Annotated in this window: 83 protein-coding genes, 12 pseudogenes and 1 riboswitch (1 of these 96 running past the window's edge); of the genes and pseudogenes, 38 read left to right on the plus strand and 57 right to left on the minus strand. The window is 59.1% G+C overall.

Annotated elements, in window-relative coordinates; genetic code table 11:
• Both BQ8794_RS36030 and asnB read left to right on the plus strand, forming a co-directional pair.
• On the plus strand, positions 1-280 hold a 280-nt coding region (locus BQ8794_RS36030), incomplete at its 5' end, for a hypothetical protein (RefSeq protein WP_210189824.1).
• 676 nt (positions 281-956) lie between these two features.
• Positions 957-2,661, plus strand: a pseudogene (asnB, locus tag BQ8794_RS09480) (asparagine synthase (glutamine-hydrolyzing)).
• Positions 2,662-2,936: 275 nt separating this feature from the next.
• On the opposite strand, the gene BQ8794_RS34530 reads toward asnB, so the two are convergent.
• Both BQ8794_RS34530 and BQ8794_RS34545 read right to left on the minus strand, forming a co-directional pair.
• Positions 2,937-3,269 carry a hypothetical protein gene (locus BQ8794_RS34530; RefSeq protein WP_143744504.1) on the minus strand — a complete coding sequence of 111 codons (333 nt, stop codon included), beginning with the start codon at positions 3,267-3,269 and terminating at the stop codon, positions 2,937-2,939.
• Between the two features lie 325 nt (positions 3,270-3,594).
• Complete coding sequence (locus tag BQ8794_RS34545) at positions 3,595-3,876, minus strand: hypothetical protein (RefSeq protein WP_143744506.1); 282 nt, start codon at positions 3,874-3,876, stop codon at positions 3,595-3,597.
• A gap of 833 nt (positions 3,877-4,709) precedes the next feature.
• Here BQ8794_RS34545 and BQ8794_RS09490 point away from each other — a divergent pair.
• Positions 4,710-5,708, plus strand: coding sequence for a D-alanine--D-alanine ligase family protein (locus tag BQ8794_RS09490; protein WP_077376086.1), 999 nt, complete (start codon positions 4,710-4,712; stop codon positions 5,706-5,708).
• A 153-nt stretch (positions 5,709-5,861) separates the two neighbouring features.
• Positions 5,862-6,980 carry an alanine racemase gene (alr, locus tag BQ8794_RS09495; protein ID WP_077376089.1) on the plus strand — a complete coding sequence of 373 codons (1,119 nt, stop codon included), beginning with the start codon at positions 5,862-5,864 and terminating at the stop codon, positions 6,978-6,980.
• A 90-nt stretch (positions 6,981-7,070) separates the two neighbouring features.
• Here the strand turns inward: alr and BQ8794_RS09500 are convergent.
• Positions 7,071-7,412 (minus strand): annotated as a pseudogene (locus tag BQ8794_RS09500) (helix-turn-helix domain-containing protein); the annotation flags it as partial.
• Between the two features lie 79 nt (positions 7,413-7,491).
• Between BQ8794_RS09500 and BQ8794_RS09505 the strand changes: the two are divergent.
• Both BQ8794_RS09505 and BQ8794_RS36325 read left to right on the plus strand, forming a co-directional pair.
• Positions 7,492-7,972, plus strand: a pseudogene (locus tag BQ8794_RS09505) (integrase core domain-containing protein); the annotation flags it as partial.
• A pseudogene (locus tag BQ8794_RS36325) lies at positions 7,968-8,437 on the plus strand (IS5 family transposase); the annotation flags it as partial. The pseudogenes BQ8794_RS09505 and BQ8794_RS36325, both read left to right, overlap by 5 nt.
• Before the next feature lie 125 nt (positions 8,438-8,562).
• On the opposite strand, the gene BQ8794_RS09515 reads toward BQ8794_RS36325, so the two are convergent.
• Both BQ8794_RS09515 and BQ8794_RS09520 read right to left on the minus strand, forming a co-directional pair.
• Positions 8,563-9,789, minus strand: coding sequence for an ATP-grasp domain-containing protein (locus tag BQ8794_RS09515; RefSeq protein WP_077376410.1), 1,227 nt, complete (start codon positions 9,787-9,789; stop codon positions 8,563-8,565).
• A 295-nt stretch (positions 9,790-10,084) separates the two neighbouring features.
• Positions 10,085-10,300, minus strand: a pseudogene (locus tag BQ8794_RS09520) (transposase); the annotation flags it as partial.
• 236 nt (positions 10,301-10,536) lie between these two features.
• Between BQ8794_RS09520 and BQ8794_RS09525 the strand changes: the two are divergent.
• From BQ8794_RS09525 to BQ8794_RS37315, 3 genes and pseudogenes are all read left to right on the plus strand, one after another.
• Positions 10,537-10,938 carry a hypothetical protein gene (locus tag BQ8794_RS09525; protein ID WP_244554898.1) on the plus strand — a complete coding sequence of 134 codons (402 nt, stop codon included), beginning with the start codon at positions 10,537-10,539 and terminating at the stop codon, positions 10,936-10,938.
• Positions 10,935-11,243: a hypothetical protein gene (locus tag BQ8794_RS36330; protein ID WP_244554899.1), complete on the plus strand. Its 309-nt coding sequence runs from the start codon at positions 10,935-10,937 to the stop codon at positions 11,241-11,243. The genes BQ8794_RS09525 and BQ8794_RS36330 overlap by 4 nt, the downstream gene beginning before the upstream one ends.
• Before the next feature lie 187 nt (positions 11,244-11,430).
• A pseudogene (locus tag BQ8794_RS37315) lies at positions 11,431-11,544 on the plus strand (IS110 family transposase); the annotation flags it as partial.
• Positions 11,545-11,680: 136 nt separating this feature from the next.
• Here BQ8794_RS37315 and BQ8794_RS36985 read toward each other — a convergent pair.
• Positions 11,681-11,809, minus strand: coding sequence for a hypothetical protein (locus BQ8794_RS36985; RefSeq protein WP_280174571.1), 129 nt, complete (start codon positions 11,807-11,809; stop codon positions 11,681-11,683).
• Between the two features lie 237 nt (positions 11,810-12,046).
• On the opposite strand from BQ8794_RS36985, the gene BQ8794_RS09535 reads away from it, so the two are divergent.
• The 11 genes from BQ8794_RS09535 to BQ8794_RS09590 all read left to right on the plus strand — a co-directional run bounded on the left by BQ8794_RS09535 (position 12,047) and on the right by BQ8794_RS09590 (position 26,029).
• Positions 12,047-13,705 carry an ABC transporter substrate-binding protein gene (locus tag BQ8794_RS09535; RefSeq protein WP_077376095.1) on the plus strand — a complete coding sequence of 553 codons (1,659 nt, stop codon included), beginning with the start codon at positions 12,047-12,049 and terminating at the stop codon, positions 13,703-13,705.
• A 27-nt stretch (positions 13,706-13,732) separates the two neighbouring features.
• Positions 13,733-14,707 carry an ABC transporter permease gene (locus BQ8794_RS09540; RefSeq protein ID WP_077376098.1) on the plus strand — a complete coding sequence of 325 codons (975 nt, stop codon included), beginning with the start codon at positions 13,733-13,735 and terminating at the stop codon, positions 14,705-14,707.
• A complete protein-coding gene (locus BQ8794_RS09545; protein WP_077376101.1) occupies positions 14,704-15,633 on the plus strand; it encodes an ABC transporter permease in 930 nt (309 codons plus the stop codon). Before BQ8794_RS09540 ends, BQ8794_RS09545 begins: the two co-directional genes overlap by 4 nt.
• Positions 15,630-16,637 carry an ABC transporter ATP-binding protein gene (locus BQ8794_RS09550; protein ID WP_077376104.1) on the plus strand — a complete coding sequence of 336 codons (1,008 nt, stop codon included), beginning with the start codon at positions 15,630-15,632 and terminating at the stop codon, positions 16,635-16,637. Before BQ8794_RS09545 ends, BQ8794_RS09550 begins: the two co-directional genes overlap by 4 nt.
• Positions 16,630-17,631 carry an ABC transporter ATP-binding protein gene (locus BQ8794_RS09555; protein ID WP_077376107.1) on the plus strand — a complete coding sequence of 334 codons (1,002 nt, stop codon included), beginning with the start codon at positions 16,630-16,632 and terminating at the stop codon, positions 17,629-17,631. The genes BQ8794_RS09550 and BQ8794_RS09555 overlap by 8 nt, the downstream gene beginning before the upstream one ends.
• A gap of 459 nt (positions 17,632-18,090) precedes the next feature.
• The gene (locus tag BQ8794_RS09560; RefSeq protein ID WP_077376110.1) at positions 18,091-19,524 is read left to right on the plus strand and encodes an NAD-dependent succinate-semialdehyde dehydrogenase; all 1,434 of its coding nucleotides are present in this window, start codon (positions 18,091-18,093) and stop codon (positions 19,522-19,524) included.
• A 6-nt stretch (positions 19,525-19,530) separates the two neighbouring features.
• The gene (locus BQ8794_RS09565; RefSeq protein ID WP_077376113.1) at positions 19,531-21,075 is read left to right on the plus strand and encodes a fumarate hydratase; all 1,545 of its coding nucleotides are present in this window, start codon (positions 19,531-19,533) and stop codon (positions 21,073-21,075) included.
• 223 nt (positions 21,076-21,298) lie between these two features.
• On the plus strand, positions 21,299-21,796 hold the full coding sequence (locus BQ8794_RS09570; RefSeq protein WP_077376413.1) for an Lrp/AsnC family transcriptional regulator: 498 nt from the start codon (positions 21,299-21,301) through the stop codon (positions 21,794-21,796).
• A gap of 162 nt (positions 21,797-21,958) precedes the next feature.
• Positions 21,959-23,365: an aminotransferase gene (locus BQ8794_RS09575; RefSeq protein ID WP_077376116.1), complete on the plus strand. Its 1,407-nt coding sequence runs from the start codon at positions 21,959-21,961 to the stop codon at positions 23,363-23,365.
• A gap of 1,388 nt (positions 23,366-24,753) precedes the next feature.
• Positions 24,754-25,173 carry an SET domain-containing protein-lysine N-methyltransferase gene (locus BQ8794_RS09585; protein WP_077376122.1) on the plus strand — a complete coding sequence of 140 codons (420 nt, stop codon included), beginning with the start codon at positions 24,754-24,756 and terminating at the stop codon, positions 25,171-25,173.
• 91 nt (positions 25,174-25,264) lie between these two features.
• Positions 25,265-26,029, plus strand: coding sequence for a class I SAM-dependent DNA methyltransferase (locus BQ8794_RS09590; RefSeq protein WP_077376125.1), 765 nt, complete (start codon positions 25,265-25,267; stop codon positions 26,027-26,029).
• Positions 26,030-26,471: 442 nt separating this feature from the next.
• On the opposite strand, the gene BQ8794_RS37320 is transcribed toward BQ8794_RS09590, so the two are convergent.
• Both BQ8794_RS37320 and BQ8794_RS09595 read right to left on the minus strand, forming a co-directional pair.
• Positions 26,472-26,645 (minus strand): hypothetical protein, encoded by a 174-nt coding sequence (locus BQ8794_RS37320; RefSeq protein WP_167378686.1) that lies wholly within the window; start codon positions 26,643-26,645, stop codon positions 26,472-26,474.
• 412 nt (positions 26,646-27,057) lie between these two features.
• The gene (locus tag BQ8794_RS09595; RefSeq protein ID WP_077376128.1) at positions 27,058-29,502 is read right to left on the minus strand and encodes a GcvT family protein; all 2,445 of its coding nucleotides are present in this window, start codon (positions 29,500-29,502) and stop codon (positions 27,058-27,060) included.
• Positions 29,503-31,834: 2,332 nt separating this feature from the next.
• On the opposite strand from BQ8794_RS09595, the gene BQ8794_RS09600 reads away from it, so the two are divergent.
• On the plus strand, positions 31,835-32,557 hold the full coding sequence (locus BQ8794_RS09600) for a LuxR family transcriptional regulator (protein ID WP_077376131.1): 723 nt from the start codon (positions 31,835-31,837) through the stop codon (positions 32,555-32,557).
• A 314-nt stretch (positions 32,558-32,871) separates the two neighbouring features.
• Here the strand turns inward: BQ8794_RS09600 and BQ8794_RS09605 are convergent, their stop codons facing one another.
• Positions 32,872-33,153 carry a DNA -binding domain-containing protein gene (locus BQ8794_RS09605; protein WP_077376134.1) on the minus strand — a complete coding sequence of 94 codons (282 nt, stop codon included), beginning with the start codon at positions 33,151-33,153 and terminating at the stop codon, positions 32,872-32,874.
• A 116-nt stretch (positions 33,154-33,269) separates the two neighbouring features.
• Between BQ8794_RS09605 and BQ8794_RS09610 the strand changes: the two genes are divergently transcribed.
• A complete protein-coding gene (locus tag BQ8794_RS09610) occupies positions 33,270-33,500 on the plus strand; it encodes a helix-turn-helix domain-containing protein (RefSeq protein ID WP_077376137.1) in 231 nt (76 codons plus the stop codon).
• Positions 33,501-34,055: 555 nt separating this feature from the next.
• Here BQ8794_RS09610 and BQ8794_RS09615 read toward each other — a convergent pair.
• From BQ8794_RS09615 to BQ8794_RS09625, 3 genes are all read right to left on the minus strand, one after another.
• Positions 34,056-36,419: a S9 family peptidase gene (locus tag BQ8794_RS09615; protein WP_077376140.1), complete on the minus strand. Its 2,364-nt coding sequence runs from the start codon at positions 36,417-36,419 to the stop codon at positions 34,056-34,058.
• Between the two features lie 609 nt (positions 36,420-37,028).
• The gene (locus BQ8794_RS09620) at positions 37,029-37,721 is read right to left on the minus strand and encodes an OmpW/AlkL family protein (RefSeq protein WP_077376143.1); all 693 of its coding nucleotides are present in this window, start codon (positions 37,719-37,721) and stop codon (positions 37,029-37,031) included.
• Between the two features lie 173 nt (positions 37,722-37,894).
• Positions 37,895-39,979, minus strand: coding sequence for a prolyl oligopeptidase family serine peptidase (locus tag BQ8794_RS09625; RefSeq protein ID WP_077376146.1), 2,085 nt, complete (start codon positions 39,977-39,979; stop codon positions 37,895-37,897).
• Between the two features lie 719 nt (positions 39,980-40,698).
• Between BQ8794_RS09625 and BQ8794_RS35575 the strand changes: the two genes are divergently transcribed.
• From BQ8794_RS35575 to BQ8794_RS09635, 4 genes and pseudogenes are all read left to right on the plus strand, one after another.
• On the plus strand, positions 40,699-40,851 hold the full coding sequence (locus BQ8794_RS35575) for a hypothetical protein (RefSeq protein ID WP_167378687.1): 153 nt from the start codon (positions 40,699-40,701) through the stop codon (positions 40,849-40,851).
• A 495-nt stretch (positions 40,852-41,346) separates the two neighbouring features.
• Positions 41,347-41,508, plus strand: a pseudogene (locus BQ8794_RS36340) (transcriptional regulator domain-containing protein); the annotation flags it as partial.
• A gap of 328 nt (positions 41,509-41,836) precedes the next feature.
• Positions 41,837-42,139, plus strand: a complete 303-nt coding sequence (locus BQ8794_RS36345; protein ID WP_244554908.1) for a DUF2285 domain-containing protein — start codon at positions 41,837-41,839, stop codon at positions 42,137-42,139.
• Between the two features lie 602 nt (positions 42,140-42,741).
• Positions 42,742-43,867 (plus strand): annotated as a pseudogene (locus BQ8794_RS09635) (IS256 family transposase).
• Positions 43,868-43,964: 97 nt separating this feature from the next.
• Here the strand turns inward: BQ8794_RS09635 and BQ8794_RS09640 are convergent.
• The 10 genes from BQ8794_RS09640 to BQ8794_RS09690 form a co-directional block, all read right to left on the minus strand.
• Positions 43,965-45,371 (minus strand): hypothetical protein, encoded by a 1,407-nt coding sequence (locus BQ8794_RS09640; RefSeq protein WP_077376152.1) that lies wholly within the window; start codon positions 45,369-45,371, stop codon positions 43,965-43,967.
• A complete protein-coding gene (locus tag BQ8794_RS09645; RefSeq protein WP_077376155.1) occupies positions 45,364-45,888 on the minus strand; it encodes an MPN domain-containing protein in 525 nt (174 codons plus the stop codon). The genes BQ8794_RS09640 and BQ8794_RS09645 overlap by 8 nt, the downstream gene beginning before the upstream one ends.
• Entirely contained in the window at positions 45,836-46,312 is a 477-nt protein-coding gene (locus BQ8794_RS09650; protein ID WP_077376158.1) for a DUF7665 family protein, read from the minus strand. The genes BQ8794_RS09645 and BQ8794_RS09650 overlap by 53 nt, the downstream gene beginning before the upstream one ends.
• A complete protein-coding gene (locus BQ8794_RS09655; RefSeq protein ID WP_077376161.1) occupies positions 46,312-46,830 on the minus strand; it encodes a hypothetical protein in 519 nt (172 codons plus the stop codon). Before BQ8794_RS09655 ends, BQ8794_RS09650 begins: the two co-directional genes overlap by 1 nt.
• A 114-nt stretch (positions 46,831-46,944) precedes the next feature.
• Complete coding sequence (locus BQ8794_RS09660; RefSeq protein WP_077376164.1) at positions 46,945-50,286, minus strand: ATP-dependent helicase; 3,342 nt, start codon at positions 50,284-50,286, stop codon at positions 46,945-46,947.
• Complete coding sequence (locus BQ8794_RS09665) at positions 50,287-50,886, minus strand: hypothetical protein (protein ID WP_077376167.1); 600 nt, start codon at positions 50,884-50,886, stop codon at positions 50,287-50,289.
• On the minus strand, positions 50,883-51,653 hold the full coding sequence (locus BQ8794_RS09670; protein WP_077376170.1) for a sigma-70 RNA polymerase sigma factor region 4 domain-containing protein: 771 nt from the start codon (positions 51,651-51,653) through the stop codon (positions 50,883-50,885). The genes BQ8794_RS09665 and BQ8794_RS09670 overlap by 4 nt, the downstream gene beginning before the upstream one ends.
• Positions 51,654-52,578: 925 nt before the next feature.
• Entirely contained in the window at positions 52,579-54,054 is a 1,476-nt protein-coding gene (locus BQ8794_RS09680) for an NAD-dependent succinate-semialdehyde dehydrogenase (protein WP_077376176.1), read from the minus strand.
• A gap of 1,009 nt (positions 54,055-55,063) precedes the next feature.
• Positions 55,064-56,455, minus strand: coding sequence for a M16 family metallopeptidase (locus BQ8794_RS09685; protein ID WP_077376416.1), 1,392 nt, complete (start codon positions 56,453-56,455; stop codon positions 55,064-55,066).
• A gap of 4 nt (positions 56,456-56,459) precedes the next feature.
• Positions 56,460-57,767: a M16 family metallopeptidase gene (locus tag BQ8794_RS09690; protein WP_425293530.1), complete on the minus strand. Its 1,308-nt coding sequence runs from the start codon at positions 57,765-57,767 to the stop codon at positions 56,460-56,462.
• Between the two features lie 809 nt (positions 57,768-58,576).
• Between BQ8794_RS09690 and BQ8794_RS09695 the strand changes: the two genes are divergently transcribed.
• Positions 58,577-58,789 (plus strand): cold-shock protein, encoded by a 213-nt coding sequence (locus BQ8794_RS09695; RefSeq protein ID WP_077376179.1) that lies wholly within the window; start codon positions 58,577-58,579, stop codon positions 58,787-58,789.
• A 296-nt stretch (positions 58,790-59,085) separates the two neighbouring features.
• Here the strand turns inward: BQ8794_RS09695 and BQ8794_RS09700 are convergent, their stop codons facing one another.
• Positions 59,086-60,054, minus strand: a complete 969-nt coding sequence (locus BQ8794_RS09700; protein WP_077376182.1) for a DMT family transporter — start codon at positions 60,052-60,054, stop codon at positions 59,086-59,088.
• A gap of 759 nt (positions 60,055-60,813) precedes the next feature.
• Here BQ8794_RS09700 and BQ8794_RS09705 point away from each other — a divergent pair.
• Both BQ8794_RS09705 and BQ8794_RS09710 read left to right on the plus strand, forming a co-directional pair.
• Positions 60,814-61,647, plus strand: coding sequence for a prephenate dehydratase (locus BQ8794_RS09705; RefSeq protein ID WP_167378689.1), 834 nt, complete (start codon positions 60,814-60,816; stop codon positions 61,645-61,647).
• A 57-nt stretch (positions 61,648-61,704) separates the two neighbouring features.
• Positions 61,705-61,890, plus strand: a pseudogene (locus BQ8794_RS09710) (hypothetical protein); the annotation flags it as partial.
• A 162-nt stretch (positions 61,891-62,052) separates the two neighbouring features.
• Here BQ8794_RS09710 and hemN read toward each other — a convergent pair.
• Together hemN and BQ8794_RS09720 are read right to left on the minus strand one after the other, a co-directional pair.
• A complete protein-coding gene (gene hemN, locus BQ8794_RS09715) occupies positions 62,053-63,387 on the minus strand; it encodes an oxygen-independent coproporphyrinogen III oxidase (RefSeq protein ID WP_077376188.1) in 1,335 nt (444 codons plus the stop codon).
• Between the two features lie 202 nt (positions 63,388-63,589).
• Positions 63,590-64,057, minus strand: a complete 468-nt coding sequence (locus BQ8794_RS09720) for a Ros/MucR family transcriptional regulator (RefSeq protein WP_077376191.1) — start codon at positions 64,055-64,057, stop codon at positions 63,590-63,592.
• Positions 64,058-64,594: 537 nt separating this feature from the next.
• Between BQ8794_RS09720 and BQ8794_RS09725 the strand changes: the two genes are divergently transcribed.
• Positions 64,595-65,632, plus strand: a complete 1,038-nt coding sequence (locus BQ8794_RS09725; RefSeq protein ID WP_077376194.1) for a cytochrome-c peroxidase — start codon at positions 64,595-64,597, stop codon at positions 65,630-65,632.
• A gap of 229 nt (positions 65,633-65,861) precedes the next feature.
• Here the strand turns inward: BQ8794_RS09725 and tdh are convergent, their stop codons facing one another.
• The gene (gene tdh / locus BQ8794_RS09730) at positions 65,862-66,896 is read right to left on the minus strand and encodes an L-threonine 3-dehydrogenase (protein ID WP_077376197.1); all 1,035 of its coding nucleotides are present in this window, start codon (positions 66,894-66,896) and stop codon (positions 65,862-65,864) included.
• Positions 66,897-67,048: 152 nt separating this feature from the next.
• Here tdh and BQ8794_RS37325 point away from each other — a divergent pair.
• Positions 67,049-67,308, plus strand: a pseudogene (locus tag BQ8794_RS37325) (IS630 family transposase); the annotation flags it as partial.
• 256 nt (positions 67,309-67,564) lie between these two features.
• On the opposite strand, the gene BQ8794_RS09740 reads toward BQ8794_RS37325, so the two are convergent.
• The 3 genes from BQ8794_RS09740 to BQ8794_RS09750 all read right to left on the minus strand — a co-directional run bounded on the left by BQ8794_RS09740 (position 67,565) and on the right by BQ8794_RS09750 (position 71,233).
• Positions 67,565-68,557, minus strand: coding sequence for an adenosine kinase (locus BQ8794_RS09740; protein ID WP_077376203.1), 993 nt, complete (start codon positions 68,555-68,557; stop codon positions 67,565-67,567).
• Positions 68,558-68,665: 108 nt separating this feature from the next.
• Positions 68,666-69,841, minus strand: a complete 1,176-nt coding sequence (gene metK / locus BQ8794_RS09745; RefSeq protein ID WP_077376206.1) for a methionine adenosyltransferase — start codon at positions 69,839-69,841, stop codon at positions 68,666-68,668.
• A gap of 54 nt (positions 69,842-69,895) precedes the next feature.
• Complete coding sequence (locus BQ8794_RS09750; protein ID WP_077376209.1) at positions 69,896-71,233, minus strand: serine hydroxymethyltransferase; 1,338 nt, start codon at positions 71,231-71,233, stop codon at positions 69,896-69,898.
• 2,385 nt (positions 71,234-73,618) lie between these two features.
• Here BQ8794_RS09750 and BQ8794_RS09760 point away from each other — a divergent pair.
• Both BQ8794_RS09760 and BQ8794_RS09765 read left to right on the plus strand, forming a co-directional pair.
• On the plus strand, positions 73,619-74,452 hold the full coding sequence (locus BQ8794_RS09760; RefSeq protein ID WP_143744510.1) for a hypothetical protein: 834 nt from the start codon (positions 73,619-73,621) through the stop codon (positions 74,450-74,452).
• Entirely contained in the window at positions 74,398-75,150 is a 753-nt protein-coding gene (locus tag BQ8794_RS09765; RefSeq protein WP_167378690.1) for a hypothetical protein, read from the plus strand. The genes BQ8794_RS09760 and BQ8794_RS09765 overlap by 55 nt, the downstream gene beginning before the upstream one ends.
• A gap of 460 nt (positions 75,151-75,610) precedes the next feature.
• Here the strand turns inward: BQ8794_RS09765 and BQ8794_RS09770 are convergent, their stop codons facing one another.
• The 4 genes from BQ8794_RS09770 to BQ8794_RS09790 all read right to left on the minus strand — a co-directional run bounded on the left by BQ8794_RS09770 (position 75,611) and on the right by BQ8794_RS09790 (position 80,085).
• Positions 75,611-76,120: a tetratricopeptide repeat protein gene (locus tag BQ8794_RS09770; RefSeq protein ID WP_077376222.1), complete on the minus strand. Its 510-nt coding sequence runs from the start codon at positions 76,118-76,120 to the stop codon at positions 75,611-75,613.
• A gap of 58 nt (positions 76,121-76,178) precedes the next feature.
• On the minus strand, positions 76,179-78,230 hold the full coding sequence (sctV, locus tag BQ8794_RS09775) for a type III secretion system export apparatus subunit SctV (protein ID WP_077376225.1): 2,052 nt from the start codon (positions 78,228-78,230) through the stop codon (positions 76,179-76,181).
• Positions 78,231-78,447: 217 nt separating this feature from the next.
• Positions 78,448-79,338 carry a SctD/MshK family protein gene (locus tag BQ8794_RS09780; RefSeq protein ID WP_077376228.1) on the minus strand — a complete coding sequence of 297 codons (891 nt, stop codon included), beginning with the start codon at positions 79,336-79,338 and terminating at the stop codon, positions 78,448-78,450.
• Positions 79,339-79,740: 402 nt separating this feature from the next.
• Positions 79,741-80,085 (minus strand): hypothetical protein, encoded by a 345-nt coding sequence (locus tag BQ8794_RS09790; RefSeq protein WP_077376423.1) that lies wholly within the window; start codon positions 80,083-80,085, stop codon positions 79,741-79,743.
• Positions 80,086-82,041: 1,956 nt separating this feature from the next.
• Here BQ8794_RS09790 and BQ8794_RS09800 point away from each other — a divergent pair.
• On the plus strand, positions 82,042-83,940 hold the full coding sequence (locus BQ8794_RS09800; protein WP_244554901.1) for a hypothetical protein: 1,899 nt from the start codon (positions 82,042-82,044) through the stop codon (positions 83,938-83,940).
• Positions 83,941-84,425: 485 nt separating this feature from the next.
• On the opposite strand, the gene BQ8794_RS09805 is transcribed toward BQ8794_RS09800, so the two are convergent.
• Complete coding sequence (locus BQ8794_RS09805) at positions 84,426-85,256, minus strand: effector protein NopP (RefSeq protein ID WP_167378691.1); 831 nt, start codon at positions 85,254-85,256, stop codon at positions 84,426-84,428.
• A gap of 240 nt (positions 85,257-85,496) precedes the next feature.
• Here BQ8794_RS09805 and BQ8794_RS37330 point away from each other — a divergent pair.
• Positions 85,497-86,175 (plus strand): annotated as a pseudogene (locus BQ8794_RS37330) (nucleotidyl transferase AbiEii/AbiGii toxin family protein); the annotation flags it as partial.
• A gap of 174 nt (positions 86,176-86,349) precedes the next feature.
• Here the strand turns inward: BQ8794_RS37330 and BQ8794_RS34235 are convergent.
• The 12 genes and pseudogenes from BQ8794_RS34235 to BQ8794_RS09875 all read right to left on the minus strand — a co-directional run.
• Positions 86,350-87,051 (minus strand): annotated as a pseudogene (locus BQ8794_RS34235) (IS630 family transposase); the annotation flags it as partial.
• Positions 87,052-87,145: 94 nt separating this feature from the next.
• Positions 87,146-88,183, minus strand: a complete 1,038-nt coding sequence (locus tag BQ8794_RS09825) for an EscU/YscU/HrcU family type III secretion system export apparatus switch protein (RefSeq protein ID WP_077376239.1) — start codon at positions 88,181-88,183, stop codon at positions 87,146-87,148.
• A complete protein-coding gene (gene sctT / locus BQ8794_RS09830) occupies positions 88,180-88,998 on the minus strand; it encodes a type III secretion system export apparatus subunit SctT (RefSeq protein ID WP_077376242.1) in 819 nt (272 codons plus the stop codon). Before sctT ends, BQ8794_RS09825 begins: the two co-directional genes overlap by 4 nt.
• A gap of 8 nt (positions 88,999-89,006) precedes the next feature.
• Positions 89,007-89,255, minus strand: a complete 249-nt coding sequence (locus BQ8794_RS09835) for an EscS/YscS/HrcS family type III secretion system export apparatus protein (RefSeq protein WP_077376427.1) — start codon at positions 89,253-89,255, stop codon at positions 89,007-89,009.
• Between the two features lie 29 nt (positions 89,256-89,284).
• The gene (sctR, locus tag BQ8794_RS09840; protein ID WP_077376245.1) at positions 89,285-89,950 is read right to left on the minus strand and encodes a type III secretion system export apparatus subunit SctR; all 666 of its coding nucleotides are present in this window, start codon (positions 89,948-89,950) and stop codon (positions 89,285-89,287) included.
• On the minus strand, positions 89,943-91,007 hold the full coding sequence (gene sctQ / locus BQ8794_RS09845; RefSeq protein ID WP_077376248.1) for a type III secretion system cytoplasmic ring protein SctQ: 1,065 nt from the start codon (positions 91,005-91,007) through the stop codon (positions 89,943-89,945). Before sctQ ends, sctR begins: the two co-directional genes overlap by 8 nt.
• A gap of 7 nt (positions 91,008-91,014) precedes the next feature.
• A complete protein-coding gene (locus tag BQ8794_RS09850; RefSeq protein WP_077376251.1) occupies positions 91,015-91,569 on the minus strand; it encodes a hypothetical protein in 555 nt (184 codons plus the stop codon).
• The gene (sctN, locus tag BQ8794_RS09855; protein WP_077376254.1) at positions 91,545-92,903 is read right to left on the minus strand and encodes a type III secretion system ATPase SctN; all 1,359 of its coding nucleotides are present in this window, start codon (positions 92,901-92,903) and stop codon (positions 91,545-91,547) included. The genes BQ8794_RS09850 and sctN overlap by 25 nt, the downstream gene beginning before the upstream one ends.
• Entirely contained in the window at positions 92,900-93,523 is a 624-nt protein-coding gene (sctL, locus tag BQ8794_RS09860; protein ID WP_008874780.1) for a type III secretion system stator protein SctL, read from the minus strand. The genes sctN and sctL overlap by 4 nt, the downstream gene beginning before the upstream one ends.
• Complete coding sequence (locus tag BQ8794_RS09865; protein WP_077376257.1) at positions 93,520-94,158, minus strand: nodulation protein NolU; 639 nt, start codon at positions 94,156-94,158, stop codon at positions 93,520-93,522. Before BQ8794_RS09865 ends, sctL begins: the two co-directional genes overlap by 4 nt.
• Position 94,159: 1 nt before the next feature.
• Positions 94,160-94,999: a type III secretion system inner membrane ring lipoprotein SctJ gene (gene sctJ, locus BQ8794_RS09870; RefSeq protein ID WP_280174573.1), complete on the minus strand. Its 840-nt coding sequence runs from the start codon at positions 94,997-94,999 to the stop codon at positions 94,160-94,162.
• Between the two features lie 33 nt (positions 95,000-95,032).
• The gene (locus BQ8794_RS09875) at positions 95,033-95,536 is read right to left on the minus strand and encodes a nodulation protein NolB (RefSeq protein WP_077376260.1); all 504 of its coding nucleotides are present in this window, start codon (positions 95,534-95,536) and stop codon (positions 95,033-95,035) included.
• A 185-nt stretch (positions 95,537-95,721) separates the two neighbouring features.
• Here BQ8794_RS09875 and BQ8794_RS09880 point away from each other — a divergent pair, with 185 nt between their 5' ends.
• Positions 95,722-96,423: a nodulation protein NolW gene (locus tag BQ8794_RS09880; protein WP_077376263.1), complete on the plus strand. Its 702-nt coding sequence runs from the start codon at positions 95,722-95,724 to the stop codon at positions 96,421-96,423.
• Positions 96,424-96,702: 279 nt separating this feature from the next.
• On the plus strand, positions 96,703-98,640 hold the full coding sequence (locus BQ8794_RS09885) for an HrpF/NolX family T3SS translocon protein (RefSeq protein ID WP_077376266.1): 1,938 nt from the start codon (positions 96,703-96,705) through the stop codon (positions 98,638-98,640).
• A gap of 1,348 nt (positions 98,641-99,988) precedes the next feature.
• Here the strand turns inward: BQ8794_RS09885 and BQ8794_RS09890 are convergent.
• The 4 genes from BQ8794_RS09890 to BQ8794_RS34560 form a co-directional block, all read right to left on the minus strand.
• Entirely contained in the window at positions 99,989-100,555 is a 567-nt protein-coding gene (locus BQ8794_RS09890) for a CpaD family pilus assembly lipoprotein (RefSeq protein WP_077376269.1), read from the minus strand.
• A gap of 8 nt (positions 100,556-100,563) precedes the next feature.
• The gene (locus BQ8794_RS09895; protein WP_077376430.1) at positions 100,564-102,009 is read right to left on the minus strand and encodes a type II and III secretion system protein family protein; all 1,446 of its coding nucleotides are present in this window, start codon (positions 102,007-102,009) and stop codon (positions 100,564-100,566) included.
• Positions 102,010-102,053: 44 nt separating this feature from the next.
• Positions 102,054-102,725, minus strand: a complete 672-nt coding sequence (locus tag BQ8794_RS09900) for a winged helix-turn-helix domain-containing protein (RefSeq protein WP_008874770.1) — start codon at positions 102,723-102,725, stop codon at positions 102,054-102,056.
• A 2,216-nt stretch (positions 102,726-104,941) separates the two neighbouring features.
• Positions 104,942-105,262 (minus strand): hypothetical protein, encoded by a 321-nt coding sequence (locus tag BQ8794_RS34560; RefSeq protein WP_143744512.1) that lies wholly within the window; start codon positions 105,260-105,262, stop codon positions 104,942-104,944.
• A gap of 155 nt (positions 105,263-105,417) precedes the next feature.
• On the opposite strand from BQ8794_RS34560, the gene BQ8794_RS09905 reads away from it, so the two are divergent.
• Positions 105,418-108,762, plus strand: a complete 3,345-nt coding sequence (locus BQ8794_RS09905; protein WP_077376272.1) for a Ulp1 family isopeptidase — start codon at positions 105,418-105,420, stop codon at positions 108,760-108,762.
• Between the two features lie 390 nt (positions 108,763-109,152).
• On the opposite strand, the gene thiD is transcribed toward BQ8794_RS09905, so the two are convergent.
• The 7 genes from thiD to BQ8794_RS09940 form a co-directional block, all read right to left on the minus strand.
• Positions 109,153-109,914, minus strand: a complete 762-nt coding sequence (gene thiD / locus BQ8794_RS09910) for a bifunctional hydroxymethylpyrimidine kinase/phosphomethylpyrimidine kinase (RefSeq protein ID WP_077376275.1) — start codon at positions 109,912-109,914, stop codon at positions 109,153-109,155.
• Positions 109,905-110,510, minus strand: coding sequence for a thiamine phosphate synthase (locus tag BQ8794_RS09915; protein WP_077376278.1), 606 nt, complete (start codon positions 110,508-110,510; stop codon positions 109,905-109,907). Before BQ8794_RS09915 ends, thiD begins: the two co-directional genes overlap by 10 nt.
• The gene (locus BQ8794_RS09920; protein WP_077376281.1) at positions 110,507-111,280 is read right to left on the minus strand and encodes a thiazole synthase; all 774 of its coding nucleotides are present in this window, start codon (positions 111,278-111,280) and stop codon (positions 110,507-110,509) included. Before BQ8794_RS09920 ends, BQ8794_RS09915 begins: the two co-directional genes overlap by 4 nt.
• 1 nt (position 111,281) lies before the next feature.
• Positions 111,282-111,479 carry a sulfur carrier protein ThiS gene (gene thiS, locus BQ8794_RS09925; protein WP_077376284.1) on the minus strand — a complete coding sequence of 66 codons (198 nt, stop codon included), beginning with the start codon at positions 111,477-111,479 and terminating at the stop codon, positions 111,282-111,284.
• The gene (gene thiO / locus BQ8794_RS09930; protein WP_077376287.1) at positions 111,448-112,449 is read right to left on the minus strand and encodes a glycine oxidase ThiO; all 1,002 of its coding nucleotides are present in this window, start codon (positions 112,447-112,449) and stop codon (positions 111,448-111,450) included. Before thiO ends, thiS begins: the two co-directional genes overlap by 32 nt.
• Positions 112,446-114,287 carry a phosphomethylpyrimidine synthase ThiC gene (thiC, locus tag BQ8794_RS09935; protein WP_077376434.1) on the minus strand — a complete coding sequence of 614 codons (1,842 nt, stop codon included), beginning with the start codon at positions 114,285-114,287 and terminating at the stop codon, positions 112,446-112,448. Before thiC ends, thiO begins: the two co-directional genes overlap by 4 nt.
• Before the next feature lie 103 nt (positions 114,288-114,390).
• Positions 114,391-114,507: riboswitch (TPP riboswitch) on the minus strand.
• 542 nt (positions 114,508-115,049) lie between these two features.
• Positions 115,050-115,343, minus strand: partial view of a porin gene (locus BQ8794_RS09940; RefSeq protein ID WP_077376290.1) — the 3' portion only. Its footprint extends 867 nt past the window's final position; 294 of the gene's 1,161 nt are visible here — the last part of the coding sequence; the start codon falls outside the window, past its right edge; the stop codon is at positions 115,050-115,052.

The raw sequence follows: 115,343 nt of genomic DNA on the forward strand, positions 1-115,343 counted from the left end.
ACACCACGCGGTGGGACACGACCGGAAGAATGTCAGGCTACGCGGACAGACGCCTGGAACCCGCGGAATTCTGGCATTAGTAACCGGCTTTGCGCCCCAGAATGCCGGACAGCGACGACGCAGCTACAACGTACCGGCATCATTGACCAGTTCTTTGGTGATCTCTGAAAGCGGGCGCGATCGACTGCAATTCAATCACCACGCTGCGCAGCGTTGCGGACCTTGTGGCACACATGTCCTTGATCCGAGCTTCGATGCCAGTCTGATCACGGCGGCGTGACGTGTTGTGTAGGTCGACGTGTCGAACTCCAGAACCCGGCATGCCCGCCGGATCGACGCATTCCATTTCTTACACTTCTCCGCCACCAGCTCGCCTTTGCGAGCAGACCTCACAGTCCTCGGGAAATAACGTCCTGCAGCATCTCCTTGTCCAAGGAGAGATCGACCACCAGCTTCCTGAGCTACCCATTCTCGTCATTAAAAACTTGAACTGCCTCCGCCGCTTCATGGCGTCAACATCAACCCCTATCGAAAAGCGCCGATGACCAGCGCAAAGCCGATCACTCGCAACAGCGCTATCGAAGGCGCGCTCGCGAGGGGCTTCGCTACCGCCGAGCTACACCACTTGTGGGGACACGACCAACGATCCACTTTCAGAGATCGGAGCGACTCTTGAAAGTGACCTTAACAACACATGGACAGACCACCAGAACAAGTAGGCGTGGGTTGCATGGTGGTATGCTACGGCGTGGAGTTGAGCCGATGTGAGGCATGCAGAATCATCACTTCGGTGGGTGCACTGCCTCGTGGGCTCCCAAGTTGCGCGACAGTTACCCCCAGGCAAGGAGTTAAAATATGTGCGGCATCTGTGGATGGATTGATTTCGATCGTGATCTGGGAGGCCCGAAGCACGACGGGAGCTTGATGGCGCACCGCGGTCCTGACGACGAGGGGACTTGGATCGACGGGCCACGGCGCTAGGACATCGTCGCCTGGCGATCATCGATATCCAGGGGGGGCGCCAGCCGATGATACTCCAGGAGGACGGACGACCTGCGTTGGTGCTGGTCTACACCGGCGAGACTTACAACTATCCCGAACTGCGTCAACGGCTCGCGGCCCTGGGTCATTGGTTCAATACGAGCAGTGACACCGAGGTGGTGCTGCACGCCCACCGCGAATGGGGCCGCGACCCGCGCAACGCCGTGAGCGAACTCAATGGGATGTTCGCCTACGCACTCTGGGACACCGCTAAGCGCGAACTGCTTCTCATACGCGACCGGCTCGGCATCAAGCCGCTTTATTACTATCCCATCGAACACGGTGTGTTGTTTGGCTCTGAGCCAAAGGCGATCCTCGCCAACAGTCTCGCGGAACGGGCCATGGACGCCGACGGGCTTCGTCGCACTCTGTGGTCCGCTGCCGACCCGTACAACGCCGTATTCCGAGGCATGCATAAGGTGCAGCCCGGCCACATCGTGCGTGTAACCCGCGATGGGATCCAGGAGATGACTTATTGGCAGCTCGCTGACGCCAGGCACGCCGACGATGTGCCTACCACAGTTCAGCGCGTCCGCGAGCTGCTTGAGGATACGGTCCGGCGGCAGCTCATTGCGGACGTGCCGCTGTGCACGCTCTTGTCGGGAGGGCTTGACTCCTCCGCCCTTACTGCGCTGGCCGCGCGCTCCAACGAGGAACGGATCCGGTCCTTCGCCCTCGACTTCGTCGGCTACACCGAAAACTTTACCCCGCGCCCGATGTGCGGCACACCTGACGGGCCGTACGTGCAGGAGGTCGCGAAGTTCGTTGGTACCGACCACACTGACATCAGGTTGAGCGCAGACGAGCTCATGGACCCGAATGTGCGGGCCGCCAGCCTCCACGCACGCGACCTGCCGTTCAGATTGGGGGACGCCGACAGCTCACTCTATCTGCTGTTCGGCGCGATCCGGCAGCACTCGACAGTGGCCCTGTCCGGGGAGTCGGCCGACGAGCTTTTCGGCGGCTACTCGTGGTTCCACGATCCCTCGCACGTTCAGGCCGACACGTTTCCTTGGTCCGACGACGTCGATATCGCTCGGCAGTCTCTGGACCCCCGGCTCCTCGAGGAGCTGGACTTCCCCGGCTACCTCGACGAGCAATATCGCAGGGGACTTGCGGAAGTACCCGCCCTGACCGGGCCAGCCTCGGCCGATCCGCACGAGCGTCGTATGCGAAGTCTGCTATCTCTATCTCACGCGCTATCTGCCGTCGCTGCTCGACCGCAAGGACCGACTGAGTATGGCTTGGGGTCTCGAGGTGCGGGTCCCATACTGCGACCACCGCCTCGTCGAGTACGTATTCGGCGCCCCATGGGCGCACAAGACTTTCGACGGGCGCGAGAAGAGCCTGCTGCGAGCCGCCACCGCGGACCTGCTGCCGCAGTCGGTGGTGCAGCGAGTTAAGTGCGTGTATCCCACTATCCAGGATCCAGCCTATGATAGAGTGTTGCGCAGCAGGTTCACTGCGCTGCTGGATGACCGCAATGCGGCAGTGGCACCATTGCTGTCCGTCGACTGCTCCCTCACCATGCTGAACGCGACCGACAACGTCAGGTGGGTGGAGTACATCCTGACCCTCCAGGATTTCCTCACCGACTACGACGTGAGCCTGAGGGTCTGAGACGGCGAGCACGATCAAGCTATCAGTGCCGCTGCAAAGTTCCTCAGATGTGCCGAAAGAAGGTTTTGGATGTCGGCCTTTTCAGCCCGTCGTCTCGCGACCGCCCGCCGAGACCGCGCACGGCGGGGGGAAATTCTCAAGAATGCCGTTGATTCACCTTGACCCGCGTTCACCGGCGACAAAAGGCGCAAGGCACTTTCATCCAAGCTTTATGGTCGCGTCCCGCTGCGTGGATGCTATGGGGCGAGCGGCCAGGGTGTGGCATCCTCGCTGTTTCAACCACGATCAGAATAAAGCGTTCCATGTCGCAATCTTTTGAGGCGAGCCGGTCCCTTACCGCTCTTGAGCAGAATAACACGATCGTCGCCGTCACCGAAATGAGCAAGGCGAAATGGCTGGTCCCGGGCTTCAAGCGCCAGCCGCTCAAGTAGCTCGATGCCGATGCGCCAGCACTGTTGAAGCTGGTGCAGCGTTGGCGCGACGAAGGCGTCCAAGCCGGGCACGCGATCAAGCGGATCGCCCTCGCTTATGAGGCGGCCGGCGGCGGCTTCTGGCTGGCGCGCTTTTTCCGCCTGGTGGCGCTCGGCTGGTCTTGGATCGATGACCATCTCGGCCGCTCTGCTGCTGGCGGTGTCGCGCTTCTATTGAGGGTCGCCGCGGTCTGTCTCGGCAAGGTTGAGGCGGCGGCGATGGCGATGTGGTCTGGCGCCCGGCCCAGGGATGCCATGGACAAAGAAACTTGCGTTCCTCGGTCCCGTGGGCGTTCTCTCGTCGTGTTGTTCAACACCGCGAGGCCTCATTCCTTCGCTCGGCTACCAGACCCCGACAGCCTATGCCGAGGTCATCACCGGAACCGGCTCCGCCGCGTGTCGGTGAAATCGAGATTGCCGCGCATGGTGCCTCGACATCGGAGCCATTACTTCTGTCGCCAATTCACGTCACCGCGCTCGCCGCCGATCTCAAGGCGTGGGCGGCGGCGACGACGAATGCAGGGCTCAAGAAGCGCATCGTTCGCACAGTCATCCGGGAGGTGGTCGCCGATATCAATAACGAACCCTCCGAGATCGTCCTCCTGATCCATTGGGGATTGGCGGCGTTCATACTGAGCTGCGCCTCCCGAAGCGGCGCCGTGGACAGCGCAACAGCACGTCCGGCGATATCATCGTGGCCTTCCGCCAACTGGTGCTCATCGCCAATGATGATCTGAGCTGGCATCCTAAGCCGCAATGGATTTGACCAGCCACGGCAATCGATGCACACGCGAGCGGGTCACCGCGCACAGGTCGCATCATAAGATCCCTGTCTTCCGGCCAGCGGCGGACGGCAAAGAGCCATGGCTTAACCTGGACAAGGCGGCGGGGCTTCTCGGCGTTGCACCGAAGCCCCTCAGGCTCGCCACCGAGACGGGCGAGATCAAAGGGTCCATGGGTCTTCAGCCGATCAACGCTCAGCGAACCGGCGACTCAGCACATCGTACATCGCGCGTGGCAAGACCACAAATACCCCATGGGATCGCATCCAGATCAGCAAAAACTTCTCACATCAATGACATAAACAGATGGGTGTTATGAAACGGGATTTAAGTCTCCCGCATTCGACGATGGTGCTGCGGGCGTGGTCGAGGTCGAAGAACAGGCTCTCTCGTTCAAGAGCTGGTTGCGCCTTGAAGACTCGAGATACCGTTCTGCATCGGCTTGCCGGGCGCAATGTAGGGTTTCTTGTCCTGCCTTCCAGCTCCTGGCATCCAGCAACCATCCGCTAATATTTGTGTCAGTCGAAGAGCGCGGCGACGCTGTGGGCGAGGGCGTCCTCATTCTCTCACACAGCTGTGTCCCTGAGTGGAGGCGTCTATGTTCGAAACCCGACACAATGACCCCGCTTTTCCCCCTTATGGCGCGGCGCCAAACACATGGTTCCCCATCTTGTTGGCAAGTCTTCGGTGGCACACGGATTGCATGGGACAGGGTGAAGACAGGATCCGGACAAGCTGTCGCTACAATCAGCAAATCCGAGCGACGTAATAAAGGGCAAACATTAGGGAGTAGCTCATGCGAGTAGCCATCGTGTGGAACCACGATCATACGGGCGTGATCAACCGGTTCGGTCAGCCTTGTCAGGAGGAATACCGCCGTGAGACGGCCGAAAGCGTGCTGGCAGCACTGCAAGAGGGCGGCCACGAGACGCTGCTGTGCGAAGGCGATAAAGGTCTGCTCGCCACACTGGAGAGGTTCATGTCGCCCGACCCCCAAGCCATACCCTCTGGAATGGTCTTCAACATGGCCGTCGGAATTCAGGGCGAGTGCCGTCAAAGCCACGTTCCGGCCATGCTCGAGATGGCCGGCATCCCGTATACCGGATCGGGCCCGCTCGGGCATGCGTTGGCGCTCGACAAGGTTATCACCAAAAGGCTCATCCGCGAGAGCGGTGTGCCGACCCCGAATTTCCGCGTGATGCGTCGCGGCACCGAAAGTCCCGGCGACCTGCGATTCCCAGTAGTGGTGAAGCCGCGTCACGAATCAGACACTTGCGGAGTGCAGCTTGTAGATGAGCCCGCGCAGTTGGAGCACGCTGTAGAAGTGATCGTCACGCAGTTTGCGCAAGACGCGCTCGTAGAAGAATATATCGAGGGGCGAGAAGTCACCATCGCATTGCTTGGAAACGAAGGGACCGAGGTGCTACCAATCATAGAATATGATTTCGGTGAACGCGAGATTCGTCATCTAACTCGAGAAACGACGACGCGGATGATATGTCCGGCGCAAATCGAGAGCAACCTTGCGATGATCCTGCGGGATATCTCGGTTGCGACCTTTCGTGCCTGCCAATGCCGGGACTACGCCCGTGTGGACCTCCGGATCGACCGCTCCGGCCGACCGTTTGTCCTGGAGATTAATTCGATTCCGGCGCTCTGTCCTTCTAGTGCTGATCCCCTCGGTACGAGCTGCCTTCCCTTGGCCGCGATGTCTGCCGGATACAGCTTCTCGAGCCTCGTTAATCGCATGCTCGAGATCGCCCACGCGCGGTATTTCGGACCCGGCATCGTCTAGCAGGCTTCTCTGGTGCTGGGGTCGCTGAGGTCACAATTTCCGGTCCAATCGCCCGCCTAGGAGAGTTCGTCTGAGTGATGTGACGGTTAACGCGCCACGTCGCTCAGATGCGGTTTAAGAAGCGGAGCCCCGAGCGCTGGGGGAGAGCAGAAGATGTTGTCTCTAGCACGGCCTGCCGATGTAGTCTTTGAAATCAATCTGGGGGCGATTCAGGCGAACTTCCACACCATCTCGGCACTTGTCGAGCCACACGTAAACGTAGCTGCTGTCGTCAAAAGCGACGCATACGGACTTGGGCTTGTAGCGATTGCACGGGCGCTCATTGATGCCGGTTGCGATCTGCTCTTTGTCGCGAACCTCGACGAAGCGCTGCTTCTAAGGTCCTCTCATATTGACGGGGCAGTTGCGGTTTTTTGCGATGAGTTTACGAGATTTGATCGATGCTATCGATCCAACGGCCTCATACCCGTCATAAATAATTGCGCTGAATTGGAGGCAATAAATGCGACAGGAAGGCAAACATACTTCCTTAATGTGGAAACGGGACTCTCCCGCCTTGGGCTCGCCTTGGTCGACGTGCGGCGCGCGTATCTTTCTGGTACTTTCGACAGGTTTCCCCCTTTGATCGTACTCAGCCACCTCGCATGCAGCCATTGCGTTGCCGACCCGACAAATTTATTGCAAAGAAGCCGCTTTCAGGCGATCTACGATCTGCTTAGACCCAAACGCGGTAGTCTCGCTGCCTCCGCCGGTGTCTGGCTGGGCAAATCCTATCATTTCGACATGGTGCGGGTGGGCTCAGCACTGTACGGGCTCAATAGCGCTGGTATTCAACCAAATCCACTGCAGCCTGTTGTAAGGCTCCTAGCTAAAATACTGGACGTGCGCAATGTTGCTTGGGGGGAGGCTGTTGGATACGGCGCGACATTTCGTGCGGTCCGAACCAGCCGCGTAGCGATCGTTGGGATCGGTTACAAGCATGGACTTCCTTGGGCCTGCGCGAATAAGATATCCGTGCGATTTGCCGGACATTCGGCTCCTCTAATCGGAAGAATATCAATGGAATACATAACGGTAGATATGACAGACGTTCCTGAGGCGCTTTGTCGTCCAGGTACGTTTGTGGAATTGCTTGGTAATGATTTTACCGTCGACGATCTTGCTTCAGCTGCTGGCGTCAAGTCGCAGGAGGTGCTGACTCGTCTGGGTGCTGGTTGCACTAGGCGGTATCTAAGTACTTCGGTTCTACCTACGAGGTCCCTTGCCTGGTAGATCTATCGGCATCGAGGATGTGAAGCAAATCGTTGGGGGACTGTGCGCGGGTCGCTAGATGCGCATTTGGATAATGAGACGTGCCCCCGGCCGCGATAGCCCGGCACGTTTGAGAACCCGGCTGACGGTGGCGGGCGAGACGCCGACCTCATGGGCGATGTGCTTGCCGGTCCAACGTCGCCGCCGCAACGCCACGATGCGCTCGGCGACCGACGCGCCGGTGAGCTGTGGCATATGGGCAGGCCGCGAGGAATGGTCGACCATGCCGGCGCGGCCCTCGGTATTATAGCGCTCGACCCAGCGCGTCACGATCTTGGCCGACACGCCATAGACGCGCGCCGCATGGGCTTTGGAAAAAGCGCCTTCAATCACCGACAGCGCCATCTCCTCTCGACGCAGCGGTGTGAGACGGGCATTCTTGTGGATGTTCATTCGGATCCTCCGGTGGATGCTGAAGCGTGGTAACTCCAGTCTCCTTGGTCCGGTCCGAATGGACAACCTCCCGAAAGCTCACACCTGGGTCGAGTTCCGTGACTGCGCTGGCAAGATGAAGGTGCGGCCTTCCTCAGGAAGGTCCTCGAAGACTTCCCTTACCAGATACACACCGTGCTCACCGACAACGGCATGGCCTTCGCCGACCTGCCCAAAAACCGCGATGTCCCAGCCGACGCTTCCTTGGGCCGCACATTTCGACCGCGTCTGCATCATCAATGGCATCGAGCACAGGCTGACCAAACCCTACCATCCTTGGACCCATGGTCAGGCCGAGCGAATGAACCGAACAATGAAGGATGCCACGGTCAAGGTCTACCCTACAACGATCTAGAAAGCCTCAAGGCCCATGTCCTGGCCTTCGTCGCCGCCTACAATTCGCCAAGCACCTCAAGGCTCTGCGATGAAAAACACCCTATCAGGTGATCTGCGATGCCTGGACGAAAGACCCGTCAATCTTCAAGATCGATCCGCACCATCTCATTCCAGGACCACACACAAAAAAGGGGCGCCGACGGTGGTTGCATGGAACGTTCCCGTGGCGGGCTCACCACCAGAAGCCCGGCGGTTGTCGATGCCGAAGGTCGGCCGGCGACTGCGTCCTGACCACCGGGAAGGCGGATGACGGCAAACCCGCCGCCGCCATGCTGGACGTACTCCAGCCCAAGGCAATCCTGCTCGCCGACCGCTCCTACGACAACGACGCCATTCGTGCGCTCGCCGCAGGGCGAGGGGCTTGGGCCAACATCCCGCCCAGAAAGACCCTTCGGCAAATGGTCTACAGGCAGCGTAATCTCGTCGAAAGATAGTTCAACAAGCTCAAACAGTTCAGAGGCACAGCCACACGATCCGATCGAGACCCCCTAAACTTCCTCGCCGCAATCAACCTCGCCGAAATTATGAATCTGCAGCCTAGTTGGTTTCCAAGTAACGGGCGAAGGGTGACGCAGTACCTTGCAGGCTAGGTTCGCCTTCAATCCGAGTCGATCCCTGACCTGAGCAGTTCCAAATCCTTGCCGCGTCATTGGCCTCGAGTCAGACCTCCCTGCGCTCACATTCAGCCGATGCAATAAAACCGCAGCAGATTGTCCTATTCACCAGCGGTGGGAAACGGTGAGATCGACCAACTGATTAAATTGGCGCCTCGCTCCAGTATCGCCGCAGTCCGACTTTGGCTTGGTGAAGCGGCGATCACATGTCCGATACAGTCTCGGGAATCGCCTTTTCTGACGAGCGGAGTCCCAGGTCCAACATACAATTCCACCTCGACAACACCTGGTACAGCAGCCGCCTGATTGTCGCCACTGATCCAATCCAGGATACCATCGCGATCGGCGATCAGGAACCGCGCGCCCGCAGAATGCGAATGCCTTTTGCGCAAATCCCACTCCTCACCAATGACAAGTTTGATGTGTTCGGTAACGAGATCGACACCGTAAGCCCGCTGAACCAGCCGAGAACTGGGTCCACCCGCAAGCCGCGGATTGACTTCAATGACGACTGGCCCGCGCTTCGTCCAACGGGCTTCAACCAAGGATGGCCCCCAGCCAAGGCCGAGAGCCTGCACAGAGCCCAACGAAACATCGATTATGCGCTCATTCTCGTCATCGGTCAGTGGGGCCGGATGGATGAACTCACGATAGACGAAATGCGGTAGGAGGCCGCACTCAGCGGCACAAGTACCGATTGCTTCATTTCCCATTATGTCAGTACTATAGAGTGGGCCTTGTGCGAATTCTTCGACAAGTATCCGCGGTGAAGACCTCAATTTGTGCTTGTCGGCCAACAGGTAGGCTGTATGCTCGGCCAACTCGTCGACATTGCGGCACAATCGCACGCCGATGCTGTCAATACCTACGACTGGTTTAAGGATTACCGGCAGCCCGATGTCCGCGGCAGCGCGTTCAACCTCCACCGCATTCGCTGCCAAGTGATAAGAAGGGATTGGAAGGCCGGCGTCCGCGAGGAGTTGACGTTGAGTAAATTTGTCGCAGCATCGTTCTATCGATGCGGGGTTTGGTCCCGGTAGATCGAAATGGCGGCAGAGCTTGCCAACCGTTGCATAGACCGACTCGAGGGCGGACGTAATGCCAGCAATGTCGTAGCTCTCACGAAGCCGGGAACATTCGCGGATCAGCGCGTCGAGACTGTCTGTGTCGACACGGATTGCCTCGGATCCTTCCGCCACGAGATAGTGGTACCGAGATGGATCACTCGACAGCGTAATCGGATTAAGACCAAGATGCCGGGCCGCCTGGACGTATCGCAGGCCATCCCCCCGTGTTCCTTCGACTAGGATGAGCGCTCTTCTTTTCATTAGCAGTGACTCTCCGTTGCGTGTTGTGCGCAGTGCCAAGTAAATCGGCATCAGCTTTCTTGGCATGATTTCTGACTGTATCATTGTCAGCGATTTGCGATTGTGAAGATTCTGCAAATTTGTTTTGAAGTACCGTCGGGTTGTCGCCCGCAGCGCCTACTCGCGAGCTCGGCGGTTCTGGCTGATTTGAGGGAAGCGGCGTATCGAGGCGGATGAGACCTGCAAGGATCGTGTCCCGCTGCGTGGTGTAGCTGGCGGCATTGGTCGCCGTGCTCTCCGGCATGGGCCGGGCTGATCAGCGCGCGACGGGTGGCAGGCTGATCGGGGGATCATCGCTCATCTGGCTGATCGTTTCCAGGGTCATATATCTGACCCGCTGCACTGCCCATTCATCGTTCTGTTCGAGCAAGAGTGCGCCGACGAGGCGCACGATCGCATCATCGTTCGGGAAGATTCCGACGACCTCGGTGCGCCCCTTAATCTCGCCGTTGAGACGCTCGATCGGATTGGTAACCGGTATGATCATGACGGTGCCATCCGATCCCCGCTGGAAATGATCGCTTTTCGGCGTATGGTGCGGACCATCCGGGACAGGGGCACCGGGAGCACGCCAAGGCCGATCTATTCGATGAGCTGCGAGCCCGCGTTAGTAGCTGGCCGCCCCTGCGACCTGCCCGGTTGCGCCGAGAGCACGGATCCGTAGGTGTCGCGTCGCCCGCCGGCTCCCGACTGTTTGAGGAGCAGCCGATGAGACGCGTGATTGGAATGGACATCCACCGCACCTTTGCGGAGGTGGTGGTTTGGGAAGACGGCCGGCTGCGCCATCACGGACGGGTCGACATGACCCGCTCGGGACTGGAAGGGTTCGGCCGCAGTTTGCGACGGACGGATGAGGTTGTCGTCCAGGCGACGGGCAACGCTATGGCGGTGGTTCGGGTTCTGTCGCCCTATGTCGGCCGGGTGATTATGGCCAACCCGATGCAGGTCGCCCATACCAGTATCAAGACCGACAAGATCGATGCGGGGTTCTGGCGCAGCTCCATGCCAGCGGCTTTCTGCCGGAGGTCTGGGTTCCCCATGAGCGGACTGAGCGGCTTTGCCGCTTCGTCGCGCGGCGCAACCAGGTCGTGCGGCATCGCACGCGAGTGAAGAACGAGGTGCATGGCAGCCTGCAGGCGCACCTCGTGCCGAAGTGCCCGCATGCCGATCTGTTCAACCGTCGGGTCGCGCCTGGCTCGAGCATCCGCGAGATCGACCGCCTGGCCGAGGATCTGGCTGACCTCGATCAGGAGATAGCCCGGGAAGCTGTTGATGTGTGCAAGTCCGGCGGCTTCAGACGATCACCTGTGAATCGGCGTGCAAAATTGGACGCCGATCGGGGTCAGTTTCGGAAGCCGTTTGACACCCTCAAACACCGGGCAGCCGTTTGCACGGCTATGGCAGTCTCGGCCTGATTGTACCGGCCAAGCTCCTGGCCATCCTAGGCTGCAGCTCTTGCCGGCGTCGCACCGCATCCAAATGACAGCGGCCAAAAAACACGGCTACCGCAAAATCCGCGGTGGCGGGCCTGATGTCAGAACCGCGCTCTTCAAGCCCGCTCTGCGCGCAACTGCCGGAAAAAGCGAGTTCGCAGCCTTCTACAAACGCCTCATCGCCAACGGCAAAAAGCCAATGGTGGCAATCGCTGCCGTCATGCGAAAGATCGTCGTCACCTTGAACGCGAGGCTAAGAGATGCTTCGATTCCTCAGAGTTGATGACGGAGAAAGAAGTACTCTCGACGTATGCTCGCCGAGTGATAGACCTTGTTGATAGAAGGCGCTCCGGCAGGAGCTGCCAAGGCCGTGGCCGCGGTCACCATGTGGAATGGGATTGAGCGCACCTTTGGTCAGTTCAAGGCATGCCGATGCCTGCCCGCAACAAGCCTGATTGAAGGAAGAGCACCCCGTCGGGGCCCGCGATGTCGGCGTCGTCGCCGTTGTCGATGCTGAGATACAGCACCACTTCCGGATTTCCAAGCAACACCATATCCGAAGTGAGAGCGGCTGTCCGGTAGCGTAGTCGGCGAGAAAACGCCGATTTCCAGCGTCCAGGAGCGCTATTTCGCGCTAAGGCGCCTCATTGACGCTATTATATTCCGGTGGCGAGCGACTTTGGTGGTTCTCAAACCTTGCGCTGCGCGGTTGGGTCTGACGTTCAAAGAAATAGGTCGTCATCTCTATCGACAAACCGGCGAAATACAAAAGGGAGGGTTTAACAGTGGACAAGTGGCGTTTTAGCCGCCGTACGGCTCTGAAAGCGATGCTGGCAGGATCAGCTGCACCGTGGGTGATGAACTCTCAGGCTTTCGCCTCGTCGTGCGATGACCATATCGTACGCGTTGGCGCGATTACCGCGCCCGACACTTTAAATCCGTTCGCCTCATATGGCAGCTTCTGGCCGCTGGTTTACACTTATGACTTCCTGGTCGGCGTCGACGCCCAGCGTCATGCTGAGCGGAAAGGATTTGCCAAGGAGTGGTCGGTTGCCGACGATAACGTCACCTGGACATTCAAGATATGGCCCGGCATGAAGTGGTCTGACGGCCATCCCGCCACGGCCAACGATGCTGCGTTCACCTACAACTATTTGCGCGACTCCATAGGAAAGCCGGATGAATTGAACGTCGGATTCAACAGCATTGGCGGATTGGGAAATGTTGAGTCCATCAAGGCGCTCGATGACGAGACTTTGCAAATTGTGACTAAGTCCCCCACCCGCTGGCCAATCGATAACACCGTATTTATGGTTCCCGAGCACATCTGGAAGGATGTCTCCTACGCCGATGCCCGCGGTAACTTCCGCAACGATCCACCGCTGGTGGGCACGGGGCCGATGATTGTCCAGGAATTTCAGCAGGGCCAGTTTGCCCGCCTCTCGCCGAACCCGAACTTCCGCTCGGGGCAGCCGAAGACGGCCGGCATGGTATTCAATTTCTTCAATACGGCCGATCCGATCGCGCAAAGTCTGAAGAGCGGTAATCTTGACTTTGGCTTTAGCCTCACGGCTTCCCAGTGGGCTAATCTGGCGAAGGAGTCTGCCATCGAGGTTGGTGAAGTCCGCATTGAGCAGCGAGACTATTTGGCCTTCAACACCGCCTCGGGGGACGGTGCAGCTAGTACCAAGGCCCTTCAAGATCCGGCGTTTCGCGATGCGATAGGCTACGCAATCGATCAGAAGACTATAGTTGAGCGAGCCTACCAAGGGCACGCCGATCCCGGCGCGGGGCTGGTTATGCCAGTAGTGGCAGATGCCTACTCGGGCCTGAGCGAAGTCAGGCGCCACTTCGATCTGGAAGAGGCAGCCCACCGACTCGATTCTGCGGGCTACCGGGACACGAATGGTGATGGCATCCGAGAGGATAATGAGGGAAAGAGCTTCCAGCTCCAACTGATCACCGGAACCTATTCGGGAAATATCGAGATGCCGATCGCGGCCGTACAGCTTATTGCTGGCTGGTTGGGACAAATTGGCATCCCCGTATCCGTAACGCAACTCGAGTCCGGCGCGCTCGATGCGCGTACGGCACCGCCGTTAAAGGGCGGCGGAGGCTGGGATCTGCTCGTTACAGGGTGGTGGGGATTGCCCAGCCCCAGCGCGTTACTTCAAATCGGAAAGACTGGGGACCGTGTCAATAAAGCTCATTGGAGCAATGAGAAGTTCGATCAACTTGCCGCTAAGCTCGATGTGACTGTCGATCCAAAGAAGAGCCAGGAGTTGGTCGACCAGGCCGCGCGCATTGTTTACGCTGACGCGCCCTACATTGTGCTATGTTACCCCATGTTGCTCGAAGCTTATCGCAAGGATTGCTTCGCCGGCTGGGGGGAGGACCTATCGACGTGGAGTTACTATCCCTTTGATCGCCTGAAGCCGGTTTGAGATGATCTTCATGGAAGGCGAGGCGAGATGAGCCGGCGCATCGGGAGCATTCTCATCAGGGCCATCATAACCCTCCTGATGGTGGCGGTGCTGAACTTCGTCCTGTTCCGGGTCATTCCCGGCGACCCCGCAGCGCTTCTGCTTGGCGGGGCTCGCACCAGCGTGAGCGCTGAGCAGATCGAGGTGCAGCGTCAGAACTGGGGGCTCGACAGGCCGCTGTTCCCGGACCAGGTACTCGACTACTTGTCGTCAACGCTCCGCGGGGATTTTGGCTACAGCTTCAAGTTCAGGGGGAGGCATGTTGCTGACCTGATTGTGGAGCGGTTGCCGGCCACCATTGTCCTGGTTGGGCTAGCCCAATTTATCGCCATCATATGCGGTGTCATGCTTGGCCTGTATGCGGGTTGGCGCAGAGGAGGAGCCGGCGACAATATCGCCACTGGAGCATCTCTGGCGCTCTATTCTACGCCGGCCTTTTGGCTCGGCATGATCCTGGTGGTGATCTTTAGTACGGCATTGGGCTGGGTTCCGGGTTATGGCGCACATTCGCCAGGCGCAATTGCGGGTTCGCTTGATTGGTTGCTCGACTACTTGCGGCATCTGGCGCTTCCGGTCACCGCGGTGGCTCTTGGACTAGTCGGCCAATACGTCGTGGTCGCTCGCGCTGCAATGAGCGACGTCGTCACCGAGGATTACATGGTGACCGCACGGGCCAAGGGGCTGACGGGCGGACAGATGCTGATGCGTCATGCATTTCGCAATGCAATGCTACCGGTCGTAACGTTGATTACGCTCAATCTTGGCTACGTAGTGGCAGGTGCCATCACCGTCGAAGCCGTCTTTGCGTGGCCGGGCATCGGCGGCCTCACGGTAGAGGCTCTCAATGCCCGGGACTATCCTGTCCTTCAAGGCATATTCCTGTTGCTTGGCGCTTCGATTGTCGTCGCCAACCTCGCGGCTGACCTTGCCTACGGCCTTCTTGATCCGAGGGTCCGACAATGAGTGAAAGTATAATTCGGTATTCTGGACGCCAGGCGCGTGCAATCAAAACATTTCTAGGCCGCTTTCTTGGCTACGGCGGTGCTCAGGTGGGCCTCGTATGCCTGGCATTCTTTATCGTGGTGGCAGCGGTCCCCGATATTCTGGTGGGGCCGCTTCAGACTGCGATCAATGCAACCGGGGAATTCCTCGCGCCCCCATCAAGCCAGCATGTGTTGGGGACGGACGAGGTGGGGCGAGACGTGCTCAATCTGGTCGTTCACGGTGCCCGTATCTCGCTCACGATTGCACTCCTGGCGACTGTTATCAGCCTCGTCGTCGGGACTACGATAGGGATGACGGCTGGCTATTACGGTGGCGTGGTTGACGTCTGGCTGATGCGCTTCACGGACTTCTTTTTTGTCATGCCGTCGTTCGTGCTGGCGCTGGTCATCACACCCGTGGTTGTCGAGGTGATCGGGCGGGGCCAGGAAATTCTCGGCTTCCGTCCTTCTCTTTTCGTGATTCTTGTCGTTATCGGCATGACAAGCTGGGCTTTCGTTGCACGTATCGTTCGCAGCCAGACACTGTCGCTTAAGGAGCGAACATTCATCGATCGTGCGCGGGTTGTGGGTAGCAGCAATTTCAGCATCATGGTGCGGCACATCCTGCCTAATCTCGTGCCGCAAATCGCAGCGAATGGGGCGCTGGTTGTCGCCGGCGCAATCTTTGTCGAGACGTCGCTCTCGTTCCTCGGGCTTGGCGATCCGTTGCAGCCTTCTTGGGGCACATTGCTTTCGCTCGCTCAACGTGCTGGCGCGGCCAGTGCAGGAGCCTGGTGGTACCTCGGTGCACCCGGCGCATGCGTACTCACGGTCTCCCTTAGCTTCGTCCTGATTGGCAATGCCCTCGACGACACGTTCAATCCACGGCGGCGCGTGATCCCATGATAGACTCCTCCCACCATAAGGCGTCGCTTTTGGAAGTCGACGGTCTTTCTATCGACTATGGGCTCAAGGGCATTTCATCGCGTGCAATCGACGGAGTAAGCTTCGCGCTCCGGGCCGGAGAGGCCGTTGGCCTTGTCGGAGAATCCGGCAGCGGCAAGACCACGACCGCAATGGCGATCGCGGGTCTGCTATCACCCAATGCGCGGGTCAGCAGCGGCGAGGTACGTTATCGCGGCAACCGACTGCCGATCGACGATGATGCGGCGATGCGGCCACACCGCTGGACCGAAACGTCCGTAGTCTTCCAGGGCGCGATGAACGCGCTTAATCCCGTTCACCGCATCGTCAAGCAAATTGCCGAGCCATGCATGCTCAAGCTCGGTATGTCGCGGGGCGAGGCGACCGGGCGGGCAAGAGAGCTGCTGGAACTGGTCGGCATTCCAGCGGATCGCGGCGCCGCCTATCCGCACGAATTGTCAGGCGGCATGCGACAAAGGGTGATGATTGCGATGGCGCTCGCGTGTCGCCCCTCGATCGTCATCGGAGATGAGCCGACCACGGCGCTCGACGTCATCACGCAGGCTCAGATCCTTAAACTGCTAGGTGAGTTGCGATCGCAGCTCAATCTTGCCCTGATCTTGATCACCCACGATCTTTCTGTGGTGGCTGAGTGTTGTGATCGGGTAATGATCATGTATGCGGGCCGGATCGTCGAGGACGGCGCCGTCTCTGAGATCTTCGCCAAACCTAAGCACCCATACACAAGACTGCTGATAGACGCGATTCCGAACCCGGCGAACGGCAAAAAGATGATCCGGCCGATACCCGGTGATCCTCCCAACCTGTTGACTCGACCCTCGGGCTGCGTCTTCCATCCGCGTTGCCCGTCGGCTATCGGGATTTGCGCAACCGAAGTCCCCAGCCTCGAGAAGTGCGGGCAGGGACGCGTCGCCTGTCACCTTCACCGGTCTTCGCAACAAGACAGGGTCTCAGTCCATGCCTGACACTGCCAATATTCTGCAGCTTGAAAGCCTGCAGGTCCATTTCCCTATCCAAGGCGGGCTGTTCGACCGTGTCCTGGGCCGACCTGCCGGCGCCGTGCGTGCGGTAGACGGGATCGACCTGAGCGTCGGACGGGGTGAGATCGTCGCCCTCGTAGGCGAATCGGGAAGCGGCAAGACGACGGTCGGCCGCGTTATCACCAAGCTTGCCCAGCCGACCGGCGGCAAAATGCTGTTCGAAGGCCGCGACATGACGTCAGTTCAAAGGGCCTCGGCCCTGCGTCCTTACCGGCACCGCGTCCAGATGATCTTCCAGGACGCTTATCAGGCGCTCAATCCGCGGCATACAATCTTCGATATCGTGGCGGAACCGTTGCGCTCGCTGCGGCTGGTCGACAACCGGAAACAGCTCGCCGACCGTGTGAGCGAAGCGCTTGCGTCCGCCGGGCTCAATCCTCCCGGCGATTTCTTCGCCCGCTTCCCACACGAACTGTCTGGCGGTCAGCGCCAGCGTGTCGTGATTGCCGGAGCGCTTGCCGTGAAACCGGAGCTCATCGTCGCCGACGAACCTGTGTCTATGCTCGACGTGTCAATACGCGCGCAGATTCTTCAGGTTTTGGTCGACCTTCGCCACAAGCACAACATGGCTCTCCTATTCATCACCCACGATCTTCCGCTCGCTTGGTTGATCGCCGACAGGATTGCCGTCTTGTATCTTGGAAAATTGGTCGAGATCGGTAGCGCCGACGAGATCACATTCCAGCCACGCCATCCCTATACCGTCGCCTTGCTTAACGCCACCCCGCAGATGGGGGGCGATGCAGGTCGCGCCGAGGTGCCGGCTCTACAGGGCGAGGTTCCAAGCGCCGCCCGTGTGCCGAAAGGCTGTCGGTTCCATCCGCGTTGCCCGTTGGCCTTCGATCGCTGTCGTCAAGAAGAACCACCACCTATCGAGGTCGGGCCAAAGCACTTGGCTGCCTGCTGGCTCGCGAATTAGGCGTGTTCGAGGCTTGTGATGCGTGTCAATAGACGTCGGGCGACTGACAGAGTTGAGAGAGCAGCGGGCAAGAGGAACAGATCGCAGATAACATCGAGGCCGGGAACTTGGAGTACGGTGAATATTGCCTACGGCATCGTTCCAGGCTTCCCGATGCGAGCGCGGCAAGACCGCAGTGTAATGCTGTCGACGCAGCTCCACATTTAGGGTGACCTGAGACCCTGTTTGAGGGCGCATTGGTCAGCCACGGCTCCGAAAAGGGCTTAGGCACGTTGAAACCAAGTGCCAGTTGCCACCGCCCCTCCCTAATAGCCTGGCCGTCCCAATCTGTATTCGAGATGGGTTTGGTCGACATTCCATATTTGACCGGGCGGGACCACCGAGATGACACTGGTGGAGGCGAGCCCATGGTCGGGATATCCGCTGACATCGCACTGAATTCGACAAGCGGAGCACACCATGTCCCACGCCACGAGCTATGAGCTCTTTATCAATGGTAAATGGCGAGCCGCTAGTAACAGAGCCACGTTGCCTGTGATTAACCCGGCGACGGAGAAGGTATTTGGCTCGGTGTCCTCGGCGACGGTGTCGGATCTGGATGAGGCCCTCGCTTCGGCAGAGCGCAGCCGCAAGGGCTGGTCCTCACGGCCTGTAAAAGAGCGCGGCGAGATCCTTGTGGCAGCCGCCAGGATTCTTGCCACAACGGCAGGCGACGCAGCGAAGGATTTGTCGGCTGAACAGGGAAAGACGATTGCCGAGGCCACAGGTGAGTACGCGCGCGCTGTCGAAACGCTGGAGTGGAACGGCACTCACGCCGAAGGGCTGTCGGCCCCGATTCCGCTGGGCCCGAACCGGATGATCGTCCCGGAGCCCCTCGGCGTCGTTGCTGCCTTCACGCCATGGAACTATCCCGTCGTCCTCATCGCCCGCAAGCTCGCCCCAGCGCTGGCAGCGGGCTGCCCGGTGATTCTCAAAGGTGCGGAAGAGGCGCCGAGCGCCGCCGTTCATATGGTAGAAGCCTTGCGCGATGCGGGTGTCCCGGACGGCGTGGTCAATCTCGTCTTCGGTGTACCGGTGCATATTTCGCGCCATCTCCTCAGTTCCTCAATCGTGAAGGTGTTGACTTTCACGGGCTCCACGGCAGTTGGAAAGCAGCTGGCTGCGCTCGCTGCGAATAATTTGCAGCGCTGCGTCCTTGAGCTCGGTGGACACTCCCCAGTCGTTGTCTGCGAGGATGCGGATCTTGCACAGGCCGTCCCAGCAGTATCGGAATACAAGTTCGAGTGCGCGGGCCAGAGCTGCAACGCGCCGAGCAGAATTCTGGTCGCGCGGACACTCTATCAGGAATTCCTATCCCGAATGACGGAAGCCGCCCGCAAGATCAAGATCGGTCCACCGGATGACCCTCTGACCGAGATGGGCCCAATGGCGAACGCGCGGCGAATCGAGGCCATGCAGCGTCTGGTCCAGGATGCGGTCGATCGCGGCGCCCGCGTTGAGACCGGTGGCACCCGCCTCGACCGCCGCGGTTTCTACTGGCCGCCGACCATCCTGACAGGGGTGCCAAAAGATGCCAAAGTGCTCCATGACGAACCGTTCGGACCAATCCTCACCGTGGCGCCGTTCGACACGATGGAGGAGGCGATCGAAGAAGCCAACGCCACTGAGTATGGCTTGGCCGCCTACTTCTTCACCGCCGCCCCTAGTGCGAAACGGGCGCTGATCGGTGGTCTTTCGGCGGGCGCTGTCAGTGTAAACTACCTGAAAGGGGTTTCGGCAGATGCGCCGTATGGAGGCATTAAACAGAGCGGCTATGGATACGAAGGGGGTGAGCAGGGGGTGCGGAGCTTCCAAAGCCTGAAAATGGTCAACGGCCTCGGCTCATTTGGATGAGATCCAGTGGGAAATAGATCGCGGATCATTGCTGGCACGGATATCTCAAGGAGCGTTGCGGACGCTCTTCAGTATATCTCGTACTACCATCCTCCAGATTATGTGCGGTCGCTTTCGCAGGCATATGCGCGGGAACAGAGCCCGTCGGCGAAAAATGCTATCGGGCAGATTTTGCTGAACTCGCGCATGGCGGGCTTCGGACGGCGCCCGATCTGCCAGGACACCGGTCTTGTGGTGGTTTTTGCAAAGGTCGGCATGGAGGTCCGTATTAAATCAGCGGCGAGTTTTGCCGACCTAGTGAATAGGGGCGTTCGCCAGGCATATCTTGATCCCGACAATCCCCTTCGACCGTCGATCGTCTCGGATCCGCTTGGCCGACGATTGAACACGCGTGACAACACGCCGGCAGTCGTCCACGTGGACCTCGTGCCTGGTAACCAGATTGAAATCACCATCGCTGCGAAAGGGGGCGGGTCCGAAAACAAGGCACGTTTCACCACCCTTAATCCCAGCGCGTCCGTTGCCGACTGGGTGGTCGACACCGTTTCGACCCTTGGCTGCGGATGGTGCCCACCTGGCCTGATATCGGTCGGCATCGGGGGCAGCGCTGAAAAGGCTATGCTGCTGGCCAAGGAGGCTATGAACGAACCCATCGACATGTCGGAACTGGCCGCCAGGGGGCCGTCAAGCGCGGAGGAGGAACTACGGATTGAGCTTTATGAGCGAATTAATGGGCTAGGCATCGGCGCTCAGGGTCTGGGTGGCCTGACAACAGTCGTGGATGTCAAGGTTGCAACCTATCCTACCCACGCCGCGTCCAAACCAGTCGCGCTCATTCCGCAATGCGCAGCCAACCGGCACTTGACGTTTGCATTGGACGGCACAGGGCCGGTCCAACTCCAACCGCCCGACCTTTCTGAATGGCCACAGATCGGAAATGAAGACTTGCACACTGCCGACGTCCGGCGGGTGAGCCTCGATGCGCTCACAAAAGAAGAGACTGCATCATGGCGCTGCGGGGAAACCCTCCTTTTGTCCGGAAAAATGCTGACGGGCCGTGACGCCGCCCACAAGCGAATAGTCGAATTGATCGATGCCGGCGAGCGACTTCCCGTGGATCTGCGGGGACGCGTAATCTACTACGTGGGACCCGTCCGCGCGGTGAGGGATGAGGTCGTCGGCCCGGCTGGCCCAACAACGTCCAGCCGGATGGACAGTTTTACTGAAAAGTTGCTCGCGGAGACGGGGCTATTTGCTATGGTCGGCAAAGCGGAGAGGAGCCCGGCGGCCATCGAGTCGATTGTCAGACACAAGACTCCCTATCTCATCGCAGTGGGTGGTGCTGCGTACCTGATTTCAAAATCGATCAAGACGGCGCGGATCGTGGCCTTTGAAGACCTGGGTATGGAAGCCATCTATGAATTCGAGGTGCAGGACATGCCGGTCATCATGGCTGTCGATGTTGAAGGAACCTCCATTCACAATTCCGGGCCACTCGAGTGGCGTAAGCGCATGGCTGCAGATACGATCGCGCGCAATATCGGGGTTTAATTATTCCCGTTAGCCAATCCGTCCTGCCTCGCTACATACATACTATGAAAGGGCAGTGAGAAGCTTTGTTTTTGTTTGGTCAGGCGTGCGCATGGGCTTATGCCTACGCCAGCACCGCCTGCGAGGAGCGCAACGCTGGGCTGGTGCGTCCGCACCATGGATGCAATTGGCGCAGACCCAAAGGCAGACTAAACGTAAAGTTCATATTCAGCCCGGCAATGCCATGAAGTCGAAACTCAACACGGTTCGCCTGGACGCATGGGATCTTCGGATCCTCGCGGAGCTTCAGGCAGACGGTCGGATATCAAAGAGCGAGCTGGCGAAGCGCGTTCATCTGTCCGCGTCGGCTTGCTCGGAGCGGCTCCGCATACTCGAAACAGCAGGGATTATCGAAGGCTATTGCGCGCGGCTGAGTCCATCCCTCACCGGTGGCGTGATTTTCGTGATGGTGGAGGTCGTGTTGGACCGTCACCGCCTCGAAGACCAGCGACACTTTGAGACGGCAATTCAAGGCATCTCCGAAATTTTGGACTGCTGGGCGATTGGGGGCCGGGTCGATTACCTGATGCGCGTTGCAGCTCCTTCTATGGCTGCCTACCAGGAATTCATGGAGGGTTTGCTGCAGGTTGGGCTCGGGATCGACCAATATTACAGCCTCATTGTGACGAAATCCATAAAATCCAATTCGCCCATTCCCTTGTCCGCGCCGAGACAACGGTGAGTTCCGAGCCCGTGTTTTCGACGGAGTTTGAACCAATTTCCGTGAATTCACCGGCCACGGACGTACATTGCCGTGGAACGTGAAGTGTGTCCGTCGGTATAGTCAGCCCTCGACGAGCGGGGACCGAGTATTCTCCGCCGGGCGCCAAACGGGAGAGCGACAATGAGCCTGACCAATCTGGGAACCAAGCAAGTCCAAGAAAAAGATCGAAGCTACGTCTTTCATCCGTCGACGCATTTAGCAAAGCACAGCCGCGGCGAGACGCCAAACCGGATTATGGCCGGAGCGGAAGGCGTCTACATCTGGGATACTGAAGGTCGAAAGAGCCTCGACGGTTTCGGCGGGCTCTACTGCGTTAACATGGGATATGGATGCACGGAAATCGCTGAGGCCATCGCCAAGCAAGCCCACGACCTACCGTTCGCTCATGTCTATGCCAGCCAAGGCACTGAGCCCGTTGCCCGCTTGGCGGAAGCCGTGGTCGAATATTTCGGCCAGAACATGCAAAGAGTTTATTTTGGCCTGTCCGGTTCCGACGCCAACGAGACCAATATCAAGCTCGTCTGGTACTATAACAACATTCTCGGTCGCCCCGAAAAGAAGAAGATCATCTCGCGACATCGCGGCTATCACGGATCCGGGTTGGTCACCGGGAGCCTGACAGGTCTTCCGTTCTTCCACAAGTTTTTCGATCTACCTTTGAACCTCGTGCGCCATACAACGACCCCACATCACTATCGTCAAGCCCATCAGGGCGAAACCGAAGAAACCTTCTCACAACGCTGCGCCGACGAACTTGAAGCCCTCATTCTTGCTGAGGGCCCGGATACGGTCGCAGCCTTCATCGGAGAACCGGCGCTTGGGACCGGCGGTATTGTTCCGCCCCCAATGGGTTACTGGGCGGCTATTCAAAAGGTACTGGACAAGTACGATATCCTTCTGATCGCCGATGAAGTGGTTTGCGGCTTCGCACGAACCGGTGCGAAATTCGGCTCCCACCTTTATGGCATGCGCCCGGATTTTGTCACCATCGCCAAGGGCGTGAGTTCCGCCTACCTCCCAATTTCCGGGTCGATTATCGGCGACCGCGTCTGGTCGGTCCTGGAAGAAGGAACGGAGAAGCATGGACCTCTCGGCCATGGCTGGACTTATTCCGGGCATACGCTTTGCGCGGCGGCCGCACTTGCCAACATCCGAGTCCTCAAGGAAAGAAACATCCTGGAGCATGTCCAGGATGTCGGGCCGTATTGGATTTCTCGCATGAAGGCGGAACTGGAAGGACATCCCATTGTCGGCGAAGTTCGCGGCGTTGGAATCCTGTCCGGCGTGGAGCTGATGCTGGACCCCAAAGCCCGCGTACCTTTTGAGCCCGAGCTGCAGGTTGGCGTGCGGGCCGCCGCTGCTCTGCTTGAGAACGGTGTCATCGGCCGGGCCATGCCGCACAGCGATACCCTCGGCTTTGCCCCGCCACTGATCATCACTCGGACCGAGGTCGACGTCATCGTCGACGCGACGGCGAAGTCAGTTGACACGACGTACCGCGCTTTGAAGGCGGAAGGCGCCGTATAATCTTCGTGAGGGCCAACTACTGTATTGCCGCTGTTGCCGGTCCTCCCATTTGACCGCCGGCTTTGCGCGGCGAGCCCTGCCAGGTGCACCTCCCCGCCGGGCAGGGCTTATTTCTGACGTTGCAGGTCCACCGCTTCGCGCCATCGAATGGGGTTTTGAAGAACAATATGCTCCATAAGAAACCCTTATGATGCCGACCAGCTACACTTGCTTCCACCCGCAAGCAAGTTGCCGAAGACCCAAGAAAAGTTCTGACAAGGGCAGACATGCAATCTGTCTTCGACAGATTTTTGGAACAGCTTTCGGAAGGCGTCGATGAGGTCGATTTCCACGGCGCCTTTGGCCTGTGTGAGCTCACAACCTGACCTGCTCGCCTTCGCCTATGCCTCGACGAGGACACACGAGCTCAACAAACGGCAGTACCTCGCAGGCCTCGCTTCCGATCGGCGGGACTCGGCCGGATGAGCGTTTGGCCGGGCCGGCCACCACGTTTCGAGCGCACATTCATTGACATGAACAGCCGCACACCACCCGCAGCGCGCTGTTCACGTCGACGGCACCGTGGTGCTGCATCGCGGGCGGTTTGTCGCTAAGGAGCTTGAGCCGCACCTGGCATATACGCCTCAAAATGTCTTACTCCGGAGCGATACCATGTGGACGTGACGAGAGCGAGTCCTCCGTCCGCAAGATGAGCAGACCGTACCTGTTACTTGCAGAGGCCGTGTTGGCGGATGTACGACTCTTGTGGTTCTCCGCGACACCCACTCCGACGTTTTCAGCCTGACGTTGTGTTATGTCTTTGCTGTTAGAGGATGAGTTGCATTTACCGTCGCGGCGAACCGAGGCGGCAAAGTGAATCTTTGGTATCTGACTATGATCAGCTCGCTCTCGTGTTCCGGGGCGTCTTTCATGCGGTCGCCGATCAATTCTCATTCGAGCAGGCGGTCCTGGGGCTTGGGCAAGATACGTGTACCGGGTTGGTTGGAACGAAACGTCAGAGCCGAGCAGCTAACGTCACCCACTCACATTGGTAGGTATGACGAGGTTGAGAACAAGCTATGTTCGCTCACGGAGAACTAGTTCTGGAATGAACTGTTAGAATCTCGTCCCTAGAAGCGCGTGCCGATCTCACCGATGTGCCTTAGTGGAAGGGATGCCCGTTGTCAGGGGGATGGGACGTGGCGAAAGTATACTTGGATCTGGCCGAGGTCTCAAGGCAACCTCTGGAAGAAGGAGGCTTGCCGCGAGACAGTCAGCCATATAGCCGAGCGCTCGATCCGCAAGCCCGCCGACTTCTTCGGGGTTAGCATGGCTGGTGAATCACTTCCGGGATCAACGACTGCCATAACGAAGCGCTCCAAGCTCAGCATTAAGAAGGTACACACATAATGGTCGATAGGGTTTTTGATCGTAGCAACGCTCTATATGTGAAGAAAATTCCCCGAAAAGGCCGTGGTTTATTCGCCAATATTCCGTTCAAGGCTGGAGATTTAATCGAGCGCGCGCCCACATGGGAATTTGATGAGAGACAAGCAAACCTTATAGATCTTACAGGAATACTAGAATATTATTTCGTGAGAGGAGGGAGAGATCCCAAAGGTAAAGCTACAGCGCGTTACGTTGTGTTTGGGCTTGCCTCGTTGGTGAATCATTCATTGAACCCTAATGCAAAAACGGTTTGGGCTGATGAAGATTCAGGCGCATGGGCCAGCATTGTGGCAATTGACGACATAAAGGTTGGCGATGAAATAACGCAGACATACACGAACCTATCCGATTATCCTAAGACGATAAACTTCGTGGAATGACGCACACCGCAGATAGGTGCGGGTGGGCGATTTAGTTGAGAGCTATCGGCCTTGTATTGAGACACCGTTCAAATCCTAATCGGAGATTCGAATGACTGAGAATTTTGTTTATGACGAGAGTGTGTCTTCCACATATGAAAAATTTACCAGCTTATTAGGGAAAGTTGCGGAGGCGGACGAAACTGCTGCCTTCCTTGAGCGACTTTCCAAAGGGGTTGCTCTTGAGCTCGGTATTGGCAATGGGCGGGTGGCGGTGCCGCTGAGCGAGCGGGGGGTCAAGGTCGAAGGCATCGACAATTCGGACAGCATGTTAAAACTCCTCGCCAAGCGGACCGATCTGGTCAAAGGCTGGAAGGGGGACATTGCCGATTTCAACTCAGAACAACGCTATGATCTAGTCTACTGTGTTTATGGCACATTCACCCTGCTCTCCACACGTGAAAAGCAAATAGCTTGCCTTCGATCGGCCGTGGAGGCGCTAGAAAAGAACGGGCATGTGGTGATAGAGGTTCGTGTTCCACCGCTGGATGGTTTCGTTGGGAGCCAGAAAACTACCGCTACGTTCGTTGATCATGAGAATACTTTTGTCAATGCGGTAATCCACGACCCAGTAAACCAGACGTTGACTTCAACCATCCTCTGGTTTTCTGGTACATCGGTCAAACGTTTACCACAACGCGTTCGGTACGTTTATCACCAGGAACTCGACACCATGGCCGAATGCGTTGGGCTGGAGCTAGCGGAGCGTTGGGGAGATTGGACGAGGGGAGCGTTCACCAATGAATCCAAAGGTCACATCTCAGTTTACCGGCGAAACCAGCTTCCAGTCGGTGACCTGCCTCTGAAGTCGTCTTAGTTGGCGGCTCGGCGTTTTTTTCGTCCGATCCATATTTGGTCCGCCGGTCGATCGGACGCTGCCCTAGGGCCGATAGCTAGGACCGGTACCTCGATGTTGGGCCGGTATTTGCGCCGACTCAGGTTCAAAATTGACGCTGGTCGCAACAGCCCTCGTCTGAGTCGCCGAACACCTGTATGGGACCGACCCGTCCCACCTTGGCATCATTGAAACAGACCTGGCCAAGACCGACATGACCCCCACGTATGCTGGGCACCACGTGGCAAACGACTGGTAGACAAGCTGCCACACAGGGGCGTTGAAACACCGCGGCCTTATTGGCTAGCCTGTGCGACCATCCCCACAAAAGCACCGTGTCTGTTCGAAGGCCCATGAATGGCGAGTGCTTCCGACCTTTTGTCGAGCAGGTCAGCAGGTCATGTTACCCAAAGCTCCAGCCAGGTCACATCGTCGTCATCAGCATCACGCTCGCACAAGGGAAAATGCCGGCCGCCGCCCTACCCAAAAATACTCGCCCGACCTCAATCCGATTGAACAGGTCTTCGCCAAACTTAAGCTCCTTCTGCGTAAAGCCGCGGCGCGAGCCGCCGGCGGCATCAGAGCCGCTATAGGCCAATTCCTCGGCCTCTTCACCCCACCAGAATGCGCCATCTACTTTAGGAGGGTAGGTTATGCGTCTGGCTAAATGTAGAACTCTCTAGCAAGTCGGCGAAGTCGATTGTGATGCTCACATGTCGCACCGCCTTAGGTGAGGGGCTTTCTCAGCCGGACTCGTGATCCTGACGCCGTAACGGGGCTGCCCCCGCGAAAGCAGTTCTTCTCGGTTATATTAAATTGACGCCAGCATTCCGACTTGCCTGGTAGTTACTCGCGTTGGCGCGCGCCCGAGCTGAATCCAGACGAACACGTCGCACTCCATGCCGCGCCCAATGGCTCCTGAACCGCGCCTTCGACGCGCAGAATGCCTTAGGCGCGGGTGCTTCGACACTTAAATAAGCTGTCGGATGCCGAACGGCTCCATTCGTAAGTCAAGCCCGCATCCGCTCGCCGTTCGGGTCATACATCGGTTTGAGCGAGACTTCCGCGGCATAGGACTCGCCGGCTATCTCAATCTGGTATGAAGAGGAGAGCAGAGCTGCCTCGCTTTCGTCCTTGCACGGTATATAGCCAAGGCCGAGAGCTCCACCGAGCGTGTGCCCGTAGTCTCCGGAAGTGATTGTTCCGGCGATCCGACCGTCTCGGAAAACGACTTCGTTCTTATGAAGTAGAGGGGCAGGATCTTTAAGGCGGAACTGAACCAACCGACGGTCGAAACCCGCCTCAAGTTTTCTCAGCACCGCATCGCGCCCAATATATCCGGGCTTTGCCGTCTTGACAGCGAAGCCCAGCCCCGCTTCGAGCACGTGATCCCTGCTGCCAACGTCATCGGGGAGGTGCCGACATCCCTTCTCCATGCGGCACGAGCCGATGGCATAGAGCCCACACAGCTTGAGTCCGACATCGGCGCCCGCCGCCTCGATTACTTCGAAGACATGAGCGGCTTGGTCAGTCGGAATGTAGATCCCCCAGCCCAGCTCGCCGACACAGGTCACTCTATGGGCCCGCGCCAGACCCATGCCGATCTCAATCTCCTGCCAGGTGCCGTAAGGGTTGTTCTCGTTTGAGAAGTCATTCGGACTCACTCTGCCGAGCAGTTCGCGCGAATTCGGTCCCATCACTGCCAGGATGCTTTCCGACGCCGACATATCGGTTATGACGACGAACTCGTCGCCCAGATGCCGCCTAAGCCAAGAGAGATTGGGTTGTAATGTAGAGGCCGACACGACTAGCAGGAAAGCAGTCTCCGTGAGACGGCTCACGGTCAGATCGCTCTCGATCCCGCCTCGCTCGTTCAGCATTTGCGTATAGACGATCTGGCCAATCGGCACGTCGACATCGTTGGAGCAAAGCCGCTGGAGAAAGGTGATAGCGTCTCGGCCCTCCACTCGGATTTTCCCGAATGAAGTCAAGTCGAACAAGCCGACCCGTTCACGAACCGCCGTATGCTCGTCGCGCTGATTGTCAAACCAGTTTTGGCGGTACCAGGAGTATCGGTATTCGCGCTCCTGGCCCTCCCTAGCAAACCAGTTGGCTTGCTCCCAGCCCACCATCTCACCGAACACCGCCCCGCGTGCTTTGAGATGTTCATGGATTGGCGAGCGTCGAATGCCGCGCGCTGTTGTCATCTGACGAGTGGGGAAGTGGTCGGCAAACGAGAGTGCCACCACCTCCGAAACCCGCTCTCTCAAGTACGAACGGTTTTTCTGTAAGGGCTCCATCCGACGGATGTCCACGCTCGACAAGTCGAAGGGCGGCTCGTCGTCATTCATCCACTGCGCCAGCGCTAAGCCCGCGCCTCCTGCGGCAGCTATCCCTGTACTGTTGTAACCACATGCTACCCAATAGCCCCTAACATCAGGAACTTCACCCAAGTGGTATTGGTCGTCCGGAGTGAAGCTTTCTGGCCCGTTAAAGAAGGTACGAATACCGGCTGTGGCCAGCATCGGAATGCGCTTCAGAGCCTTCTCCATAATAGGTTCGAAATGCGCAAAGTCCTCGGGCAACTGATCGAAGCAGAAGCTTTCCGGGATGCCGTCCATGCCCCACGGTTTCGCCTCCGGTTCCACCGCCCCGAAAAGAAGTCTGCCTGCATCTTCTTTGTAGTACGTATGTTCGTCAAGAACCCGAAGGACCGGCAGCCGAGTTAGTCCATTTATCGGTTCTGTGACCAAGTAGAAATGTTCGCACGCATGCAATGGAACCGCGACGTCGCTTCTAGCGCCGAATTCCCGTGCCCACATACCAGCACAGTTTACCACGACCTCCGTTTCAATCACCCCTCGCTGGCCCTCCTTCTCCCATGTTACGCTTGATACCCGGCCGTTCCTCGCCTGAACACCGGCTACGTTCACTCCTTCAAAGATTGCAGCGCCACGTTGACGTGCGCCTTTGGCCAGCGCCATCGCGACGTTGCCTGGATCACATTGTCCATCATTAGGGAAATGAAGCGCTGCAGTGACATCAGATACATCGATATGAGGATACATTCCCTCAAGTTCTCGCACTGAGATCTTTCGTGCCTCCACGCCGTAGGCGGCTGCGAGAGAGAGTTGCCTGTATAGCTCGTGCTTGCGCTCCTGGGTAAGTGCGATAGACAATGACCCGACGCGGCGAAGTCCGGTTGCGATCCCCGTCTCTTCCTCCAGACTCGAGTAGAGTTGCATTGAGTACTTGGTCAATTTCGTCATGTCGCTAGACCCGCGAAGCTCGCTGAGTAACCCGGCGGCGTGCCAGGTCGTGCCGCACGTAAGTTGCTTACGCTCGAGCAGGATCACGTCCGTCCATCCCAGCTTCACCAAGTGATATGCGACGGAGCACCCCGACACGCCGCCTCCGATTATGACAGCTCGCGCTTTTGAAGGCAGTGGCTTCATTTCGGATCCCTCAACCGGGAAAATTGTGGTGCGACTCTCATTGTAAGCTCCTGTTCAGTGTCTTTTCGGCATCCTCGCCAGAGCTAGCGGAGCGCGTTCTCCAGAAGTTCCAGATGAATGGTGAGCCTGGCGAGACGACGAGGCCACCTCAGATCGCTATCCCTTGTCGCCCTCGCGAAGAGTGCCCGGCCAGAGCCGCATGGCGGGCTGGCGGGCGACGCAGTCCATCCTCGAGATCTTTGGAGTCCACCAGGTGTGGCGCCAGTCGAGCCTGTAGACCGCGGCCGCTCGGTCCCAGGACCAGGATACTTTTGGCCGTGCATGTATCGGATATCGGCGCGGAACGGCAACGCGCCACTGCCTCTGGTCGTGAATGATAGCGCTGGCGGGCCGCCCGCCCCGCCCGCGCCGCCCCGCTCGAACGGTAGACGAGGCCCCGCTCGGCAGGCCCCACTTCTCCCACCGCTCCAGCGTCGGTTCGACAAATTTGCGACGCCTGGAAGCTGTGGTGATCTGCCGCCCTTCGCCCGTGGGAACTTCGAAGCGCCAGATTAGGTTGAGTCAACACGCGGCTATCGCGAAGACCAGGCGTGTCCCGTTGGACGTCCAGGACATCGAGGCGATCACGCCGGGGCGGAAAGCCTTTGTTCTGCTCCGTGCCGCTGGTGATCGCGGATGAAGGCCAAGTTCCCCCCTTGTTGCTGATGATGGTGGCGCGCGATTGGTCGGGCGCGAGCGCCATCGCAACTACATTCTTTCCATCCAACTCAGGCTTTCTTCGGCGAAGGAGTAGAAAGAGATTGCTGTGGGATTTACGTTCGTGCTCAAGAACTTTACTGTACTGTCTCGCTATAGCCAAGCTCGCGATATTTGAGGTGGCTGCGTTCGATGCCGATTGGAGAGCAAACGCACATTCTTGCGTCGGCTCGGGAAAGCCCGGTGTGGCGGGGGCGAACGCATGTTCGGCGAGCGTGATCATAGGATGGGGTCCATGCGGGCCGGTGCTTTGGCAGATCGACAGCACGTGTCATGCCAACTGAGAAAATCATTTCGGAACAACGAGTCATTCTGACAGGACTTGTGTCTCATGTCCGACATCGTCAGAGATCCGACGACAGTTCAACTTTAATCGCCTGATCGGTCTCCTGTGCGAGCTCGCAGGAGCACCCTGCAAACTCAAGCAGTAAAACTCACACAAGCTTGGTTGGCGCAGCATCTTCGCTCCAGCGACGCTTCACGTACCCGGCTCTAAATGCCTATCCCCTTGACTAACGAGCTGAACGACGAAGACCGGCTGCGCGTGTGCCCGATGCTAGAGCAAACCGCCAGCGAACGGCTGCAATCCACCCTCGACGTTACCGCGTCTCCAGGAAAGTCTGGTAACCAGACGCATGAGTCGACAGTGCGGTGAAACGATGCCTTTTACTCGCTCGCACGGCACTCGCTGCGCGGTGTTGGCGGTCCGGTCGCTGTTTGCGTCCGTCTTCTGTCCTTGGCAGTTTTCAATGGGACATGGTTCACGAAACGGCGCCATTTACGACGAGTGCTTTCGGGTGCTGGGGCTCCGGACATCTGGCCCTGTCTGCTGCTATGGCTCGCGGCATTGCTCCGTGCGTCGCCGTTCATACACCGTCCGAGATGGATCGGAACCAGGTGCTGGCCGGCCCCGCTTCGCTAGGCCCCTCCATTGGTCACCGTTGGCGTGCTGTTCCCAACGAGACGACTGGGCGCCTATTTCGGTGCACTGCAGCCGCCCTCATAGCCCACGATGACGAGGCAACTCAGGCCGCTGGTCTTTGCTTAAGAAGCGCCATTCTACGGGATCTAGTTCTGTAATATCGGAGGCTGCGAAACTCTGGTCATTTTTGCAGGAATGCTGCTTATGCGGTCCTATTGCGCCATCACTCGTCGTTCCTGCAAAATTATTTAATGCCATAAAGCCATCCACTCGGAGTCACTTATGAGAGGCACAGCAACCGCTGCGGTTCAGAGTCGTCCGGTTAAACTAAAGGATCAAATGTGTATCGAGCTTTCGACCGAATGGAGCCCTTCACGCGGGCGGCCGAACCCGCAAGAGATTTCCTCAGGTTGGGCTCGAAGCGTCTACAACGAGGCAGGGATTTGAGATCCGGTCGGGGAATACCATCCCGATTAGGACGGGGTAAAAGATATATGCAAGCAGTTCACTTTGGGCGAAATTCTGAGGCCACCGACGCCGGCTGGCGCAGTTTGCGGCAATGCTCTCGCAACAGCGTCATGGACCTCTTCCGCTCCGTCACCTTTCAAATGACACGTTGCCGAAGAGCCAAGGAAAGGAGCTGAAAGGGCAGAGATGCAGACTGTCTTTGAGAGATTCTTGGAACGGCTTTCAGTAAGCGTCGATGAGGCTGACCTCCGTGGCGCCCTGGCCGATGTCGCCTCTGGACTCGATCTGCTCGCTTTTGCTTACCTCTCCTTGCCCCCGCAGTCTGTTGGGAAACCCACGCTGATTTCGAATTATCCAGCGCCTTGGACAGCACGTTATCTTGAGAACCGGTATCAGAGTGTTGACCCGGTCATTGTGCGTGCACGCGGTGGCGGATGCCCGTTTCGTTGGGGATCCGATCTGAGCGGCGAGGAGCCTGCAGGGGCTCAGGTTTTCGAAGAAGCGGCGCAGTTTGGCATCTGCTGCGGCATGACGATCCCGATTATTGACCGCCGAGGGAATTTTGCAGCGATAACGTTTGCCGCTGACAAGCCCGACGCTGTTTTTCGCGCCGCAAAACGCCACGAAGAAGGTCTCCCGTATATAGCGACCTGTTTTCATATGTTCGTTCGCCGCAAACTGTCCACCGATCGAATGGTCGATGGTGTCTTGCTAACGCCGCGGGAATATGAGTGCCTGCAGTGGACAGCACAAGGCAAGTCCGATTGGGAGATCGGCTGCATCCTGGGGATCACGCAGCGCACCGCCGCCTTTCATCTGGCCAACGCTCGCCGGAAGCTTGGGGTGACGACCACCCGGCAGGCAATTGGGCGCCTGGCCCGTTCGGGCTTCGGTTCACTGACAAGTTAGCTTCACGTGCGCGGCGGCGTTGAAGCGTCGCCTGTGGGCGCTCGAGTGCCTCAATGCCCTTTGTGCTGCTGCCCCTTGTTCCCGCCGAAAAACTGGGCCCCGATTGAACATCATTCTTCGAGGCATCGACGGATCGCTCGCGGGCCTTCACATCGCGAGATCGCTGAAGTGCTGATCGGGGAAGTCGGGTCCACGCCGACGGATCCTGGCGATCACCTCAGCGACCGCATTCGGCGCGTCTCTCCGGCCGTGCGCTCAGGAATGGGGACTGTCGTGAGTTCCTTGCGCTAAAAGGTGACAGTTCCAGCCGTGCGTCAGCCGTCGAACAGTTCCTTGTAGCCGGTCGTTACCATCCAGTTCGCCCGGTCGATATGGCTGCGAACAGCCTTGCGGGCGCGCACCGGTTCAAGGACGGGGTTGATGCCGAGAATGAGTTCGGCCATTTCCTCTACGCTGGCATTGTCGGCGCAGGCGTCGAGGATGCGCAGGTAAATTGTGGAATGCTGCCTGTCGTAGCTCGTGATGCTGTCTGACCAGGGGACTTCGTCGCGCAGTGTTGAGCTTTGAGTCCCATCTGTTCCCGTTGATCGATTCATATCTGCCGCGAACCTCGCATGTTGATCGCTGGATTCAAGACAGCATATCCCAAAATGGGATAATCCGGAACCGGGATTAGTGGCTGAGCCGGTCTTTACCTGACCGGTTCGCCTACATGCCCAAATCTCTTCGCTCTCCCCGCCACCAGCGGTTTCTGGACCAGCTGATATCGCTGCGCAAGGCCAAAGGCCTGACCCAGACGCAGGTAGCTGAAAAACTTGGTCGGCCGCAATCTTTCGTGGCCAAGTACGAAGGCGGAGAGCGGCGTCTCGATGTCATTGAGTTTCTCGACGTAACTGCAGTGCTTGACGCTGACCCGTGCGAGATTCTGTTGAGCCTGCGCTAATAGCGCCGGCGCGCCTGGCGGAGCGCACCGGCTCGCTGCTGACCAGCGGTTTTCTTCGGCAATCTAATGCGTCTCAGCCATTCCGCTCCCGCCCTGGCGCGGGCAAGGGCGGGCGCAGCTCTTCTTTTTGGGCCCCCCGGCGGCGCAGGGTAGGCGACACTCCCTTCTTAGTGCCGCCGCGTAATCCCGCAACCCTTCGCTCTCGCTTCGGGTCCTTCTCGTCGTTCCGGTCCTTCGGATGCGGTCCGCCTGGACGGCGGCCCTTCCGGTCGCAACTCGCCGCCCGCCCCGCTTCCGTCCCGCTTCCGGGGAAAGCCGCGATTGGCGAGCGGAGGCAAAACGAAGCATGCAAGATAGAAGCGTACCGTCATCGAAGAGGCAGGCAGACCGGGCGCCCTGTCCTCAATTCCCGCTTTGCGGCCGTCGAGCGTCGGAATTGTTCCTGTTTCTGTCTTGCTAAGGCCCGTTGCGCAGGAATCGCGCAGGCCCTCGTCCGAGCGGTTCTCCGCTCGCTCGCCGCCTCGATCATAGCCAACAAAACGGGCGCGAGGATTGCTATAGGCAGAAGCTGCCGAACCCATCATCGTGACCATTTGCTCTTTGCAACTCGGTTCGTTTAGCGTTCCAGTCGGGTGGGGTCTGACCGAGAATGTTGCGAACGAAGAAGTCCAGGAGTTTGCGTTCAGTATAGATGCCTGGAGCTCCGTGATCGGCACCAGGCATATAGACCATGTCGAAATCTTTTCCCGCCTTGATGAGTCGGTCGGCAAGCTGGAGCGAGGAGGACGGGTCGACATTGTGGTCCATTTCGCCGACGACGATCATCAGCTTGCCCCGCAGCCTGTAAGCATTGTCGATGGCGGAGGATTGGGAATATTCAACGCCGACTGGCCACCCCATCCACTTTTCGTTCCACCAGATCTTGTCTATCCGGTTGTCGTAGGAGCCGCTGTTGGCGACCGCGACCTTATAGAAATCGGGATGGAAGAGCAGCGCGCCCACCGCGCTCTGGCCGCCTGCGGACCAGCCGAAAATGCCGACATTGGATATATCGTACCATGGATACCTCGCGGCGGCCGCCTTGTGCCATAGAATGCGATCGGGAAAGCCTGCGTCCTTCAGATTTTTCCAGGCAACGTCATGAAAAGCGCGCGAGCGGTTGTTGGTACCCATGCCATCGATCTGCACAACGACGAAGCCCAGCTGCGTGAGCGGCTCTGTCCGCCTTGAGAAGGATTTTGGGGCAAAAGACCCCTGCGGCCCGGCATAGATATTCTCCACCACCGGGTACTTCTTCTTCGGATCGAAATTGGCGGGCAGGTGAATCACGCCCCAGATATCAGTCTTGCCGTCGCGCCCCTTGGCGTGGAAACTGAGTGGAGGCTGCCAGCCGGCGCGGATGAGCTCGGACATGTCGGCGGTCTCCACCTGCATGAGCTTGGCATTATCGATGGCGCGGTAGAGCGTCATGCGGGGTGGCAGATCGATGAGTGACCAGAGATCGACATAATAGCGGCCGTCGGGAGAGAACTCGACATGATGGTTGGCCGGCTGGGGCGTGAGCTCAGTCAGCCCCTCACCGTCGAAGCCGATGCGGTACGCATGCACGAAATAAGGGTCCTCCCCCGGGTTCCTCCCGCTCGCCTCGAACCAGATCTGGCGCTTGACCGGATCGACATGGTTGACCGCCCGGACCACCCACTCACCGAAGGTGATCTGGTTCTTGAGGGCGCCCGTCTGGCCGTCGAACAGATACAGGTGCTCATGCCCATCGCGCTCGGACGCCCAGATGATCTCCTTCCCGTCGTCGACGTCGTAACGAAAGATTTTCCCGGTACCGTGCTGATCCATCACTAGAGGCCGGTAATCAACAAATGTCTTGCTGGTCTCGTCGATGATCGAGCGCGCACGGGCCGTGGCGGCGTCTACCTCGACCAGCCGATAGAGCTGATGGCCGCGCTGGTTATATTCGAAAGTAAAGCCGCGACCGTCCGCCCACCATTGGAGAGCGGAAAGTTCGAAGGGGTTGGAGAACAGGGCGTTGTCGATCACGATCTGGCGGCGGCCGGCAATGTCGAACAGGACCGGCTGGGGCAGCGGAAGGACATCGCCCGGCTTGGGATAGACCATTGTCGAATATTCGCGCTGCAACTGGTCCGTCGACGAATCGAGGTAGTGGAGCTCCCGCTTGAAGCCGGGGCGAACACGGTAAGCCGCAACGTGGCGCGAGTCCGGCGACCAGCTCAGTGTCGAAAAGACGTAGTAGTTGCCCTCGGATCCATCCCGGCTCAGCGCAACATCCTGCAATCCGTCATTGCTGCGCAGGAAAATATTGTAGTTCTTTACATAGACGATCCATTTGCCGTCGGGCGAGACGCTCCTCTGGTCGGGGTCATTCTCAGCCGGTGGCGTGTAGTGGTGGCTGAGCTGAAAGTACGGGGCGTCCACATCCAATTTTGTGCTGGTGCAGGCATAGCTTGCAACGTCGCAGCTCCACCGGACCTGCTCAATCAGGAAGTCGAGCCTGCGACCATCCTCGGTCAATTCGAAACGCTCGAAGGGAAGATCGCCGGCCTGATAGCTCTTATGGCTCGCTTCATTTAGCGCCGCCGCCAGACGGGCCTGATCGAAGGCGGCCCGTTTCAAACCCGTGGCAGCATCGACCCGCATGAACTGCTGCTCGCCATGGGTAGTCCGGCGGTATACGAACGCGTTGGCTCCATTCAGCCAGAACGGCCCCTCCGGGACATTCACGGTGAGCCCGCGATAGCGATCGTTGATCGTCAGTGCCCGCTCCAAATCGCTCAGCGCCAGCGGTGGATGTGCACCGTTCGAACCGGTGGCCAGCGCTCGAGCGGTTGCCGATCCCGATGCCCCTTGAATAAATACCGCGAGCGCCAAAGCGCCGATCTTGAACATATCTGTTCACCTCTTTCGGTTTTCGGAAGACGCATTGTTGGATCTGGCTTTTCATCGCCGGTGTGCAGCAGCGCTGAGCGTTGCTCGAAGGGGTCAGCACGCGGGTCCAGCCGAGACGGCAGTCACAATGACCCGTGCGCCCTACGCGGATATCCAGGAACTGGCCGGGTGAGCCAGACTGAAGAGTTGGCAGCCGAGCCAGCAGGGCATTTTCCATGTCCACAATGATGGAAAATTCAAAGCCCGATGACGCTTGCAATCACACTCCCTTCCTTTTTCTGCACCTGGAAGGGCCGTAATTGGGCCCGGCACAAAGCGTTGGCTATGGACATTCTCTGCATGGCTGTCGTCAGTCCGTTGATCCGTGTCCGGATGAACGATGCAATATGCGCGCCAAAGGAGATCCTTTTAAATCACGGCAATCGATCGGACTGGCTGTGTCGGGTGAACGACATTAACGTCGCATATCCGACAGCTCGGACAATCCCAAGTCACATTGACCTTGGGTGTATGTCGGGTTGAAAAAAGTGGACCGTCGGGCCCACGGCAAAAGGGGGCACGAGGCGCCCTTCATTCGACTCGGCTGTGCGGAAGCCGACTTCGCCGGCGTCAGAAATGGTACGTGACGCCTGCGCCTATCAGCCAGGGATCGAGCTCCGCCTTCCCCGTCTGCTTGTTGCCGGCCACGGTGACGTCGAAGTCTGGCTTCAGGAAAAGCTTCTTCACGTCGAAGTTGACGCCCCAGTGCTGGTCGACCATGTAGTCGAACCCGACCTGCAGCGCGGTGCCGAACGTGTTCTTGACCTTGAGATCATCGGCGCTGCCGGCTTCCTGATGATAGAAGATCGTATAGTTCACGCCAGCGCCGACATAGGGCTTGAAGGCGCCGAAATCGGTAAAGTGGTACTGCAATGTCAGCGTGGGCGGCAGCAGCCAAACCTTGCCGATGTTCCCCAGCGCGCCGATCGAGCCTTGGCCTGTGATGTTGGCATAGGTGGTGCCGAGGATAAGCTCGGCTGCGACATTGTCCGTGAAGAAATACGAAATATCGAGTTCCGGCGTCACGCTGTTGGAATACGAAAGACTGGAGCCGGGCACCGCGTTAACGTAGCCCGAATCCTCAGTAATGACACCCAACGCGCGCAGGCGGATCTGCCAGGGGCTTGGCCATTCCGTGAACAAGACACCCTGATCCGGGTCGCACGGTTCTGCAAGGTCTGCCGCGGCCGCCTGCTGCCCTACCAGCATCAGGACGACGGCCGCTGTTACTCCCCGCGCCCAGTTCATTCGCTTTGTTGCCATGATATTTCTCCTTGCTCTATAAATGATAAGCTTCACTGTAAATAGTCCAGTATTGATGATATTGACGGAGCGCGGGCGCGCATTTTGCGCAAATTGTGCACGCGTTTTTTGCACTATTCTCGAAGCCGACCTGTACTCACTTGTTCGAAATTCGCTCTTGTCGGGCTCCTGGTTTATGAACAGGCGTGCCAGCCGATGGCGCTGCGAAGGAAATTGGTGCCAAGACTGATGAATGCGGCTTGCTCGCGATTGTCCTTGGCGTAGCTGTGCCCGCCGGCGCTGGGCTCGTAGAAGTAAGCGGGATAGCCAAGAGCTTGCAGTTTCGCGGCCATCTTACGCGCATGGCCCGGGTGGACGCGGTCGTCGCGTCTCATGGTGGCGAGCAGGATAGGCGGGTAGGGCTGTCCCGGCGACGCGGCGTGGTAGGCGGAGATTTCCCTCAGGAAAGCCCAATCGTCAGCCTTGTCGGGATCGCCATATTCGTCGATCCAACTCGCGCCCGCCAGTAGCTTGGTGTAGCGGCGCATGTCGACAAGCGGAACCGTGCAGAACAGCGCGCCGAAATGCTCAGGATAGCGGGTAAGCATGTTGGCGATCAGCAGGCCGCCATTTGAGCCGCCCTCGGCGGCAATCCGCCTCGGCAGCGTAATGCCCCTTCGCACGAGGTCGGCGGCAACGGCGGCGAAATCGTCATGGGCGAGACGCTTGCCCTCCCTCCGCCCGGCATCGTGCCAGCGGGTGCCGAACTCGCCGCCCCCGCGGATGTTCGCGACCACACACGTGCCGCCGCGCTCGAGCCACAGCTTGCCGAGCGAGGAGTAGTAGTAGGGCAGGAGCGATATGCCGAACCCGCCATAGGCGGAAAGGTGAACCGGGGCATCTCCGTTCGCGTTCGCCGGACCAACCTGCGTATAGGGGATCATCTCATGATCGGTCGAGACTGCCTCGTGGCGCGTGACCACCAGTTCGGATGCGTCGAAAGTCTCCGGGCTGCGCTTCAGGATTACTGAAGCGCTGAGAGGCGGCGCGGAATTGAGATCGAATAGGAAAAGCTGCGGCGGGGTGATCGGATCCTGAGCGCAAACCAGGACCTCTCCATTGGTCTCGTGATCTTCCGCATCGAGGGACCAGAGGTGAACAGCCCCTTGCGCGGGCAGGGTGTCCAGGGCTCGGCGCGTCCATTCCTGCGGGCCCGGGGTGAACACCTCGAATCTCGGAGCGAGGTTCGCCAGGTACCCGATAATGAGCTTCCCCTCATTCCAGAAGAATGACTGCAGACAGCGCCTCTCGGCTGGTTCAAACAGGGTACTAAAACGACGCTCGCCGGCCAGGAAAGAGGCAAGCGAGATGCCGATCAGCGCGTCGGCGCAATAGGTCGTCCCGGCAACCGTCCATGCTTTGCGCGGCTTTATCGCCAGCCAATCGCCGAAGTTATCCCACCTGGCGTCCTGAGGAAGGTCGATCTCAATCTTCGGCCCGCTTCTATCACCAATGCGGACTATCTTCTCGAGCCAGGTCAGCTGCTCGACGAACCACAGGCGCTCGCTCTCGGCGGTACGGTCCAGATGGCCAGACACACCCAGGGTTTCGGAACCGGTCTCGAAGATTACCGGCGCGGTGAGGGGATCTGCGCCGCGCTTCCACAGTCGCACGGTGCGTGCGTAGCCGCAGCGCGTGGCCATACCATCACCAAGCGCACTGGAAAGCAGAAGAGTGTTCGGGTCGAGCCAATCAATGTCGCCCTTGGCCTCGGGGAGATTGAAACCGTCGGCGACAAAGCTCAGAGAGCTGAAGTCGAATTCGCGATGCACGACCGCGTCGCTGCCGCCGCGCGAGAGGCGCAGAACGGCTCTTTCCCGTCTCTCCGGCTCGATCGACGCGCCGCCCCAGATCCAGTCCTCTCCGTCGCTAGCCGCGAGGGCGTCCAGATCGATCAGTAGCTCCCACCGGGGATCCGCGTTCATGTAGACGGCAAGCGTGGTCCGGCGCCACAGTCCGCGCGGATTTCTGGCATCTTGCCAGAAATTGTAGAGGTACTGACCGCGGCGCATGACCTGGGGAACCCGGTCGGGTCGGTCGAAAATCGCTGTCAGCGCCGCCCGGTCGCGCTCGAACTGCGCTCCACCGAAGTGCTTCAGGGTCTTTGCCGACTGGCTGGCCGTCCACGCAAGTGCCCGTTCGCCGTCTACATCTTCAAGCCAGAGATGGGCGTCATCGTCGGGTGCATTCAGTGTTGGGCGGAAATCGAATTCGGTCATGTCCGGACAACCAGAGGAATGAAAGCGCAATGGCTTCCGTCTGCTCGAGAACGCTCAGTGTCGGCGGCGGCGCCCGCATCTTCGAAAAGCGTGATCATCAGCTGGCTACTTCTCAGTCGGTGCGGCGTCGCAGTGCTTTTGCGCATAGGACTGCATCTGTCGTGCCAACTGGGAAAATCGTTTCCGAACAATGCGATCGCTCTGGCAGCGTTGTGTCACATGTCCGACATCGTCGAGAATCCGACAACGAGCGCACAGCGTAATCACCGGATCAACCTCCGGCGCGGACACCATGCAGAACTCAAGCAGTGAAGCTCACAACGACTTGACTCCAACATCTTCGCTCCGGAACGCTTCACGCAGCTGGATTCAATTGGCAGATACAAATGAGGTGATGGACGCCGTGAGTGACCGAGCCGGCTGCGCCTGTGAGTCTGGACACCGCCAGCGGTAAAATCGGAGATCCGAGGAAAGGGATGGGGCGCCGCTCGGCCGACCTGATGGTTGTCCAAGGCCCTGCAAGCAATCTTGGCCTGCACCGTCCCCTTGATTGCATTGTTGAAGTCTGCCGATCGCGCCAGCAAGCCGCGTTCCAACGGACGCATTGGAGTGGTCGCTAGGCCAACTTCGGCTGCTGGCGAACCGTCGTTCAATATGCAAGCTACGAGGGTCAGGAGACAGGGAAGCTTCGGCTCGGCGTGCTCTCGGCGAGGCAGCCAATGATCGACGATGTCTCGCTGACGCGCCGCATTGGTATAGCCGCAACAAGGGCAGTGCGGTGGCAAGTCTGCCTGGAAATCGGCTGCAGCAGGAGCAAGCCGAGCCCGGCCGCGCTCCATCTCGAAACCACCGGCAAAGAAACCCCGCGTTAGCACCGCCAAAAGAAGCGATGCGCGCCTCGCCGGTTCGTTTTTGCGTTCCACTGAACAGCCGGCTTAACCTGTACAACTATACAGGCTGCCATAGCATGAAACTTGGCCTCCAATGGTGGAAATTCCCCCGAGGAGACCTGCGATGACTCACCTTATAGCGCCTGCGCTACGACAGCTTGCCCACAAGCACCGGGCAATCCACCGCCACGCAACTGCGTCTCCGAGGAACGTCCTGAACGGGACGCAGGAGCCGATCACCGATACGAAACCAATACCCTTGGCGTGCTCAGGCCGCGCTGGCTGTCGCTGCGCGGGTTCGACGGTCTGGTGGCCATTTGCGCGCGCCTTCTGCTCTCGACGGTGCCAATGGCACACGCTTCGACGACATGGCCCCATCGAGGTCTGGTGCCTTCGGCGCCGGTGCTTTGCCAAGTGGCATGATGTTTCGACGGCCGTGGGGGCGGGCAGGGGGGCACGGTCGTGCATACAATTCTCGTGACTGGCGCGGATGAGGCTGATTGGCGCGATGAAAGATCATACGACTACACCTCAGGTCTGACGCCGCGCGAGTGGGCCTGGGAGTTCTTACGCCGCAATCCAGCATTCCAGCGTGATTTGACGGCTGCAAGCCAGCAGGCCAATACTTTGTCTCACCAACCCTTTCTCGACGTGGTCGCGGCGGCCGGTGACCTGTCACGCTGGGGTGTTCTGTTTCGCCGAGTCTTATGGGCGAAATTCGCTCGTATTCTGGTCTCCGTTCTGGTGCGTCCATGTGCTGCCAGTCATTGCAGAACAGCTGTCTGCATCGTCCGCGACATCGCGGTTCGACCTCTCTGCATTGCCATGTCGTGCGACGGTCCTGCTGGCGCCCGACAAGGGTCAGCATGTTCTTCTCGGCAACGTGGAGCATACGCTCCAGCTCGCCGTCTCTGGCGCCGATATCTTGCACCCTGTCTGCTTCCGTACCGAGGCAATCTGGCCAGCAATGCTTTCGAAGCCCCGCCTGAGGGCACTCGAGTGCCTCAATGCTCTAAGTTTGGGTCAACACCTGCCTGCCCGCTTGTTTCCGCCGGAAAAACGCGGTCCCCGTCTAACTTTCGTTCTTCGTGCGCTCGACGGATCGCTTGCTGGGGCGTCACATCGCGAACTCGCCGAAGCGCTGGTGGGTCAACGGCGCGTCCATGCCGACTGGAGGGATCCTCGCGATCATCTGCGCGACCGCATTCGCCGCGCCGTCTCTCGTGGCCGCGCGCTCATGAATGGAGGGTACAGAGATTTCCTTCTTTAAGAGAGTGACAGGCCGCCCTGTGCGTCAGCCGGCGAACAGTTCGGAGCTAGAACCGTCACTCCAGTTCGTCTGCTCGGCATGGCAGCAAATGGCCTTGAGTGTGCGCTCTGGGTTCAGGCGTCGGTCGATGCCGAGAGGCACCGGTATTGTCCGATACGCGACAATGTCGAGTACGCAACGTATAGGAAGCTGACCCACCGGGTGTTTTTAAATGCTCTTTGCCTTGGCACGTTACATGCAGGATATTCAGCAAAACGCGCGGACTGAGTGGTTCCACCGCCACGAAACCTCGCTGACTTACGCCACCTCCCAAGGCGTACCCGGCCCGGCAGCGAGCTCAGTCTCCTGCCGGGCATCCGTGTTCAGACGTACTCGCGTTCAGACTTCAAATTAGAGGCGCAATGACGCGGGCGTAGCCAATCCGGCTCGTACGATTTCACCTAGAGGTTTAGGCCCGAGGCTACACTGTCACAAAGGGTCGATGTCAACCAAGCTGTTACATGGGGTAGTGTGCTGAGAGTTCTACAAATTCGCTGAGAGGGGGCGGTCATGGCAGGCTGGTGATGTTCAACGTCACCTGATTCCCGCGAAGGAACGCCACCATGACCAAGACTGAAAGTAAGACCGCCAGCGCCGCCGTCAAAGACATTCTGCATTCGGACCCGCAAGGTCTGCACGAAGTGATCCGGGCGGTGATGCAGGAGGTGCTCGAGGCCGAGATGGACGAGGCGCTTGGTGCTTCGAAGGGCGAGCGCACACCGGATCGGCTCGGCTACCGCTCGGGTTATTATGGCCGCACTCTTGTCACCCGTGTCGGCAAGCTTGAGCTGCGAGTTCCGCAGGACCGGGCCGGCCGCTTCTCCACCGAGCTTTTCGAGCGTTACCAGCGTTCGGAGCGGGCCTTGGTGGCGACGCTTGCGGAGATGTATGTGCAGGGCGTTTCGACCCGGAAGGTCAAGGCGATAACGGAAGAGCTGTGCGGCCATGCCTTCTCGGCCTCATCGATCTCGGCCATCAACAAACGCCTGGACGAGAGCCTGAAAGCGTTTGCCGCGCGCCCGCTTCCTCATCCTCGATGCCCGCTACGAGAAGGTGCGCGAATCCGGCATCGTCATGAGCCAGGCGGTGCTGATCGCGGTTGGCATCGACTGGGACGGCCGGCGTCAGATCCTGGCCGTGGAAATGGCCAATCGCGAGAGTCGCTCGGCCTGGAGGGACTTTCTCGTCGGCTTGAAGGCGCGCGGCCTCAAGGGCGTCGAGCTGGTCGTGTCCGACGATCATGCCGGCCTGGTCGCGGCGATCGGCGAGGTCATCCCGGAAGCGGCATGGCAGCGCTGCTACGTGCACTTCCTGCCGAGAAAGCATGGCGACGATTGCCTGCAGGAACTGCGCTGGCTCTACGGACCGGCGCGATCTCGCCGAGGCCAAGGCCGATCTCGCCGCATGGCTTTCCAAATGGTCGGCCCGCTACCCACGACTGACGACATGGGTGGAGGAGACCATCGAGTACACGCTGACCTTCTTTCGTCCGCCACGCCAGCACCACAAGCATCTCAAGAGCACCAACATGCTTGAACGGCTCAACGAGGAATCCGGCGCCGCACCTATGTCGTGCGCATCTTTCCAAACTCACAGAGCTGCCTGCGCCTCGTCAGGGCGCTGGCCGTCGAAACTAACATGGACGACCTGCGAGAGCACAAGAAGCTCGCTCTGCTCCAAGCCGCATGACCAGCACCATGGCCGCCCGTTTTTGCAGAACTTGACGCACACAACCTTACATGGCGTCGCGGCAGGGCGTTAAGTCACCTCAGAGCACACCCTGACGTTAATCAGAGATACTTGTACTAACAATGCCATTTTCCATCGATGCAGCCGTGCCGTACAGAACTATATCCGGCTCTTCACGCCAGGCGAGGCTCCGATACTGTGGTGCCCCAACATCCAGGTTGAAAACGGCCATGCGCATGCCATCGGAGACCATTCGGATCGTCTGAGAAATCAGAACAGCGGCGGCCACCATTCCAACGAACGGGGCCCCCACAGCCACTTTCGCCAACATGGTGAGACCGCACTCGTCAAGGGTGCCTCTATCACGTAGATCGACGTATGCAGCCGGCCTATTGTCGTCATCAAGAACGTGGTTCTCTGCCCCTTGCTCGTCTGCCCATATCTCAAAAGCCTTGATCGGTGCCGGAAAGCTGTGCGTCCTGATCAGACGGAAATCTTCAACGCCGCTTCCAAGGCCCGCCTCAAACACGGTCGCAAAACCTGCCCCTTCGAGGATTGCCCGCGCCTGCGGATTATCAACGCCACACAGCGCCAGCAGCGGTTCATCGTGAGCGATGCGAAAATCAGAGGCAAACCTTCGCTCGATCAGCTTGGTACGGAAGCCGCGAGCTTCGGCCCAACCAGCACAGATCCGCGTCTTCAACCTACCCTCGTCGGCCGCAAAGGTAAGCACCGATGTACTTTGGGTCGACTGTCCAGCCACGTCGACGTCCTGAAGAAACATCCGAACATCGGCCGAGTCGGCGAATGGCAACAGCCCTATCGTCCAGAGAAAGGCCTGGCCGAGATGGCCCAAACCAATAAGCCAAAAGTCGGATGGGAATTTGGTCGCAGCAGGCCCGTCCGACGCCGGCGAATTCCAGTCGGCGGAGGCCGCTTGGTCCCACAGCGACATGCCAACCGATCTATACCCGGCCATGGCCTCGCCATCGTAATGGGCAAACACTTCCGCGACCGCCAACGCTCCGGCCAGCGCGCCCGATGGGGTGAACTCCACACTTTCGTCCAACGGCGGTGCGTTAAGCGGCACAAGCCCGCCGCGCCAGCCTTGGAAAGTCGTTCTGACCGCAAAACCCGAGGGGTATAGCGTCGGAGGCTCCCCGACGCTGATCAATGCAACACCCTCAGGGATGTCTTCGACGATTTCCCCCTGAAGATGTTGAACCGCGTCGGCAAGCGTGGCGCCCGGCACCACCGGCGAGGCCAAAGGCGTCTGCAGGGCGCCAGATACCGTCACCCCACCGAGGAAGGTCCGGTGACCGCAATTGAGCGCCGTAAGCAGCGCTGCTTGATGGCTCGGGCTCGCTGCCGCCGTCTCGCCAATGAAAAGATGCAGCCGGAAGGCCTCAAGCCGGTCTTGCGCCTCTTCCACGGTCGACACCGTACCGCGATCGATAAACAATTTGGCCGACCTATTCAGGCCGTCGATCACATCCTTATCCATGAACGGTTCCCTCAATTCTGAGCGTCGGACGAAGAAGCGATGACCTCAGCAGAGCCCAGCGAAAGTGTCCGAGATAACGGTAAAGTCCGATCTCTTCGAGACGGATTGGTTCGGCGGCAAAGCGAGGCACAATCATCGCGAGGTGACCGGGCTCGGCGATCATCGGATGGATCCGGTCGGTTTCGCTCTGTCCCGCACCGTATGGGTGTGTATGGACGTCGGCCATGACGGCCGCGTCACGCTCGCGGCAGATCCGCCAAAGGTCAGCCATTGCGCCGCCGTCGATTTCGATGATGCCGGTATCAAATGCGGCAGGATCGATTTCGTCATAGAAGACGATCGAGGTGATCTTGCGGAAGTCGGACTTTGGCCCGAGCAGGAACGCGCCGCTTTCGCGGTAGTTTCCGCCACGCAGGCGCAGCCCTTGCAGCAATTCTCGCCAGAGGCCGGCTGGGATGGCCAGATCAGGCGGCCGGCCGAACAGCCGGGAGATAAGCGAACGAAGAGAGAAGGTCATGGATGATCTCCAGATAATGAATGATGCCGCGTGTCGGCTGCCATAGCAGTTCAGGATGCTCAGTGATCCACTGGTCGTGGCCGGGCAGGGCCAGACGGTCGCAAGGCAGATATAAGGCGGCCGGATTCCAGCCCGGGTTGAAGGCTGCTCCCACCCGCCCCGAACCCTTCGGCCAATGGTCTCCGGTCAGCGGAGTGCCCGTCTCCACGTCGCAAGGCCTCGCGTTCGGCAGTGCGGCTGGGTAGCCATCCAACAGAAAACGAAAGCCCCATTCGGTGTCGTCGCGCGCCCTGACCGCGAAGTCCGCGGTCGACCACGACACGCGCAGCAGGCGCCACCGCCCCTTGACCTTTCCAAGCAGGAAATCGGGGCGTTCCAGATGTGCATGGAACGCCCTTTCTTCTGCGCACATCGGCGTCTCCATTAGCCCTGCACCAGCTTCTTGCGCACCAGATCGAACACCACGGCGCAGCTGTCGGCGGCGTAGCTGCCCAAATGGGCATTCACCGGCGGCTGGAGCCGGCTGCCGTGGATCTGGAGGACATGTTCCTCGGCCTCTTCCTTGCCGAGGCCAGCTTTTTCGACGGCCCAGCGAGTGACCTTGGCGATCGTCGCCGAAGGCGCGAACTTGTGCTTGAACCCATCTGTCTTGTAGTGGACCGTGACCTCGACCTTCTTGCAACGGTGGGCGTGAAAGATCGGATGATCGTGGCCATGCAACGGGTGGTGATGCTCTAGTGGCTCGTCGTGATCCTCCACGAAGATGAGGAGTTCCTCGATGTTGACGCCGCGATGCTTCAAAAGGCCCAGGAGATCTCCCACGACGGCGGCCCCGTCGAGTTCAATGCGGTCGAGTGGCTCGGCACCGATCGCGACAAAAATTGCAGTTTTCATTCTCAAAATTCCTTTGATCAGGTTCGGCAACATGCCGGACTTGAGCATTGGATCGGGCGACGCACGCGAATGCGGAAAGGCCGCCGTCAATATTTTTAAGATTGATTTGTCACGGTGGATGTGGCGCCCAATATCGGCGTCGCATACCCGTCTATAAAAAAGCTAGGCCGCGCCGTTCGGCGCAGCGCAAATGAAGAGATAGGGACAGCGCGGGCAGCGGAAGTCATCCTGCCTTGGCTCATACAATCCGCCGCGGATGCTGCCGATGGCGGAAACACAGTCGCCTAAGCGCTTGTCAAACTTCGCCTTCGTCTGTCCTATTTCCAGCACCGAGCCTAGCAGAAGGTAGTGGTTCTCCACCTGCGCCTGCGGCCCGAGCGCCTCTTCGACCGCTTTCAGGAGTATCGTCGCCGATAGCCGATCCGCGTCCCCCGTCGATTGCCGACCCGATCGAAATAGCCTGGCAATGTGACTGTCACCATCTCGAACCACACGGTCGACACTCACGCTGAGAACCTCACCGCCGATGGCCGTGGAGAGCCGCCCGGTCCTGGTGGCGGCTCCCGCCGCCGATGCATGCAGTCGGTCAAGCATCGACAGGGTCAGCTTACGATAGGCAGGGCCGAAAATGTGCCCGTCGAGTCCGCTGTCAATCCAGGCTTGGTCAAAAATGGCCGCGGCCTGGGCGCGATCATACTCGACGCCTTCACCTAGGTCGCGGACAAAGGCAATGACCCGTTGCACGCAACCATGCGCTTCAAGATAGGCTCCGGCTTTGGATCGCTGCGACAACCCAAGCACACGCGCATAGAAAAAGCGCCGGGGACAAGCGGTATAACGCTCAATGTCGTCGGCGGTGAGCTCAACGGGCGCCGCCGGCAGGGGAATGGGCCGATAATCAGGCAGTGGTGTGTTTCGGCCCACCCCCGCGATCAAATGGCCATTTTTGACCGGCACCCGCACCAGGAACCTCGATGGATTGGCTGTTCTCCCGTTGCGGCTGGTCGGTCGATAAAGCCGAAGATGCTTCTTGGCCCGCGACATGGCGACAAACAGGATGCATTCCTCTTCCGCCTCGTGTGCGTCTTCCTCTTCCCCGCCGAGCATTCCCATTGGTGCGGGGCAGGCTGGAGGGCGGTTTGCGGCTGGAACGGCTCCCGCATACAGGCCCGGCAAATGCACCGCTTCAAACTCGAGACCCTTCGATGCGTGGACGGTCATCAGCCGGACGCCGTCCAGCCCATCCAGTTCGGCTGGAAGCTGCCTCAGGTCGCGCTCGTCGGCGAGCATGATCATGTGCCGGATCCGGTCGAGCGCGCGGCGTATCGGCGTGCCCTTTCCATGCAGGGGCATGACGCGCAGCGCATCGAGAAGCTGGCGCACCGCAACCCGACGCAGATCATCCGACGGCGACTGACCGGTCAGGACCGTCCGCACATACTGGCTTGTGTCGAACAGAAACCTGCTCAGCGCCAGCCAGGGCGTCGAGCCTTGGGTGGCCCCGTTCAGATGGCGAGCCAACACGAGCAGCCCGGCACGCCCCGCCGGAGAAAGGTCATCCACATTTTCCAGGTTCCTGAGCAGGTCCAGAAGCCGTTCCTCGCTCGTGCGCGCCTGGCCGATGACCTTCAGAACGTCGTCGAGGGGAACGTCGTATTCCGGCAGTCCGGCGACGCGGACAAGGCCTGTGCCGGCACCGTCGGATATCAGCGAAAGCACTGATAGAAGATCTCTTACCTCCGACCGATCGAAGAGCGGGCCGAGATAGAGCACAGGCATGCCACGCGCCTCGAGTTCTTCGGCAAACGAGGCCAGCGAACCATTGCTTCGCGCTAGAACCGTCTGGGAGCGCAACGTGACGCCTTGCCTCTCCAGTTCCCGGATCGACCCGGCAAGAATGTCCATCTCGGCAGAGGCGTCCGCGCATGGAAAGATTGCCGGCCTGTCGGCTCCCGCGCCCATCGCGGCAAGAAGTCTGCTCGAGCCGGCGAAGCCACTCACCTTCATTGTGGTGCCGAATGCGCTGTAGACATCGACGATTTCCTTGATCGAGCGGTAGTTCTCTTCCAAGCCGTCCCTTACGCCGGCCGAATAGTCGTTCTCGAACCTGGCAATGTTTGCCGCCGAAGCGCCCCGGAACCGGTAGATCGACTGGCGCGCGTCGCCGACGACCCACAGATCGTTGCCCTCGGCAACGATTTCTCTCACCAGCATCGCGCTGGCGCGGTTCACATCCTGGTATTCATCAATATGGACATGCGTGAAACGATTGCGCATTCCATCACGGAAGTCCTGGTCCGCGCGCATCATAAGGGTCGGACGCATGATCAGATCGCCATAGTCGACCGCCTTGTCGGCGATCAGCTGCTTTTGATAATGCTCATATACAAGCGCCACCTCGTAGGCCTTTTCGGCAGCAACGACCTGCTCATCGGTCTGTGCCGCCGCGCGCATCTTTTCGGCGGCGTGTGCGTAGTCGGTCCACGACCAGAGCTCATCCTTCGCCCTTGCGATTGCACGCAATATGTCGCGAAGCACCAGCGCCGGCTCATAGAGATTGAGATAGTGTTTCAGTTCGAGCGCAGGCAGGGCCTCCTCCAGCATCGCGACCCCCTCGCTTGCATCGACCACCTTGGGATCGTCGGAGACGCCGAACAGCGTGTGATGTTTGCGGATCGTATCCAGGCCGAACGCATGAAACGTTCCGGTCCATACGTTGACTGCGCCGGAACCGGCCGCGAGCTGTATTCTTTCGGCCAACTCCAATGCCGCCTTATTGGAAAAGGTCAGAGCAAGGATTTTGTCCGCCGGCACCTTGTCCCTAATCAGCGATACGATCCTTGCCGTGAGGGTCTTTGTCTTTCCGGTTCCAGGTCCGGCGCGCAGCAGGAACGGCTTTCCACGATGATCCACGGCCCGGCCCTGGGACGGATTGCAGGCATTGTCGCTGGCGTTCGGCTTTGCTTCCGCTGCCTGCACGTCTGGCAGCAGCAGGCCGTCGGCAAGCTGCTGCAGGGTCGTCTCGTAGCGCAGTTTGAGGCCAGTCGAGATAAGCGTCGCCGTCATTCCCTCGACAAACAGTCGCTTGGCCAATGGCCGCGGCAAAACCAGCTCGCGACCAAAGCTGTTGGCCTGAGCCTCCCGACGTTCCTTGATGCCGTAGGTCTCGATGCGCTGGCTTGGATCGCCGCCATTGGTCTCAGAGCGCGGGTAGTAGCCTTTTTCGGATCCGCTATGGACCTTGAAGTGACCAATCTCGTGCGCGATCACCTCTGCCAGCTCATCCTCCGGCAGATCGTTGCGTACAAATATGAACTTGAACTGCCGATCGAGGGCTCCGTGTGCCCCTTCCAGTTCGCGATAGTCCGGATCGTGTGCCCTGATCGTCAGCCCGAGATGCCTGGCAGCGCCCCTCGCAACCTCGATCGAAGTCAATGTGTCTGAGAGAGCGGCCTCCTGTCGAAGCGCGCGGGCCAAAGCCCGAATGGCAGCGAACTGATCCACTTAAGCGCCCAGATGTGCGAGCCAGAACTGTTTATCGTCGGCGCTGAGATCGGAGCTTCGGATCACTTCCGCAAAGCTTGCTTTCGCGCCTGTGCGGTTGCCGGATGGCGCAAAGTAATCCGCCGCTGCTGCAATTGAGTTCGATGACAGATGTGACCATACATCCGCCCTGCGCGCACCAGTCGCATCTGCGAGCCAGGCAATCAGCTTGCCTGGAATGGTCGTCTCGTCGATAAGGCCTCTGGCCAGCTGACGCAGTATGGCCATGTCGATACGGCATCGATCTGCCATCTTCTGCAGCTCTTCAGCCGGTAGGTTCTCAAACGGGTCAGCTGCGGCCGGTCTGGCCAGCTGCCAGAACCGGTCCAACAGAACCGTGTGTTCCGAAACCGTCCGCTCGACGCTCATCTGATCGTCCGAGAGATCACTGCCCTCAGACGCAAACCACTCAGCGGCAAAGGCAAGGATTTCTGCGCTGAATTGCGGGTTTTCGTTCGCGATCTGCTTGATGCGATCCGCGCTGGCGCCATCCTCAAGCTCTGTGTGGACCTCGGCCAGGGTCTCGTCGAGCTGGTCCGCAGGAATGGGGTTACTGGTCATCGCGTGTCTCTTTCCCGCGCCCCTTGCCGCGCGCGTTCCTCGGTTGCGCGCGCCTTTGCGGCCGCGCTCTTCAACAGATAGCGAATATTGCGGGCCGTGCAGCCCATCTGCGCGCCTGCCTCTGTCTCGGTCATGCGAGCCTGGAGCACGTAAAATATTGCTAGACGCTCCTTCTCGTTGAGCATTTCGAGAACCTGGTTCAGCATCGTCCTTGCTTCCGCCAGCGGCATCGAACTGTCAGAGACCATGCTTAGCGCGTCGGCCGCCTCCTCGCCGGTCAGATCCGAGTCGGGACCGACCAGATCCTCGCGTGAAACTTCGGTCTTGCTGCGCAAGCGGACTACTGCCCTGGCCGAATAATAGAGCCGCTCCGCGCCCGTCTTGAAGCTCATCTCGAAGATGTCGAGGCGGTCTGCTTCGATCAGCCAGAGCGCCTTGTCCTTGACGAGATCGTTGACACGCTCCCGGTCCAGATCGGACAAGTCTCTTATCATTCGATCGCCTGCCCGTTCGAGCCGGGAGAAGAATGCTATGACCAATGTGTCGTACTTGGGATCAGGACGGTTCGGCCTGAAGTTTCGCATCAGATAGACGAGCGTCTGGGGTCTCAGCTTTCCAGCCGCGGCGAGCGCGAATGCCTTCGGCAATGGCCACTCGAGAACCGCCTCGATCTCCGCCTCGACTGCGGGCGGCCGGGCGTACGGCTTGCCTTCCTTGGTTTTTCCGGCCAGCGGCTTCAGCGCGCCCTCCCTTGGCAATTCAGTCATTGTTCCCCTCATTGATCTGACGAAGAGCGGAAAAGCGGAAAAAGCATAATCAGCCTTCGCAACACTTGGAATGTCTGCCCGCCGCGCCACATGACATGGACCTCCGTCCTGCCCAGAAGGATTGGGCAAGGGCATGACATCACTGTATTCGGCACAGCGCATCGATTCGATACGGCAGCTCTGCCTCGCACACCGCGACCGAGCTCTTCAGGACCGCCTTGAGGCAAGTATAAACGCACGATAATTCAACCGGCCGACCAGCCGATCACCCCATCCTGAATCGAATAGTTTAGTTTGGACCGTCACTCAGCTGCAGTTTCCAGCACCTCCTTGATTATGCCGCGGTTTTCCGGTGTCGCGCAGCGAATATGGAGGTGCCGCAGTTATTTCCCGCAAAAGCACGCGGGGCCGCGCAACATTTCAACGTCGCGCGGCTGCGACAGCCAAGGTCCACAACGCATCCACATACCCGACCATTCGCATGACAACCTTGGGGAAAAGCTTTCGCTCGCCTTTGCTCTGGGGGAATTTGCTGGACCGAGGCCAGCATCTGATGACGCGAGCCCTTTCGAATATTTTCGTGAGCGTGTTGTTGAAGCAGTGGGTGCCGGCGAGAGCTGCCGAGCAGTGGCGTCGGGCGCCGCCGGCCGCCGAATATGCCGAGCCCTCTTCCGATCTGGCGGTGTGCATCGCTCCTCCCGCATTGGACCGGTACCGGTGTTTGATCTCGGCGTAGTTCTCCCGTTAACGAAGTTGCGCGTTTTAGGGTGTTGCGCTGCGCTTCTAGCAGGAATTGAGCTGCACGCTCGTTAGGTTTCCATGTTGCGTCTTGCTCAGGTTGCGGAGCCGCCCGTCGGCTCCAATCGGGGGCCTATGTTCGGAGGTCGCCTGAGTGCCCGATCTGCGAACCCCGCAAGCAGGTTCTTCAGATGCCGCCCATGCAGAGATATTTCATTTCGAGGTAGTCTTCGAGCCCGTGGCGGGAACCCTCCCGCCCGATGCCGGACTGCTTCATCCCACCAAAGGGCGCCGCTTCCGAAGACATACGCCCCGTGTTGATGCCAACCATGCCATATTCCAATGCCTCGGCAACGCGCCAGACACGCTTCAGGTTCGAGGCATAGAAATAGGCGGCGAGGCCGTAGATCGTGTCGTTGGCCTCACGCACAACCTGATCCGCATCGTGGAAGCGAATGATCGGGGCCAGCGGCCCGAAAGTCTCCTCTTGCGCAACCGCCATGATGCTGGAAATTTCGGTGAGGACTGTGGGTTCGAAGAAGGTGCCATCCTTGCCGATACGTCCGGCCCCGCATCGAATTGTGCCACCTTTGGCAACGGCATCTGCGATGTGGGACTCGATCTTGGTCAGAGCATGGATGTCGATGAGTGGTCCGATGTCCACTCCCGGAGCGAAGCCGTCGCCAACCGACAAGTGCCGCACTTTCTCCACGAATTTCTGGACGAACTCATCGTGAACGCTCGATTGGACGTAAAGACGGTTCGCTGAAACGCAAGTCTGGCCGGCGTTGCGGAACTTCGCCTGGATCGCGCCGTCAACCGCAGCGTCGATATCGGCGTCATCAAAGACGATGAAAGGGGCATTGCCGCCGAGCTCAAGGCTGACCTTCTTGATCTGGTCCGAGCACTGGCGCATGAGCAGCCGGCCAACCTCAGTCGAGCCTGTAAAGCTGATCTTTCGCACCTTGGGGTTGGAGCAGAGTTCGCGTCCAACGCCATCACCGTCGGACGCATAGATCAGGTTGACGATGCCGTCGGGAAAGCCGGCTTGGTGCGCGAGAGCAAACATTGCACCTGCCACGAGCGGCGTCTGTTCGGCAGGTTTGAGCACGATCGCGCAGCCCGCCGCCAGGGCCGGCGAGATCTTGCGCGCCACCATCGACGCTGGGAAATTCCATGGCGTAATCGTACCGACGACACCGATCGGCTGCTTGATCACCAGCATGCGACGGTCTGTCGAGGGTGCGGGGATCGTCTCGCCATAGATGCGATTGGCTTCTTCGGCGTACCATTGCAGATACGCGGCCGCATGCGAAACCTCCGACTTGGCTTCGGGGAACGGCTTGCCCATCTCTGCAGTGAGTACGGCGGCAAGATCACCAGCGCGGTCAATGATCAGCTCATGCCATCGCCACAGAACGTCACTGCGTTCTCGGGCGGTCAGCCCCGCCCATCCAGGCTGCGCTACGTAGGCCTTGTCGATCGCAGCGCGTGTCTCCTCCACACCCATGTCGGGAAGTACTGCCAGCACTTCGCCGCTCGACGGGTTGAGGACCTCGAATGTCCGCTCGCTAACCGGCGTGCCGAGCGCCGGCAGGCGATCGATGGCGCCAAACAGGTCCGGGGATTTCAGGTGGCGGATCATCGGCAGGCACAGGGGCAATACCGGATTCCTCTCAAAACGCGGCGGATATGTATGTCGACAGGGCGTCGGTGTGTACTGCGCACCTGCGGGTTCCTTATAGGGCCTCGGCCAGACGGCTGGTAGACCATTCCACTCAGCTTGAAAGGGAGAATTTTTGAACTCTTCTGGCGATGGCTTGCGGTTCTCACCGGCGCAAACTGAACAATAGACATCGGCTTCCCAGCGCGGGTAGCTCTGCGGATCACGATCGGCATCCTCCGCAAATCCGAAGGTGAGGCTGGCATTATAAAGATTACTGAACAAAAACTGGGGCCGGAGCTTCCTGCCCAAAAAGTTGCTTTGCACGCTTCTTCCAAGCTTCTCATGCCGCCTTTTCATCGCGTTATTGAGGCTCGTGTGGAAAGCCGCGATCGGGTCCGCCAGTCTGAGCAAACTCGCGACTCCAAACGGAAAATCGACGCCATCGACGCATTGTGCGAAGAGAACACTAGCCTGCCAGAACACAACTGCCTTGTCGGTGTCGCACATGACCTTGAACCAGGACAGAACCGGCTTTACCCAATAAATGACCCAAAAGACGCGAACTCCTATACATTGCGGTGGCTGGCTATGCCGGGCGGGCCCTATGGTTACCGCCACCGAACCGCAAAGGTGCGTTTCGGCCTAAGCAGGTGACGATCCCTAGCTGGAAAAACGGCACTCCTCGTCGGGGGCCTGGGTCCCGTGTCCCGCCCTCGGCGGTGCTATGCTGACATTCTGCCCTCTTAACCGGTCTGTCACTGCAGTCAGGCCCGCGTCCGGCCCTTCGGCCGGCGCAAGCGCTGACGCTCCTTGGGCTGCCTCATTTTCTGTGCGAGGCGCTCTTCGATCTCTCGACCGGCTCCAAAATTAAAAGACATCCTAACTTTCGCGTGTTTCATATACGGGAAAGTTAGAATCCTTCCTTGCCAACTGTTGGCTAATCAGCATTAACGCAGTTCCGAAGACGATCGGCGCGAAGCTTGGCAGAGCGCCAGATTATTCGCCGTCAGGGAACACCGGCAAGCCGCGGGCCAACGCCCATAATGGCGGGCTCCGCCGAAAGCAGTTTCTTCGCCGCCGCCCTGACCTGGTCGAGCGTCACCTGCTCGATGAGAGCCGGGCGCCGCTGGATGTAGTCTATGCCGAGCTTGTCGAGCTGCATTCTGACAAGGGTGGCTGAAATCGCCCTGGAGGAACCCAGATTGCGGATAGCATAGGCCCCGATCAGATACTTCTTGCTCGCTTCGAGCTCGGCCGCTGTTGGCCCTGTGTCCACCAGCTCCTTGATTACTTGTCTTATCAGGTTGAGCGTCTCGGCCGCCCTGTCGGCGCGCGTCGACGTGGCCACGAGAAGCGTGTTGGAATGCTGGTAGGCTTCCAAGCTAGAGGAGACACCGTAGGCAAGCCCGCGCTTTTCGCGCACTTCCTGGAAAAGACGTGAGGTAAATGGCGAGCCTCCTAGTATATCGTTTATCAGCTGCGCGGCATAGAATTCCGGGTCGCTGCGTCCGATGCCGGGAAAAGCCAGCTGGAGCGAAGTCTGGGGCAGGGCGTATGCGACTAACGTCCACTGGCCGAGCTTTGGGGTGACATCAGGTACCGGGGCGAGCGCCTGCTTCTGAGGCAAATCGCCGAACAATTGGTCGAGCCTAGCACTCAGGGCTTTGGCATCTATGTCGCCGACGACCGCCACGTGCAGCCCGTCGCGGGCGACAGCGGCCTTGTGGAAGGCGCTTAGGTCGGCTGGCGTTATGCGGGCCAGGCTTTCCTTGGTGCCCTCTGGTGGCCTCGAATACGGGTGCGTGCCGTAGAGACGGCGCCGCCATGCAAGCTCGGCTATCGCGTGAGGTTCGCGCTCGTTGGCGATGATGCCGGAGAGAAGCTGGGCGCGAATGCGGCCGACCGGCCCCTGATCGAAGCGAGGCCTGTTCACCGCGAGCCCGACCAGATCGAAAGCGGCTTCCTGGCGCTTGGAGAGCAGGCGTATCGAGCCATAGATGCCGTCAGGCCACGCGTTGAAGCTCATTTCGGCGCCGGCCTCGTCAAGCTTCACCTGAAAAGTGTCGCTGTCGTAATCACCGGCGCCTTCGCTCAACAAGCCGGTCATCAAATTGGCAAGCCCCTCCTTACCGGCCGGGTCATGGCTGGTGCCGCCGTCGAAGACAAAGTGGAGTGTGACGATCGGCAGCGTGTGGTCTTCCACCAGCCAGGCGGTGATCCCCTTTTCAGATTTCACCTCCTGGATGTTCACCGCAGCACGGGCGGTGAGCGACGGCAGGATGAGGAAGAAAATAGCAAGGGGAAGGACGGCCAGCCAGGTGGCGAAACGTGCGGCCCTCCCTCCTCCAACATCAGAGGGCAACGCTTGTGCAATGTCGCTGCGGAGTGGGGTTGTCATCACATCAATTCTCCTTAGGCAAGAGATAGCCAGTCGTCGAATGGTCAGACACGAGGTAGCGGGCGGCAACGGCCTTCACCTGATCGGCGGTGACGTTGCGAATGCGGTCCGGCCATTCCTCGACGTCTTTCACATTGCCGCCGGTGGCAAGCGTGGAGCCATACATGTTGGCGACGGAGTTCTGCTCGTCGTGGGCGAAGATTACCGAGCGGATAAAGCGTTCTTTGGACTTCTCCAGCTCGTCGCTGGTGACGCCGTTCCTGGCGATGCGGGCGATCTCGGCGTCGACCGCAGCCTCAATGTCGGCAAGCTTGGCGTCGCCGCGCGGCGCCCCATAGACGGTGAAGTTGGTGGCATCGAGCATGTCGCCCTGGAAGAAGGCGCCGGCCTCGGCGGCAATGCCTTGCTTGACGACAAGCTGCTGGTAGAGCCGGCTGCGGCTACCGCCGCCGAGGATCTCCGCCAGCAGGTCCAGCGCTTCCGCTTCGCCCGGCTTCGCAGTGTGATAGGAGGGAACCACCCATTGCGTCGACAAGCTTGGCACGCTGACACGCGCGTCAGTGAGCGTCACCGTGCGCCTGGTGTTCTGCTCGGGTTCGACCGGACGGGTGCGCGGCGGCAGGTCTGGACCACGCGGGACCTTGCCATAAGACTTCTCGGCCAGCGCCTTCACCCTCTCAGGCTCGACGTCGCCTGCCACCACCAGCACGGCGTTGTTCGGCCGGTAGTAATTGTCATAGAAAACCACGGCGTCGGTGCGGTTCAGCTTCTCGATCTCGTGCATCCAGCCGATCACCGGAATGCGATAGGGCTGGTTCTGCCAGAGCGTGGCGTCGACCTCCTCGCCGAGCACTGCCTGCGGATTGCTGTCGATGCGCGAGCGGCGTTCCTCGAGGATCACGTCCCGCTCGGTGTTGATGACATCATCCGTGAGGGTGAGATTGCGCATGCGGTCAGCCTCGAAGCTCATCATCTGCTCCAATGCCGGGGGCGCTACTCTTTCGTAGAAGGCGGTATAGTCGTAAAAGGTGAAGGCGTTGTGCGAGCCGCCGATCTCGGCCACCGCGCGGTTCAACTCGCCGGCGGCGTGATTGGCCGTCGCTTTGAACATCAGATGCTCGAAAAAATGCGCGATGCCGGATTTCCCCGGCGGCTCGTCGGCGCTGCCGATCTTGTACCACACCATATGGGTGACGATGGGCGCGCGGTGATCGGGTATGACGACCACCTCCATGCCGTTGTCGAGCAGGAAATTCGTTGCCTTGATATCATCGGTGGCCGCCAGAACCGGAGCGGTGGTCACAAACGCCAGCGCAGCCGCAAAAAGTGTCCCGCCCAGCCAGCCAGACCGAAGATTTATCGCTGGCTTCGGATGTGATGACCGGGCGATGGGCAAGGTTCGAGGCGAAGTGAGTTGTCCCTCATTTTGAAGGTGCCGCGTCCTCGTCGCCCTCACTGCGAGAAGGTGGATCGGTGGGCGGCGCCGGGCCAGATGAGCCCTCAGCATGCTGCCAGGCCCGACTCGAGCGTTATCTTTGAGTGCGTCGGGGAAAGGTGGCGCGGCATTTTTTGGTGGGGGATCATGGGGCGACTCTCCTGGCTTCGTGACGCGTTTGCCATGAGCACGCACCAACCGTGCCAAATGGGAAAACCGTTCCGGCAATGTGGTTATCGGACCTGCTGTGTTGCGTATCCGACATTGTCGGGCATCTGACACGGCCGAATGGGAAGCCCTTGCCGCTTAAAAAGGTGGCTAGGTGAACTACCCTTCGGAGAGTGACGAATATGGTGGCGTTAGCGCGCGCCCGTAGTTGCTGGGTCGCCAGCGTGCCCTTGCTCACATCGGTAGATAACAGATCCCGTGGTAGGACTCCAAACCAGCGATAGATGCGGTTCTGCAACTTTCCGGAGCGTTGCAGGCTCCGCTTGTCTCTTGGGCCATTCCGAGCGCCAGCGCGGGAGATGCTTCCGGCGACAGGCGGTCATGGTGGGTCTTGCGAGCCGCTTGCGATTGGACCGGCGCTTTTGCAATTTTCGCTTTTGCTGCCCCTAAAATCTCGGATATGAAGCGGACTGGCTTATGGCCTGCCCACATTGAAATGGTTACAAAGGAATACGATCATGGCGACCGGAACGGTAAAGTGGTTCAACAGCACCAAGGGATTTGGATTTATCCAGCCCGACAATGGCGGTCAGGATGTTTTCGTCCACATTTCCGCTGTCGAACGAGCGGGCCTTTCGACCCTTAATGAGGGTCAGAAGGTCAACTACGAGATCGAACAGGACCGCCGTACTGGGAAGTCCTCCGCTGGCAGTCTCAGCAAAGCTGGCTGAACTTTTCTGCGTCTGCCCGGCAAGCCGGGCAGACGTGCCACTGACTCGCCCCATAAGAGCGGCCAAGAACACGGATCCCATCGCAGACCGGGGCAGGATTGTGGGAAGCTGCTAATTTCTACTGAAACAAGATGTTTGCGAGTGAAGAGGGGCGGGTCCCCGGCTTCTTATGTTCTGCAGCAGATTCTTCGCGGCAGATACCGCCGGCAGCTGTACGCATCAGAACGAATGTGGATAGATGACATCAAGCTGCGACCTTCTTGTGGGTCCCGGTCCCTTCACACACCGCTCGATTGCTAGCTCGCGGCGCCTTCGCGTTCCGATCTGATGGACCTCGCCATCACTACGAGATAGCCGACCACGGCGACAGTAATGATACTTCCTCCGATGAGGTCTGAACGAGTCGGCATTTCACGGAATGCGAGCCAGGTCCACAATGGCGCGAGTGGCGCTTCCAGTGCCAGAATCAGAGAGACCTGGCACGCCGGAAGTCGACGAGTGCCGGCCAGGAAGAAAACAGCAGGAAACGCGAGTTGCACGAAACCGAACAAAGCGAGAAGTCCCAGATCTCGGAGATTCGGAAAAAAAGGTTCGCAAAACCAAAAGCTGACCAGGGCAACAAAAGCATTGGCCAAACAGATGAAGGATAGAACCGACTCTTCTCGGTGGCGACGGATCAGCACGGTAGTGATCGACATCGTGACAGTCGTGACAATCGCAAAGGCGTTGCCAAAAAGTTCAGATTTCGATCCTGCTCCAGCAACGAGCACATAGGTGCCTATGAGGATGGTTATCGCTGCTACAATGGTCGCTGGGCGAAGGTCCTCACTCAGCCATAACCACGCCAAGATGCCCGTCAAGACTGGTCCAGCCGAAAAGATGATGAATGCATTGGCAGTTGAGGTAAACTGACACGCTGGGATGAATGCGAGCATGTTAACAGCGAGACAGATCGCGATGGCCATGCCCTGCATCGTCGGCCGAAAGCCGGCTCTATGACCAGTTGCAAGTAGATAAACTGCAAGGAAAGCCGCCGCAAACACGCTGCGCCAAAACAAAATTGTCCAAGTAGAAATCGGCAGGGCCCTTACGAACATTCCTGCAGTGCTCGTAGCGACCGCAGAAACTATAAGAAAGAGAATCGCCCGTATATAATTGTCCCGAAGCAGTGCAGTCGACGCACTGCTCAACGCCTGCGGTGCTAGCCGCCTCCACCAGGCGGAACGTGCTGTGGCCGACCGCTCTCGATCTGGTGGCCTACCCATTGCTCGCGCCTTTACCGAGAAAGGAGACACTATTGAGCGATGGGTGCGGTTTCCTGAGAAGCCATTGGCTGAAGTTGGCGCAAGATGGATCAGGAACACTCACGTATTGTGTTGCGCAGCTCAAACTAAGCAGCGTCATCACCTCGCGAGGGTTCAATTCAGCAGCCGCTGCATACGACACCATTGCGCCACTCCCCTCCACCGGAGCGATCTCCAGAATCTGAGCTTCTCAACCTGCGAGACAACCGTTGGAGTGCAACGCCGAAATGGTCGGCGGCCGTTCGGTAATGAAGCCGTGATTGTTGCAAGGTGCTGAAGATCATCTAAGTTAATTGGGGCAAAGTGGCGACGGATTCATGTTGATACTGTAAATGTATACTAGAAGATGTGTATCTTATGTGAAGGTGTGATATTGAATTGTGAAGGTTGTGTTGTCTCCTATTGACAGTTAGTTTTTCCATAGTGAATTGACACAGCTAATAAGGCCGCAATAGCGGAGCCGGAGCCGGAGTGGTCAAGGGCAATACGTATGCCCATCCCGCGGAGCTCGAAGGATTGGATCGACGAACGTCTTCCAGCCGATGGGAGACAGCCCCGTCTTTGGTCGGGGTTCATTTGGAAGCACTGCTCTGTACTCTGATGGCCAGCCAAGCCTCGAGTTCAATCAAGCGGTAGTATTTTCATGTCACGAACCTTTCTATATGTGAATTTCATGGAATGAGGGATCTGACGCACTCTCGACCGAGTGTGGCCGGGAAAATGAACGAGCAATTCAAGCAGCTTCCAGCGATTGACACCTCCGGGATCAAGAGGGCCGGGTACATTGGCCCCGAGGGGACCTGGACCCATCAAGCCACGCTGGACCTCTTTGGTGACCAAGTTGAACTCGTTCCGTTCAGCGACGGATTGTTCGAAGCGTATGAAAATGGCTTCGTCGACGTTGCTTGCGCCCCAGCTACGACCTCTCTGGTCGGAACCACTCCTTACCTCGATCAGATCCTGAGCTTGAGGTCTCCCAAGATTATCGCCGAGTATCCGAAGGTTCTGAGCTACAGCCTCATTGCGAGCAAGGATGCGAGTTTCTCGACGATCACCAAGGTAATGGGGCACCCCGTAGCCTTGCAGGAGGTGGCCGCGTGGCTTGACGAGAACATGCCGAACGTCGAGCGAGAGAGCCGCATGGGAACGACATCTTTCGTGGCTGAGCAAAAAGCTCCCTCGATAGCGGCATTTGGTCCTGCACTTGGAGCCAAGTTGTACAATCTGCAGATCTTGCGAACAGGAATCGAAGAAGGCCTACATAACGTAACCCGGTGGTGGGTGCTTGGGCGCAAGACCCCTCCGCCTACAGGGTTCGACCGGACGACACTTCACCTCCGCGTTTCAGAGCAAAATCTCAGTTATGTACTGAATATGTTCTCGAAGGAACATTTAGTCGTTCTCAATATCTATGAGCGTCCGACATGCAAGCGGCTGGACACCCATCAATATGTCATCGATGTCGCTGGACACGTTTCGACGCATCCCGCGCTGGCTACTTTGGCGGCGATCGATGGCTTTAGAATTCTGGGATCGTATCCGCGTCGTTACTAGCTATGGCTAAGCTAGTTTCCGTCTATAACGCCAAACTGTTGATCCTTATCTTTGATGAAAAAAGGGGCAGCCGCATCGAAACTTGACACGATGCACACGATCGTGCTGCCGGCCACCGACGAGGTCCTCGCGCCGATGATCGTCTCGCTGCCGATACAGCTTCTTACCGACCAAACGGCGGTATTCATGAGCACAGATGTCGAGAAGATGAGCAATCTCGCAAAACCAGTCACTGTCGAATGATTATGACGCGTTCATAGACGGCAACGCTCGTCCATTCGGAAAACGCCGAGCACTTCAAGCGACGCAAGGGCGCCGTCACCGGCGCCTGCGGTGATTTACGAGCGTGCCGTTTAGCAACGAGCGGTCATCCCTTTGGCCTCTCCTCACGCTGCTTGGCTGTGCTTAGGGGCTAACCCGGTCGAGAAAACCATCGAATGCGGCAGCAACAGCGCGAATCACGAAGCGATGCTCCTGCCGCACTCGGATGAAACCCTTTTCGATGTCCACTATCCCGTCCTCGGCCAGCATCGCCAAGCGTTCAGCTGAATCGAGAAGACGGATCGGATCAAATCCATGGGCAGCACAGATTGCCGGCACATCGGCCTCCAAATCGCACATCAGCCGCTCGATGATTGCGGCTCGCACGCGGTCTTCGTCTGTGAGATGGTAGCCCCTTGACGTGGCCAGACGGCCAGCTGCTATGTGCCGGCTGTAGAACCCCCGTGTAACGTCGTTCTGGACGTAGCCCTCGCCGACACGCCCGATAGCCGACGCCCCGAAACCGATCAGGGTTTTGCAGGTGTCGGCCGAGTAACCCAGCGAGTTTCGCCGTAGGCGACCGCAAGCCTGTGCCAGCGTAAGTTCGTCGTCCGGCAAGGCGAAATGGTCGAGGCCGATCTCTTGGTAGCCGGCCGCAACCAGCGTGTCTGCCACGGCCCCAGCCTGTTCGGCGCGGGCAACGCTGTCCGGCAGCGCTGTCTCCTCGATCAGGCGCTGATTCTTTATGACGGACGGAATGTGCGCGTAGCCGAACACCGAAAGCCGGTTGGGGCGCATGGCGACCGCCGCCGTCGCGGTCTGGACGCAGGACTCTACCGTCTGATTCGGGAGACCGAAGATTAGATCGAAGTTGATGCGGCGTACTCCATGCCGACGCAGCTCTTCGACGGCAGCGGCCGTCTGCGACTCGCTCTGGACCCGGTTGATCGCTTTTTGAACAATGGGATCAAAGCTCTGCACCCCGAGGCTCGCGCGGTTCACGTTGGCTGCTCCCAACGCTTCGGCGATCTCGGCCGTGAACGTGCGCGGGTCAATCTCGACGGCGATCGTAGCGGGTTTCCTGAACGCGAAGCGGCGGCGCAGGAGTTCGATCATGGCCAAAAACCCCGCTGGCCCGATAAGAGTCGGGGTTCCACCGCCGAAATGCACGTCGTTCACGAGCAGCCCCTGCGGCGCTTGCTCCGAGACCAAACGGATCTCGTCACGCACCACCGCCAGATAATTGAGGATCGGCGCATCATTGCGGGTGATGGTGGTAGGGAAGCCGCAATACCAGCAAATCGATCGGCAGAACGGAATGTGGAGATAGAGCGACACCGAATCGTCAGCCGGCAGACCCCTAAGCCATTCCTCATAAGTTTCGGCGCCGACCGCGGCGGTGAACTCCGGCACAGTCGGATAGATGGTGTACCAAGGCAGGAGAGCCTCGCGATATTCTTTCAGGATAGAGGTCTGCAACAGTTTCCGTCCCGGGCTGAAAAGTGGCCCTTTTACCGCTGCGTCCTCCTGTGTCTCTGCGCTATGTCAATTCCATTCCGCTTCGCGGCGTGTAGTCACACCATCTGCAAGGAAAAGGCGGGACCTGGTCCCGCCTTTTCAATGTTTCGCTGACATTATGCCGATCGAGCCGCCAGCCCACAACGGGTTTAGACGGAAGAAGTCACGCTGGTACCTTCTTTCTAGATCGCTTCTCGGGCGCCGAGATTTCAGGCTCTTTCGGTTTGCGGCCGAGTCCCATTGTCTTGGCCAACGCAGAGCGCGCAGCCGCATAGTTCGGCGCGACCATGGGATAGTCCGCCGGCAGACCCCATTTGGCACGATATTCACTAGGGCTCAGTCCGTAGTGGGTCGACAGATGACGCTTCAGCGATTTGAATTTCTTCCCGTCCTCAAGGGAGATAATGTAGTCCGGCGTCACCGATTTTCTGATCGGGACCGCCGGCGTCAACACCGTCGGCTCTTGTGCCGAGACGCGACCGGCCGCCGTGCCTTTCAAAGCTTCGTGCACTTGGCCGATCAGGGCAGATAGGTCCCCCACCGGAACGGGATTGTTGGAAACATAGGCTGAGACAACATCTGCGGTAAGCTGGATGAGGTTGTCGATGTTTTTGAAGTCTTCTTCTGGCATGAAACTCTCCGGTGGATTGGTCTGCGGAGCGTCGCTTCTAGTGGTGATTTCCGATGAAGGCAACAAATCTCGCGACAGGATTGTTCGTTGCTCGTCCAACATTGAGGTCTATAGCGCCACGTCACGCCGTCGTGAGACTGATCTGCGCGGTAATCGCTGTCCATAACTGCGCCAGTATCCGCCGTTCAGTCCCGATCTCGTCCGTTTGAATTGCAAAAGGAAGACGCAGAAAGCTTGTAAACCATGAGCCGTGCACTCGCTCGGGCAGAAAAGCTTGCGCGTATGAAACAGGTTGGCGTTGCGGCAGCATGTGGCGACAGGCCACGGAACCGACCAAACCCTCAGGCGAACAACAGCGATTGCGCGCGCCCACCAATCCAATCCGCCGTCGGGCGATGATACACCGCAGTCACTGTTTCCGCCGCTCAATTGGCTTGGTCGGCAGGCACGGTTCCCTCGATCCGCTGATCTAGCGCAGGGCGTTCGCAGGCCGCATGTGGAGAATGGTTTCCGTGCACATCGGTAAGGACTCCATTTATGAAAATTCTGTTCACTGCGGTGGCTGTTGCGCTGGTGGCAGCCACAGCTTTTGCTGCGCAGTCCATTCCGCCAAACCTCAGAGAAACGGCACTGGCCACCTTCAAGCCCTTGCCATTCACGCCGGCGGTCACCAACAACCCGATCACGCCGGAGAAGATTGCCCTCGGCAAGGCACTGTTCTTCGATCCACGCCTCTCGTCCTCAGGCGTTTTCTCCTGCAACTCGTGCCACAATCTGGCCACCGGGGGCGACGACAATCGTGAAACTTCGATTGGCCATGGTTGGCAGAAGGGGCAGCGCAACGCGCCGACGGTGTTTAACTCTGTCTTCAACAAATCACAGTTTTGGGACGGTCGCGCCGAAGACCTGAAAGCTCAGGCCAAAGGGCCGATACAGGCCGGTGTCGAAATGGCCAACACACCGCATCGAGTGGTCGAGACGTTCAAATCGATGCCGCAATATGTGGAGTGGTTCCATTCAGCTTTCCCGGAGGAAGCCGATCCCATCACCCTCGAAAACGTAGCCAATGCACTCGCAGACTACGAGGGGACACTGGTCACGCCGGCCCCCTTCGACGCGTTCCTCAATGGCGATGACACAGCCATCGGTCCTGAAGAGAAACAGGGCCTGGCCCTTTTCATCGAAAAGGGCTGCTCGTCCTGCCATTCGGGTGTCAATCTTGGTGGGGAAGGCTATTATCCATTCGGCCTCGTTGAGAAGCCTACCGCCGACGTTCTGCCGGAGAACGACAAGGGACGATTTGCCGTCACCAATGTACCAGAGGATTCCTATGTTTTCCGCGTGCCGTCGCTGCGCAACGTAGCAATCACCGCGCCATACTTTCATTCGGGCAAGGTCTGGGACCTGAGAGAGGCGGTCGCTATCATGGGCACCACCCAGCTTGGCCAAGAGCTAACGCAAATCGAAATCGATCGGATCGTTGCCTACCTTCATTCGCTGACCGGAAAGCGACCGGAGATCACATATCCCATCTTGCCGACTGAAACGCCCACAACACCTCGGCCTCGATCCTAGGCATTGGGAAAGCAGACGATCGCGTCGGGGCCTGTGAGCATTGATTGACCGATCTGGGCGAACTGCCACAAGCGTCGTCCGATTGGGCCGCGATACGCGCCGACGATTGAGCGGCGCACGTTGGGGAGGAGCCACTGCCTTGCACCAGCGATGCCCCTCGCGGGGAGATCGCCGGCAGGCCAGGGTGGTGTCCCGTCAGCACCTTCGCAAAGTCACGCCGGCCATCGCCCTACCAGTCCATCACCACCTTGCCGGAACTGCCGCTGCGCATCGCATCGAACCCCGTCTGGAAATCATCGATGCCGATGCGGTGCGTTATAAGCCCTGAGACATCCAGCGGTCCCTGCACCAGCGCGATCATCTTGTACCAGGTCTCGAACATTTCGCGGCCATAGATGCCCTTGAGATGCAGCATCTTGAAGATGACCTTGTTCCAGTCGATCTCGAAGCCGGTCGGCGCTATGCCCAAAATGGCGATCTTGCCGCCATTGTTCATGGCGTCGATCATGTCGCGGAAGGCGGGTGCCGCGCCCGACATTTCGAGGCCGACGTCAAAACCTTCGGTCATGCCGAGCGCCGGCATGATGTCGCGCAGCTTTTCCTTCGACGCGTCGACCACATGCTGGACGCCGAGTTTTTTCGCCAGCGCCAGCCGCACCGGGTTGATGTCGGTGATGACCACTTTTCGCGCGCCGACGCACTGCGCCACCAGCGCACCCATGATGCCGATCGGCCCGGCGCCGGTGACCAGCACGTCCTCGCCGACCAGATCGAAGGACAGTGCGGTGTGAACCGCATTGCCCAGCGGATCGAAGATTGCGGCGATCTCGTCGGGCACGTCGTCGGGGATCGGCACGACGTTGTGCTGCGGGATCGCCAGATATTCACCGAAGGCGCCCGGCCGGTTGACGCCGACGCCGAGCGTGTTGCGGCACAGATGCCCCCTGCCCGCCCGGCAGTTGCGGCAATGGCCGCAGACGATGTGGCCTTCGCCCGAAACACGCTGGCCGATCTTGTATTCGGTGACCGCCGCGCCGAAGTCGGCGACTGTGCCGACGAATTCGTGGCCGGTCACCATCGGCACCGGCACGGTCTTCTGCGCCCACTGGTCCCAATTGTAGATGTGGACGTCGGTGCCGCAGATCGCGGTCTTCTTGATTTTGATCAGAACGTCGTTCGGGCCGATTTCCGGCACCGGCACTTCTTCCATCCAGATGCCCGGCTCGGCCTTGGCCTTGACCAGCGCCTTCATCATGTTCGACATCAGAATCTCCTTACACCTATGGTGATTGCGCTTTTCGCGATCCCTTGGATTAGCCTGCACAACGGAAGTTAGGCTCCTAGAGCACGTCCTGTGATCGTTGAATCGACTGTGATGTGACGGCTGCGTTCTGGGTTGATTCAACATCCACCGGGATGGAGGTGGACGATGGGAAGAGCATTGAGCGGGACATTCGGTCGCGGGTCTCGAAGGCTTCGGACGAGGGCATGTTGGCGCCGCAAGCGGTGGCGCCGTTCAGCGTGGGAGGGCCCAGCGCGATCCGCTGGATTGTGCGGGCGAAGATCAGTGAGCTGGGCGCCAGGCCCGCAAGGCTGCCGCCGCCGCCTCCAGCCTCGACGCAGTAGTCTTCATCGTCGGGCCGATCGAGGAGGGCAGGGACGTCACGCTGAACGATCGTTGTCTTCAAAGAACATAGTCCGGTACTTGGGGTGGAGCTCTGAACGACTTGCGCCAAACGTCGGCATGGTGATGATCAAGATCGCCCCGAACTGCTACCCGCAGGTGCGACAAGGTCCTGAGTCTCGATAATCAGAAACTTCAAAGGAAAGCCATCTTTCACGGACGGGCATACGACATTTCAATTTACACACGCTTGCCTCGACCGCCTGCACAAGGGGAGGAGGCCAGCACGTCGCGGAAGTGCCCAGCCGCTACAACAACCCCGCCTGCTCAGCCTCGTGGCGCAGATTCTGCCTCGGCCTGGGCCCGATCTGCTGGATCACCAGCCCGGCCGCCAGCGAGCCGAGATCGCCGCAATGCTTCAGGCTGCGCCCTTGCGTGTAGCCGTAGAGGAAGCCGGCGGCATAGAGGTCGCCGGCGCCGGTGGTGTCGACCAATTCGCGGATTTTGGTCACATCGATCGTGACGGTCTGGTCGCCGCGCACGATCACCGAGCCCTTTTCCGAGCGGGTGACGGCGGCGATCTTGCAGTCCTTGCGGATCTGCGCCAGCGCCTCGTCGAAGGAGGCGGTCTGGTAAAGCGACTTGATCTCGTGGCTGTTGGCAAAGACGATGTCGACGGTGCCCGAGCGCATCAGGTCCAGAAACTCGTCGCGATAGCGGTCGACGCAGAACGAATCCGACAGCGTCATCGAAACTTCGCGGCCGGCGGCATGCGCGAGCTTCGCCGTCTGCCGGAACGCTTCCTTGGCGCGCGGCGGGTCCCAGAGGTAACCCTCGAAATAGGTGACTGCGGCGCCCGAAGCCTTGTCGGCCTCGACATCCTCCGGCCCGAGTTCGACGCAAGCGCCGAGATAGGTGTTCATCGAGCGCTCGCCGTCGGGCGTGACGAAGATCATCGAGCGCGCCGTCGGCGGTTCGCCATTGAGCGGCCTGGTGTCGAAGGCGACGCCCTGCGCGTGCATGTCATGGGCGTAGATTTCGCCGAGCGTGTCGTTCGAGACCTTGCCGAAGAAGGCGGCGCGGCCGCCGAAGCTGGCGACGCCCGCCGCCGTGTTGCCGGCGCTGCCGCCGGAAGCTTCGATGGCCGGGCCCATGCGGCTGTAGAGCAGTTCGGCGCGCCTCGTGTCGATCAGGTTCATCGCGCCCTTGATGATGCCATTGGTCTCCAGGAATGCCTCGTCGCACTGGGCGATGATGTCGACGATGGCATTACCGATACAAAGCACGTCATAGTCCAGCATCTATTCATATCTCCGCCAAAAACCCACCCTCTGCCGCGCCGGGCGCGGGCGGGTTTTTGCAGGTGTGGAATGGAGTTGCCGTATGCCGCTGCATCCAACATCGGCGCATCACGCTGCTGCCGGTCCTGCCTCACGCAGCAGGTCCTCAGCTCTGTCCGTCCTTTCCCACGTGAACTCCGGCTCTTCGCGGCCGAAGTGTCCGTATGTCGCGGTTTTGCGGTATATTGGGCGTAAGAGATCAAGCATCTTGATGATGCCTTTCGGTCGGAGATTGAAAAGCTCAAGAACGACGCGCTCGATCCTTTTTTCGTCGATCTTTGCGGTTCCGAAGGTATTGATCAGGATAGACACCGGCGCGGCCACACCGATCGCGTAGGCAAGCTGAACCTCGCAGACATCCGCAAGGCCGCTTGCAACGACATTTTTTGCGACGTACCGCGCCGCATATGCGGCCGAGCGATCAACCTTGGACGGGTCCTTGCCGGAAAAGGCGCCGCCGCCGTGACGCCCCATCCCACCGTAGGAATCGACGATGATCTTGCGTCCGGTGAGCCCGCAGTCGCCGCGCGGCCCACCGACCACGAACCGGCCTGTTGGATTGACCAGGAACCTTATCCCCGTCGTATCCAAGTCGGGGGGCAAGACCGGCCTTATGATCTCCTCAATGACGCCTTCGCGGACCGTGGCTTGTGAGACCTCCCCGTCATGCTGCGTCGACAGGACTATGGTATCAATCGCCACGGGGCGCAGACCTTCATAGCGGACGGAGACTTGAGATTTCACATCAGGGCGCAGCCAGCTAAGCCGCCCCCTTTTCCGCACCTCTGCCTGTCTTTTTGTCAAATCGTGAGCGAGTTGGATTGGCACCGGCATCAATGTTTCGGTCTCGTTGCATGCGTAACCGAACATGAGTCCTTGATCCCCAGCTCCCTGCTCGAGATCCTGCCCTCGTCCCTCGTCGACGCCCTGGCTGATGTCGGCCGATTGCTCGGTTAGGGCCAGGACCACCGCGCAACGCCGACCGTCAAAGCCGATGGCATCGTCGTCATATCCAATATCCAAAATGGTATCGCGGGCAACTTGGCTGTAATCGATCTGCGCATGGCTGGTGATCTCGCCAGCCAGAACGACCAATCCTGACTTCACCAACGCTTCACAAGCGACGCGAGCCTCAGGATCCTTACGAAGGATCGCATCGAGGACGGCATCTGAGATATTGTCGGCCATCTTGTCGGGATGTCCTGCGCCGACGGATTCGGAAGAGAACACGAATTGCCTGGTCATGAAATGTCCTCGCTTCAGATGTTGTAGTTAGGTGTGACACTTGATTTGGCCGTCTTACCTGTCGGGCATCCCAGGGACGTCGAACGCGGCGCAGAAGTCGGCAACGTCTCTCCGCACGCAGGCATGGACGTCCGGATCATCGGGCTGGCGGCAAACCAGGTCGATGAAAGCGGCAATCTGCACCATTTCCGCCTCGCCCATGCCCACGGACGTCACCGCTGGCGTGCCTAAGCGGATGCCGCTTGTGAGCGCCGGATGCCGCCAGTCGCCCGGCACCATATTGAAATTTGTAATGATACCTGCTTGCGATAACCGCTCGGCATAGGCTTTGCCGGACAGCGGCCGGTCCCGAAGATCAAGGATCAGCATGTGATTGTCAGTCCCCCCGGTGACCAGGTCATAACCTCGCTCCAGAAGCGCCTGGGCCAGAGCCTTGGCGTTCTTAACAATCTGCTGACCGTAGACACGGAAGGACGGGTTCGCTGCTTCGTGCAGAGCGACAGCTAGCGCGGCGATAGTATTCATGTGCGGTCCGCCCTGCAGGAGAGGGAACACGGCACGGTCTATGCGTTTGGCCAGATTGTGGTTGTTTTTCGAATGGTAGAGCGCCTGATAACGGTCTTCATTCCTGGACAAAATGAAGCCACCGCGGGGGCCCCGGATCGACTTGTGAGAGGTGCTGCTGACCACATCGCAATGGTGCACGGGGTTCGGATGCACTCCTGCGACGATTAAGCCACTGATGTGGGCGATGTCGGCCACCAGGTAGGAGTTCACCTCCGAAGCGATTTCGGCCATTGCCGCATAGTCAAAAATGCGCGGATAAGCAGTTCCGCCGACCCAAATTAGCTTCGGGCGTTCCCGCTTGGCCGTCTCGCGCAAGCGGTCATGGTCAATCTGCTGCGTCTTTTCGTGCAGCCCGTATGGGATTCGCTGATAATCGGTGCCGGAGAAGTTGACTGCCCAACCGTGAGTCAGATGGCCGCCACTGGGAAGAGGCAGGCCCATCATTTTGTCCCCCGGACTCAACAGTGCTCGATAGATAGCCTGATTGGCCGGCGAGCCGGAATATGGCTGGACGTTAGCGTGTTCACAGCCGAATAGCGCCTTCAAGCGCTCGATAGCGAGGTTCTCAAGCTCATCGACGATCTCGTTTCCGGCGTAATAGCGCGCACCGGGGTATCCCTCGGCATACTTGTTGGTGAAAATCGACCCGGTCGCTTCCAACACCGCGGAGGAGGCAAAGTTCTCGGAGGCGATAAGTTTGAGAGTTGTCCGCTCCTGGCGCTCCTGTCTTAGAAGCAGTTCGTGAACGCGACAATCTACGGCGGCAAGGTGAGGCCGCCCGTAAGTGTCGGGCTGCGTGATGGCGCCGCCGGCCGAATTGTCCATGGCAGTTTCGCGCTCCAATTGGACTAATCCTATTTCAAGACATGCAGCCGGTCCCCTTGGACCGCGCGCCTTGTATCGCTTCCAGGCGTTTTAGGTCTTGTCTGTGATAGCCATCGCCGTGGGGCAGAAGATCGACCAACAGTTGAACTAGGCCACCATCCCTTCCTGCTGCTTCGAGATGGTACGAGGGCCGCGGACGTTGTTCGTTGCCGAGAAATCCGGCTCTGGCGAGCTGTCGGACATGTCCCATAACGTGCTCGCGGGGCAAAGCCAGAACTTCTGCCAGCTCGCAGACGGTGAGGTCCGCATGCGCGCAAAGTCCCAGAATCCGAAGCCGATCAAGATGAGCAGCCGCCCTTAGGCTCCTGACCAGTTTCATCATCGGTTGGGCGTCGTCCTATTGCTTCCGTCCATTTAGCGTCCTCCAGGCCTTTCAGAGGCAATTTTCTTGTCCGCTCGACCGCATGGCACTCGTTCCCCGGCCAACGTGGGTGCTCTTGCCGGCATTGCTTGAACCCGAGCTGAAGGTTTTTGGCTCGGTACACGGCGCCACGGTCTCGAACCCACTTGCGTCAGATGAAAGGATAACCATTCCCAGCGGTTTGGAGTGCTAAGAGTCTACGATTTTCTTTGAAGGATCTGTTGCAAGCAGGCCATCGGATAAGATTGGCGGCTGGTCCGATGAGGATAAAATACAGGCCCACCATTGGCCCCATTGCTTGCGATCGTCTCAGCATTCAGGAGTTCTGGTCGACCCTTGAGGAGCATCTCGTTGCGGCGGCCGCCCAGAACGTTGCCTGTGAGGACCTGGGTCCGACGCGACAGGGGCGATGGTGCCCGGCGCTTGCCTGAACAGCCAAGTGTGGCGTTCATCCGCGTCGCTCAGGTAGGCTAGGGCAACCGGCAAGATGATCGCGCCACTCAGTGGCTGCCAGTCTGAGTCCTTCCTGAGGGTCTGGTCGATTCCGGTCGAGCCGCACCTGCTGGTCACGGTGGTGTGTGTCGCCCGTCGAGCTGCGGAATCAATTGGGAGTGTTCCTTCTTCCTTCCGACCGCAGTGATCGGTCAGTCCCACAGCCAAGGTTCGCGTTTTCGCGGCCGAACTGCAGAGCTCTGGCCAAAGCCAGCTGCGCTGCGCCGTTTCCGAAACGTCTAGTCACATTTGCGAAGTGCGTGTTGGAATTGGTGACTCCGTGACACATTATCGCCACCGTTTAGCCGCGGCGTTGTCCCAATCTTCCACGAGATAGCCGGCGTTGCCCTGAGACGGTTCGGTCTGGCACCGGCTCAAACCAGCCCCCCCGCTCAAGGGTCAGTGCCGGATCGAACCACCCTGCATCTCTTCTGAAAAATCAGGTGCGACGCCCCGAAAAGCAGATGTCAGGGATCCGAGGCAAGCTGACCGCGTCATTCAACTAGGGCCGCCTAACGCGGCCGCATTGTACCGCCGCTCCGCTAAGACGGGGCTGTGCGGCGCCGCCAGTGTAATCGCTGAATGCCAAGCCGCTTATTGCGGAACTTAACGTACACAACTCGGGCCGCAGTGAGCCGCATCCTGATCCTGACCGCTGATGCTTAGGCTAGGTCGCACCGTCTTTAGTGCATCCGGGAGAAGCCCCTTCGTCAGCTAGACGTCAGCCACACGGCCTATCAAACCTGCCGCGCCTATTCAGGCTGAACTCAATGCGAAACATGGGGTGCGGACGTAATGTATGGTCGAACTGCTGGCTCGTTCCTATTTTCACTGGCCCAATTGGTGAAGCTAACGAAACAAATCAGTTGCTGGCCATCGAGCAAAAACGCCGGAAGGGATTTGCGGAACCGTTCGTTCGGCCGGATGCACCTAGCCGGTGCAGGTTCCAGTGGCAGCCCATCGGCGTCACGGCGAGCAACGGTGCCTGTGAAAGGCGGTGTGCGACCAACCCGCTCCTAATCTCCGCAAACTTGAGAGCAATACCCAACCCATCAAGTTTCCGGGTGCAAGCCCTGAGGCACTGGGCTGAGCGACATCAGCCCTCAACGTCATGACAGCCTATTGCCGACCTGGAGATGGAATATGACGGGCCTTGGCCGAACTGGGAGATCGCGCATTGGGAATGCTGGGGCCGGATCGAGCAGTTCACGCTTGGAATCAGGTGGTATCCGTGGGGAGCCCACCGGATGCGTTCTGTGCCTCGATAGAACGACGTCATCCGTCCCCAATGCACGAAGGTCTTCGCTGGCCCGGCTGCTACACCCCGGATCCTGGATACTGCGCTACGTGCAATCTCGGGGCCAGGCGCAGGTACTGAGCAGCGACGCCGTTTTCGCTCAGTGTCGGGGCGTGGAGCCGCAACGCCGGTCACAAGCCAGGTGTCTGCTTCGGGTATGGTCGGTGCCACTCCCGTGACCGACGAAGATGTCACCGTAGCAAGGCGACGAATGCAAGGCCTGCTTGACGAACTCCGAGATTGCCGTGATGCGGCCGGGCAGGCCCAGGACTCGGAGAAGAAGCAAGAGCTGCGCGATCGGGTCGTTGATGCAACCTCGGCGGTTCTGGGCTGCCGAGCGAGCCTGCCCTTGTCTGTAGCGCGTAGCATTCTGTCCGACAATCAGGCCCGTCGACTCCGCGATCATGCCCTTTGCGTGGGGGACAAATGCAACGCAAAAGGCTCCAGTACTATCTCCTCCCTGGAAGCGCATAGGAACCGTGCGGCTAAAGTGTTCACGCTGCTCCAATCCAACGCCACACGCGACCAGCTGAGCCAAGCCGCTTCCACCGTGGCGACGCACTATGCGGCCTGCATGGAGTGGTGGCAAAAGAAGGCACGCCGCTGCGAAATGATGCGCTCCGTCTGCGCCGCCACTGCCAACTTACCAGGTGCAACAGCCGAGATGCGGCAAGTCGAGCAGGCCGCGCTGCGGCTGCGCGCCGGCTGGGCGCTGAATACCAAGTTCATGCATCTGCAATCTCGGATCGCTCTCGCGCGGGTTACGATTGAGCCGCAGGCGAGCACGTTCGAAGCACGCGCAGGGAAATTCTCATTGGTGAGAACGAGCAAGTGCGTCTGCTGGGAACCTTCATGGGCGACGTCTTTCCGGCATTCCTCTCGACGGGCGACGCTGTTCTGCGCAGCAATGGGCGCCCACTCGACGCACATCACTGCGCTGTTTTGGAAGGAGTCATGGGGCGGCTTTCGGATTTTGCGACGGCCTTGCAGCACATTCGGACCAAACTAGACGATCACCAAGCAGGTGCCGACCTCCCATGGGAACATTTGGGCCAGATCGTGGACGATGCCAGGATCATTGCGCACGAGGTCATGCACTTCCTCGCGCTGCAGCCGAACGCGCCAGCCATCATCAAGCCGCCAGCTGGCGCCGGGGCTTCGGCCGCGCGGCAGCCGGAACCGCGAATCGTGGCGACCGTCAATGACTCTGTGCCGGAAGCCAAGATTCTCGTGCGCTCGGATCCAGGCACGAAGAAGCTCGTGAGCGCGAATGAAGCGCATGCGAGTTGGGCGGCAGATTTGGAGATGTGGCAAGCCCCGGTGCCGGGGGAGGCCCTGAAGAAACTAGTCACACGGGCGGAGAAACTTTTGCAGTTCGATCTGCCTGGTCCGGAAGCGCGCCAGATGAAGCCAGAGGACGCCGAAAACGCCGTGGGCACCGTGGTCGAGCTCCTGCAAACGCAGGTCACCGAGATGCAGGCCTGTCTCGCCGCACTGAATGACCCTCGTCGACGCGTCCTACTCACGCCTGCGCAAATGCAAGACGCGCACGACAAAACTGTCCGGCTCAACGTGATGTTGTCCGAGCCACAGAGACTGGCCAAGGCTTTGGGTAACGGAAAAGCCGCTATTTCCATCGATTGCATGAAGACTACCCCTTTCCCACGCAGAAGTAGCTTGAACACTTGGCGGCGGCCAAGGAGTTGAAGCCTGCGGATCGACCTCGACGCGTCTCGCTCGGCTGCGCGACGCCATGATCCGTAAGCAGATGCCGATAAACGTTGCGGTGCTTGAGGTTCGAAGGCCCAGCAGTTCGGCGCGGCTCCTAGAAGGACGCACAGCTAAAGCTGCCGCGCCGCGACGATCTTGCTTGCGGGTCAGCCTCACAATGAGGGCATCGAGTATCTCTCTTCAAGAGCGACCGCGTCACCTTTCGTTCCCAGGCCTTTGTGGCCCTCTTGCGTTGCGTGCCGGCAAACGCCCACAAAACGAGCTGCTGAGCTGAGCTTCTGGTGATGCTCCGACATCAGTCTTGGCGAATGGCAGTAGCTGGCGGTTGCCACTCGATGAAATAAGAGCCGGATTGCGAGGCTCTGATATGTGCATGCAATGCGGTGCATGTGCACAGCTAGGCGGACCGCGCCAACGCACTCCGTCCGGACTTTCTTCAAAGCGTAAGCGACAGGTTGAGATTGTGCTGCACCATCTCATTCCCAGGCTCTGTTTCGAGAGCTTGCCGATACAGCACCTGTGCTGCGTCATGCCGCCCATCAAGGTCCAAGATCACTCCCTTCGCGTTCAATGCGCGCAAATTTCCTGGGGCCGCAACCAAGACCGTGTCGACTACCTGAAGCGCCTCATGCGCGCGCTTCTGGGCCACCAACGCATTCGTAAGACGGATCGCCGCATCGACATTGTCCGGGTGCTGCTTCAGCTCATCGCGCAAAGCCCGCTCTTGAGCATCCTGGCCGACTGCCCGCAAGATGCGTTCGCGCATAGCCGGATCGATTTGCTTGGCGTTGAGCAGCTCTGGGGATGACGTCTCCTTCACTGAAAGAGCAGGCCTGTCCAAGCTGGCGCAACCGCCGAGAGGCAGCATTGCGAGTACAGAAAAGAGAAGTGAGTTCAGACGAAAAGACCTAAATGGTCTGACAGCTGTATTCTGGGATGAATTCATGTTTGATCCTCAATTATAACGGGGAGATGTTACTCAGTCGCTGCAAGGCGGATTGGCTTTAATCTGACAGACAACTGATCAGTCCAGGCGGGAGTTTGACGGAACCGGCGGGTTTAATTGTAAAATCGGAGGCGAGCTCTTGATAAGACAGCACGGCAAGATCGATCCCGTTTCGGGTGAAAAAGCCGCGGACGAAGCGTCGAATATCCATTGAGGTTAAAACGACAGGGCGGGTCTGACCCGGTGCTGCGTTCGAAAGGATCTGACGCATCTGTGACAGCAGCGCTTCGCTTTGCCGATCCTCTAATACGAGGAAGGGACCTGCAGCCGAATCCCGAACTGCACTACGCATCACATCCTCACTCTCACGTTCGACGACCAAGGCGTGCACGATGCCCTCTGTATTGGCATAGCGGTGACAGATCTGCCGCTTCAAACCAGAACGAACATATTCCGTGAGCAGGGCGACGTTTTGCTCACGTTCACTCCACTCCGCCAACCCTTCCAAGAGAAGCCGCGTGTGGCGGATCGGGATGCCTTCATCCAGGAGCCGGCGCAGCACATCCGCAATCCGAGGGATCGGCGTGGTGCGCAGCACCTCCTTCACCAGATCAGAATAGTCCTGCTCCATTCGGCCTATCAATTGGCGGGTCTCCTGAATACCGACCAACCGCGGTGCGAAGCGGGTCAACGCTGTATGGATGCGCAACGCGAGGAATTCGCCAGGACCGTAATGCGTGATGCCGGCACCCTTGAGAGCCGGTGCATGGCTTTGGTCGGCCACGAGTCTGTCCGTTTTTGGATCACGCCGAAAGGGGATACCGCTCGATTCGATGTTCGCCACATCGTCTTTGAGCACTAGCTGGCTCGGATCTAACACATCCTGTTCAACTGGCACGCCCTCGATGTCTATTCGAAACTGCGCCTCCAGCAACTGCTGGTCGACGGTGATAGGGATGGGGGGAACGACAATGCCTAGATCGGCTGAGACTAGTTGCGAAACGCGCGCAATCTCCTGCTGCAATTCGACTTGTTCGATCGCTTGCATCAGGTCTGGCGCAAGGAAGAAAGCGATCGGATATTCCTGCGCGGGCGGGGTTTGCTTTTGAGTGTCGCCTGCAGCTCCAGTTCTGGTATCGACAACATCGCCTTTGACAAAGCTTATCGCGGCGAAGATTGCGGCCAATATCAAAAAGACGGGCAGGGGGAAACCAGGAACGAACCCCATTAAAACCAGGACGCAAGCTGCCACCCGCAATGGTCGCTTGCTGGCCGTGAGCTGATTCACTATTTCGGTACCAAGGTTGACCCTCGCCGCCCCAGTGACACGAGTGACGACGGTCGCCGCTGTAATTGAGAGCAGCAGGGCCGGAATCTGCGATATCAATGCGTCGCCTATCGTTAGCAGAGTATAGTGATGCAGCACATCGCCGAAGGACATGCCCTTCGAGAGCAGGCCGATCGATATTCCACCCAGCATGTTGATGAAGATAACCACCAGTCCGGCGATGGAATCGCCCTTCACAAATTTCATCGCGCCATCCATCGCGCCGTAGAGTTGGCTTTCCTTCTCCAATGCGGCGCGCCGCCTGCGAGATTCGTTGGCATCGATGTGGCCGTTGCGTAGCTCTGCGTCGACCGCCATTTGCTTTCCCGGCAGAGCGTCGAGCGTGAAGCGCGCCGCCACTTCTGCTACGCGTTCGGCGCCCTTCGCCAGGACCATGAATTGCACCATGGTGACGACCAGAAATATGACGAAACCCACCACGATATTGCCCGAGATCACGAAATCGCCGAACGTATGGATGATGGCGCCTGCCTCCCCCTCGGCCAGGATCAGGCGCGTCGTTGCGACGGTGAGGGCCAGGCGGAATACGGTGGAAAGCAAAATGATGCCGGGCAAAGAGGAGAGATCAAGTGGAGTACTGACATACAGGGCAACCATCATCAGCAGAATGGCCAATCCCATATTGAATCCTATCAGCGCGTCGACCACCACGATCGGGATAGGCATGACCATCATAGCGATAGCCAGAAGCAGCATCAACGCGACCATTAGGTCCGGGTTGGCCGGCGAACGCTTGATGAAGTTACGCAGGACGTTGGCCATCGAGGCCCCTTTACGATCGCTTGAGAATTATTCTGCTACGCAGTGAAGCGTAGCATTCGAAGTCCGAGAGCCTCGTCCACATTGGCCAGCGGCAGGCTGTGCATGAGAACCAGAGACATGCGCGAAGTTGGCTGGTCAGCAGGTGTTTCGTCTGTCCAGGTTTGTCGGTACCGGGCGCGGCAGAATGGTTGCTGGCCATACAATTCTGATGTGCGGACTAGTACGGGAGAGCAGCAAGGCGGCCATTACGGCTCAGCAGCACACGACCGTCCTCGATCCTGTCGACCGTCCACCCATCATCCAGAACGGCGCCAACAAAATACTTCTCACCATCTATGATAAGATACGGTTGGGGACCATGCCAAACGGCTTCAACTGCGATTGCGGATGGCGCCTTTTCGTCTTTTATGAGCACTCCATTGACCAGTGCTAGAGCGCCCTTGGTGCGATGATCGAACCACTCCTGGAGCTTCCGCCAACCGATGACTGTTTCAGACGTGACGGTACCCTCCGCTGTCACAGCACCCCTTGCCGAGCCGACTTTAACATTGAGTAGGCCCGCTCTATCGACTTCCTCCTGCAGCTCTTTGGCCGCTGCCTCCGCAATCTGGTCGTTGGCGCGGTGATTGGTTCGCTTCGACTCATGATTGACACTGGGTGAATTGGGTCTCGATGCACCACCGTCCCCGTTATAGGAGAAAATGGCTGAGAGCGTACCGACCGCTAGAGAGCTGACTATTACCATGGCCAGAACACGCATCGAGAGGCGTGGTATGCCGATCGGACCACTTGGCACTTCATCCTGCACGGACCAGAGAATGGACATCTCGCCTGCGAGAACGACGGCAGGAAGTGGCACCACAACGCAGTCGCCCGCGGCGATATTCCGCTTACTCTTGACGCTGAGTCCGGCTGCAAGCGCCTCGACCTCGATCGAGTTGCCAAGAAGAGTTATACGAAAATGATGCGGTGCCAATCCTTGCTCGACGAAGATCATATCGGCGTCTAAGCCGCTGCCGATTAAGCTCGTTTCGAGAGCAGTCTTACCTGTCAATCCGCAATAGAGCCCCGACAGAACTTCGAAATTAAGAGAAACGGCGTCATTCAAGGATGACCTCCCGAATAAGAGAGAAGCCGCACGGCAATTGCCGTGCGGCTCATTTCGGTTCCACATCGCGCCACCTGGCGACGCGATCAGGGCTACCCTAGAGCCCCGCTTCCAACACTACTGAACGCGCTCGTCGGCCGCCTTCTTGATTGTGTTGAGGTTGGTCGTAACGGTGCGCAGCTGTATACTCCTAGCCGTAGCCTCCAAGCTAACCGCCGTTAGCTCGGCGATTTGCGCCTGGAAAGCCGCATTCCCAGCGGTTTTGGTAGCTACGTCTGCAGCCATCGAAGTGCCAGTACCAGCCGCACTGGTAGCCGTACCTGCTTTACTCATATTGTTTTCCTTTCTGTTGAAACTGTGCCGTTACCACGGCACCCACCTCCTGACGCGGACCATCCAGCGTCAGGCATCCTCTTCAGTGTCTGCTAGCGCTTCGTCGGCATCAGCCATGGCATCGTTCAAAATAGTTAGCGCAACGGAGTGGAGAACTGTTTCGAAGGCGTCAGCTAGAGCTTGCGCTTCATCCCCAGAGATGGTCTGACCGTCCACCGGATCTTTCCCGCCAACCGGCTTGCTATCGTCGTCTTTCCCGCCAACCGGCTTGTTCGGGTCATCATTCCCGCCAACCGGCTTGTTGTGACCAGTTTGGCCAGTGGACGGGTCCTGTGGTTGGCTGTTCGGATCTCCACGCCCCCTACTGGCCAAGGAAACGATGTTGCCAACTCCACTCCCAATTCCCGCGATCATCAAGTACTCCTGCATCCGTTTCAATCGACGGCGACGCCCAAAAGATAATCTCATCAAGCTACGAGCAGGAGCTTTCGAGAACCTGACGAGTCTGGACAAAAAAGCGGCTACCGGAGAATAATGATCGAGCAGGGTTCGGGCTCCTGCAAAGCGGTAAAGGTAGGCACTGCGCTCTGCAGCAGGAATAGGGCCTGACAGGAGCCTGACAGCCGCCGACATTCTTCCGACAAATTTCCAAGGCTTCCTTGCTATGATATCATTGTATGGAGCCGCAACGCAGATATTCCCAGCTTTCTCGCGGTGGCGGGCTGAGGCCGCGATAGGCGAACTCCGAGCCCTTGCTTGGCCGGAGCGTCTTCAGATACCGACCTGCGCCAGAGCAAGCGGCAGTGTCGACAGCACAACTGCACTTCCGGACGATATCTCACCTCAGCATCGGCAGATGCTGCTGAGGGCAGCGATGATCTGATCGCAGCATAACCCCCTCGGTGATTTTCATTAGTAGCTGGACGCGGGGGCGCATCACCGCACCCAGGTCACACCACCAACTTCGGGCTTTTCCGGCCCATGACGAACGGGAACGACGTTTCGCCTCCATTTGACAGCACGGCGCTCCTCCTTCTCGTCACACCGAGGAGCTCAGGCTCGCCGCCGAATCCAGCGAGATCCAAGGGCGTTGCTCCACGGCGGATTGTGCGTGAATTCAGCCGATCAGAGCTGGAGAGCCGCAGAGGCAGCCCGTGTCAGCACGGGCGATCTCTGTCGATTCCAAAGCTCTGCATCCACATACGTCGCTGTCACCTCGACGCTGTCTCAGGCTGGAACCGAGCCTGTGCTACAGCGTTTTGTCCCCTCATGTAACCCTAGATAAAGTGACAGCGTCTCCGCAACCCCGACGACCTGACACGGCGCTTTTGCAGGCCGGTGTAGGCCCAGCGTGTTGTCGTCAATGGTTAAACGCTTGCGGTCGGATGTCGGCGTCCAGAAGAAACCCTCCGTCAGCTAATCGTCAGCCAAGCGGTTTATTTAGACTTGCCGTGCCTAACCGACCTGAAGCCAACGGAAAGATAGCAGTGCAAATCCTGGCATAGCAATTGGTACCCGTCCGGTCCGCGCTAGACACGCATTGCGAAGCTGACGAGGCAAATCAGTTCGAGCCGGCAGCACAAAAGCAATCAGGAAGTCAAGGTTGGGGCGCGCTGCCGATGAGTTTTGCCGAAGCGGTTCAAGGCGGCAGCCGATCTTCGGCGTAAGTGGACGAAGAGCAGTGCCGGGAAACGGGAGCGTGCCAACTGACCTCCATGGGTTGCGATCGCGTGCGAGGCTGGCCGATCTTGGGCGGCTAGTGAAGGTGCACTTTGGCCGTCGTGGGTCCCGGCTGACCGGGACGGCTGACGAAAAGATGCCGTTGTTTCCGAGACGCCATGCCACGTGCCATCTGGCGATTGCGCTCATCAATGCCTTGTTAGACGAGGGCCTAGCGACATCGGCCCCTAACACCATAGACAACACATTCTCGCCTAATAGCGGAGACGGAATATGACGGGCATTGGCCGATCTGGAAGACCGCGGACTGAAAAGGGAGCCAGCAGTGCGGGGGAGGCGAGCAGTTCGCGCTCGCAATCAAGTCTTGCCCCTGGGCAGGGCGGCCAAGCGTTCCATGCCGTCGTGGAGCAGATGCGCTCCGTGAATATAGATAGAAGGACGCCCTCCGTTCGCGGTGCCGATGATGCCCTGCGCGACAGGCCGTCTGGTCCAGTCGTTGGCGTGGGCCGAACCCTGGAACCTGCGCGGCATGCAGCTGGCGCGGCACGTCCAGCCAATCCGCGGCGGCGCAGTGTTCACTCAATGTCGGAGGGTGCGGCCGCCCTGCCACCGGTCGCCAGCCAGCCGCCAACTTCGGATGTGACAGTCCCCTTTTCCTTGTCAGACGAAGAAATGAAGGAAAAGCGACGAATGGACATTCTGCTGGCGGTAGCGGACGCTCGCTATAAGGCGGCCAGGCAAGAACCGGGCGTGCAAGGGCCGGTCGATCAGGTCATCGCTGCAGGCTCAGCAGCTCTGGACCACTACAGGAGCCTAGCCCCGGCTGTGGCGCGGACAATTCAGGACGGCAAGGTGATTGAGTGCCGCTACCTCGTGTGGGATTCGGTGCAAGAATATAGCCGCCTTGCGGTACCGGATATCCGCAAATTGCGAGAAAAAATCAAGGGATTAGCGATCGGGCTGACTCAATTCACGGCTACCCCGGAGAGTGTGGTGGAGGCGCATGCGGCCTGCGTGGATTGGTGGAAAAAGAAGGTAGCGCACAGCGAACAGGGGCGAGCCGCCTGGCGCGCCACTGCCAGCTTGCCAAGTGCAACAGCCAAGATGCGGCAGGAAGAAGAGGCCACGCTGCGGCTGGCAACCGGCTCGGTAGTGCATAGCAAGCTCGTGTATCTGCAATCTCGGATCGATCTCGCGCGGGCGAAGATCGAGCCGCAGGCGAGCACGTTCGACGCACCCGTCAGGGAAATCCTCATGGTTGAGAATGGGCGAGTGCGTCTGCTGGAAGCCTTCAGCGGCGACGTTTTACCGGCATTCCTTTCGACACAGAACGCTGTTCTGAGCAGCGGTGGGCACCCACTCGACGCAGATCACTGCGCCGTTTTGGAAGGAGTCATCGAGCGGCTTTCGGAGTTTGCGTCCGAGTTGCAAGTCATCCGGACCGCCCTAAACGATCACCAAACAAGTGCCGACCTCCCATTGGAACTGTTGAGCCAGATCGTGGAAGGCGCGTGGATCGTCGGGCACGAGGTCATGCACTTGCTGGAACTGCAGCCGAAGCCGCCAGCCGTTGCACTGCCGCCCGACGCTGGCGCTGTGATACCAGCCGAAACTGCCGGCAAGGCTGCAATGACCGAAGGCACCGCAGCGCGCAAGAAAGGGAAAGGCAACCACAAGCCGGCCGCCGGCGCTGGGAGTTCGGCGGCCGGGCGGCCCGAGCCGCAAGTTGTTGCGGCCGTCAGCGACTCGGCGCAAGCAGCCAAGGTTCTCGTGCGCTCGGATCTGGGCACGAAGAAGCTCGTGAGCGCGAGCGAGGCGCATGCGACTGCGTCGGCGACGGGCGAAAACTTGGCAATCTGGCGGGACCCGCCGTCCATGAAGGTCCTGACGCCACGACTCGAGCGGTTGGACGAACTTTTGCAGTTCGACCTGCCTGGTCAGCAAAGAACCGTCTCGCAAGCGCGCCAGATGAAGCCCGAGGACGCCGAACACGCGGTCGCCACCGTGATCAAGCGCCTGCAAACGCAGGCCACCGAGATGCAGGCCTGCCTTGCCGCGTTGGAGGAGCCTCGTCAGCGCGTCCTACTCACGCCTGAGCAAATTCGAGAAGCGCACGACAAAATAGGCCAGCTCAAGTTGATGTTATCCGGGGCGCAGGGACTGGCAAAGGCTTTGGACAGCGGAAAGGCCGCTAGTTCCATCGATTGCATGAAGACCTACCCCTTTCCCTCGCAGAACTACCTTGAACACTTGCGGGCAGCCGAGGAGTTGGAGCCTGCGGATCGACCACGCGCGTTGAAGGGGGAGCCAGGCTCGCTGTTCGAGATCAGGCTGCAGCCCAAGGTGCTGCGTAATCGTGCAATGCCGAGTCCGATGTGGGTGCACATCCATACGAACCGGCCGGTACATGCCACGCAGTTGGCAATGCTGGATGACGCAGCCTTCGCCGCTTGCCACGTCAAGTCCAATGAACAGCGCGGGCATAATCGGCAGTGGCAAGACGCCCGCGCTGCGATCGGCCACGAGAACGTCGTAATCCACCGGGGCAAACTCACCCCCGCGTTCTGCAAATCCTTGTTGACCACTTAGCGGCCATGCACGTCCATATATCTAAGGATAGACGTGACAGCTGCCTCCGCGTCGTCCGGCTCTCTCCGAAATCAATCCGGAAGATCGTCCGGCAACGAGCGCGGAGCAGGCTTAACCGATCTGGTTCGCCCGCTTCAGCAGATCCAAACTCGCCAATGGTATGTTGTCCGGGGAAGACGGATTGGGGAGGCTGACACCAGCCCGGTTCTGAACGCGAAGAGGCGGTGTCCCGCCCCGAATACGATTCGCTCGCCTGCTGAAGCCGCTATGCGCATTCATGCCGCGTTCATCCTCCGGGCGAGCTGGCTGGATTGCTGCCGCTCCCCTGGCGCGGCGGCAGGGTGTTGGAACCAGGCATCCGCACCGGAGGGTTTTTTACGGGACGAATCGAACCGACCGCTGACAATCCGCAAGAGTACTCGGATTCAATCGTCCTAAGAGACCGAGCGCGCGGCGACGTTTGCAAGGCCCGCGGCGCCGGCTGATCACATGAAGTCATCCTCGTATGAGTATCTGGATGAACTTGGTGAGCTCTCGACATGACTGCTCTCGCTATCCCCAGTTTTGCAAAGATAGCGCGGCGGTTTGTCTGCACGCTGCCATTCACCGGCACTGTTCTTCGTCCACTTTTCGGGATGCTGGGTAGGGTCAAGGACCATCCCGCCATCCTCCACCTCAACAAACCCCATACTCGCTGCGCGGGCTTGTGCTTCTGGATTATCCGCACGCCAATTGAGCAAAGGCCGTTCGCCGTCTATCCGAAGTTGATGCTCCAGCAGAATATCGCCTGCATTCTCGACGAGTGGATGAGCGACCTGAAGATCCACTACGGAGGTGATCTCAGTTCGGCCAGGAAATTGTTTCCGCCATTTTTCGGATTCGAACTCAGTCATGCTGAACCCGCCTTCCGTTCTCATTAGTCCGGCACTCTGGTTTCCCAATTGGTAACTGAAATACCGCGCTTCCTCCGTATCGCAACGGCGGCCGTATTTCTTAGCAACCTCCGCAGTGCGTCTTGCCCGTGCGGATACGAATTCCGAATACTCTTGCGGATTGTTGGCGATGTGTTTGATGTTCTTGCCATGAAACTTGATCACCTCGTCTGTGAAAGAAAACTTGTCGATCTCTACCACCGGAGGTCTGGAATGAAGGGAATACGCTTGCGTAGCCGCCGCCGATGAGCCGCCACTGGAATCCGATCCAGCTAAGTCCATGCGGGCAAACATATCTGCGCACTGTTGGGTTTGTGCATCCATTTGCCCGTTGGCACCACGCGTGTAGTGCCTATCCGACGAGCCACCAATTCGACCATACATAATATCGTACTCCTGTGTTTAGCATTAAGTTGAGGCTGGTTGGCCACAGCCCTAGGTAGTCGGTTTATTTGACGACTAGCTGACGACGCGTTCTCCCCGATGCGGACGAAAATCCGAACTGCCGTTAGCGTTTGTTGAAATCAGGCTCCGATCTAGCGCAAGTGCATTAATTGTTGTCACCGTCGACGACGGTGGTTTCGGTTCCTGATGTGGCTCCGCCAAGAAGCGCCGATCTCGCATTGGTCGAGCGAGGTACGAAAGCGCCGTCCTGACTGGGTGGCCGGAACGGCGCAGCCGACTATTGCCGAGGCTCTGGCAAGAGAGGAACTAGCGGCGGCGGTTCGCATCGAAGGCGAGATGCTGTTCATCGACTATGAGGCGACGACCACGGTTCGGGCTATGTCGCGCCCAGCGTCATGCGCGAATTAGGCCCGCGCTCGACCGGCGAGCCTGCGAGCATGCGCGATGTCGTCTGCGACGCCTGCGGCCCCGAGGAGGTCGTCTTTCCAACGGCCCGACCTCGGTGATGCACGCTGAGCAAACGTTCTGGGAGAAGCTATGTCGATGCACGTCTTCTCCTTGCAGAGCGCCTACGTGGCGAGCGCGTCGCCCGTCACTCGCATGGCTTGGTGCGATTGGAACCAGGTCTTACGGAAACCGCGTTCGCCAATCGGGACCTGGCGGATGCCGTCGCGCGCACAAGGCAATGTTCTTCGCTGAGAAGGCGGCCGATTGTGAACCGATCGATTATGTGGCTGCAGTCAATTGAAGCTTACGCCTCGTGCCGGCCGGCGAAGCGCTGAAAGCGCTTGGTGGCGACTGCGCGCATGGTCGACGATGGCCTGCTCTTCGACGGCGTCGAATGTTTTTTGAGGAGTTGATGGCGCGGTGCACCGACAACGCCGAGCGAGCCAATCGCAGCGATCAACCATTAGGAGTGTGCGCATTTCTCAGAGATCGATGTCGAGATGGGCGAGAGCATCCTCATCGAAGGTGAGAAAAGGTCGGCAAGAGCAACTTCATCCGCGCGTTGCAATCGGTCCGCAACCGACCCTGGACTGTCGGAGCGTGACGGCCAGCTCGGGCTCGAGGCCGACTTGTGGCAGCCGAGATTGTCCATGACGACGATGTCGCCGGGCTCCAGCACGGGTACGAGCTGCTGCTCGACATAGGCGCGGAAGCACTCGCCGTTGATCGGTCCGTCGAAGACGAAAGGGGCCGCCAGCCGGTCGCAGCGCAGCGCGCCGAGGAAGGTCAGCGTGCGCCAGTGGTCGTGCGAGCGAAGCCGCGCAGGCGCTTGCCCTTGGCACCCCAGCCGCGCAGGGGGGCCATGTTGGTCTTGATCCAGGTCTCGTCGATGAAGACCAGCCGCTCCGGATCGAGGCCGGCCTGAAAGGAACGCCAGCGCTGCCGCCGGCGGGCAATGTCGGATCGGGCCTGCTCAAGGGCGAATAGGGTTTTTTTGAACCGCAGGCCCTCGCGCCTCAGGAACTGCCACACCGTGTCATGCGACACCTTCACCCCGCGCGCCGCCAGTTCCGCCACAGCCCATGCAGCGACAGATGCGGCGTCTGGTTGAGCCGCTCCACCATGAACGCGCGATGCAGTTCCAGAACACGCTTGCGACGGCCACCCATCTTGCCGGGTGCCACAGATCCGCTCGAATGGTAGCGCTGCGCCCACTTCACCGCCGATCAAACGGCAATGCCGAACCGGGCCGCCACCGACCGGCAGCTGTCGCCGGCCTCGATCGCCCTTACACACGCTCACGAATCATTCGAAGAGGTCGCGTCATCGGATGCTGGCCTTCACTCCAGCCAGCATCTTGAATCACAAAGTCACCGCATGGGAATTCGCATCGATTCAGTCAAAACTGAACGGCTCTAGATCTAGGCCAATCCTGCGGCGAAGAGTGCTCTCGCCACGGGCTCGAAATATTGCATGGGAACGGGGCTGCCCAGTTGCGTTTTGCTGATGAGCTGATGCGCTAGGACATGGTCGTCGACAATTTCAAGACGTAGCGCCCGCGCCTCGCTAAGCAGGTGTGAAGCCCGCTCGCCTTCGGCGCGGCAAACCAGGACGGGCACCCCGGTTTCACCGCGTACGTAACGCAGACCGATCAGTATCGCCGTTCCTTTGAAGATCAGCGTGGCGTGATGCACACCAAGGGGAGGTTCGTCAGCTGACTCGTCGCGAATGCGACGTCGTTCACTCTTCAACTCTGGCGCCCCTTGCTGATCCTTCAGCTCGCGCGTGACTTCAGTCTTGGTCATCCGCATTTCGCGCAGAAACAACGCACGCTGCAACAGGAGATCGATCAGGCCGGCGACCAGAAGTGCGCCGACGCCAATTCCGATCAGCAGTTTTGCCCCTGTAACGACAAGGCCCACACAGCCCATGCCGCAGACCGGCAAATAGACCATCGTCTTCCACATGCCGAGAAGGCAAAAGGAAAAGGTTGCGCCGAGAACGAATACCTTAAACAGCGTCTTGCCGAGTTCGACCATCGAACGCGCAGACGCCAAGCGCTTCAGCCCTTGAAAAGGATCAATTTTCTCGAAGTTGGGCGTCATTGGCTCAAGAGAGAAAACAAATCCACCATTGGCTAATAAGCTAGCCAAAAGCACCGCCGCGACAAGCGTTCCAAGCAGCGGGCCAACAGTTGCCAAGGTGAGTTCGCCAAGCACAGCCAGCGCCTGCCGGACCGCGAAGTCGAATGGCAGGTTCTGCAGCTTGTCGACAGATAGTAGCGCTTCGCGGCATTTGTCTTCGATCGCGCTGCCTCTTAGCCATAGGTACCCGAGACCAGCGCAAGTGCCGACCGCGCGAACGAAATCGGAGCTACGTGGCAGCTGCCCTTTTTTGCGTGCATCGTCTAGCTTCTTGGGGGTGGCGGCGTGTGTCTTCTCTTCACTCGAGTCGCTCATTTTAGCAATCTATCGAACCACTCGAGCGCGCCATTCGCTTGTGTGATCTCCAGTTTCATACCCTCGACCAGATAGCCAGCGTAGGTGACCATGATAATCGGAAAGACAAGATTCTTGATCGTCGGGGACAGTTGGGTCAGTTTGAATTGCGGCGCAAAGCGACGCAGTAGCATCATGGATACATCAATCAGCGTCATAAAGAACACGACGGGCCCAGACACCAATAAAGCCGTGCGCATAATGTGGTCGAGGAGCCCTAATACCTCCATTGCTCCTTGCGTGCTCAATGTAGGGTGGAGCCTATACACGGGCCAGATCAAATAGCTGCCATAAAGGGCGCTGACCACAGTTTCCAGCCCCCCTGATGCGACGAAGATGGCAATCGCAGTGATCCCGAGAAAGACTCCCATGGCGGAAGCCTGACTGTTCGTCGCGGCGTCGGTCGGGGCGGACGGGTTGGTGACGCCGCGTTGGTTGTCGATAAACTCACCGGCCGCCTGAAGTCCCCATAAGGGAATGCCAAGGAAGGTGCCAAGTAGTGCGCCGACAAAAACTTCCTTCAATCCGAGCAAAGTTACCTGGATCAGACGTGTTTCAGGATCCAGCGCCTGCAACCCCTCGCTGACGTGTGCCAGGCATGGTAATCCGAAGGCAACAGCCAGGCAGCCGCGGATCAGCCCATCGGTCTGAGAACGTGTAAATACAGGTAGGATCATCATAATGCCTATCGCGCGCGCTGCGGCAAGACCGGCTGCTATAACGAGTTCGATAGCCGTATGGATCAGGATTTGAATCTCGGCCGGTGACGCATACATGGCGGAGACTAGTAGCTAAGTGTCATGGCGGGAAACTCGGTAAAGATCTGGTTGGCTAGCTCTATCAGCGGTGCGCTCAGCACAGGCGCAAACAAGCCAATAACCGCGACAACAACCAGAAGCTTCACGGTGAGTGGCAAACTTTCATCCTGGATCTGCGTTGCCGCCTGGATGATGCCAATGACCAAGCCAACGATCACCGATGCAATGAGCGGGGGCAGAATCCAGATCATGAACACCACCAACGATTGGGTCATAAGAGTGACAATACTGGATTCAGCGATGATCAACCTCCCGGTATCGTGTAACTCAACACAAGTCCGTGCATCAATTTCGACCAGCCATCAATAGCGACGAACACGAATAGTTTGAAAGGAACAGATATAAGCGTTGGGGATACCATAGACATACCCATCGCCATCAAAATTGTCGTGACAATAAGATCGATAGCGATAAAAGGAAGATAAAGAAGAAATCCGATCTCAAACGCGCGCTTTAGCTCTGAAATTAGAAAAGATGGGACCAGAATGGACAAATCATCAGCTGTGGCTTTGGCACGCATTTCCTCTGGCCAGACTTTTTCGGTCGACGAGACGAAAAACTGTCGCTGCTCTTCATTTGTGAACTTCTTAAGATGATCACGCAGGGGCTCGGTCCCGGATTTGGCGGCGCTTACCCAGTCGTCGAACGTCTGATAATGTAGCTTCGGATCGGTCATCCGATCATAGGTCTGTTCAACAACGGGCGCGCTAACGAACATGGTGAGGATCAATGCCACGGCGTACAGCACTATGTTAGGTGGTATCGTCTGAGTCCCGAGCGCATTGCGGACGAGGAAAAGAACAACCGATACCTTTACAAAGGCCGTGGTCGTGACGACTACTAAAACCAGCAGACCCAGTCCGGCGGTAACTGCGAGAAGCGCCAGGATTGGCGGCTGGAGCTCAGTCATTGCATCCCAACCCGCCACGGAGCCTGATGCCCAGCGTATCTCCAATGCGCACGATGTCGCCACGCCCGATACACTGACCATTGGCAAGTATATCGACCGGACCCTCGATCGGCCGTCCAAGTTCGAAAATATGCCCTTCGCCGGCACTTCTTAATTCCCCTAGAGGAATAGGCCAGCGACCGCATTCAAAGACAAGCATGATCTCGATATCATCGAGATCATCCGTCGGCCCTAGTTGCGATCCAAGTTGTGTCATATGCGCATTCTCCAAAGGATAGGAACGCGGGCGGAAAGGCCCGTGCAGGACTAGCTGGTCGCCCTCAAGATCAGCACCGGCCCACAACTGGCCAAAAGATAGGGCGATCTCGCCGCGGCCGAACGGCGCCAAGTCCGGCAACAGAGCATCACCGGCACATGCTTTTCGAAGAATCGCCGCAGGAACGCGCAGCGTGCCGATCTCTCCTGCAACCACGATCGGGAGGTCTGAAAGTAATCCGCGCGGCTGTCGCGGTAACTGGCCAAACAGTTCGCCCAGAGCGCGAAACGCAGACGGCACCAAGCCATCAAGAGGCGAGAACAGGAACAGACGACCCTTGCCACTGACCGGGCCTAAGTCGATATCCAGTTCGAGATAAGGAGCCAGTGTCGCGGCTTCAAACACGCGCACGAGCTGCACGTTCAGCTGTGTCCTATACTCCAGTCGAGCAATAAGTGGCTCAAGTGCAAGTTCAACAATGAGTGAAGCCGTTGGCTCGGAAGGGAGAGTCAGCCCATTCTGCACTGTTGCGATGAGCCCCTCTACAAGCGACCGCGATATCGACAGCACGACCGCATCAGCTCCGACCCTACAAATGCAGTCGAGCATTGGAATGGCGGCAAAATTCTCTTGCCAGACAAGCCCTGCCATACGCACCGACAGCGGCACGTCGTTGATCCGGGTCTGAAACGGCCTGCGGGAAGCCGCAGTGTCATTGAGCCACGAGGCGACCTCGTGGGACAGTGTCAGCGCTGGCTCCAATAGAGGGGGTCTCACCAAAGCGGCTGCCAAAAACTGCACCGTTCTATCATTCGGAGGACCTGCGGGTTATCGAATCCGTTTTCGCGACCTGGGAAAGCGGACCCCTCCCAAATCGAACCAATATCTCATCGTCGGCCTCGATCTCGCCTGCGGCCTCCGAATGGATCTCAACGGCGCGCCGGACGTCGTCCTCTATTTGGCGCCATTTGTGCGTTGCCGCCGAACATGCGACCCATAGGTCCCTCGTCACGGACGCCGCTAACTCGGCCTTTTCTTCGGCGGCGCGCGCATTAACAAGCATCTGCCGCCTGCGAGTGATCTCAGCCGCAAGGCACTCAATATGGAGGTGGTGCCGGTCGAGGGTGGCGCTAGACAAGTCATCGAGCGTCATCAGCTCCTGATAGAGCGCTGCTTCGGCCGTTGAGCAATGTTGTTGTGCCATTGCAAGCTCTCGGGAGGCATTCTGTGCTGCTAAGGTGGCCATATGGCGCTGGGCTTCCTTTTTGGACAGCTCACTAAGGGCACGACGCTCTTGCATTTCCTTCAGGAGCCGTAACCTCGAAGACTGAATGTGATTCACGCGGTCAGACGCGACATCCATGCTACCGTTTCCTCAAACCCTGACGCTTCGTCTTCGCTCTGGCGCAAAAACTCCCTCAGTTCGTCGATTGACGCGACAGCCCGGTCCGTCAGGGGATCGCCGCCTTCCTTGTATTCGCCGACGTTGATCAAGAACTCGGCCTCGGCATACCGCGAGAGGAGTTCACGAAAGAAGGATGCTGAGTTGCGATGTGTCGCCGAAACGACCGCATCCATTACGCGGCTGCGACTCTGCAGTACATCGATAGCAGGGAAATGCGATCGCGCCGCAATAGCGCGCGAGAGGACGACATGGCCATCGAGAATGCTGCGCGTTTCTTCGGCGATTGGATCACCTGTGCCATCGCCTTCTACAAGCACGGTATAGAAAGCGGTGATTGAGCCACGCTCACTCATGCCAGCGCGCTCTAGCAGGCCTGGCAGCATGCCAAAAACAGAAGGAGGAAAGCCCCGTCGCGTCGGCGGCTCACCCGCAGCAAGGCCTATCTCACGCATGGCGCGGCAGAAGCGTGTCAGCGAATCCAGCATGAGAGCAACGCGTAGCCCTTGTTCGCGAAAATATTCCGCGAGCGCTGTCGCCATCGGAGCACATTGTGCCCGCTCAACAGCCGAGCGGTCGGATGTTTCAACAACAACGACCGCACGGCGAAGGCCCTCCTCCCCGAGATGCCTCTCGATGAATTCACGAACTTCACGTCCTCGTTCGCCTATCAGCGCGACTATGACAACGTCAGCGGCGGCACCTTTTACGATCTGTGACAATAACGTCGACTTGCCACAACCTGGCTCGCCGTAAATACCGATTCGCTGGCCCTCGCCGCACGTCAGGAGACCATCCAGGGCACGGACCCCGAGCGGCAAGGGCCGCTCAATCATGCGCCTTGTCATTGGATTCGGAGCTCTGCCGTGCAACGGCCGAGTCTCGGCGGTTTTGATTTGGCCTTTGCCATCCAGTGGACGGCAACGACTGTCAATCACGCGGCCAAGTAAATCGTTGCCGACGGGTACTTCACGCATTCGTCCAGTGGCGACGACTTCCGCGCGGCTGGAGAGGCCGACCAGGTCGCCGATCGGCGTCAGCAGTACGCCATCATCCAACAGGCCGATCACCTCGGCTTCGAGCGACAGTCCGGTCCGCGGGTCCTGTAGGAGGCAAAGTTCTCCAATACGAGTGTCTGGCAAGACGGCATGGACCAGTGTGCCAACAGCCCGCGTGATCCTGCCGCGCACGACGCGCGTGTCGATCCGCTTTACCGTAGCTCTCAAAGACGAGATCGCCGGATCGGCAGGGCAGATCGCAGCGTCGTGATTATGTTCTGATACCTGCGTGCTCACAGTTCGCCTTTTTCAGAGAGCGTCCCGAAGCCGAGACGCAACGCGCGCATCTGCGCATCAAGGCCCAGATCGACATTGCCGTACTCGCTCCACAGCACGCACCGTTGCGGCGACAACGTAGGATCCGGTTTGATCCGAACCCTTGGACGACCATCCTGTCCGTCGCATGCGGCAAACTCTCGCGTAAGCATGTCCACTTGCGTCGGACACACATGGAGGCAAACTTCTGCGCCGCTGTATTGGCGCTCAATGGCGTGACGAACAGCCATGACCAGCAGTTCGCCCGGATCGAATGCTCCCACAAGATCGCTTAGTATTTCCATCACGAGCTGCGGTAATTGCTGCTCTAGAACCGCCTTTCGTCGTGCGACTTCGGCGACCGCCTGCGAAATCAGCGCTGCCATTTCCTCGGCGCCAGCATCCAAGCCCTCGGCATGGCCGCGCGCCAACTCACGCTGATACGCCGCGCGTGCCCAACTGCGTACGCGCTGCTGATGCCGTTCTGCGGCGGCACACGCTTCTGCGGCATTATCCCAGATTTCGAGCTCGCTCGCCGGTATCAGCGGCCCCAATGGGCGCATCTGCGGCGCTGCCGGCGCGACGGAAATATCCGCTGTCATATCAGCGGGTTCTCCGCCTCAAAATGGCCTACTACAAGCGAAAACAACTGGCCTGCGGCGTCCCTGTGCTTAGGCTCTGGATTGTCGGCGGCGGTCCCTACGGGCAAGCGTAGAAGCACGCGGTTGCGCTCCATCACTGGACTGTGATGGAGCCAGGCACCAAGGCAGGCGTGTCCATCGTGTTCGATTTGGTGCGCGAGTTTTTCCGGATCAGCGATCAATCTGTCCGCAATGGCATGCGCCAGATGTCGGATTCCAAACGCATGGGCATCAGCGCCGATACGTTCAATAAGCACTGTGAGGTCAGGCTGAGAGACAAGCTTAAGCAGCGAACGGGCATGCCATACACTACCTGCAAGGAGGGCAGCCCGATGCGGATCATTACCGCGCAGAAGGTCCGGCCCCCAGTCAACGTCATTCGACTCCGAATCATTGTCGAGCAACAATTCCGTTAGTCTTCGCTGCAGTCTGGGACACTTCTGCAACTGAGCCATCGTAGCAGCCGATAACGCCGGATCAAGACGCGCGCCAAGACGAGTCGGATGGACCGAAGCAGCAAGTTCGCTCCGGTCCAAGGCATGCAATTGGAACGAGCCGTCGAGTTGGGCGGTTTTTACCGGCACTGGCATCGACATGTCATTTAGGCGCTATCGCCGGGGTCTTTTTGCGAATGGCCTCGAGGGCGGAAATACCCGACCGCCGCTCGACCTTGGAAAGTTCGCCCGACGATTGCCTGTGCCGGCGGCTAAGGGCGCCGGCTAAGACGTAGCACGCCACTGCGAATACAGCTGCGGCAATACCGATCACGGTCGCCAGAAGGGGCGCTGGAGCGAGCCTGGATGGCTGGGCCAAAACAGTCGCCGGCACGGACCGTTGCTCAGGCGCGGAACGCTCCACCGGCACCAAAACCACTTCGACCTTATCGTAGGACAATCCTTCTATGCTGTCGGCCACGAGCATCTTTATCTTCGGCAGCAAAACAGAGAGTTCAGCTTTGGCGTCGTGTCTGATAAAAACCGAGGCCGAGGACGGCGTGGCGCCTGCTCGCAAAAGGTCATTATGCGGCAGAACCACATGGACACGTACAGACAAAACCCCATCGATATCGCTGATCGTACGAGACAACTCTTCGCTGAGCGCATAGACGTAACGGGCACGTTCCTCGGTCGGCGAGGCAATCAGGCCTGATCCTTGGAAAATCTCGCCGAGGTTCTTGAAGGACTGGCGCGGCAATCCCTTGCCATTCAGGAGGTTGATTGAGTAGGCGAGCAGCTTTTCGTCAACCTGGATTGTGCTGGTCCCATCCTTGCCGGCGACCCGGACCGCAGCAACCCCGTTGTCCATCAGAAGGGCGAGCATTTCATTCGCCTCGCGCTCCTGCAGTTGCGTGTAGAGATCGACCTTGCAACCGCTGAGGGCCACGAGAAGTGGCAGTACGACAAGGCGAAGTGATCTCCGGCAAGACGTGCTACGCATGATTTTCTCGGCTAAGCCAATCATACGCGCGGTTCAGCCTTCCTTTAGAAGTTTATTCACGGATGAGGTGATGCCGCTGACACCTTTGGAAAGAAGACCAACCTGGGTGACGCCATTGTACATATCCCGCAGACCAGCAATCATCGTTTCGAAATCATGCCCTCCCTGCGGAACGCCGGACATTCCGGTTCTCGCATCACCTTCGGCAGGAAGCTTCTGCGGTCCATGTAGAGCGCCCTTCAAAAGGCCTACCTGCTGGTCGAGCGCAGCCGAATTAACAGCACGGTCTGGGTAGATCGCAGAAATCATCTGCACCACGCGGTCGCCCAGGGGACTCATCTGCGTAGCCGCGCGTTGAACACCCATCGCTGGAGCAACTGGCACCGTGGGTGATGCCAAGGCGGCATCGTTTTTCAGCGAGTCGGCCGCGTGCGCCAACGCGCGCTCAAACTGGGCCTGCTCGCTGAACGAGGGTGACCCGGTCTTGGGGAGACAGTCCGCTAAACTGGTAGTGATCGACGTGATAGGCATCATCATGCAAAGACTCGATAGCTTCCTCTTGACCGAGCGAACCCGGCCCCTTCATCATTCGTTATCGGGTCAACGTCTAGGCGGCCGAGCTGACGACAAGCTGACTAACCGAGGTTTGTTAGTCATCGAAAAGTCATGCTGGGCGACTTAGTCACTTGTGCAGATTTCAGACTCTGGTTTATCAGTGCGAAATGTTGAGAGCGCTCTTCCGATCCATCGCCCCACACGTTTTGAGACTTCTGTGTGCCGGTTTTTTTCTCTACGCCGGAACCAACGGAACTCTCGGCGTTCCCTTATCCCTCTCCAAGACGCCGTACAGATATACGGTTCTCGATCAGGATCTCTCTGCCGCGCTGCAGCAATTCGGCAACAACCTTAATATCCGAGTCAACATTAGCGCCGAGGTGAAGGGGCGGATCCGCGGGAGTATGCCGGATTTGCCACCGCGCGAGTTCCTCGACCGTTTGGCCAATTTGTACGGTCTCCAATGGTATTATGATGGGCTTGTTCTCTACGTGTCAGCCGCAAAAGAATCACAAACCCGCATGCTTGTGTTGACTTCGATCCGCTTCGATACGTTTAAGGGTGCCCTAGACAAGCTTGAGATCACCGATGACCGCTACGTGGTGAGACCCGCGCCGGGAGATGGCCTCGTTTTGGTTTCCGGTCCACCGCGCTTCACCGCGCTCGTGGAGCAGACTTTCAACGGTCTTGTCGCGGAGGCACAGGCGCAGCCGCGCGTCCATGAAACGCCGCCAAGCGAATCGGTCCTGACATTGTTTCGGGGTTCCTCCACCATGGTCGTCCGCAACGGATTACCTGAAGCCGCTTATTCGTCCGACGTGCCGCAGCAGGATGGCGTTGGCGGTAAGCCAGAGCCACGCCAAAAATGATATTTGCGGTCGCAGCTTCGGGACAAAACAACACCGCGGCCACCCCAAATTGTGAATTCCTCTGAACTCGTCAGTTTGCCGAAAGCTAAACCGCTCATGGTGGCAACCGCCAGCTTCAGCGATATCTCCGGTCATTGTGCTGGGATTGCACATAGAGCTGGCGCAGAACGAGGCAATTTGAACAACAGCAGGGGTATTGGTCCCGCCGAGCTCTGACTGTCAAAGCTCGTTTGGCGTCGCCCTTGTGGGGGATTGCAATTTCATGTCTGAGGAGTCACAATGTCCATCAATGATACAAGCAACGTTTTCAATAGTCAGAATATCCTACAGTACAGTAGTCTGAATCTGATATCTGCGTTGGAAAAGACGCAGCAAAACGCATCGTCCTTCGATGCGATGCTGTCCCTTCACCTGCACCAAGACGGCACCAGTCCCTTCCCACTCCGGGACCAGCTGCCACGAGATCTCGAATCGTCGATGAAGGAATTGTGCCGGAACACATCGGAGTCGCTGTTGCCCGATGTCGGATCCTCGTTGGAAGAATTGCGCAAGAACCCATTGGATCTGCTGCCGCCAAGCATGAGGGCAGCCATCGAATCAATGGATCAAGGCCCGCAGCCTGCGGTCGCCCCCCCTCCCGTTGCGCACGAATCAGTGGATCAAGGCCCGCAGTCTGCGGTCGCCCCCCCTCCCATTGCGGAAGCGCCCATAAAAAGCGAGAGAATCACGTGGAACGGCGGCTCACTGTCCCAAGCCGAGTTGCAGATCGTGGCAGTGCTGAACCGTCACAAGGACCTATGCCCGCTTAGTTGGCAATCGTTGACGGATAAAGCCAATGATCCCTCTACGCCACCGGATCTGAAAGCGGCGATTGAGGGATTGCAGCAGGATCCAGAGCTTTTTTATGCGATCGGCTCGCAGGGCGATGGCCGCTGTGGCGGTAAGATCACGGCCAAGGATTTGTCCGAGTTCTCAAGCCATCACTCACAAGTTGCCGCATATCAGGGCCAGCAGGCGCAAAGCTACGCGCAGAACTACATCCCATCCGACAGTACTGGAAATGCGCAGCCGTCGGTTATGACCTTGAACGATGCGACGCGCGAGCTTTACCGGTACTCCGAAAACCTGCCCAAGAACCTGAGTCTGGCTGATTTCAAGCAGATCGTCGACGGCGACGCGAAAACTGGCAAATGTCCGCCACAGGTCATTGCGGCGGCTCAGTACTTCGTCAGTCACCCGAATGAATGGAAGCAGTTGTACGGTGGCTCGATAGACAAAGTCCATAAAGAGGATTTTCTCCAAGTCGCTTCATCTTCGATGAGCCTCACGCAAACCGAGCTGAATACCCTTAAGACGATCAACAGCAACCAGCAAAAATTCTTTGGGAACGGTGACCTGACTCGCGACAAGCTCGCAAGCATGGCGCAAGACAAGAGCCTAGATCCGAAACTAAAGGAGGCGGCCTCGCAGCTGCTATCGGATCCTCTGCTCTTCAGTCTTCTAAACAATTCGATTACGGGCTATAAGACCCACAATTCCTTCTTCGATTTCGGCGGCGGACACACGGTCGATTCCGGTAACATCAGCAACAAAGATTTTGGCCACTTCTACAGCAGCATGTCGTCTGCGAACCGAACCGTTCAGCAGCCAAAGACCCATGCGCCCGAAACTGCTGCGGAACAGGACGCCGTCTCGGACATGATGACGGGCCGGGCGGACCAGCCTGATACCAAATCGGCCAAAAAGAACGGCGGGGCTTTCATCCACACAGTCGGCGACGTGCTCAAGGTGTACTCGACAGCGGCTGATTGGGCTGCGACGGCGGTGGGTCTGTTGAGCTTCATTCCGGTCGTGGGCCAAGTGGCCGATGCCGTGTCGATGACGCTCGCGTTCGAGGCGCAAGCGGCAAATCTTGTCCGCACAGCGATTACCGGAGGCAATATGAAGCAGGCGCTGATAGACGCTGGCATCAATATCGGAGCGCAGGCGCTCAGCCTTATCGCAGGCCCCGAGGTCAAGCTTGCAATACGCAACGGGCTGGTGAAGAAGGCGCTCGAAGAGGCCGCCACGGCCGGGATCGATCTGCCGATTTCCATGGCGCAAAGCTATGCAGAAGACTATTTGTCCAACCTGCAAGCACGCCTTCCGGCCGACCCTATGCAAGCGGCCGGCCTCCCCAGCCCGATGGGCTTGCCAATATTCCAGAACGTGGCCTGACGACAAATGTGCGACTTCCTTCGCCACGCTTCACTGGCCTATCAATCACCTTGTGGGGAACCTTTGCCTTTCCGCAAGGCGATTTGGCAGGCGTGCCTTAAGGGTCGTGGTTAGGTCGCAGCAGGCCCGGGCTTAGTCCACTCATCCTTCGGCCTTGAGTTCGTTTTCACACTTAGCCTGAGAGAAGAAGGTGAGATCGGCTAGAAAAGAACCCGGAAAAGAGCGGTCATGCTGACCAGTTGGCGCAGTGCCCGTCCGCAACTGCTTCTCCGATGGCCGTGGGGGCCACCGGCCCGCAACATGGGCCGGTGGAGCGCGGCGACACAGCCGCGCCAGCTTTGGTGTGCCGAGCATGATCGACAGCTTGGAGGTGTAAGTCCATTACCCAGCCTGATGGCGGCGAAGGGTTAGCGAAGCGCAAGGGCGTCGCCGCGAGGCGGGGTCTGAAGGAAGCGTGGAGCAAACCCGCGACCCGATGGACAAGAACCGGATATGAGGCCTACCCGGCCGGACGAGCGGGCCAATGACCGCGAAGTCCATGGTCACCAAGGACCGGGGTGGTAAATTCGGCGGGTGTGCGGGGAAGGCGGTCGATCTTACCTCGGGAGATCTGCGCCGTGTCCGGAATTCCGGACTAGGCCCGCCGTGAGGCGCGCTGATCGCGGCGCAGAAGTCAGCAGAGGGCATAGTAGCAGCCGGGTTTGCCTGCGGCGAAGGCCTGAACGGTGGAAGTGGAAAGTAGTACCGCGCGTCTCGATACGGCCATGCGGCAGAAACCGGTTCTCCGGCCTGCCCGCCAGACCTGACGGCGAAGCCCGACGGAACGGCAAACGCAGGGACCGAAGCCAGCTCGGCGACGCACGTCGTGAAATCCCGGCGCTCGATACCTCACAGGAGGCTTTGGTCGCTCAATTCATCGAACCGCCGAATACGGACCCGTATGTAGGTGGTGTGGGAGGGGAGGAGCCGCGAGGCTCCCCCTATCCCGATTTGACACGACCGGCCAAGATCATGCCCGCTTGGCCACTTGAGCCACGCCGCCGTCGCGTACGCGCGCCTTTAACCCGCAAATGAAGAACGCCGCTCAGCGCTCTTTGGCTCTAAAGAGGGTGGTTGGAGCGGGATGCCTCTCGAGCGATCACAAATCAGCATGGCAGTCACCCCGCCTCCAGGTAACGTCATGAGCGCAGCGCCACCGGGCGCCCTGGAGAGGTGAGGGGCACCCTATCTCGTTCAGGTCACGATCGTGTATTGTGACGGCCGCGCTCACCACCAGATCAAAGCAACGGCAATCTTACAGACTGGAGCCGGCGCCGTACTCTACTGAGCTAAGACCATACGACCCATGTCATTGACCTTTGCCCGCCCCGAACGTCCTGTATGTGGCAACTGGTATGGCCGCACGCTCGCCATCGCTCGGTTTGACAGCCTTGTTGTCGATCAAATCGCGCGGATCGTTGACCATTGCAGCTAAGTTACGTCGTGTCGAACAGCCAAGCGGCTCTTCGAAGGATTTGTCACTGAGTAAAGGACCGGAATACGACGGACAGGCAGGTGGGCGGGCATGATACACAATTGCTTCTACTTGGACTGCGCCGCCATCGTGTTGGTCGAGCAAATGGATGTTGTCAGTGTCGATACCCATCTGCCTGGCCTGATGCACCACCTCTGCGCTGAGCCGGGACGAGCCCCAGATAAGGAGGTGAAGAGCATCGCGGCGGCCGCTACTGGTCCTGTCAAGGAAAACACGCAAACGCTGCCGTTCGGAAGCGCGAAGGCTCTTTAATATCAGGACGGTGGTCTCCGGCCGGATCAGGATTGGCGCAGGGGGCTCGACATAGATCGGCGCAGTGCTTGTGCAGCCACTTGCGCTGGCCGTCAGGGCGACTAGGAGAACTTTGATCCGCAAAGTCATTCGATCACCTATTCGATTATGAAGCCGCGACCGCGCTTGGCCCCTGGCGCGCCGGTGCGGGCAGCAGCGCGGCCTCGCGGCGGATTTGCCGGAGAATCGTCCAAAGCCGGCGCCATCCGGTCCGTGGGTGCGCTCATCTGGTTGGGGCTGGAGCCTGGTTTTACGATGTAAGGCGTAACCAGAATAATCAGTTCTGATTCTTCCTTTTGAAACGAGGAGGAACGAAACAGAGCGCCAAGGATCGGCATTTCGCCGAGCCAGGGAAACGCACTGACGTTATTGTTCACGTTGCGCCTGATCAGACCGCCAATTGCAAAGCTCTGCCCACTGGCGAGTTCGACGACTGTGTCGGCTCGGCGCGTGGAAACTGCCGGCACGGAAATACCATTGATTTGAACGGCACCTTGGGACGACAGTTCACTGACTTCCGGCTTTACGTGAATGTTGATTCGGTTGTTGTTGAGAACGGTCGGCACGAATTCCAGGCTGACGCCGAAGTGACGGAATTCAACCGACACTTGCTTGTTTTCCTGCAGGACAGGAATTGGAAATTCGCCGCCGGCCAGAAAACTGGCAGTTTCACCGGACATCGCGGTGAGATTCGGCTCAGCCAAAACGGAAGCTATGTGCTCCTTGGCGAGCGCGTCGAGAACCGCACCGATGTTGACGACACCGTTGTCGAATCCGATTCCTGCTGTACCGCCACCCAGCGCTGCACCGGAGCCAGCGCCGCTGCCGCTTAACACGCCCACTCTGAAATTGTCGATTTGACCAAAGGCGGACAGGTTAACGCCGAGTGCCTTCATGGCGCTACGGGAGACCTCCGCTACCCGCACACTAAGATTAACTTGTAAGGACCCGGCGACCTTGATGTTATTGACGACTTGCGCACCGTCACCGAGATACTGCTCAGTGACCCTTTTCGCGGTGTCCGCGACCTCCGCATTGGGAGCTGTACCGCTAAGGATTGCGCCGCGTGGCGTATAGCTTACGTGGATTGAAGAGTCGCCGACCTGGTCACTCAACATGGCGCGCAATTCCTCGATCGGCTGCGTGACGACAATACGCAACGCGACGAGAGCCTCGCCCTTTTCGTCCAAGGCGAACAGGCTGGTCCGCCCGGATTTCTTCCCAAAGACGAAGATGGTTGTGTTCGAGGCTGCCTGATAATCCGCGATCGTCGGGTCAGCAACAAAGATGGTCGTGGCTGGCGCGGGCAAATGAACTGTCTTGCCGAGCGAAGAGGAAAGGTTCAGCGTGCCATCGAGGCTATTGGAAGCGGCAGGCGGCGTGCCTTTATCCTCGATGTTTTGCGCCGGCGCAGAAACTGGATATGACAGAATGACCGCGTAGAGGAGGCGGCTCAAGTAAGGAGAGACAGTAGTAGGTCTCGGGCTGACGATGAGTGGGGGCCGCCGATCGGTGTGAGGATGATCAGTTGGAATGATTTTCAAGGTGATCTTTTCTTTCAAATTCGGCCAACTATACGGCTGTCGCGCTAGTCACATTCGAGAATGTAACCAATGCCGCGCACGGTTTTTATCCGTGGTGTTGCGCCTGACCTGCTTAGGTATCCACGTAAGCGATAGATTCCGACTTCAAGAGCGTTGGCAGATACTTCATCGTTGAATGAATATAGGTGATCTTCCAACTGCGAACGCGGCACGATGCGGCCAGCACGGTTGAGCAGATGCTCTAGAATACACAGTTCACGGCGTGCGACCGTCAGCGGATGACCAGCAACGGAAACCTGTCGGCCGATTGGATCGAAGTGGAGATTGCCAAATACAATGATGGGGTCGGTCATCTGCACCGACCGCCGCAGAACGGCTCTCATTCTGGCAATGAGCTCATTGGTACACACGGGCTTGAGCAGAAAATCGTCCGCGCCACCGTTGAAAATCGCAATTCGCTTCTCAAGATCGTCGACGTCACTCAGAACGAGAGCAGGAACTGAATGTCCCTCACTCCTTAGCTGCTTCAGCCAATCCAAGCCATTGCCATCCGGCAGAGCCAGCTCCAGCAGGAGAACTTCATAGCTGGCGCAAGAAAATGCACTCGATGCCTGTTCCAGTGTGCGAACGATATCAACAGCGAAACCGCTATCCCCGAGAGCAACTCCCACGGCTCGCGTAAGATCCGCATGGTGGTCAACGAATAGCGTTCGCATTTCATCTCCTATCAATGGTAGGACAGGTCACCGAGACTATTGAGACGGCGACAGCAGAAATCGCGCAACTCATCGCAGGGTTCGTAATCCTCTTTGGGACGGCTAATCGGCAGGGTCATGCGAATTGCACGCCTGCAGTAGGCGGTAGGCGGGGTAGAACCTGTGAAGACGTGTTGATGGGCTGATACTTCGTTTGGCAGCCAAAGATGCCACCCACTCTGACTTCAATTCGTCTGCGCATCGATCCTGCCTATGTGCGGCCCCCTGCATTCGCCAGGCCAGCGTCGCCCTCCAAAGCCCACGATTCCATGGCTCGCAGGGGTTAGCTTTCGACAAGCGACTTGAACAAATCGATTGTTCGGATCATAAGCATCCACATCCTGGATGGGCCCGCATATTCACCCCCAGGTCGCACTGTGAGGCTGATGCTTTGGTACCGCAGCTTGGAGCTTGCGTTCGGTCATCAGAGCTCGAGCGCGGCGGATTGGACACTGATCTGGCTGCCGCAATCTGAGCGCGGCGGGAACCGTCACCGAGACGTCTCGCGGCTGTCGGTCGGCGCTGCCGGTCTGCAGCGTTTGAGGCCTAGCACCATCGGTTGACGCAAGGGCGACATGCGATGAGGGGTCGGCTGGGCTTCCGCGAAGTAGGGCGACTGCGCAGCACACAGCGCACGGCCCTCTTCCAGGCCGTTGACCGTCTTCCCGATGTGCAGCCGAAGGCCCGCGTCCGCTACCCTGGAAGTCGAACGGCGATAATCTCATCCAGTCTTAATCTAGGGACCTGAGGCTTAGGGTTGATGCCGACATCAGCCCTCAGCAGGTTTTGCAGCGGCTGCCGATCGGCAAGGGGTTGTCGAGTGGCAGCGGCTCATTGTCCGGCCGCTGCCCGTCCAGAATCGTCCAGCCAGCGCTCCCCAGTGCTGCTCAAAGCCGTCTTGCCCTGCCCGTCCGCTTGCTCTTGCGATACGGGGTGCTGTACCTGCTGCCAGGCTATTACAATGAATGTTAAGTTTGTGCCGGTTCACGCTAGCCTCACGTTCACAGATCAGATGAGCGACCTACTCAGGCAAGCTTTCGAGAGGCTGACGAGGTCCGCCGTCCCGGAAAGCGTAGGCCTGGTTTTCTGCTCAGCGGTTGGCGGCCTCGATGGGTGCAGGCCGCGCCGGGTACCCAGCCGGTCCATCTGAAGAGTCGATGCTCAAACGGACTAGGACAAGATTTCCGTAGCGGGGCTGCCCCATCACTCTGTTTAGAATACCTTTTTTAGAGCACGCGGTACGTACTGCATTCTTGCCCCGGTAACGTTCCTAAAGATGGTTCTGTCCGTGCTAGGCGCAGATGCTCAGCAACCACTATGCTGTGGCGCAATATCGATGTGCCTGCTTCATAACTGAGCTTGACTTGGCTACAGCTGACCATGACATCACCGGAATCCCGGAGCTCGCACGCTGTGGCGCGTCAGGTGATCTGCACTTTGTCAGCCTCCCTTCTCCGCAGTCCTTCCGGATGATGCGCCGGGCGCGCAGAGCAGATGGATGCTGGCCGGCACTGACGCCAGCGAGCGGCCGCGCTCGGCGATTCGATCGATCCCCAGGTCAATCGGCGCGCGGTTAGCGTGCCAGCAAAACAGGCGGACGACCCCTCCCTGGTTTCAGCCTAAAATCAGGTCCGCCTGACCCATCGAGTGCAATCGTTGACCGCTTCTACTTGTAGCCATCCCTGCGACACCTGGGCGATTGGCAACGCCGCCACAGCATGCGCTATTCCAATCACGTTTGCGAGCGGGCGTCGGATTGGTGATATTCTGACACGTTGTTCGCCGCACTTTACCCGAGCCCATGCCCCAATGTGCCGAGACATAACCGTCGTTGTCTCAGACGGTTCGGTCCGGCACCGGCTCGTACCCAAGCCCCCCAATCACACAGGTCAGCGTCGGATCGAACCAACCCCGTCGGTGCAACGACCTCAAAAAGCAAGCCGACGCCGGTTTTTGGTGAGGTCCTCGACTCGTGCCCCTTGTAAGCTGCACGGTACCGATCGGCACCGGCGCATTGCACGCCCATCCAGAACGTTGCTGATGAGGCGAGAGGCCAGCGCGCAGTTAATGGCCCCCGAATTTCGTCGCCCGCTCGCCCTCCCGCAGGTCGCCGCGCAACGTGCGCGTAGCGCTTCGGCACGAGTTCTATAAGCAGGTCCCGCGCGGACAGCAGGCAGCTAGACGGCACGCCTACATCGATAGTCGGATACAGATAGGCGAGATTGTTGATGACGAGCAGATGCACAATCAGCGCGATGGAGCGCAGCAGCCGGTATGAGACGCGCGACGGCAGCGGCGAGACGGAAACGCGCGCGAAAGCGAGCAGCGTCGAGGAGAAAGCCGAGCGCTGAGGCGAGGATGGGCAGCATTCGACCGAGGCCGAACAGCGCGGGTTCAGAGAAGAAGAAGCGGGGAAAGACGTCCCAGCCCCACCTCGGATTGCACCAGCGAACGCAAAGCAGGACGAGGCACTGGTCGAAACGGCGGCCCTTGAACATCTGAACTCTCCGGCGAAACACCGAAGGCCATGCCTCTGGTCCCGAAAACTTTGCAACAGATCTTGGCGAGCAGGTTGTCGTCAGGTTCTCGACAGCCTCCTGTGTCAGATCCAAGCCCAGCTTCAAACGGGCTTATATGCTAAAAGTGAGAACGGATGGATTTCACCTCAACCAAGCGGGTGCACGGACAATCGAACAGGGCCGGCTTGCAAGATAGCTCGCGTGCGGCTCCGCCCGCAGCTGCGGCGGCGTTTGAGCGGCAACTGAGCGAGATCGCCAATTCAGGTCGGGGTGGTGGAGCAATGCCGGCCGGCTCGGCGCCGCAGCCGGCCCAGTCAACTAAATTTTTGAGAAGGCTCAGCAAGCATCCTCTTCATATCAGGGATGAAGACTTTATCCTCAGCCTTGAGGAGGCCCTCATCAAGGGCAACGCCTCCGAGCACACTGCCAAGAACAATGTAAGTATTCTTCTCAGCTTTGGCCAGTGGCTGTTCGCAAACAACAAAGATCCCATCAAGGATCGGCTCGACAAGCAGTCGCTGACCGATGATGCGCGCGAGTTCATCGGAAAGGGTGATCCCTCGAGGCTGCTTACGGCAATAGGTCATCTTCGGACCTCGCAGTCGACGGGCGGAATTGTGCCGATCGGAGGCCGCGCTGAGTTCACTCCTTATCCGGAGGACGCGGCTCTCATCAACGAGTACAGAAACGAAGCAGCGACAGAGACCGGCAGGAGGAATGCAACTGCTCTTAGGAGCTTCGGTGACTACCTGCGTCAAAACAACAAGAAGGGCATTGCTGGTCGGCTTTCCGGTAAGGCGTTGGATGGAGATGTCAAGGGCTACAAGGAGGACGCCGGTGGTGATCCAAAGATCGGTTCCGCACTGGCTCATCTCCGAAAATCGCACGCCGGCGCTAAAGCGATGCAGCTCGAGCGCCATATTCCTCCCGTTCCTGATCCCGAGGACGCGGCACTGATGGAGCCGAGGCGGGTCGGCGAGGCGATTGCGCAGCACAGCGCGTCGCAGAAAGCTGGCAATTGGCCAAAGGAGCTTGCTGCGGCAGACCAGGATGTGCGTTTGGAGCTTATGGACGAAGCCGGCCCGTCGTCTTCGGCGCCGCAGCCGGCTCAGCCAGCTCGGCTTGGCAGGAACCAGCCTCTTCATCCCGAGGATGCTCCGCTGATTTTGGGGCTTAACGACGCCCTTATCAAAGGTGGGGCCACCGAGGGCACCGCCAAGAACAACGTAAATATTCTTCTCCGCTTTGGCCAGTGGCTCCTCGCAAACAACATAGATCCCATGAAGGATCGGCTCGACAAGCAGTCGCTGACCCATGATGCGCGCGAGTTCATCGGAAAGGGTCATCCCGCGAGACTCCTTACGGCAATAGATCATCTCCGGACCTCGCAGTCGACGGGCGGAATCGTGCCGATCGCAGGCCGCGCTAAATTGACTCCGTATCCTCAGGACGCGGCTCTCATCGATGAGTACAGAAACGAAGCAGCGACAGAGACCGGCACGAGGAATGCAGCTGCTCTTAGGAGCTTCAGTGACTACCTGCGTCAAAACAACAAGAAGGGCATTGCTGGTCGGCTTTCCGGTAAGGCGTTGGATGGAGATGTCAAGGGCTACAAGGAGGACGCCGGTGGTGATCCAAGGATCGGTTCCGCACTGGCCTATCTCCGAAAATCGCACGCCGGCGTTAAAGCGATGGAGCTCGAGCGCCATATTCCTCCCGTTCCTGATCCCGAGGACGCGGCACTGATGGAGCCGAGGCGGGTCGGCGAGGCGATTGCGCAGCACAGCGCGTCGCAGGAAGCTGGCAGTTGGCCAAAGGAGCTTCAGGGACAGCAGGATAATCAACCAGCCGCGTCATTTTTCATCGCTCCAGGGAAGTTGCCCACTGGACGGGATAACCTCAACAGCAACGGGGCGGGTGCTTTCGGAGCAGCCGGCTCTCGGCAGGCTGGGGTTCAGGCTGCCGCCCGGCCGTTGTTAGCGATCAGCGAAGAGCAGATTGGGCGCTCGCCTGGCGCGGTTGACAGGGGCAACCTCCTGCCGGCCGAGTGGCTCATCATCAACAATGAACATTCCACAGCGCTGTTGAGGCCAGCGAAGCGGCAGAGGACCCTGAATACGCCGCCAGCCGTCGCCATTCAGCAGCAGCTGAGCGAGATCGGCAATTCAGGCGGTCGCATGCCGATGCAGCCCTCCACCTACCAAGTGGGCGCATTGCCATTGGAAGGGCAGCCCGTCGTGCGGGGGAAAGAGTCCGAATACATCCCAAGCCTGCAAGCGGAGACTAGCGGGATCGGCGTTCGTCTCATCAATCGCGGTCGGCTTTCGCCGATGAGTGAAGCTGCGGCAGCGGCACCGGCAACGGTTTCCGAACCTGCCTCGCGATCAACCGCCAGGCTGGCAGTCACCTACCGCGGTCTTCCAGTGGTTGATCTGACCGGGCTAACCACCACCTCCTCCGATGCCCAGATCGGGGCGTTGAATCCGACAGCCTCGTCCAATGTCCCCAACGGGTCGGTGCTGTGGGCCGACGAGTGGCTGAGTGACGCCCATATCCAGAGGGATTACCATTTGCTGGGGGAGCAGCTGCAGGCGATAGATCCGGCGCTCGCCGCCCGGACACGGCTGGTGGACCCGTCGGTATCGCATCTACTGCGTCACACCGAGCCGCAAAACGCGCGAGTCATATTGCAGTCCATTTATAGCCGAAATGACGCCCCAGCCGACTTCCTGTTCGTTCCATTGAACAATGGCACTCCTACTATTAAGGGCACCCATTGGTCGCTGCTGCTCGTTGATCGCCGCAACCCAGAAAGGCGGGTCGCCTATCACTACGACTCCCTCCAGCCAGAGGGATACAACATCGTGCCTGCAAAACGGCTCGCAACACTTCTGAACGCAACCTTGGCGCCAGCCCGCATGCCCCGACAGCCGAACGATAATGATTGCGGCGTGTTTGTGCTGGACGGCACGCGGGCTCTGCTTGGACGATTGGTGGATGGGCAGCGGCCGGACCACGAGCCGATGCAACTCGACAACCTCGTCGCCGATCGGCAGGCGCTGCAAGTCCGGCTGAGCGGGCGCTTGCCGCACGAGGAGGAGTCTCTGCAGCTGTTGAATGGCGAACCCGCTTCCCCACCAATGATGGCATTCGACCCAGCGGAACTCCGGCAGCTGTTGTATGATGAACCCGCCTCCCCACCAATGATGGCATTCGACCCAGCGGAACTCCGGCGACTGTTGGATGATGAGCCTGCCTCCCCACCAATGATGGCGTTCGACCCAGCGGAATTCCGGCAGCTGTTGAATGATGAACCCGCCTCCCCACCAATGACGGCATTCGACCCAGCGGAACTCCGGCGACTGTTGGATGATGAGCCTGCCTCCTCTTCGCCGAGATTTAATTCGACCTCACATGCGCGAACGGACGGTGTTCATCAGCCAACCCAGGCGCCGTGGCTCCCTGAACACAAAAGATAAGTTTGAGGTGGAGGAGCGGCACTGAACAATCTGCGGCGTCGGTGCCATTCCGCTCGGAAGAGTGGGTGGGACGAGAGGCGTCGCTGGATGACGACCATGCCGTTGCCGACGAGGACTTCCTCCACCAGAAAGATCCGAATGATAGTAGTTCACGTAACCTCCATGATCACCGGAGAGCAGTGGCGTTGAAGTGTTCTGGTATACAGCAGATATGCTTCGCCGGCTTGCCACGATCGCCGAGGTCGCCGGGGCACGGGGGCAAACCTGTCGATCTGAAAATGAGATCGACAGCGCTCGGTGAAGGTGATCACCCCACACGCCCACCTCGGTAACGCCCAGGGATACTGATTAGGTCAACCGAATCCTGGTGCACATTGGAGTGAGCCGCTGTCACGTGGCTGCTTTCTTCTGCAGCCTCTCGAAAACAAGCCGCTTGCCTTCGCTCACGCTGTCTTCGAGCGGCTTCGCCTTCGCCAGATGCGCCGCAATCGCGCTGGCCAGCATGCAACCTGTTCCGCGCATCGTTGTGGCAACGCGCGGTGCTTCGAAGCGGGTGGGTTCATGACCGGAGCGTAACAGAATATCGGTCGATCGGGGTCCCGACGCATGCCCACCCTTGATCAGCAGGGCTTGAGGGCAGGCGGCCAGCAATCTTTGTCCTTGTTGGAGCACTTCGTCCTCATCCACCGCCATTTCGGAGCCAGTAAGGAGCGCCAGTTCAGGGAGGTTGGGCGTGACAATGCAGCAAAGCGGCATCAGATCGCGCTTCATGGCAGCGATAGCGCCTGCTTCCAGAAGTGCGCGGCCTGAGGTGGAGGCCAGCACAGGGTCGAGAACTGCCGGCACTTGCGGATTTTCACGCAGCACCGCCGCAACGGCAACGATGGTCTCGGCCGTTCCGAGCATGCCGATCTTGATCGTGGCCACTTCGTTGGCCTGCAGCGCGGCACATATCTGATCGGCCACTAAGCTGGGTGGCGAATGATGGATTTCCATTACGATGTCGTGCGTCTGCACCGTCAGCGCTGTGACGGCGAGACAGGTGCGCACGCCAATGGCAGAGATCGTCTCGATGTCGCGTGCTATTCCAGCACCCCCGCTGGAATCCGATCCGCCTATGACAAGCACATGCGGTTCTCGTCTCATCGCCATCGGTCCGTCTTTTCGATCCACTCTCGCGTGCGCGTTTCGGGATCGGAGCTCAACGTGATGTCCGTGACCACTGCCGCGCTGTTGGCGCCGGCCTCAAAGACGCCGTTGAGGCGGTCAGGGTTGAGGCCGCCAATAGCGACCAATGAGATCGGCGCCACTCGCCGGTTCCACTCGCTGATCCGCTCCAGCCCTTGCGGCGCCCATTTCATCTTCTTCAGGATGGTGGGATAGATCGGACCGAGCGCAACATAGTCGGGGTCGGCAAACATGGCCGTTTCCAGCTCGAGATGATCATGCGTGCTCAACCCGAGCCTGACACCGGCTGATCGTATCCTAGAGAGGTCGGCGGTTTGCAGATCCTCCTGGCCGAGATGCACGAAGTCGCAGCCTTCCTCGATTGCCAGGCGCCAATGATCGTTGACGATGAGCTGGCATTTGTGTTGGGCACACAAGCCCTTCGACTTGCGGATCTCCGCGCGCAACCCGGTCTCATTCATGCTTTTGATGCGAAGCTGAACCAGCTTCACGCCGAGCGGCGCCAATCGTTCGATCCAGGCAGCGCTGTCGACGATCAGGTAGAAGGGATCGAGCTTCATGAAAAAACTGCTCTGCCGATGGTCGGCGTCGATGGCACCGCGACGTCGCGCGGTTCGAGCATCCCGGACAGGAAGGCTTCACGGCCGGCATCGACTGCCTTGCCGAATGCGCGCGCCATTCCGACTGGATCGGCTGCCCTGGCGACCGCCGTATTCAGGAGCACGGCGTCAAAGCCGAGCTCCATGACGGTTGCCGCGTGCGACGGTCGGCCGAGCCCCGCATCCACGATCAGCGGGACGCCAGGGAAATGTCCGCGCATCGAGCGAAGCGCCGGGATGTTGACCGGCCCGAGGGCGGAACCGATCGGCGCGCACCACGGCATCAAGACCTTGCAGCCGGCCTCCAGCAGCCGCTGGGCGACGATAAGGTCGTCGGTGGTATAGGGGAATACTGCAAAACCGTCGTCGCACAGGATGCGCGCAGCTTCGACCAGGCCGAACACATCAGGCTGCAGAGTGTCATGGTTGCCGATCACTTCGAGCTTGATCCAGCTCGTCCCGAACACCTCGCGCGCCATTTTCGCGGTCGTGACCGCTTCCTTGACGGAGTGGCAGCCGGCCGTGTTGGGCAGGATTCTTGTGCCAAGCGAGCGGATCAACGACCAGAACTTTTCGCCGTCCCTGCCGCCGGCCATCTCACGCCGCAGGGACACGGTCACCACCGAGGTGCCCGATGCCTGGACCGCATCGGCAAGGATGGCGGGCGATGGATATTGAGCCGTGCCGAGAAACAGCCGAGAGGGAAGCGTCGTCCCGAGAAGCTCGAACATGCTAGCCTCCCTGCATGGGTGATAGGATTTCAATCCGGTCGCCGTCGCTCAACTGGAACTCGGCCCGATTAACTTTGTGTACGAGGTCGCTGTTGACGGCCGTCGCCAGCCAATCGCCTTCATAGTCGAGCGCGGCAAGTAGTTCGGCCAGCGTTGAGGCGTCAATCTCAAGCGCTTGGCCGTTGACGATCAGTTTCATTGGCGGGCTCCAGGGGTTTGTCGTGACTGAAGACGAGTTCGGCCGCCTGGCGCGCCATGGCGGGCGCGAGAAGAAAGCCATGGCGATAGAGTCCATTGATCGCGACGGTGCTTTCGCGTGCTTCGACACGCGGCAGATTGTCGGGAAAGGCTGGGCGGACGCCGACGCCGGTTTCAACGATCTCGGCCTCGCCAAAGGCCGGATGGAGGGTATAGGTCGCGCCCAAAAGCTCCATCAGGGAACGCGCCGTGACCCGTCCAGCGGACTGGCTCTCGATCATCGTCGCGCCGGCCATGAAATGGTGGTCAGTGCGCGGTACTAGGTAGAGCGGAAAGCGCGGATGAAGCAGCCGGACCGGGCGCGAGAGCGAGATATCGGGCGTGCGCAGGATCAGCATCTCGCCGCGAACGCCGCGCAGTCGGTCATCGACGGCGGCCATACCCGTGCAGTCGATCCGGCGATCGAAACCGGAGGCAAGCCGGGCGTCGGCGCCGAAGCGGAATTCGATGCCCATCGCCGCCAGCCTGTGATGAAGTGCCGCCATCGCCTGGCGCGGATCGAGATGGGCTTCGTCGGGGAAGAGCAGTCCGCGGCGGAAGCGGCCGGCGAGGTCGGGCTCCAGCAACGCGATTTCATCTTCATCGACACGCCGATGACCCGACGTGCGGCTGGCGAACCGGTCGAGCTCGCCCGCAGTGCGCGGCGCGGCCACGACCAGTGTTCCTGCCCGTGTCACCTGGTCAGGCGTTGCCGCATCCCACCAGTCCGCGGCGTTGCGTCCGAGATCGAGCACGGACTGCTCGGCGCTTTCGCGCTCGCACCAGGGCGCCAGCATGCCGCCGGCGAACCATGACGCATTGCCGCCAAGGCTGTGCCTTGTCTCGGCAACGGTCACAGCCGCGCCGCGCGTGGCGAGCTCGAAAGCTGCGGTGAGGCCGGCGACGCCGGCCCCTTTGACCAGCACCCTCATGATCGCTCATGCGCCTGCAAAGGCGTAAGCGCTGCGCCGGTCTCGTCCGCCGGCACGTAGAGGTCACCGCCCTCGCGGTACTTCGCCGCCATCGCCGCCATGCCCTCCTTCTGCGCTTCGGCGCGGATGTCATGGGAAATGCGCATGGAGCAGAATTTCGGTCCGCACATCGAGCAGAAATGCGCCAGCTTGTGCGCCTCCTTGGGCAAGGTCTGATCGTGGAAGGACCGCGCTGTTTCGGGATCGAGCGACAGGTTGAACTGGTCCTCCCAGCGGAACTCGAAACGCGCCCGGGAAAGGGCATCATCCCTGACCTTTGCAGCCGGATGACCCTTCGCCAGGTCGGCGGCATGGGCGGCGATCTTGTAGGTGATCACGCCGGTCTTGACGTCGTTGCGATCGGGAAGGCCAAGATGCTCCTTGGGCGTGACGTAGCAGAGCATGGCAGTGCCGAACCAGCCGATCATCGCCGCGCCGATGCCGGAGGTGATGTGGTCGTAGCCCGGCGCGATGTCGGTGGTAAGCGGCCCAAGCGTATAGAACGGCGCCTCGCCGCAGACAGCGAGTTGCTTGTCCATGTTCTGCTTGATCTTGTGCATCGGTACGTGACCAGGCCCCTCGATCATCACCTGGCAATCCTTGGCCCAGGCGATCTTGGTCAGCTCGCCGAGCGTTTCCAGTTCGGCGAATTGCGCCGCGTCGTTGGCGTCGGCGATCGACCCGGGACGAAGGCCGTCGCCGAGCGAAAAGGACACATCGTAGGCGCGGCAGATGTCGCATATCTCCGCGAAATGTTCGTAAAGAAAGCTTTCCCGGTGATGGTGCAGGCACCATTTCGCCATGATCGAGCCGCCGCGCGAGACGATGCCCGTGACCCGGTCAACGGCCAGCGGAATGTAGTGCAGCCGCACGCCGGCGTGGATGGTGAAATAGTCGACACCCTGTTCGGCCTGTTCAATCAGCGTGTCGCGGTAAACCTTCCAGGTCAGGTCCTCGGCAGTCCCGCCGACCTTCTCCAGCGCCTGGTAGAGCGGCACCGTGCCGATCGGCACCGGTGCGTTGCGCACGATCCATTCGCGGATGTTGTGGATGTTGCGGCCGGTCGACAGATCCATCACCGTGTCGGCGCCCCAGCGGATCGCCCAGACCATTTTCTCGACCTCTTCGGCCATGGAGGAGGTGACCGCCGAGTTGCCGATATTGGCGTTGATTTTCACCAGGAAATTGCGGCCGATGATCATCGGCTCGCTCTCGGGATGATTGATGTTGGCGGGAATGATCGCCCGCCCGCGCGCCACCTCCTCGCGCACGAACTCCGGTGTGACGAAATCGGGGATCGCCGCGCCGAAGGCTTCGCCGTCGCGCTCGAGCTTGCTGCCGCGCAGGACCTCGCGGCCCAGGTTCTCGCGGATGGCGACGAATTCCATTTCGGGCGTAATGATGCCGGCGCGCGCATAGGCAAGCTGGGTCACCGCCTTGCCATGCTTGGCCCTGAGCGGCCGGTTGCGAATGGGAAATTCCGGCGTCAGGCGCTCACCCGTCGCGAATCCGTTGTCCTCCGGCCGGACATGGCGTCCGTCATAGGCCTCGACATCGCTGCGCGCTGTGATCCATTCGTGACGAAGCCGGGCAAGGCCCTTTTCGATACTGGTTTCGACGGTCGGGTCCGTATAGGGGCCGGACGGATCGTAGACGGTAACGGGCGGCTCGCCAGCCGTCGGATGGACGGAGATTTCGCGCATCGGCACCCTGATCTGCGGGTGGATGGCACCGGCCTTGTGGATCTTCCGTGAGGCGGGCAGTGGTCCTGTCGAAACGGCGGGGGTGAGGGCATTCATCTTGAGGCTCCTTTGCTCGTGCATTGGAGACCCAGTTCTGTGCCGGAAGGATGAAAAGTCGCTCTGGTCGACCTGCCGAAACAGGACCTCGGGCGTAAACTCCCGCAAAGCGCTTGCACCGTCCCTACGCCAGTATGAACTGGATCAGGTTCAACGGGTCACTGCGCCGCGAAAGCCAGCAGTATCTCAGCCCCTTGCCGGGACTCCCCTGGTGAATGCCTCGAATTGAGCGGGTCGGCTCCGTTTTGTCAAGCGCATTCGGGGCCGGCCGAAAGCAGCAATCGCCTAGTTGGCAGCATCCGTTTGTGGATGCCATACCAAATGACTTACACCGGCGGTCGTGGATGATTACCGACGACTTGCACCCACACGTCATTGCGATTGACGTGATGCTTTCTGGACTTGGGATGAGTTCTGCGAAGCCTCGCACGCCGCGTCGATGATGGGCTCGTAGGTTCGAAGGCCAGTTTGAGAGCAAGTTGGAGCGCAGGTATTTGCCCGAGGTTTTTCACCGGTTTTAGTTCGGGGCATCGCGACGGCAGGAAACGGCATGGGGTCTCCGGCACGTCGCGATTTGCCCTTATGTGCCATCCAGCGAGATCCATGAACAGCACTGCATGCGCGGTTGGCGACATGGCGGCTAGTGTCGGCAATCCGCCTGAGGTCGAGGTTTCAAGCCTGGCACGCTTGCTTGCAATGTCCTCAAGCGTTTGCGGGATTGGGTCCGCTTTACAGCCCACCCGAGATGCAGCTTCGATTCCGCTAAAATGAGCTTTGGAATCGGAGTATGCCGCCGAGGCTGTTCTTTTTGCCGAGGTGAGTCCAGTTCACGCCGGAACGGTCGAGCGTGCCGACGCCGAAGTTGCCGTAGTGGGCATAGTCGACTTCGGCTGTGACTGTGAAACCTGGAACGACCATATAGGCGACGTTTGCAGCCAGACCAGAGTTCCTGAGCTGATCACCCGAGACCTGAAGGTTGAACGAAGTTTTCTCGTCGAACGTGTAAGTGGCGCCGGCCCACAAAGCCCAATTGCCGCTCCAAATTTTGTAGAAGCC

It is taken from the genome of Mesorhizobium prunaredense (genome assembly GCF_900156895.1).
Lineage (GTDB): Bacteria > Pseudomonadota > Alphaproteobacteria > Rhizobiales > Rhizobiaceae > Mesorhizobium > Mesorhizobium prunaredense.

Bases quoted from the DNA above. Each gene is read 5' to 3' on its own strand.
- BQ8794_RS09720 (WP_077376191.1), bottom strand. From the start codon at position 64,057: ATGCCAGAAGAAGACTTCAAAAACATCGACAACCTCATCCAGCTTACC.
- BQ8794_RS09765 (WP_167378690.1), top strand. From the start codon at position 74,398: ATGGGGCGGCTTTCGGATTTTGCGACGGCCTTGCAGCACATTCGGACC.
- BQ8794_RS09850 (WP_077376251.1), bottom strand. From the start codon at position 91,569: ATGGATGTCGCGTCTGACCGCGTGAATCACATTCAGTCTTCGAGGTTA.
- BQ8794_RS09575 (WP_077376116.1), top strand. From the start codon at position 21,959: ATGAGCCTGACCAATCTGGGAACCAAGCAAGTCCAAGAAAAAGATCGA.
- BQ8794_RS09540 (WP_077376098.1), top strand. From the start codon at position 13,733: ATGAGCCGGCGCATCGGGAGCATTCTCATCAGGGCCATCATAACCCTC.
- BQ8794_RS09740 (WP_077376203.1), bottom strand. From the start codon at position 68,557: ATGCTGGACTATGACGTGCTTTGTATCGGTAATGCCATCGTCGACATC.
- BQ8794_RS09825 (WP_077376239.1), bottom strand. From the start codon at position 88,183: ATGAGCGACTCGAGTGAAGAGAAGACACACGCCGCCACCCCCAAGAAG.
- BQ8794_RS09560 (WP_077376110.1), top strand. From the start codon at position 18,091: ATGTCCCACGCCACGAGCTATGAGCTCTTTATCAATGGTAAATGGCGA.
- BQ8794_RS09900 (WP_008874770.1), bottom strand. From the start codon at position 102,725: ATGCGAACGCTATTCGTTGACCACCATGCGGATCTTACGCGAGCCGTG.
- BQ8794_RS36345 (WP_244554908.1), top strand. From the start codon at position 41,837: ATGCTTTCGAAGCCCCGCCTGAGGGCACTCGAGTGCCTCAATGCTCTA.
- BQ8794_RS09645 (WP_077376155.1), bottom strand. From the start codon at position 45,888: ATGACCTTCTCTCTTCGTTCGCTTATCTCCCGGCTGTTCGGCCGGCCG.
- thiS (WP_077376284.1), bottom strand. From the start codon at position 111,479: ATGAAACTGATCGTCAACGGCCAAGCGCTTGAGATTGACGCCTCAACG.
- sctT (WP_077376242.1), bottom strand. From the start codon at position 88,998: ATGTATGCGTCACCGGCCGAGATTCAAATCCTGATCCATACGGCTATC.
- BQ8794_RS09555 (WP_077376107.1), top strand. From the start codon at position 16,630: ATGCCTGACACTGCCAATATTCTGCAGCTTGAAAGCCTGCAGGTCCAT.
- BQ8794_RS09515 (WP_077376410.1), bottom strand. From the start codon at position 9,789: ATGAAAAGAAGAGCGCTCATCCTAGTCGAAGGAACACGGGGGGATGGC.
- BQ8794_RS09700 (WP_077376182.1), bottom strand. From the start codon at position 60,054: ATGGGTAGGCCACCAGATCGAGAGCGGTCGGCCACAGCACGTTCCGCC.
- BQ8794_RS09640 (WP_077376152.1), bottom strand. From the start codon at position 45,371: ATGGATAAGGATGTGATCGACGGCCTGAATAGGTCGGCCAAATTGTTT.
- alr (WP_077376089.1), top strand. From the start codon at position 5,862: ATGTTGTCTCTAGCACGGCCTGCCGATGTAGTCTTTGAAATCAATCTG.
- BQ8794_RS35575 (WP_167378687.1), top strand. From the start codon at position 40,699: ATGATCGACGATGTCTCGCTGACGCGCCGCATTGGTATAGCCGCAACA.
- BQ8794_RS09490 (WP_077376086.1), top strand. From the start codon at position 4,710: ATGCGAGTAGCCATCGTGTGGAACCACGATCATACGGGCGTGATCAAC.
- BQ8794_RS09750 (WP_077376209.1), bottom strand. From the start codon at position 71,233: ATGGACAATTCGGCCGGCGGCGCCATCACGCAGCCCGACACTTACGGG.
- BQ8794_RS09610 (WP_077376137.1), top strand. From the start codon at position 33,270: ATGCCCAAATCTCTTCGCTCTCCCCGCCACCAGCGGTTTCTGGACCAG.
- BQ8794_RS09545 (WP_077376101.1), top strand. From the start codon at position 14,704: ATGAGTGAAAGTATAATTCGGTATTCTGGACGCCAGGCGCGTGCAATC.
- BQ8794_RS09875 (WP_077376260.1), bottom strand. From the start codon at position 95,536: ATGATGATGCCTATCACGTCGATCACTACCAGTTTAGCGGACTGTCTC.
- BQ8794_RS09805 (WP_167378691.1), bottom strand. From the start codon at position 85,256: ATGTATGGTCGAATTGGTGGCTCGTCGGATAGGCACTACACGCGTGGT.
- BQ8794_RS09655 (WP_077376161.1), bottom strand. From the start codon at position 46,830: ATGCTCAAGTCCGGCATGTTGCCGAACCTGATCAAAGGAATTTTGAGA.
- BQ8794_RS09605 (WP_077376134.1), bottom strand. From the start codon at position 33,153: ATGAATCGATCAACGGGAACAGATGGGACTCAAAGCTCAACACTGCGC.
- BQ8794_RS09880 (WP_077376263.1), top strand. From the start codon at position 95,722: ATGTTGAGAGCGCTCTTCCGATCCATCGCCCCACACGTTTTGAGACTT.
- tdh (WP_077376197.1), bottom strand. From the start codon at position 66,896: ATGTCGAACATGATGAAGGCGCTGGTCAAGGCCAAGGCCGAGCCGGGC.
- BQ8794_RS34530 (WP_143744504.1), bottom strand. From the start codon at position 3,269: ATGGTCATCGATCCAAGACCAGCCGAGCGCCACCAGGCGGAAAAAGCG.
- BQ8794_RS09650 (WP_077376158.1), bottom strand. From the start codon at position 46,312: ATGGAGACGCCGATGTGCGCAGAAGAAAGGGCGTTCCATGCACATCTG.
- BQ8794_RS09725 (WP_077376194.1), top strand. From the start codon at position 64,595: ATGAAAATTCTGTTCACTGCGGTGGCTGTTGCGCTGGTGGCAGCCACA.
- BQ8794_RS09770 (WP_077376222.1), bottom strand. From the start codon at position 76,120: ATGAATTCATCCCAGAATACAGCTGTCAGACCATTTAGGTCTTTTCGT.
- BQ8794_RS09905 (WP_077376272.1), top strand. From the start codon at position 105,418: ATGGATTTCACCTCAACCAAGCGGGTGCACGGACAATCGAACAGGGCC.
- BQ8794_RS34560 (WP_143744512.1), bottom strand. From the start codon at position 105,262: ATGTTCAAGGGCCGCCGTTTCGACCAGTGCCTCGTCCTGCTTTGCGTT.
- BQ8794_RS09695 (WP_077376179.1), top strand. From the start codon at position 58,577: ATGGCGACCGGAACGGTAAAGTGGTTCAACAGCACCAAGGGATTTGGA.
- BQ8794_RS09670 (WP_077376170.1), bottom strand. From the start codon at position 51,653: ATGACTGAATTGCCAAGGGAGGGCGCGCTGAAGCCGCTGGCCGGAAAA.
- BQ8794_RS09665 (WP_077376167.1), bottom strand. From the start codon at position 50,886: ATGACCAGTAACCCCATTCCTGCGGACCAGCTCGACGAGACCCTGGCC.
- BQ8794_RS09865 (WP_077376257.1), bottom strand. From the start codon at position 94,158: ATGTCGATGCCAGTGCCGGTAAAAACCGCCCAACTCGACGGCTCGTTC.
- BQ8794_RS09600 (WP_077376131.1), top strand. From the start codon at position 31,835: ATGCAGACTGTCTTTGAGAGATTCTTGGAACGGCTTTCAGTAAGCGTC.
- BQ8794_RS09705 (WP_167378689.1), top strand. From the start codon at position 60,814: ATGAACGAGCAATTCAAGCAGCTTCCAGCGATTGACACCTCCGGGATC.
- thiD (WP_077376275.1), bottom strand. From the start codon at position 109,914: ATGGCGATGAGACGAGAACCGCATGTGCTTGTCATAGGCGGATCGGAT.
- BQ8794_RS34545 (WP_143744506.1), bottom strand. From the start codon at position 3,876: ATGCCAGCTCAGATCATCATTGGCGATGAGCACCAGTTGGCGGAAGGC.
- BQ8794_RS09590 (WP_077376125.1), top strand. From the start codon at position 25,265: ATGACTGAGAATTTTGTTTATGACGAGAGTGTGTCTTCCACATATGAA.
- BQ8794_RS09790 (WP_077376423.1), bottom strand. From the start codon at position 80,085: ATGATCGCGGGAATTGGGAGTGGAGTTGGCAACATCGTTTCCTTGGCC.
- BQ8794_RS09525 (WP_244554898.1), top strand. From the start codon at position 10,537: ATGAGACGCGTGATTGGAATGGACATCCACCGCACCTTTGCGGAGGTG.
- thiC (WP_077376434.1), bottom strand. From the start codon at position 114,287: ATGAATGCCCTCACCCCCGCCGTTTCGACAGGACCACTGCCCGCCTCA.
- BQ8794_RS09885 (WP_077376266.1), top strand. From the start codon at position 96,703: ATGTCCATCAATGATACAAGCAACGTTTTCAATAGTCAGAATATCCTA.
- metK (WP_077376206.1), bottom strand. From the start codon at position 69,841: ATGACCAGGCAATTCGTGTTCTCTTCCGAATCCGTCGGCGCAGGACAT.
- BQ8794_RS09615 (WP_077376140.1), bottom strand. From the start codon at position 36,419: ATGTTCAAGATCGGCGCTTTGGCGCTCGCGGTATTTATTCAAGGGGCA.
- sctV (WP_077376225.1), bottom strand. From the start codon at position 78,230: ATGGCCAACGTCCTGCGTAACTTCATCAAGCGTTCGCCGGCCAACCCG.
- BQ8794_RS09585 (WP_077376122.1), top strand. From the start codon at position 24,754: ATGGTCGATAGGGTTTTTGATCGTAGCAACGCTCTATATGTGAAGAAA.
- BQ8794_RS09595 (WP_077376128.1), bottom strand. From the start codon at position 29,502: ATGAAGCCACTGCCTTCAAAAGCGCGAGCTGTCATAATCGGAGGCGGC.
- BQ8794_RS09920 (WP_077376281.1), bottom strand. From the start codon at position 111,280: ATGTTCGAGCTTCTCGGGACGACGCTTCCCTCTCGGCTGTTTCTCGGC.
- BQ8794_RS09620 (WP_077376143.1), bottom strand. From the start codon at position 37,721: ATGGCAACAAAGCGAATGAACTGGGCGCGGGGAGTAACAGCGGCCGTC.
- sctL (WP_008874780.1), bottom strand. From the start codon at position 93,523: ATGACAGCGGATATTTCCGTCGCGCCGGCAGCGCCGCAGATGCGCCCA.
- BQ8794_RS09835 (WP_077376427.1), bottom strand. From the start codon at position 89,255: ATGACCCAATCGTTGGTGGTGTTCATGATCTGGATTCTGCCCCCGCTC.
- BQ8794_RS09890 (WP_077376269.1), bottom strand. From the start codon at position 100,555: ATGACTTTGCGGATCAAAGTTCTCCTAGTCGCCCTGACGGCCAGCGCA.
- BQ8794_RS09550 (WP_077376104.1), top strand. From the start codon at position 15,630: ATGATAGACTCCTCCCACCATAAGGCGTCGCTTTTGGAAGTCGACGGT.
- BQ8794_RS09625 (WP_077376146.1), bottom strand. From the start codon at position 39,979: ATGACCGAATTCGATTTCCGCCCAACACTGAATGCACCCGACGATGAC.
- BQ8794_RS09915 (WP_077376278.1), bottom strand. From the start codon at position 110,510: ATGAAGCTCGATCCCTTCTACCTGATCGTCGACAGCGCTGCCTGGATC.
- BQ8794_RS09685 (WP_077376416.1), bottom strand. From the start codon at position 56,455: ATGACAACCCCACTCCGCAGCGACATTGCACAAGCGTTGCCCTCTGAT.
- sctJ (WP_280174573.1), bottom strand. From the start codon at position 94,999: ATGCGTAGCACGTCTTGCCGGAGATCACTTCGCCTTGTCGTACTGCCA.
- sctR (WP_077376245.1), bottom strand. From the start codon at position 89,950: ATGACTGAGCTCCAGCCGCCAATCCTGGCGCTTCTCGCAGTTACCGCC.
- BQ8794_RS09800 (WP_244554901.1), top strand. From the start codon at position 82,042: ATGGACATTCTGCTGGCGGTAGCGGACGCTCGCTATAAGGCGGCCAGG.
- BQ8794_RS09570 (WP_077376413.1), top strand. From the start codon at position 21,299: ATGAAGTCGAAACTCAACACGGTTCGCCTGGACGCATGGGATCTTCGG.
- thiO (WP_077376287.1), bottom strand. From the start codon at position 112,449: ATGAGGGTGCTGGTCAAAGGGGCCGGCGTCGCCGGCCTCACCGCAGCT.